Annotated in this window: 99 protein-coding genes and 1 tRNA gene (1 of these 100 running past the window's edge); 67 read left to right on the top strand and 33 right to left on the bottom strand. The window is 71.5% G+C overall.

Features of this window, described 5'->3' with window-relative positions:
• Positions 1-811 carry the 3' portion of a DsbA family protein gene (locus ACZ4A5_RS00675; protein WP_467576582.1) on the top strand. 26 nt of this gene lie to the left of the window's left edge, so 811 of the gene's 837 nt are visible here — the last part of the coding sequence; the start codon falls outside the window, past its left edge; it ends in the stop codon at positions 809-811.
• 43 nt (positions 812-854) lie between these two features.
• Here the strand turns inward: ACZ4A5_RS00675 and ybaK are convergent, their stop codons facing one another.
• From ybaK to ACZ4A5_RS00660, 3 genes are all read right to left on the bottom strand, one after another.
• On the bottom strand, positions 855-1,355 hold the full coding sequence (gene ybaK / locus ACZ4A5_RS00670; protein WP_467576579.1) for a Cys-tRNA(Pro) deacylase: 501 nt from the start codon (positions 1,353-1,355) through the stop codon (positions 855-857).
• A 19-nt stretch (positions 1,356-1,374) separates the two neighbouring features.
• Positions 1,375-2,112, bottom strand: a complete 738-nt coding sequence (locus tag ACZ4A5_RS00665) for an LON peptidase substrate-binding domain-containing protein (RefSeq protein WP_467576576.1) — start codon at positions 2,110-2,112, stop codon at positions 1,375-1,377.
• Positions 2,113-2,198: 86 nt separating this feature from the next.
• On the bottom strand, positions 2,199-3,800 hold the full coding sequence (locus tag ACZ4A5_RS00660) for an oxidoreductase (protein ID WP_467576573.1): 1,602 nt from the start codon (positions 3,798-3,800) through the stop codon (positions 2,199-2,201).
• A gap of 163 nt (positions 3,801-3,963) precedes the next feature.
• Between ACZ4A5_RS00660 and hisD the strand changes: the two genes are divergently transcribed.
• The 8 genes from hisD to hisF all read left to right on the top strand — a co-directional run bounded on the left by hisD (position 3,964) and on the right by hisF (position 9,740).
• Positions 3,964-5,274 carry a histidinol dehydrogenase gene (gene hisD, locus ACZ4A5_RS00655; protein ID WP_467576570.1) on the top strand — a complete coding sequence of 437 codons (1,311 nt, stop codon included), beginning with the start codon at positions 3,964-3,966 and terminating at the stop codon, positions 5,272-5,274.
• Positions 5,275-6,378: a histidinol-phosphate transaminase gene (locus ACZ4A5_RS00650; RefSeq protein ID WP_467576568.1), complete on the top strand. Its 1,104-nt coding sequence runs from the start codon at positions 5,275-5,277 to the stop codon at positions 6,376-6,378. It abuts the gene before it with no gap.
• 85 nt (positions 6,379-6,463) lie between these two features.
• On the top strand, positions 6,464-7,057 hold the full coding sequence (gene hisB, locus ACZ4A5_RS00645; RefSeq protein WP_361529602.1) for an imidazoleglycerol-phosphate dehydratase HisB: 594 nt from the start codon (positions 6,464-6,466) through the stop codon (positions 7,055-7,057).
• The gene (locus ACZ4A5_RS00640; protein WP_467576565.1) at positions 7,054-7,218 is read left to right on the top strand and encodes a hypothetical protein; all 165 of its coding nucleotides are present in this window, start codon (positions 7,054-7,056) and stop codon (positions 7,216-7,218) included. The genes hisB and ACZ4A5_RS00640 overlap by 4 nt, the downstream gene beginning before the upstream one ends.
• Positions 7,215-7,856, top strand: a complete 642-nt coding sequence (gene hisH / locus ACZ4A5_RS00635; protein ID WP_467576562.1) for an imidazole glycerol phosphate synthase subunit HisH — start codon at positions 7,215-7,217, stop codon at positions 7,854-7,856. Before ACZ4A5_RS00640 ends, hisH begins: the two co-directional genes overlap by 4 nt.
• A gap of 8 nt (positions 7,857-7,864) precedes the next feature.
• Complete coding sequence (priA, locus tag ACZ4A5_RS00630) at positions 7,865-8,590, top strand: bifunctional 1-(5-phosphoribosyl)-5-((5-phosphoribosylamino)methylideneamino)imidazole-4-carboxamide isomerase/phosphoribosylanthranilate isomerase PriA (protein WP_467577235.1); 726 nt, start codon at positions 7,865-7,867, stop codon at positions 8,588-8,590.
• Positions 8,587-8,988, top strand: a complete 402-nt coding sequence (locus ACZ4A5_RS00625; RefSeq protein WP_361529593.1) for a Rid family hydrolase — start codon at positions 8,587-8,589, stop codon at positions 8,986-8,988. Before priA ends, ACZ4A5_RS00625 begins: the two co-directional genes overlap by 4 nt.
• The gene (hisF, locus tag ACZ4A5_RS00620; protein ID WP_467576559.1) at positions 8,985-9,740 is read left to right on the top strand and encodes an imidazole glycerol phosphate synthase subunit HisF; all 756 of its coding nucleotides are present in this window, start codon (positions 8,985-8,987) and stop codon (positions 9,738-9,740) included. The genes ACZ4A5_RS00625 and hisF overlap by 4 nt, the downstream gene beginning before the upstream one ends.
• Positions 9,741-9,811: 71 nt before the next feature.
• On the opposite strand, the gene ACZ4A5_RS00615 is transcribed toward hisF, so the two are convergent.
• Both ACZ4A5_RS00615 and ACZ4A5_RS00610 read right to left on the bottom strand, forming a co-directional pair.
• Positions 9,812-10,444 carry a TIGR03085 family metal-binding protein gene (locus ACZ4A5_RS00615; RefSeq protein ID WP_467576556.1) on the bottom strand — a complete coding sequence of 211 codons (633 nt, stop codon included), beginning with the start codon at positions 10,442-10,444 and terminating at the stop codon, positions 9,812-9,814.
• A 55-nt stretch (positions 10,445-10,499) separates the two neighbouring features.
• On the bottom strand, positions 10,500-11,348 hold the full coding sequence (locus ACZ4A5_RS00610) for a hypothetical protein (RefSeq protein ID WP_467576553.1): 849 nt from the start codon (positions 11,346-11,348) through the stop codon (positions 10,500-10,502).
• Between the two features lie 156 nt (positions 11,349-11,504).
• Between ACZ4A5_RS00610 and hisI the strand changes: the two genes are divergently transcribed.
• The 14 genes from hisI to ACZ4A5_RS00540 all read left to right on the top strand — a co-directional run bounded on the left by hisI (position 11,505) and on the right by ACZ4A5_RS00540 (position 27,519).
• Positions 11,505-11,876, top strand: a complete 372-nt coding sequence (hisI, locus tag ACZ4A5_RS00605; RefSeq protein WP_467576551.1) for a phosphoribosyl-AMP cyclohydrolase — start codon at positions 11,505-11,507, stop codon at positions 11,874-11,876.
• A gap of 11 nt (positions 11,877-11,887) precedes the next feature.
• A complete protein-coding gene (locus ACZ4A5_RS00600) occupies positions 11,888-13,414 on the top strand; it encodes an anthranilate synthase component I (protein ID WP_467576548.1) in 1,527 nt (508 codons plus the stop codon).
• A 78-nt stretch (positions 13,415-13,492) separates the two neighbouring features.
• The gene (locus tag ACZ4A5_RS00595) at positions 13,493-14,197 is read left to right on the top strand and encodes a TIGR02234 family membrane protein (RefSeq protein ID WP_467576545.1); all 705 of its coding nucleotides are present in this window, start codon (positions 13,493-13,495) and stop codon (positions 14,195-14,197) included.
• 116 nt (positions 14,198-14,313) lie between these two features.
• Positions 14,314-14,544, top strand: coding sequence for an HGxxPAAW family protein (locus tag ACZ4A5_RS00590; RefSeq protein ID WP_398867204.1), 231 nt, complete (start codon positions 14,314-14,316; stop codon positions 14,542-14,544).
• A gap of 100 nt (positions 14,545-14,644) precedes the next feature.
• Positions 14,645-15,115: a DUF2752 domain-containing protein gene (locus ACZ4A5_RS00585; protein WP_467576543.1), complete on the top strand. Its 471-nt coding sequence runs from the start codon at positions 14,645-14,647 to the stop codon at positions 15,113-15,115.
• A gap of 169 nt (positions 15,116-15,284) precedes the next feature.
• On the top strand, positions 15,285-16,094 hold the full coding sequence (gene trpC, locus ACZ4A5_RS00580; RefSeq protein WP_467576541.1) for an indole-3-glycerol phosphate synthase TrpC: 810 nt from the start codon (positions 15,285-15,287) through the stop codon (positions 16,092-16,094).
• A 7-nt stretch (positions 16,095-16,101) separates the two neighbouring features.
• Positions 16,102-16,254, top strand: a complete 153-nt coding sequence (trpM, locus tag ACZ4A5_RS00575; protein ID WP_398867201.1) for a tryptophan biosynthesis modulator TrpM — start codon at positions 16,102-16,104, stop codon at positions 16,252-16,254.
• 39 nt (positions 16,255-16,293) lie between these two features.
• Complete coding sequence (gene trpB, locus ACZ4A5_RS00570) at positions 16,294-17,541, top strand: tryptophan synthase subunit beta (RefSeq protein ID WP_467576537.1); 1,248 nt, start codon at positions 16,294-16,296, stop codon at positions 17,539-17,541.
• Positions 17,541-18,356, top strand: a complete 816-nt coding sequence (gene trpA / locus ACZ4A5_RS00565) for a tryptophan synthase subunit alpha (RefSeq protein ID WP_467576534.1) — start codon at positions 17,541-17,543, stop codon at positions 18,354-18,356. Before trpB ends, trpA begins: the two co-directional genes overlap by 1 nt.
• A gap of 64 nt (positions 18,357-18,420) precedes the next feature.
• Positions 18,421-19,200 carry a DsbA family protein gene (locus ACZ4A5_RS00560; RefSeq protein ID WP_467576532.1) on the top strand — a complete coding sequence of 260 codons (780 nt, stop codon included), beginning with the start codon at positions 18,421-18,423 and terminating at the stop codon, positions 19,198-19,200.
• Positions 19,201-19,271: 71 nt separating this feature from the next.
• Positions 19,272-20,135, top strand: a complete 864-nt coding sequence (gene lgt / locus ACZ4A5_RS00555) for a prolipoprotein diacylglyceryl transferase (RefSeq protein WP_467576529.1) — start codon at positions 19,272-19,274, stop codon at positions 20,133-20,135.
• Between the two features lie 332 nt (positions 20,136-20,467).
• Complete coding sequence (locus ACZ4A5_RS00550; RefSeq protein WP_467576526.1) at positions 20,468-21,199, top strand: VIT1/CCC1 transporter family protein; 732 nt, start codon at positions 20,468-20,470, stop codon at positions 21,197-21,199.
• A gap of 310 nt (positions 21,200-21,509) precedes the next feature.
• On the top strand, positions 21,510-26,066 hold the full coding sequence (gene gltB, locus ACZ4A5_RS00545; RefSeq protein WP_467576524.1) for a glutamate synthase large subunit: 4,557 nt from the start codon (positions 21,510-21,512) through the stop codon (positions 26,064-26,066).
• Positions 26,059-27,519, top strand: coding sequence for a glutamate synthase subunit beta (locus tag ACZ4A5_RS00540; protein WP_467576522.1), 1,461 nt, complete (start codon positions 26,059-26,061; stop codon positions 27,517-27,519). The genes gltB and ACZ4A5_RS00540 overlap by 8 nt, the downstream gene beginning before the upstream one ends.
• A 74-nt stretch (positions 27,520-27,593) precedes the next feature.
• On the opposite strand, the gene ACZ4A5_RS00535 is transcribed toward ACZ4A5_RS00540, so the two are convergent.
• From ACZ4A5_RS00535 to ACZ4A5_RS00520, 4 genes are read right to left on the bottom strand one after another with little or no spacing between them, the layout of a single operon-like run.
• On the bottom strand, positions 27,594-28,271 hold the full coding sequence (locus ACZ4A5_RS00535; RefSeq protein WP_467576520.1) for a calcium-binding protein: 678 nt from the start codon (positions 28,269-28,271) through the stop codon (positions 27,594-27,596).
• Positions 28,268-29,461, bottom strand: a complete 1,194-nt coding sequence (gene wecB / locus ACZ4A5_RS00530) for a non-hydrolyzing UDP-N-acetylglucosamine 2-epimerase (protein WP_467576517.1) — start codon at positions 29,459-29,461, stop codon at positions 28,268-28,270. The genes ACZ4A5_RS00535 and wecB overlap by 4 nt, the downstream gene beginning before the upstream one ends.
• Positions 29,462-29,510: 49 nt before the next feature.
• Entirely contained in the window at positions 29,511-30,776 is a 1,266-nt protein-coding gene (locus ACZ4A5_RS00525; RefSeq protein WP_467576515.1) for a glycosyltransferase family protein, read from the bottom strand.
• Complete coding sequence (locus ACZ4A5_RS00520; protein WP_467576512.1) at positions 30,773-30,937, bottom strand: hypothetical protein; 165 nt, start codon at positions 30,935-30,937, stop codon at positions 30,773-30,775. Before ACZ4A5_RS00520 ends, ACZ4A5_RS00525 begins: the two co-directional genes overlap by 4 nt.
• A gap of 409 nt (positions 30,938-31,346) precedes the next feature.
• Here ACZ4A5_RS00520 and ACZ4A5_RS00515 point away from each other — a divergent pair, with 409 nt between their 5' ends.
• Both ACZ4A5_RS00515 and ACZ4A5_RS00510 read left to right on the top strand, forming a co-directional pair.
• On the top strand, positions 31,347-33,233 hold the full coding sequence (locus ACZ4A5_RS00515) for a DUF2334 domain-containing protein (RefSeq protein ID WP_467576510.1): 1,887 nt from the start codon (positions 31,347-31,349) through the stop codon (positions 33,231-33,233).
• Positions 33,234-33,238: 5 nt separating this feature from the next.
• Positions 33,239-34,294, top strand: a complete 1,056-nt coding sequence (locus ACZ4A5_RS00510) for a glycoside hydrolase family 113 (RefSeq protein WP_467577231.1) — start codon at positions 33,239-33,241, stop codon at positions 34,292-34,294.
• A 93-nt stretch (positions 34,295-34,387) separates the two neighbouring features.
• On the opposite strand, the gene ACZ4A5_RS00505 is transcribed toward ACZ4A5_RS00510, so the two are convergent.
• Positions 34,388-35,284 carry a hypothetical protein gene (locus tag ACZ4A5_RS00505; protein WP_467576509.1) on the bottom strand — a complete coding sequence of 299 codons (897 nt, stop codon included), beginning with the start codon at positions 35,282-35,284 and terminating at the stop codon, positions 34,388-34,390.
• Positions 35,285-35,514: 230 nt separating this feature from the next.
• Between ACZ4A5_RS00505 and ACZ4A5_RS00500 the strand changes: the two genes are divergently transcribed.
• From ACZ4A5_RS00500 to ACZ4A5_RS00485, 4 genes are all read left to right on the top strand, one after another.
• Complete coding sequence (locus ACZ4A5_RS00500; RefSeq protein ID WP_467576506.1) at positions 35,515-36,318, top strand: S1 family peptidase; 804 nt, start codon at positions 35,515-35,517, stop codon at positions 36,316-36,318.
• A gap of 648 nt (positions 36,319-36,966) precedes the next feature.
• Positions 36,967-37,680, top strand: a complete 714-nt coding sequence (locus ACZ4A5_RS00495) for a hypothetical protein (protein ID WP_467576503.1) — start codon at positions 36,967-36,969, stop codon at positions 37,678-37,680.
• Between the two features lie 122 nt (positions 37,681-37,802).
• A complete protein-coding gene (locus ACZ4A5_RS00490; protein ID WP_467576500.1) occupies positions 37,803-38,480 on the top strand; it encodes a response regulator in 678 nt (225 codons plus the stop codon).
• Positions 38,481-38,485: 5 nt separating this feature from the next.
• Entirely contained in the window at positions 38,486-39,631 is a 1,146-nt protein-coding gene (locus tag ACZ4A5_RS00485; protein ID WP_467577228.1) for a sensor histidine kinase, read from the top strand.
• A 1-nt stretch (position 39,632) separates the two neighbouring features.
• Here ACZ4A5_RS00485 and ACZ4A5_RS00480 read toward each other — a convergent pair whose 3' ends face one another.
• Positions 39,633-40,022: a VOC family protein gene (locus tag ACZ4A5_RS00480; protein WP_467576498.1), complete on the bottom strand. Its 390-nt coding sequence runs from the start codon at positions 40,020-40,022 to the stop codon at positions 39,633-39,635.
• Between the two features lie 125 nt (positions 40,023-40,147).
• On the opposite strand from ACZ4A5_RS00480, the gene ACZ4A5_RS00475 reads away from it, so the two are divergent.
• The 4 genes from ACZ4A5_RS00475 (at position 40,148) to pepN (ending at position 47,916) form a co-directional block, all read left to right on the top strand.
• A complete protein-coding gene (locus ACZ4A5_RS00475; RefSeq protein WP_467576495.1) occupies positions 40,148-43,228 on the top strand; it encodes an endo-alpha-N-acetylgalactosaminidase family protein in 3,081 nt (1,026 codons plus the stop codon).
• 156 nt (positions 43,229-43,384) lie between these two features.
• Positions 43,385-44,275 (top strand): helix-turn-helix domain-containing protein, encoded by an 891-nt coding sequence (locus ACZ4A5_RS00470; RefSeq protein ID WP_467576492.1) that lies wholly within the window; start codon positions 43,385-43,387, stop codon positions 44,273-44,275.
• Positions 44,276-44,286: 11 nt separating this feature from the next.
• Positions 44,287-44,589, top strand: coding sequence for a chorismate mutase (locus ACZ4A5_RS00465; protein ID WP_467576489.1), 303 nt, complete (start codon positions 44,287-44,289; stop codon positions 44,587-44,589).
• Positions 44,590-45,411: 822 nt separating this feature from the next.
• Positions 45,412-47,916 (top strand): aminopeptidase N, encoded by a 2,505-nt coding sequence (pepN, locus tag ACZ4A5_RS00460; RefSeq protein WP_467576487.1) that lies wholly within the window; start codon positions 45,412-45,414, stop codon positions 47,914-47,916.
• 147 nt (positions 47,917-48,063) lie between these two features.
• Here the strand turns inward: pepN and atpF are convergent, their stop codons facing one another.
• A complete protein-coding gene (gene atpF, locus ACZ4A5_RS00455; protein ID WP_398867182.1) occupies positions 48,064-48,618 on the bottom strand; it encodes a F0F1 ATP synthase subunit B in 555 nt (184 codons plus the stop codon).
• A gap of 285 nt (positions 48,619-48,903) precedes the next feature.
• On the opposite strand from atpF, the gene ACZ4A5_RS00450 reads away from it, so the two are divergent.
• A complete protein-coding gene (locus ACZ4A5_RS00450; RefSeq protein WP_467576483.1) occupies positions 48,904-50,448 on the top strand; it encodes a pyridoxal phosphate-dependent decarboxylase family protein in 1,545 nt (514 codons plus the stop codon).
• Positions 50,445-51,920 carry a lysine N(6)-hydroxylase/L-ornithine N(5)-oxygenase family protein gene (locus tag ACZ4A5_RS00445; protein WP_467576480.1) on the top strand — a complete coding sequence of 492 codons (1,476 nt, stop codon included), beginning with the start codon at positions 50,445-50,447 and terminating at the stop codon, positions 51,918-51,920. The genes ACZ4A5_RS00450 and ACZ4A5_RS00445 overlap by 4 nt, the downstream gene beginning before the upstream one ends.
• Here ACZ4A5_RS00445 and ACZ4A5_RS00440 read toward each other — a convergent pair.
• The gene (locus ACZ4A5_RS00440; protein ID WP_467576477.1) at positions 51,876-53,687 is read right to left on the bottom strand and encodes a bifunctional metallophosphatase/5'-nucleotidase; all 1,812 of its coding nucleotides are present in this window, start codon (positions 53,685-53,687) and stop codon (positions 51,876-51,878) included. The two genes, ACZ4A5_RS00445 and ACZ4A5_RS00440, sit on opposite strands and share 45 nt — an antisense overlap.
• Before the next feature lie 148 nt (positions 53,688-53,835).
• Here ACZ4A5_RS00440 and ACZ4A5_RS00435 point away from each other — a divergent pair, with 148 nt between their 5' ends.
• The 3 genes from ACZ4A5_RS00435 to ACZ4A5_RS00425 all read left to right on the top strand — a co-directional run bounded on the left by ACZ4A5_RS00435 (position 53,836) and on the right by ACZ4A5_RS00425 (position 57,039).
• Positions 53,836-54,534, top strand: coding sequence for an SIMPL domain-containing protein (locus ACZ4A5_RS00435; protein WP_467576475.1), 699 nt, complete (start codon positions 53,836-53,838; stop codon positions 54,532-54,534).
• Positions 54,535-54,679: 145 nt separating this feature from the next.
• A complete protein-coding gene (gene pyk, locus ACZ4A5_RS00430; RefSeq protein WP_467576472.1) occupies positions 54,680-56,101 on the top strand; it encodes a pyruvate kinase in 1,422 nt (473 codons plus the stop codon).
• Positions 56,102-56,307: 206 nt separating this feature from the next.
• Complete coding sequence (locus tag ACZ4A5_RS00425; RefSeq protein ID WP_467576470.1) at positions 56,308-57,039, top strand: class I SAM-dependent methyltransferase; 732 nt, start codon at positions 56,308-56,310, stop codon at positions 57,037-57,039.
• A gap of 3 nt (positions 57,040-57,042) precedes the next feature.
• On the opposite strand, the gene ACZ4A5_RS00420 is transcribed toward ACZ4A5_RS00425, so the two are convergent.
• Both ACZ4A5_RS00420 and ACZ4A5_RS00415 read right to left on the bottom strand, forming a co-directional pair.
• A complete protein-coding gene (locus ACZ4A5_RS00420; protein WP_467576467.1) occupies positions 57,043-57,831 on the bottom strand; it encodes a helix-turn-helix domain-containing protein in 789 nt (262 codons plus the stop codon).
• Between the two features lie 85 nt (positions 57,832-57,916).
• A tRNA-Leu gene (locus ACZ4A5_RS00415) sits at positions 57,917-57,999 on the bottom strand.
• Positions 58,000-58,090: 91 nt separating this feature from the next.
• Between ACZ4A5_RS00415 and ACZ4A5_RS00410 the strand changes: the two genes are divergently transcribed.
• Entirely contained in the window at positions 58,091-58,735 is a 645-nt protein-coding gene (locus tag ACZ4A5_RS00410; RefSeq protein WP_467576464.1) for an ANTAR domain-containing response regulator, read from the top strand.
• 58 nt (positions 58,736-58,793) lie between these two features.
• Here the strand turns inward: ACZ4A5_RS00410 and ACZ4A5_RS00405 are convergent, their stop codons facing one another.
• From ACZ4A5_RS00405 to ACZ4A5_RS00370, 8 genes are all read right to left on the bottom strand, one after another.
• A complete protein-coding gene (locus ACZ4A5_RS00405) occupies positions 58,794-59,510 on the bottom strand; it encodes an ABC transporter ATP-binding protein (protein ID WP_467576461.1) in 717 nt (238 codons plus the stop codon).
• A complete protein-coding gene (locus ACZ4A5_RS00400; protein ID WP_467576458.1) occupies positions 59,507-60,367 on the bottom strand; it encodes an ABC transporter ATP-binding protein in 861 nt (286 codons plus the stop codon). Before ACZ4A5_RS00400 ends, ACZ4A5_RS00405 begins: the two co-directional genes overlap by 4 nt.
• A gap of 5 nt (positions 60,368-60,372) precedes the next feature.
• Positions 60,373-62,184: a branched-chain amino acid ABC transporter permease gene (locus ACZ4A5_RS00395; protein ID WP_467577225.1), complete on the bottom strand. Its 1,812-nt coding sequence runs from the start codon at positions 62,182-62,184 to the stop codon at positions 60,373-60,375.
• 5 nt (positions 62,185-62,189) lie between these two features.
• Positions 62,190-63,122 (bottom strand): branched-chain amino acid ABC transporter permease, encoded by a 933-nt coding sequence (locus tag ACZ4A5_RS00390; protein WP_398867172.1) that lies wholly within the window; start codon positions 63,120-63,122, stop codon positions 62,190-62,192.
• 95 nt (positions 63,123-63,217) lie between these two features.
• Positions 63,218-64,453, bottom strand: coding sequence for a branched-chain amino acid ABC transporter substrate-binding protein (locus ACZ4A5_RS00385; RefSeq protein WP_467576455.1), 1,236 nt, complete (start codon positions 64,451-64,453; stop codon positions 63,218-63,220).
• Positions 64,454-64,851: 398 nt separating this feature from the next.
• Positions 64,852-65,250, bottom strand: a complete 399-nt coding sequence (locus ACZ4A5_RS00380) for a hypothetical protein (RefSeq protein ID WP_467576452.1) — start codon at positions 65,248-65,250, stop codon at positions 64,852-64,854.
• A 77-nt stretch (positions 65,251-65,327) separates the two neighbouring features.
• Entirely contained in the window at positions 65,328-65,792 is a 465-nt protein-coding gene (locus ACZ4A5_RS00375) for a PaaI family thioesterase (protein ID WP_467576449.1), read from the bottom strand.
• 84 nt (positions 65,793-65,876) lie between these two features.
• Positions 65,877-68,159 (bottom strand): FdhF/YdeP family oxidoreductase, encoded by a 2,283-nt coding sequence (locus ACZ4A5_RS00370; protein WP_467576446.1) that lies wholly within the window; start codon positions 68,157-68,159, stop codon positions 65,877-65,879.
• A gap of 196 nt (positions 68,160-68,355) precedes the next feature.
• On the opposite strand from ACZ4A5_RS00370, the gene polA reads away from it, so the two are divergent.
• The 4 genes from polA to ACZ4A5_RS00350 all read left to right on the top strand — a co-directional run bounded on the left by polA (position 68,356) and on the right by ACZ4A5_RS00350 (position 72,856).
• Positions 68,356-71,070: a DNA polymerase I gene (polA, locus tag ACZ4A5_RS00365; protein ID WP_467576444.1), complete on the top strand. Its 2,715-nt coding sequence runs from the start codon at positions 68,356-68,358 to the stop codon at positions 71,068-71,070.
• 389 nt (positions 71,071-71,459) lie between these two features.
• Positions 71,460-71,594, top strand: a complete 135-nt coding sequence (locus tag ACZ4A5_RS00360) for an SPW_0924 family protein (RefSeq protein ID WP_467576440.1) — start codon at positions 71,460-71,462, stop codon at positions 71,592-71,594.
• A 13-nt stretch (positions 71,595-71,607) separates the two neighbouring features.
• Entirely contained in the window at positions 71,608-72,648 is a 1,041-nt protein-coding gene (pgfA, locus tag ACZ4A5_RS00355; RefSeq protein WP_467576437.1) for a cell envelope lipid trafficking protein PgfA, read from the top strand.
• 16 nt (positions 72,649-72,664) lie between these two features.
• Positions 72,665-72,856: a hypothetical protein gene (locus ACZ4A5_RS00350; RefSeq protein ID WP_398867164.1), complete on the top strand. Its 192-nt coding sequence runs from the start codon at positions 72,665-72,667 to the stop codon at positions 72,854-72,856.
• A 114-nt stretch (positions 72,857-72,970) separates the two neighbouring features.
• On the opposite strand, the gene hrpB is transcribed toward ACZ4A5_RS00350, so the two are convergent.
• Together hrpB and ACZ4A5_RS00340 are read right to left on the bottom strand one after the other, a co-directional pair.
• A complete protein-coding gene (hrpB, locus tag ACZ4A5_RS00345; RefSeq protein ID WP_467576434.1) occupies positions 72,971-75,496 on the bottom strand; it encodes an ATP-dependent helicase HrpB in 2,526 nt (841 codons plus the stop codon).
• Between the two features lie 97 nt (positions 75,497-75,593).
• A complete protein-coding gene (locus tag ACZ4A5_RS00340; protein ID WP_467576432.1) occupies positions 75,594-76,397 on the bottom strand; it encodes a class I SAM-dependent methyltransferase in 804 nt (267 codons plus the stop codon).
• A gap of 438 nt (positions 76,398-76,835) precedes the next feature.
• On the opposite strand from ACZ4A5_RS00340, the gene rpsA reads away from it, so the two are divergent.
• The 6 genes from rpsA (at position 76,836) to ACZ4A5_RS00310 (ending at position 81,613) form a co-directional block, all read left to right on the top strand.
• Positions 76,836-78,341: a 30S ribosomal protein S1 gene (gene rpsA / locus ACZ4A5_RS00335; RefSeq protein WP_087928573.1), complete on the top strand. Its 1,506-nt coding sequence runs from the start codon at positions 76,836-76,838 to the stop codon at positions 78,339-78,341.
• A gap of 180 nt (positions 78,342-78,521) precedes the next feature.
• A complete protein-coding gene (locus tag ACZ4A5_RS00330) occupies positions 78,522-79,466 on the top strand; it encodes a PAC2 family protein (RefSeq protein WP_467576428.1) in 945 nt (314 codons plus the stop codon).
• Positions 79,467-79,491: 25 nt separating this feature from the next.
• Positions 79,492-80,100: a dephospho-CoA kinase gene (gene coaE / locus ACZ4A5_RS00325; RefSeq protein ID WP_467576425.1), complete on the top strand. Its 609-nt coding sequence runs from the start codon at positions 79,492-79,494 to the stop codon at positions 80,098-80,100.
• Between the two features lie 121 nt (positions 80,101-80,221).
• Positions 80,222-80,536 (top strand): hypothetical protein, encoded by a 315-nt coding sequence (locus ACZ4A5_RS00320; protein ID WP_467576422.1) that lies wholly within the window; start codon positions 80,222-80,224, stop codon positions 80,534-80,536.
• Positions 80,533-81,294: a hypothetical protein gene (locus tag ACZ4A5_RS00315; protein ID WP_467576419.1), complete on the top strand. Its 762-nt coding sequence runs from the start codon at positions 80,533-80,535 to the stop codon at positions 81,292-81,294. The genes ACZ4A5_RS00320 and ACZ4A5_RS00315 overlap by 4 nt, the downstream gene beginning before the upstream one ends.
• Entirely contained in the window at positions 81,287-81,613 is a 327-nt protein-coding gene (locus tag ACZ4A5_RS00310) for a hypothetical protein (protein ID WP_467576416.1), read from the top strand. Before ACZ4A5_RS00315 ends, ACZ4A5_RS00310 begins: the two co-directional genes overlap by 8 nt.
• Before the next feature lie 311 nt (positions 81,614-81,924).
• Here the strand turns inward: ACZ4A5_RS00310 and ACZ4A5_RS00305 are convergent, their stop codons facing one another.
• The 3 genes from ACZ4A5_RS00305 to ACZ4A5_RS00295 form a co-directional block, all read right to left on the bottom strand.
• A complete protein-coding gene (locus tag ACZ4A5_RS00305) occupies positions 81,925-82,209 on the bottom strand; it encodes a DUF6343 family protein (protein WP_467576413.1) in 285 nt (94 codons plus the stop codon).
• Between the two features lie 53 nt (positions 82,210-82,262).
• Positions 82,263-83,693, bottom strand: a complete 1,431-nt coding sequence (locus ACZ4A5_RS00300) for a WGR domain-containing protein (RefSeq protein WP_467576411.1) — start codon at positions 83,691-83,693, stop codon at positions 82,263-82,265.
• 120 nt (positions 83,694-83,813) lie between these two features.
• Positions 83,814-84,380 carry a methylated-DNA--[protein]-cysteine S-methyltransferase gene (locus tag ACZ4A5_RS00295; RefSeq protein WP_467577222.1) on the bottom strand — a complete coding sequence of 189 codons (567 nt, stop codon included), beginning with the start codon at positions 84,378-84,380 and terminating at the stop codon, positions 83,814-83,816.
• A 516-nt stretch (positions 84,381-84,896) separates the two neighbouring features.
• Here ACZ4A5_RS00295 and uvrB point away from each other — a divergent pair.
• The 4 genes from uvrB to ACZ4A5_RS00275 all read left to right on the top strand — a co-directional run bounded on the left by uvrB (position 84,897) and on the right by ACZ4A5_RS00275 (position 90,878).
• Positions 84,897-87,020 (top strand): excinuclease ABC subunit UvrB, encoded by a 2,124-nt coding sequence (gene uvrB / locus ACZ4A5_RS00290; protein WP_467576408.1) that lies wholly within the window; start codon positions 84,897-84,899, stop codon positions 87,018-87,020.
• Between the two features lie 147 nt (positions 87,021-87,167).
• A complete protein-coding gene (locus ACZ4A5_RS00285) occupies positions 87,168-87,746 on the top strand; it encodes a TerD family protein (protein ID WP_398867480.1) in 579 nt (192 codons plus the stop codon).
• 147 nt (positions 87,747-87,893) lie between these two features.
• Positions 87,894-89,759: a TerD family protein gene (locus tag ACZ4A5_RS00280; protein ID WP_467576405.1), complete on the top strand. Its 1,866-nt coding sequence runs from the start codon at positions 87,894-87,896 to the stop codon at positions 89,757-89,759.
• Positions 89,760-89,897: 138 nt separating this feature from the next.
• On the top strand, positions 89,898-90,878 hold the full coding sequence (locus tag ACZ4A5_RS00275; protein ID WP_467576403.1) for a TerC family protein: 981 nt from the start codon (positions 89,898-89,900) through the stop codon (positions 90,876-90,878).
• A 19-nt stretch (positions 90,879-90,897) separates the two neighbouring features.
• On the opposite strand, the gene ACZ4A5_RS00270 is transcribed toward ACZ4A5_RS00275, so the two are convergent.
• The 3 genes from ACZ4A5_RS00270 to ACZ4A5_RS00260 all read right to left on the bottom strand — a co-directional run bounded on the left by ACZ4A5_RS00270 (position 90,898) and on the right by ACZ4A5_RS00260 (position 93,757).
• Entirely contained in the window at positions 90,898-92,181 is a 1,284-nt protein-coding gene (locus ACZ4A5_RS00270) for an MFS transporter (RefSeq protein ID WP_467576400.1), read from the bottom strand.
• Between the two features lie 219 nt (positions 92,182-92,400).
• Positions 92,401-93,057 (bottom strand): MBL fold metallo-hydrolase, encoded by a 657-nt coding sequence (locus tag ACZ4A5_RS00265; RefSeq protein WP_467576397.1) that lies wholly within the window; start codon positions 93,055-93,057, stop codon positions 92,401-92,403.
• 10 nt (positions 93,058-93,067) lie between these two features.
• Entirely contained in the window at positions 93,068-93,757 is a 690-nt protein-coding gene (locus ACZ4A5_RS00260; protein ID WP_467576395.1) for a maleylpyruvate isomerase family mycothiol-dependent enzyme, read from the bottom strand.
• A 177-nt stretch (positions 93,758-93,934) separates the two neighbouring features.
• Here ACZ4A5_RS00260 and uvrA point away from each other — a divergent pair, with 177 nt between their 5' ends.
• Complete coding sequence (gene uvrA / locus ACZ4A5_RS00255; RefSeq protein ID WP_467576393.1) at positions 93,935-96,925, top strand: excinuclease ABC subunit UvrA; 2,991 nt, start codon at positions 93,935-93,937, stop codon at positions 96,923-96,925.
• A 322-nt stretch (positions 96,926-97,247) separates the two neighbouring features.
• Here uvrA and ACZ4A5_RS00250 read toward each other — a convergent pair whose 3' ends face one another.
• Positions 97,248-98,159: a carbohydrate kinase family protein gene (locus ACZ4A5_RS00250; RefSeq protein WP_467576390.1), complete on the bottom strand. Its 912-nt coding sequence runs from the start codon at positions 98,157-98,159 to the stop codon at positions 97,248-97,250.
• 137 nt (positions 98,160-98,296) lie between these two features.
• Here ACZ4A5_RS00250 and ACZ4A5_RS00245 point away from each other — a divergent pair, with 137 nt between their 5' ends.
• Complete coding sequence (locus tag ACZ4A5_RS00245; protein WP_467576387.1) at positions 98,297-98,752, top strand: Rieske (2Fe-2S) protein; 456 nt, start codon at positions 98,297-98,299, stop codon at positions 98,750-98,752.
• A gap of 291 nt (positions 98,753-99,043) precedes the next feature.
• Here ACZ4A5_RS00245 and ACZ4A5_RS00240 read toward each other — a convergent pair whose 3' ends face one another.
• Complete coding sequence (locus ACZ4A5_RS00240; protein ID WP_467576384.1) at positions 99,044-99,991, bottom strand: hypothetical protein; 948 nt, start codon at positions 99,989-99,991, stop codon at positions 99,044-99,046.
• A gap of 230 nt (positions 99,992-100,221) precedes the next feature.
• Between ACZ4A5_RS00240 and ACZ4A5_RS00235 the strand changes: the two genes are divergently transcribed.
• The 12 genes from ACZ4A5_RS00235 (at position 100,222) to ACZ4A5_RS00180 (ending at position 114,206) form a co-directional block, all read left to right on the top strand.
• Positions 100,222-100,851 carry a papain-like cysteine protease family protein gene (locus ACZ4A5_RS00235; RefSeq protein WP_467576381.1) on the top strand — a complete coding sequence of 210 codons (630 nt, stop codon included), beginning with the start codon at positions 100,222-100,224 and terminating at the stop codon, positions 100,849-100,851.
• A 4-nt stretch (positions 100,852-100,855) separates the two neighbouring features.
• Positions 100,856-101,704 carry a hypothetical protein gene (locus ACZ4A5_RS00230; protein ID WP_467576379.1) on the top strand — a complete coding sequence of 283 codons (849 nt, stop codon included), beginning with the start codon at positions 100,856-100,858 and terminating at the stop codon, positions 101,702-101,704.
• Between the two features lie 156 nt (positions 101,705-101,860).
• Positions 101,861-103,873: an excinuclease ABC subunit UvrC gene (gene uvrC / locus ACZ4A5_RS00225; RefSeq protein ID WP_467576376.1), complete on the top strand. Its 2,013-nt coding sequence runs from the start codon at positions 101,861-101,863 to the stop codon at positions 103,871-103,873.
• Positions 103,874-104,012: 139 nt separating this feature from the next.
• The gene (rapZ, locus tag ACZ4A5_RS00220; protein ID WP_366007543.1) at positions 104,013-104,945 is read left to right on the top strand and encodes an RNase adapter RapZ; all 933 of its coding nucleotides are present in this window, start codon (positions 104,013-104,015) and stop codon (positions 104,943-104,945) included.
• Positions 104,942-105,994, top strand: coding sequence for a gluconeogenesis factor YvcK family protein (locus ACZ4A5_RS00215; protein WP_467576372.1), 1,053 nt, complete (start codon positions 104,942-104,944; stop codon positions 105,992-105,994). Before rapZ ends, ACZ4A5_RS00215 begins: the two co-directional genes overlap by 4 nt.
• Entirely contained in the window at positions 105,985-106,992 is a 1,008-nt protein-coding gene (gene whiA / locus ACZ4A5_RS00210) for a DNA-binding protein WhiA (RefSeq protein ID WP_121797708.1), read from the top strand. The genes ACZ4A5_RS00215 and whiA overlap by 10 nt, the downstream gene beginning before the upstream one ends.
• 145 nt (positions 106,993-107,137) lie before the next feature.
• The gene (locus ACZ4A5_RS00205; RefSeq protein ID WP_467576368.1) at positions 107,138-110,098 is read left to right on the top strand and encodes a M14 family metallopeptidase; all 2,961 of its coding nucleotides are present in this window, start codon (positions 107,138-107,140) and stop codon (positions 110,096-110,098) included.
• Positions 110,099-110,219: 121 nt separating this feature from the next.
• A complete protein-coding gene (gap, locus tag ACZ4A5_RS00200) occupies positions 110,220-111,224 on the top strand; it encodes a type I glyceraldehyde-3-phosphate dehydrogenase (RefSeq protein WP_467576365.1) in 1,005 nt (334 codons plus the stop codon).
• Positions 111,225-111,345: 121 nt separating this feature from the next.
• Positions 111,346-112,557, top strand: a complete 1,212-nt coding sequence (locus ACZ4A5_RS00195; protein ID WP_467576362.1) for a phosphoglycerate kinase — start codon at positions 111,346-111,348, stop codon at positions 112,555-112,557.
• Positions 112,558-112,563: 6 nt separating this feature from the next.
• On the top strand, positions 112,564-113,340 hold the full coding sequence (tpiA, locus tag ACZ4A5_RS00190; RefSeq protein ID WP_361532314.1) for a triose-phosphate isomerase: 777 nt from the start codon (positions 112,564-112,566) through the stop codon (positions 113,338-113,340).
• Positions 113,341-113,454: 114 nt separating this feature from the next.
• Positions 113,455-113,685, top strand: a complete 231-nt coding sequence (gene secG / locus ACZ4A5_RS00185) for a preprotein translocase subunit SecG (RefSeq protein WP_184730779.1) — start codon at positions 113,455-113,457, stop codon at positions 113,683-113,685.
• Positions 113,686-113,870: 185 nt separating this feature from the next.
• A complete protein-coding gene (locus tag ACZ4A5_RS00180; RefSeq protein ID WP_079110552.1) occupies positions 113,871-114,206 on the top strand; it encodes an RNA polymerase-binding protein RbpA in 336 nt (111 codons plus the stop codon).
• Positions 114,207-114,309 lie beyond the last annotated feature (103 nt).

The following is a 114,309-nucleotide window of genomic DNA, read 5'->3' as shown; positions in this document are numbered from 1 at the left end:
CAAGCAGGCCGCCCGCGAGCGGCTGCGCGTCGAGCGCGAACGCCAGGTCAAGAAGGACAAGGCCCGCCGCCAGTTCTTCGTCGCCGGGTCGATCGTCGTCGTCCTCGCGATAGCGGGCGGCATCGGCTACGCCGTGTCCAACATGAACGACAAGGGCGGCTCCGGCAAGGGCGAGTGGGCGGCCATGGCGAAGAAGGACCTCGTCAAGCCCGCCAACACCACCGGTGAGAACGGCAACGAGATCGTCATCGGCGACCCCAAGGCCAAGGAGACCCTCACCCTCTTCGAGGACGTGCGCTGCCCCGTGTGCGCCATGTTCGAGCAGAACTCCGGCGAGCAGCTGCGCCAGGACGTCAAGGACGGCCGCTACAAGGTCCGCTTCGTCATGGTCAACTTCATCGACGACGGCCCGGCCGGCGGCTCCGGCTCGAAGAACGCCGTCAGCGCCCTCGGCGCCGCGCTGAACGTCAGCCCCGAGGCGTTCGTCGAGTACAAGGAAGCGCTCTACTCCAAGCAGAACCACCCCGAGGAGACCGACGACGCCTACGCCGACAACAAGAAGCTCCTCGACGTCGCCCAGCAGGTCCCGGCCCTCAAGGGCAACAAGGACTTCGAGAAGAACGTCAACGACCACACCTACGCCAAGTGGGGTCTGGAGATGGGCAAGCTCTTCGGCAAGAACGGCATCAACGGCACCCCCACGCTCCTGCACAACGACAAGAAGCTGACCACCCCGAACTCGGCCAACCCGCCGATCGCCAAGGAGGACTTCGTCTCGGTGATCGACAAGGAGTTCGGCCCGAAGAAGTAGCCGGCCGCCGGCGGGAGGACGGGACCCGAGCCCCGTCCTCCCGCTACCGGCCCCGGGCGACCGGGGCGAGGACCGCGCCCGTGAGGGCCGCCAGGCCGGCCGGGGAGAGCTCGACCTCCAAGCCGCGGCGGCCGGCGGAGACGCAGACGGTGGCGTACGACTCCGCGGACGCGTCCAGCACCGTCGGCAGCTTCCTGCGCTGCCCCAGCGGCGAGATCCCGCCCCGTACGTACCCCGTCGCGCGCTCGGCGGCCGCCGGGTCGGCCATCGCCGCGCGCTTGCCGCCCACCGCCGTCGCCAGCGCCTTGAGGTCGAGCGACCCGGACACCGGCACCACCGCCACGGTCAGCGCGCCGTCCACCTCCGCCACCAGCGTCTTGAAGACCTGCCCGGGATCGACGCCCAGCGCCTCGGCCGCCTCCTCGCCGTAGGAGGCCACGGCGGGGTCGTGCGCGTACGCGCGCACCGTGAACGGCACGCCCGCCCGCTCCAGGGCGACGATCGCCGGGGTCCCTCCGGACTGCTGCTGCTTCCGCTTCTTCACCGCGCCCTCCCGGCCGCGCTCAGTTGGGGCTGGTCGGCTGCTGGGTGAGGTCCACCGCGGGCACCGACGGCAGCTTGGCGATCACCGCGGTCTCGGCCCGCAGCACCTTCAGCTCCTCCGCGAGCCTGCTCGCGGTGTCGGGCGCCTGGAGCAGCCGCTGCTTCGCGGGCGTGTCGAGCATCGCCGCCGCCGCGACCAGATACGACAGCACGGACGGCTCCCCGGGCAGATCCACCTGCCCGGCGAGCGAGCTCTCCGCCGCGCCCGCCAGCCGCTTCTGGTACGCGCGGAAGGCCCGCACGACCCCGGTGGCGAGCGCGCCCGCCCCGTCGCCCTGCTCCTCCTCCAGATACTCCACCTCGCCCGTCAGATACGGGCCCGAGGTGTCCACGGACAGCAGCCGGAAGCGGTTCGTGCCGGAGGAGAGCACCTCGAACGTGCCGTCCGCGCGCTCGCGGATCGTGGCCGCCTCCGCCACACAGCCGACCGAGTAGAACGACCTCAGCGGATCGGCGCCGAAACCGGACGCCGGCCCGGGCTCCGGCCGGGCCCCCTCCGGCAGGCCCGGCGCGGTGGGCGCGACCTCGTGGCCGTCGCGGATGGCGACGACCCCGAAACGGCGCGGCTCGTCCTCCGGCAGCTCCGACAGATCGCGCATCAGAGCGCGGTAGCGCTGCTCGAAGACGTTCAGCGGGAGGACGAGGCCGGGGAACAGCACGGTGTTGAGGGGAAACAGGGGGAGGCGCGCGGTGGTCACAGCCCGTAGCCTAATGGCCTGGACGGTCGGCCGGTCGGGGCTTTTCCCCGGCGGCCCCCGCCCCGGCTGTGTGCCCCGGCCCGCGCTCACTGGCGGCGCAGCAGGCGGGACGCCCCCGCCGCCACCGTCGTCGCCAGGACCCAGCCCAGCAGGATCAGGACCGCCACCACCCACTGCGCCACTCCTGTCGGCCGCCACGCCTGCCCCTGGCCCAGGTCGATGACCGGCAGCAGGAGATCCAGGGCGTAGAGCCCGGGATTCCACGCGGGCCCCTCGTGCTCCTTGATGGGCTCCAGCGGGTGGCAGGTGAAATAGACCGTGGCCGCGGCCCACAGCACCACCATCCACACCGCGGCCCGGCCCGGGCGATAGCCGTACGCCACCGTCCAGTCCTGGAGATACCCCCACGCCTTGCCCGCCGGCGGCAGCGTCTCCCGCCGTCTGCGCTGCTTGGCCAGCAGCACCGCCCGCGCCTCGGCGTCCTCCCCGCTGTCCCGCAGCACACCGGCCAGCCGCTCGTACGGCTCCGGCGCGTACTCCGGGGTCGCGGCGGCCACCCACTCCAGCCGTCCGCTCAACGGGAAGTGGCCCAGCGGTATCAGGTTCTCGTAGAAGAAACCGGCCATCACCAGCCCGCCGGGCCCCGGCCAGCTCTCCGCCCGGTCGACGAGATTGACGACCCGGGCGCCCGACAGGACGACCCGGCCGCGCTGCCCCCACTCGCCGAGGAAGCGCAGCTCGGGCGTCTGGATCCGGCGCAGCGACAGCTCCTGGTCCGCATCCAGCACGAAGCGCGCCTGGCTGAAGTCCACCGCGTCACCGAACCGCCCGTCGTCCAGCCGCACCCCGCCCTGGCACTCGAAGCGCTGCGTGCGGGTGCCCCGCTCGGGGGTGGTGACGATGCCGTACGGCGGAGTGAAACCGCTCGCGAAGGCGGCGCTGCTGTACCCGGCCGTCGTCAGATAGAGGGTGCGCTCGACCGTCATCTGCGGGGCGTTCAGCGCCCGCCGCCCGTACGGATTGCTGAGGGTGCTGCCGCGCAGGCTGAGCGAGACCCCTATGGTCGCGCCGCGCATGCTCAGCTCGCCGTACGACCGCATCAGCTCCGCCTGGAGGTCCTGCCCGACGGACATCCCGTCGGCTGCGATCGACACCCCCCGCCGGTCCCGGCGCACCACCAGCTGATTGAGCAGCAGGTCGGTCCCTATGTGGGCGTCGGTCAGGCGGATGCCGTTCTGCACGACACAGCGCGTCAGATGCAGATCGCCCTCCGTCCGCAGCCTGGCGGCCTCCAGCCGGGGCATGGTGCAGCCGACCAGCCGCAGCGTGGTGAAGCGGCACTCCGGCAGCAGCACCCGCTGGTCGAAGCGGCAGCCGATCACCTCGACGTACGGGACGACGGTGCCGCCCGAGAGGTCGAGCGTGCCCGTGATGCGTACGCCGTTGAGCTTGAGCGCCGAGACCCGGCCCGGCTGGGCGGGCGGCCCGTCCAGGAGGAGCAGGGCGACGATCCGGGCGCGCACACTGCGCTCCGGGCCCCAGGGGTGCGGACCGCGGGGGTCGTTGCGCTCGGGCTCCGGGGCACGCAGATCGTGGGTGCTGCCCATCCGGAACGCCTGCCACATCCCCCATTCGGCGGTCGAGAGATCCAGCCCGGTGGGTGGTTCGCCGTCGTGCGGATCGGTCACGGACCGTGCCCCCTTCCGCCACGCATACCACTCGGTACCGTCCCCATTCCCGCCCCGTGACCGCTTGAACACCCATGGTGAGAGGTTCATGGCGCCCGGCGGCGCGTATCACTGATTGGTACAGGGAGCCGTGTGCCGGGACGTGTCTGAGACAATTGACCCTGTGATCTCCCGAATCGATCTGCGCGGCACCGCCTCCGGCGTCGACCGCGATCTGCTGCCCCGAGCCGAACTCGACGTGGAGGCCGCCCTGGAGAAGGTGCGGCCCATCTGCGAGGACGTGCATCATCGTGGCACCGCGGCCTTGATCGATTACGCGGAGCGGTTCGACGGCGTCACCATCGACCGGGTGCGGGTCGCGCCCGAGAAGATCACCGCCGCCCTCCGGGAGCTCGACCCCGGGGTGCGGGCCGCCCTGGAGGAGTCCATCCGCCGCGCCCGCATCGTCCACCGCGAGCAGCGGCGCACCGACAAGACCGTCACCGTGGTGCCCGGCGGCACCGTCACCGAGCGCTGGGTCCCCGTCGACCGCGTCGGGCTCTATGTGCCGGGCGGCCGCTCGGTCTACCCCTCGTCCGTGATCATGAACGTGGTGCCCGCCCAGGAGGCCGGCGTCGGCTCGATGGCCGTCGCCTCCCCGCCCCAGGCCGACTTCGGCGGCCTGCCGCACCCTACGATCCTGGCGGCCTGCGCGCTGCTCGGCATCGACGAGGTCTACGCCGCGGGCGGCGCCCAGGCCGTCGCCATGTTCGCCTACGGCACCGAGGACTGCCGCCCGGTCAACATGGTCACCGGCCCCGGCAACATCTGGGTCGCCGCCGCCAAGCGGCTGCTCAAGGGCCGCATCGGCATCGACGCCGAGGCCGGCCCCACCGAGATCGCCATCCTCGCGGACGCGACCGCCGACCCCGCGCACGTCGCCGCCGACCTCATCAGCCAGGCCGAGCACGACCCGCTGGCCGCCGCCGTGCTCGTCACCGACTCCGAGGAGCTGGCGAAGGACGTCGAGAGGGAACTCCAGACCCAGGTCGCGGCCACCAAGCACATCGAGGACCGGATCGTCCCCGCCCTCGCGGGCCGCCAGTCCGGCATCGTGCTCGTCGACGACATCGACCACGGCCTCGCCGTCGTGGACGCCTACGGCGCCGAGCACCTGGAGATCCAGACCGCGAACGCCGCCGAGGTCGCCGCGCGCGTCCGCAACGCCGGAGCGATCTTCGTCGGGCCGTACGCCCCGGTCTCCCTCGGCGACTACTGCGCCGGCTCCAACCACGTGCTGCCCACCGGCGGCTGCGCCTGCCACTCCTCCGGCCTGTCGGTCCAGTCCTTCCTGCGCGGCATCCACGTCGTGGACTACACCCGCGACGCCCTCGCCGAGGTCACCCACCACGTGGTCACGCTCGCCGAGGCCGAGGACCTGCCCGCACACGGAGCCGCGCTGAAGGCAAGGTTCGACTGGAAGGTCCCCGAGTAAGTGACAGGCATCGACGATCTCCCCATCAGGGACGAGCTGCGCGGCAAGTCCCCGTACGGAGCGCCCCAGCTCGACGTGCCCGTACGCCTGAACACCAACGAGAACCCCTACCCGCTGCCCGAGCCCCTCGTCGCCCGCATCGCCGAGCGCGTCACGCAGGCCGCCCGGCACCTCAACCGCTACCCCGACCGGGACGCGGTCGAGCTGCGCACCGAGCTCGCGAAGTACCTCACCCGCACCGCGGGCCACGAGGTCACCATGGCCCAGGTCTGGGCGGCCAACGGCTCCAACGAGATCATCCAGCAGCTGCTCCAGACCTTCGGCGGGCCCGGCCGCACCGCGATCGGCTTCGAACCGTCGTACTCGATGCACGCCCTGATCTCGCGCGGCACCGGCACCGGCTGGATCCCCGGCCCCCGCCGCGACGACTTCACCATCGACACCGACGCGGCCGTCACCGTCATCGCCGAGCAGCGGCCCGACGTGGTCTTCGTCTGCTCGCCCAACAACCCCACGGGCACGGCCGTCGAGGCGGACACCGTCCTGCGGCTGTACGAGGCGGCGCAGGCGGCCAAGCCGTCCCTGGTCGTCGTGGACGAGGCGTACGGCGAGTTCAGCCACCGGCCCTCGCTGCTGCCGCTCATCGAGGGCCGTCCGAACCTCGTCGTCTCCCGCACGATGTCCAAGGCGTTCGGGGCCGCCGGGCTGCGGCTCGGCTATCTGGCCGCGCACTCCGCGGTGGTCGACGCCGTCCAGCTCGTACGGCTGCCGTACCACCTGTCCTCCGTCACCCAGGCCACCGCCCTCGCGGCCCTGGAGCACACGGACACGCTCCTCACCTATGTCGAACAGCTCAAGGCAGAACGCGACCGCATCGTCGCCGAGCTGCGGGCCATGGACTTCGAGGTGACGGAGTCCGACGCGAACTTCGTCCAGTTCGGCCGCTTCCCGGACAGCCACGAGGCGTGGCAGGCGATCCTCGACCAGGGCGTCCTGGTCCGGGACAACGGCGTACCGGGATGGCTGCGGGTCACCGCGGGCACCCCCGCCGAGAACGACGCCTTCCTCGACGCCGTGCGCACCATTCGCAAGGAGAGCCGATGAACGGCGTGGGCCGCCTGCTGCATCGCCCGGGGTTCGAGCCCCGAACCGCGCGTCGCGAACGGCACATCTGCAAGGAGACCAACCGATGAACCGCGTGGGCCGCGTAGAGCGCACCACCAAGGAGACCTCCGTCCTCGTCGAGATAGACCTCGACGGCAGCGGACAGGTCGACGTCTCGACCGGGGTCGGCTTCTACGACCACATGCTCGACCAGCTCGGCCGGCACGGGCTCTTCGACCTCACCGTCAAGACCGACGGCGACCTGCACATCGACAGCCACCACACCATCGAGGACACCGCCCTCGCGCTCGGTGCCGCCTTCAAGCAGGCCCTCGGTGACAAGGTCGGCATCTACCGCTTCGGCAACTGCACGGTCCCCCTGGACGAGTCCCTCGCCCAGGTCACCGTGGACCTCTCCGGCCGCCCCTATCTCGTGCACACCGAGCCCGAGAACATGGCGCCCATGATCGGCTCCTACGACACGACGATGACCCGGCACATCCTGGAGTCCTTCGTCGCGCAGGCCCAGATCGCCCTGCACGTGCACGTCCCCTACGGCCGCAACGCCCACCACATCGTCGAGTGCCAGTTCAAGGCCCTCGCCCGCGCGCTGCGCTACGCCAGCGAGCGCGACCCGCGCGCCGCCGGAATCCTTCCCTCCACGAAGGGCGCCCTGTGACCGGCCTGTCCACCATCCTGATCGTCGTCGGGCTCTTCCTCCTCGGCGGCATGATCTCGTTCTGCAAGCAGGGCCTGCCCAAGGGCGTGATCGTGCTGCTCGGCATCGGCTGCGCGATGTGCCTCGTCGCGGGCGTGATGCGGCTGGAGGTCTGGGCATGAGCGACCGCAAGAAGGTCGTCGTCTTCGACTACGGCTTCGGCAACGTCCGCTCCGCCGAGCGCGCCCTGGCCCACGTCGGCGCGGACGTCGAGATCACCGGCGACTACGACAAGGCCATGAACGCCGACGGGCTGCTCGTCCCCGGCGTCGGCGCCTTCGAAGCCTGCATGAAGGGCCTGCGCGCCGCCCGCGGCGACTGGGTCGTCGGCCGCAGACTCGCCGGCGGCCGCCCCGTCATGGGCATCTGCGTCGGCATGCAGATCCTCTTCGAGCGCGGCATCGAGCACGGCGTCGAGACCGAGGGCCTCGACGAGTGGCCCGGCACGGTCGAGCCGCTCAAGGCGCCCGTCGTCCCGCACATGGGCTGGAACACCGTCACCCCCGCCGAGGGCTCCCGGCTCTTCGCGGGCCTCGACGCGGAGACCCGCTACTACTTCGTGCACTCCTACGCCGTGCGCGAGTGGGGCTTCGAGATCACCGCGGACCACATCCGGCCGCCCCAGGTCACCTGGGCCACCCACGGCGAGCCCTTCGTCGCCGCCGTGGAGAACGGGCCGCTGTGCGCCACGCAGTTCCACCCCGAGAAGTCCGGCGACGCCGGCGCCCAGCTGCTGACCAACTGGATCGAGACCCTGTGAGCCCCGTGATGCCGAAGCTCGAACTCCTCCCCGCCGTCGACGTCCGCTACGGCCAGGCCGTCCGCCTCGTCCACGGCGCCTCCGGCTCCGAGACCTCCTACGGCGACCCGCTCTCCGCCGCCCTCGCCTGGCAGCGCGCCGGCGCCGAGTGGCTGCACCTCGTCGACCTCGACGCCGCCTTCGGCACCGGCGACAACCGGGCGCAGATCGCCGAGGTCGTCCGCTCCATGGACATCAAGGTCGAGCTGTCCGGCGGCATCCGCGACGACGCCTCGCTCGCCGCGGCCCTCGCCACCGGCTGCACCCGTGTCAACCTCGGCACCGCCGCCCTGGAGACCCCCGAGTGGGTCGCCAAGGTCATCGCCGAGCACGGCGACCGGATCGCCGTCGGCCTCGACGTCCAGGGCACCACCCTGCGCGGCCGCGGCTGGACCCGCGACGGCGGCGACCTCTACGAGACCCTCACCCGCCTCGACGCCGAGGGCTGCGCCCGCTACGTCGTCACCGACATCGCCAAGGACGGCACGCTCCAGGGCCCCAACCTGGAGCTCCTGAGGAACGTCTGCGCCGCGACCGACCGGCCGGTGGTCGCCTCGGGCGGCGTCTCCTCCCTTGACGATCTGCGGGCGATCGCCAACCTGGTACCGGAGGGCGTCGAAGGCGCCATCGTGGGGAAGGCCCTCTACGCCAAGGCATTCACCTTGGAAGAGGCCCTGGAGGCAGTGTCCGTATGAGCGAAGCCGTGCAGCGCGTGCGAAGCGACAGTCCCTGGGAAGAGACCTTCGGCGGTGCGCGCGCTGTCGCGGCGGGGGACCGGGTCCTGGTGGCCGGAACCCTGCCGTTCAACGGCTCCGTGCTGCACGGCGAGGGCGACCCCTACGAGCAGGCCAAGGCGGCCTTCGCCAACGCCCTCGCCGCCCTGGAGCAGTTCGGACTCGGCCCCGGGTCCGTGCTCCGCACCCGGATGTATCTGACCCACGCGCGGGACGTGGACGCGGTCGGCCGCGCCCACAAGGAGTTCTTCGACGCGGTGCGGCCCGTGGCGACCCTCGTGGTCGTCTCCGGCTTCGTCGACTCGCGTGTGCTGGTCGAAGTGGAACTGGAAGCGTATCGAGGAGCAACGAGCACATGACCCTCGCGGTCCGAGTCATCCCCTGCCTGGACGTGGACAACGGCCGGGTCGTCAAGGGCGTCAACTTCCAGAACCTGCGCGACGCCGGCGACCCCGTCGAAATGGCCAAGATCTACGGTCAGGAAGGCGCCGACGAACTCACCTTCCTCGACATCACCGCCTCCTCCGGCGACCGTGAGACGACCTACGACGTGGTGCGCCGCACCGCCGAGCAGGTCTTCATCCCGCTGACCGTGGGCGGCGGCGTGCGCACCGCGGGCGACGTGGACAAGCTGCTGCGCGCCGGTGCCGACAAGGTCGGCGTCAACACCGCGGCCATCGCCCGGCCCGAGCTGATCCAGGAGATCGCCGAGCGCTTCGGCCGCCAGGTGCTGGTGCTCTCCGTCGACGCCCGGCGTACCGCCGCGGGCTCCTTCGAGGTCACCACGCACGGCGGCCGCCGCGGCACCGGCATCGACGCCGTCGAGTGGGCCCACCGCGCGGCGGAGCTGGGCGCGGGCGAGATCCTGCTGAACTCCATGGACGCCGACGGCACGAAGGACGGCTACGACACCGAGATGATCGCGGCCGTGCGCAAGCACGTGTCCGTGCCGGTGATCGCGAGCGGCGGCGCCGGACGGCTGGAGCACTTCGCCCCGGCCGTGGCGGCCGGGGCGGACGCGGTGCTGGCCGCCTCCGTCTTCCACTTCGGGGATCTGAAGATCGCGGATGTGAAGTCGGCGCTGCGGGCCGCGGGGCACCCGGCCCGCTGAGGGCCAATCGGTGGCCGGCCGCGCGGTTTCCCGCGCCCCTGAAGGGGCGCGGGACCGTCTCACTCTCCCGGTTACAGCCCCAGCGACGCCTGCTGGAGCTTGGCCACCGCGTTCTCGTCGCCGTCCAGTTCCACCCGCGCCGCCGCCTGGCGGCCGAACGCGAACAGGGTCAGTTCCCCCGGCTCGCCCGTCACCGTCACCACCGGCGTGCCCCGGTGGGCCACCGCGGTACGGCCGTCGGGGCGGCGCAGTACCAGGCCCACCGGAGACTTCCGGCCGAGCATCCGCGCCACCCGCTCCAGCCGGGCCCACAGGGCGTCCGCGAACACCGGGTCCGGCTCACGCGGCGTCCACTCCGGCTGGGCGCGCCTGACGTCCTCCGTATGCACGAAGAACTCGACCGTGTTGGCCGCCTCGTCGACCTGTTTGAGGGCGTACGGCGACAGGCGCGGCGGCCCGGTGCGGATGAGCTGGAGCAGTTCCTCGTACGGCTTGGCGGCGAACTCGGCCTGCACCCGCTCCAGGCGCGGGGCCAGCGCCTTGATCACCAGCCCCGCGGCCGCGTCGGAGCGGCGCTCCCGCACGACGACATGGGCGGCGAGGTCACGGGCCTGCCAGCCGGTGCAGAGCGTCGGGGCGCCGGGGCCCACGGTCTCCAACAGATCGGCCAGGAGCAGACGTTCGCGCTGTGCGTGGGTCGACATGCGGCCACCCTACGGCCGCCGCCCCGCCCGTGCCACGGCGCCGCGACGGGCCGCGTCAGTCCGCCAGCGGCGCCGTCAGTTTGTCGCCACCCGGCGTGATGCTGCGGGTGATCGCGCACGTGATCCGGTTCTGGCCGTGGTCGTAGGTGAGCTTCGCCGGATACAGCACATACGAGTAGTACGTACGGCCGTCGGATATCGATCCCACCCGCTTCTGCGCGACGGGCTCGCACAGGTCCTTGGCCTTGTCCTGGATCGCCTGCTCGGTGTCGAACGAGCCCGTCAGCGTCGCGTTGGATATCACCTCGCCGTCGTGCGTGCCGTCGCACGAGACGGTGACGACCGTGGAGATGCCGGAGGTGCTCAGGCTCGGGTGGTCGAAGCACTGGCCCGGGTTGAGCACCACGTACGGCACCCGCTGGTCGCCGGGCAGCGACGGTTTCGCGGACGCGGAGGGCGTGGGGTCCGCCGGGCCCCCGGGCTCGCTCGCGGCCGTGGACGGCGCGGACGACGTCACCGACGGGCTCGGCGAGCTCTTCCCCTTGGCCTTGGCGTCACCGCCGTCGCCCTTCGACGTCAGGATGATCCCGCCGACGACCAGGCCCGCCACCAGCACGACGGCGACCACGATCGCCGCCACCTTCGCGCCGCTGCCGCCCGATGGCGGCGGGGGAGGGGGCATCGGCGGCGCGAACTGCTGCCCGTACTGCTGCCCGTATTGGCCGAAACCCTGCTGCTGCCCGTAGCCCGGCCCACCCTGCGGCGGCCCGTACGGCTGACCGTAGGGCTGCGCGGGCGGCTGGGCAGGAGGCTGGGCCGGCGGCGGCCCGAAGCTCTGGGGCGGGCCGAACCCCCCGCCGTCTCGGGGCGGTTCGGGGGAGTTCGGCGGCGGCGGAGAGGTCATGGTCGAAGCATGCCGTACGCCACTGACACCCCCGCCGCCGGGCTCCGGATCACGACCACGGCCCGCGCGCCCGTCCGCTCTCCGGGAAGGCGGCTCCTCGGGGCCTCGGGAAGGCGGCTCTTCGGGAGGGCCACGGCCTGAGGGCAGAATGGATCCATGACCGGCACCGCTCGCCCCCGCACCACCGCCCTCGACCCCGCCCTCGCCGCCCGCCTCAAGCGCAGCGCCGACGGACTGGTTCCCGCCATCGCCCAGCAGTACGACACCGGCGAGGTGCTCATGCTCGGCTGGATGGACGACGAGGCCCTCCACCGCACCCTCACCACCGGCCGCTGCACCTACTGGAGCCGCAGCCGCCAGGAGTACTGGGTCAAGGGCGACACGTCCGGCCACGTCCAGCACGTGAAGTCCGTGGCCCTCGACTGCGACGGCGACACCCTGCTCGTGAAGGTCGACCAGATCGGCGCGGCCTGCCACACCGGCGACCGCACCTGCTTCGATGCCGATCTCCTGCCGCTGGGCCAGTAGGCTCCGCTGCCATGGCTGCCATGACCACGGGTGACATCACGCCCGACGCCGACACCTTCCGTACGCTCGCGAAGGACCGCCGGGTCATCCCGGTGACCAGGCGCTTCCTCGCCGACGGGGACACCCCCGTCGGCCTGTACCGCAAACTCGCCGCGGAGCGCCCCGGGACCTTCCTGCTGGAGTCCGCCGAGAACGGCCGCACCTGGTCCCGCTACTCCTTCGTCGGCGTCCGCAGCGCCGCCACCCTGACCGTGCGCGACGGGCGGACCCACTGGCTCGGCACCCCACCCGTCGGCGTCCCCACCGACGGCGACCCGCTGCGGGCCCTGCGTGCCACTGTCGACGCCCTGCACACCCCCCGCGACCTCATCGAGGGCACCGGACTCCCGCCCTTCACCGGCGGCATGGTGGGCTATCTCGGCTACGACATCGTCCGCCGCCTGGAGAAGATCGGCGAGCACGGCGAGGACACCCTCGGCCTGCCCGAACTGACCATGCTGCTCACCTCGGACCTCGCCGTGCTCGACCACTGGAACGGCACGGTCCTGCTGATCGCCAACGCGATCAACCACAACGACCTCGACACGGGCGTCGACGAGGCGTACGCGGACGCCGTCGCCCGCCTCGACGCCATGGCCGCCGACCTGTGCCGCCCGGTCCCCACCGAGCCCACCGCCCTGCCGCCCTCCGAACTCCCCGAGTACACCGCCCGCTGGGGCGGCCCGGACTACATGGCGGCCGTCGACGACATCAAGGAGCGCATCCGCGCGGGCGAGGCGTTCCAGGTCGTGCCCTCGCAGCGCTTCGAGACCCCCTGCGCCGCCTCCGCCCTCGACGTCTACCGCGTCCTGCGGGCCACGAACCCCAGCCCCTACATGTACCTGCTGCGCTTCGACGGCTTCGACATCGTCGGCTCCAGCCCGGAGGCGCTGGTCAAGGTCGAGGACGGGCAGGCCATGGTGCACCCCATCGCCGGCACCCGCCCGCGCGGCGCCACCCCGCAGACCGACGCGGCCCTCGCCGAGGAGCTGATGGCCGACCCCAAGGAGCGCGCCGAGCACCTCATGCTCGTCGACCTCGGCCGCAACGACCTCGGCCGGGTCTGCGAACCGGGCAGCGTGGAGGTCGTCGACTTCATGTCGGTGGAGCGCTACAGCCACGTCATGCACATCGTCTCCACCGTCACCGGCCGCCTCGCCGAAGGCCGCACCGCCTTCGACGTGCTCACCGCCTGCTTCCCCGCCGGCACCCTCTCCGGCGCGCCCAAGCCCCGCGCCATGCAGATCATCGAGGAGCTGGAGCCCGCGCGCCGCGGCCTCTACGGCGGCTGCGTCGGCTACCTCGACTTCGCCGGCGACTCCGACACCGCCATCGCGATCCGCACCGCGGTGCTCCGCGACGGCACCGCCTACGTCCAGGCGGGCGCCGGCGTCGTCGCCGACTCCGACCCGGCCGCCGAGGACGCCGAGTGCCGCAACAAGGCCGCCGCCGTCCTGCGCGCCGTGCACTCCGCCAACCGGCTCGCCCCCCGCGCCTGACCCGCGGCCCCGGCGCCCGGGCCCCCCTCGGGGGACCCCCGGGCGCCCGGACCGGCGACACAAGAGATAGTGGTAACCGTGAGCGCAGCCGTACCCCACCCCCGTCCCCATGCCGAGCCCGCCGCCCCCCGCGCCGGTGGCGCCCGGCGGCGCAGCGTCGCCGCCGCCCTGCTGCTGGGCGCGGCCGGAGCCACGCTCGTCCTCCTCGCCGGCGGCCGCACCTGGGCCGAGGGCACGGCGGCCGCCGACATCGCCCAGACCGCCGTCTCCAAGCAGGTCAGCGGCCAGGACGTGAACGGCCTGCCCGGCGCGCTGGCCGTCGTCGGCCTCGCCACGCTCGTCGCCGTCTTCGCCGTCCGCGGCGTCTGGCGCACCGTCGTCGCCGCGGTCCTCACCCTCTGCGGCGCCGGGATCGTCGCCGGTGCCGCCACCGGCGCCCGCGACACCAGCGCACTGGAGGAGAAGGCCGCCAAGGCCCAGGGCCTGACCAGCACCGCCGTCGACCACATCAGCCGCACCCCGTGGCCGTGGGTCGCCCTCGCGGGCGGTGTGCTGCTCTTCCTCGCCGGGCTCCTCGCCCTGCGCTACGGACAGCACTGGCCCGCGATGTCCGGCCGCTACGAGCGCGACGGCACCCCCCGCCCGCGCCGCCCCCGCACCGCCCCCGACCCCGAGCGCCCCGAGGAGCTCTGGAAGGCGCTCGACCGCGGCGAGGACCCCACCGGCGAGCCCGGCGGAGCGCACACGACTCCCCCCGGCGAGGGCCCGGGGAAGCGGCCGTGAAAGACGGCCGGGGACACGCCCCACCCCCAACTCAAGGCACCCCCGGGCGTCGGGGACAATGACCATGAGCGTTCTCCGCGCCCGCGGGCGCGCCACAGCAACGAGGAGTCATAGTCATGGCGGGTAGCAGCCACGGACACACCCCGGCCGCCTGGACCGGTGTCATCATTTCGTTCATCGGCTTCTGCGTCGGCGGTGCGTTCATGGTGATCGCCAACCCGGTCGGGTTCTGGGCGGGCATCGGCATCGTCCTGCTCGGCGGCGTCGTCGGCGGCATCATGCGCCTGATGGGCTACGGCATGGAGCCCAAGGGCCGCGCGAAGGGCCGGCCCGCGACCCAGGGCTGATCCACCCCGCTCGCTCACCGAGGCGCGGCCCGGGCCCGTACGGACGCAAGGACGTCGGCCCCGTGCTGCGCCTTCGTGCTGTCCGGCGCAGACTGCCACTGTGACGCACAGCGCCGGCAGCCCGCCGGACGACCCCGTGGCGGCCCCCGCGGCCGCGCCCCCGCGCCCCCCGGGCCCGGTGCGCCGCCTCGCCGCCCCGGCCGGCGTCGCCGCCGCGATCGCCGCGGCCTTCGCCTGGATCGGCGCCGTCGACCCCAACGAGCCCGGCCACTACCCCGCCTGCCCGCTGCTGCGCTGGACGGGCCTGTACTGCCCCGGCTGCGGCGGGCTGCGCAGCGTCCACGCGCTCGCCCACGGCGACCTTCCGGCGGCACTGGGCGCGAACGCGGCGGCCGTGGCCGCGTACGCCGCCTTCCTCGCCCTGTGGCTGGCCTGGGTGCGCGCGGCCCTGCGCGGGCGGGACGGCGTACGGCTGCCGCTGCGCGCGCCCCACTGGTGGGCGGCCGGCGCGCTGCTGCTGGCGTTCACGGTCGTACGGAACCTGCCCTGCGGGTCCTGGCTCGTGCCCTAGCGCGCCGGAACCCGCCGGACACGGGAAACACAGCAAACGCGCCATGTGACATCACCGGCGTCAACCGGATGCGAATCCTTCGGTCCATGGCAAGTACCATCACAATGCCTGGTGAGGAGTTTCCGCCCCACCAGCCCAGACCATCCGAGTCCGGAAGGGGGCCGCTCGCGTGAGTGTGCTCGACGAGATCATCGACGGAGTCCGTGCCGACCTCGCGGAGCGGCAGGCGCGCGTCACCCTCGACGAGCTCAAGGAGCGGGCTGCCAAGGCCCCGCAGGCCAAGGACGGGGTGGCCGCCCTGCGCGGCGAGAACGTCAGCGTGATCTGCGAGGTCAAGCGCTCCAGCCCCTCCAAGGGCGCCCTCGCCGCGATCGCCGACCCCGCGGGGCTCGCCGCGGACTACGAGGCGGGCGGCGCGGCCGTCATCAGCGTGCTCACCGAGCAGCGCCGCTTCGGCGGTTCGCTGGCCGACCTGGAGGCCGTCCGGGCCAAGGTCGACATCCCGGTGCTGCGCAAGGACTTCATCGTCACCGCCTACCAGCTGTGGGAGGCCCGCGCCTACGGCGCCGACCTGGTCCTGCTGATCGTCGCGGCCCTGGAGCAGGAGGCCCTGGTCTCCCTCATCGAGCGCGCCGAGTCCATCGGCCTCACCCCCCTCGTGGAGGTCCACGACGAGGAGGAGGTCCAGCGCGCGGTCGAAGCCGGAGCCCGGATCATCGGCGTCAACGCCCGCAACCTCAAGACCCTCGAGGTCGACCGCGGCAACTTCGCCCGGGTCGCGCCCGAGATCCCGGACCACATCATCAAGATCGCCGAGTCCGGTGTCCGCGGCCCGCACGACCTCATCGCGTACGCCAACGACGGCGCCGACGCGGTGCTCGTGGGGGAGTCCCTGGTGACGGGGCGCGACCCCAAGGGCGCGGTGGCCGACCTGGTCGCCGCCGGCGCCCACCCGGCCCTGCGGCACGGGCGGAGCTGACCGCACCGTGGGGACGTACGCGCGCCTGGCCCGGGGATGCCGTCCCCGGGGCTGCCGCGCGCCCGCGCGCCGCGTGCTCGGCCGGCGCGTGCGGTACCACATCGGCTGTGAGCCGGGGCAGATCAACGGGATGCGATGGTGCGGCGCGAGCGCGCCCTGACCGTTCGCACCGTCACACATCTGCCTGAGGAGTACCCGTATGTCCTCCGAATTCTTCGTCCCTGACCCGGAGGGTCACGTCCCCAGCGCCGAAGGCTACTTCGGCGCCTTCGGCGGCAAGTTCATCCCCGAGGCCCTCGTCGCCGCGGTGGACGAGGTCGCCGTCGAATACGAGAAGGCCAAGGCGGACCCCGCCTTCGCGGCCGAGCTCAACGACCTCATGGTCAACTACACCGGCCGTCCCAGCGCCCTCACCGAGGTGTCGCGCTTCGCCGAACACGCCGGTGGCGCCCGGGTGTTCCTCAAGCGCGAGGACCTCAACCACACCGGCTCGCACAAGATCAACAATGTGCTGGGCCAGGCGCTGCTCACCAAGCGCATGGGCAAGACCCGCGTCATCGCCGAGACCGGCGCCGGCCAGCACGGCGTCGCCACGGCCACCGCCTGCGCGCTCTTCGGCCTCGAATGCACCATCTACATGGGCGAGGTCGACACCGAGCGCCAGGCGCTGAACGTCGCCCGCATGCGCATGCTCGGCGCCGAGGTCATCGCCGTGAAGTCCGGCAGCCGCACCCTCAAGGACGCCATCAACGAGGCGTTCCGCGACTGGGTCGCCAACGTCGACCGCACGCACTACCTCTTCGGCACGGTCGCCGGCCCCCACCCCTTCCCCGCGCTGGTCCGCGACTTCCACCGGGTGATCGGCGTCGAGGCCCGGCGGCAGATCCTGGAGCGGGCCGGGCGGCTGCCCGACGCCGCGGTGGCCTGCGTCGGCGGCGGCTCCAACGCCATCGGCCTCTTCCACGCCTTCCTGCCCGACACCGGCGTCCGCCTGATCGGCTGCGAGCCCGGCGGCCACGGCGTCGCCGGCGGCGAGCACGCGGCCACCCTCACCGCCGGCACCCCCGGCATCCTGCACGGCTCGCGCAGCTACGTCCTCCAGGACGAGGACGGCCAGATCACCGAGCCGTACTCCATCTCCGCCGGGCTCGACTACCCCGGCATCGGCCCGGAGCACTCCTATCTGAAGGACACCGGCCGCGCCGAGTACCGCGCCGTCACCGACGACGAGGCCATGCGGGCGCTGCGGCTGCTCTCGCGCACCGAGGGCATCATCCCGGCGATCGAGAGCGCGCACGCGCTCGCGGGCGCGCTGGAGATCGGCAAGGAGCTCGGCCCCGAGGGCCTGCTCCTGGTCAACCTCTCCGGGCGGGGCGACAAGGACATGGACACGGCGGCCCGCTACTTCGGGCTGTACGACGGTGCGACGGGCGAGGGGGCCAACTGATGGCGGGCAACATCGAATCGCTGAGCTCGGTGCTGACGGCGGCCAGGGCGGAGAACCGCGCGGCGCTCGTCGGCTATCTCCCGGCCGGCTTCCCGACCGTCGACGGCGGTGTGCGGGCCGTGACCGCGATGCTCGAAGGCGGCTGCGACATCGTCGAGGTCGGCCTGCCGCACAGCGACCCGGTCCTGGACGGCCCGGTCATCCAGACCGCCGACGACATCGCCCTGCGCGGCGGCGTCAAGATCGTCGACGTGATCCGCACGGTCCGCGAGGCGCACGCCGCGACGGGCGCGCCGGTGCTGTGCATGACCTACTGGAACCCGGTGGACGCCTACGGCGTCGAGCGCTTCGCCGCCGATCTCGCCGCCGCCGGGGGAGCGGGCTGCATCCTGCCCGACCTCCCGGTCGAGGAGTCCGAGGTCTGGCGCAAGGCCGCCGCCCAGCACGGCCTGGCCACGGTCTTCGTGGTCGCGCCGAGCAGCCGCGACGAGCGGCTCGCCAAGATCACGGCGGCGGGCAGTGGCTTCGTCTACGCGGCGTCGCTGATGGGCGTCACCGGCACCCGCGAGTCCGTCGGGCAGGAGGCGCAGGAGCTGGTGCGGCGCACCCGGGCGGTCACCGAACTGCCCGTCTGCGTGGGCCTCGGCGTCTCCGACGCCCGGCAGGCGGAGGAGGTCGCGCAGTTCGCCGACGGCGTCATCGTCGGCTCCGCCTTCGTCAAGCGGCTGCTGGAGGCACCCGACCTCGAAGCGGGCCTCGCCGCCGTGCGCACCCTGGCGGGTGAACTGGCCGCGGGCGTCCGCAAGCGCGGCTAACTCTTTTGGTGGAACCGGACGACCGGGGGCGCGCAGGCCGTGCCTCCGGTTCGTTTACGGGGACGTGAGCCAGAAGAACTCTGATGGGAAGCGCAGCGCCCGTGAGCGGCTGCAGGAACAGCGCCAGAGGGAGGAGTCCCGCGCCAAACGGAAGCGGGGCGTCATCGCGGGCGTGATCGTGGTGGCCGTCCTCGGCGCGGGCGCCGGGATCGGTGCCCTGGTGGCCCATTCCGGCAAGAGCAAGAAGCAGGAGACCGCCGGCCCGCTGGTCGCCCCCCAGGGCGCCATGGGCAAGGACAATGTGATGATCCCGGTCGGCAGGTCCACGGCGAAGGCCACCCTGACCGTCTACGAGGACTTCCGCTGCCCCGGCTGCGGACAGTTCGAGAACGCCTTCCGCGACACCGTCCACGACCTGGAGGACAAGGGCCGGCTCAAGGCCGAGTACCACCTGGTCACCCTGATCGACAACAACCTCGGCGGCAAGGGCTCCCTCAACGCCGCCAACGCGGCCGCGTGCGCGCAGGACGCCGGGAAGTTCGCCGCCTACCACGACGTGCTCTACAAGAACCAGCCGGAGGAGACCGACGACGCCTACGGCAAGAAGACCCGCCTGGTCGAGCTCGCCGGGCAGGTCGAGGGGCTGAAGAGCCCCGCCTTCGAGAAGTGCGTCGACGACGGCACCCACGACAGCTGGGTCAAGAAGTCCCACGAGACCTTCAGCAAGTCCTCCTACCACGCGACGCCGACGATCCTGCTCGACGGCAAGAGCATCTACGGCGACCAGACCCATCCGCTGACCCCGGACAAGCTGCGGCAGATGGTCGCGGCGGCCCAGGGCTAGGGGCGTTACGCAGCTGTTGCGCCGGGCGGGTTGCCGTCCGCGCGGCCCGGCAGGGTAGCGTCAGTGCTGCCATGGACATCGCTTACATTCCCAGCCCGTCGACCGGAGTGATCCATCTCGGACCAATCCCGTTGCGCGGCTATGCCTTCTGCATCATCATCGGCGTCTTCGTCGCCGTCTGGCTCGGCAACCGGCGCTGGATCGCACGGGGCGGACGGGCCGGGACGGTCGCCGACATCGCCGTGTGGGCGGTGCCGTTCGGGCTCGTCGGCGGCCGGCTCTATCACGTGATCACCGACTACGAGCTGTATTTCGGTGCGGGGCGCGACTGGGTCAACGCCTTCAAGATCTGGGAGGGCGGGCTCGGCATCTGGGGCGCGGTCGCGCTCGGCGCGGTCGGCGCGTGGATCGGCTGCCGCCGTCGCGGCATCCCCCTCCCCGCCTGGGCCGACGCCCTCGCGCCCGGCCTCGCCGTGGCCCAGGCGATCGGCCGCTGGGGCAACTGGTTCAACCAGGAGCTCTACGGCAAGCCGACCGACCTCCCCTGGGCCCTCAAGATCGACGCGGACCCGGCGATCGGCCGGCTCGCGGGGACGTACCACCCGACGTTCCTCTACGAGTCGCTGTGGTGCCTGCTCATCGCGGGCCTGGTGATCTGGGCCGACCGGCGCTTCACGCTGGGGCACGGCCGGGCGTTCGCGCTCTATGTCGCGGCATACACCGTGGGACGCTTCTGGTTCGAATACCTCCGCGTCGACGACGCCCACCACCTGTGGGGCCTGCGGCTCAACGACTGGACATCCATGGTCGTCTTCGTCGCCGCGGTGGCCTACATGGTCATCTCCGCGAAGCGGTGCCCTGGCAGGGAGCAGGTCGTGGAACCGGCCGCCGTCGAGGAGTCCTCGCCGACGGAGAAGCCGGCCGCCAAGTCCTGAGCTTCGCGGGTGGGTTTGTCCTCAAACGCCGGACGGGCTGGATATCCAGCCCGTCCGGCGTTTGAGGACAACGCGCGAAGCGTGTTGCTGGGGGTCTGGGGGCTTGCCCCCGGTTTCGGGAAGGGGCGGGGCTGAGGGAAGGCCCCCCTCAGCCGCGGCCCCGCACCCCGCCCCGCGCAGCGGAATTCTCCGACGGCAATCACAAACCCGCAGGTCACAGAGGTAAGTTCGGCCTTCCTTGCTAGCGCCGCCACCCCATTCGTGCGTACCTTCGACACAAGGGGCGAGCGAACGAGCGACCCGCCCCGTGGGGAAAGGGAGCACCCGGAGCAATGTCTGTCCTCGATGCGGTTGAGGCACCACACGTGGCCCATCGCGACAACCACACGCACCGCGATGTGAACGGCGGCTGGCTGCGCCCCGCCGTCTTCGGTGCCATGGACGGACTCGTCTCCAACGTCGCCCTGATGACCGGCGTCGCGGGCGGCTCCGCCTCCTCGCAGACCATCGTCATCACCGGCCTGGCCGGACTCGCGGCGGGCGCGTTCTCGATGGCCGCCGGTGAGTACACCTCGGTCGCCTCGCAGCGCGAACTCGTCCTCGCCGAGCTGGACGTGGAGCGCCGCGAGCTGCGCAAGCACCCCGCCGACGAGCAGGCGGAGCTCGCCGCGCTGTATGTCTCGCGCGGAGTCGAGCCGGAGCTCGCGCGCGAGGTCGCCCGGCAGCTGTCGAGCGATCCCGAGCAGGCGCTGGAGATCCACGCGCGCGAGGAGCTCGGCATCGACCCCTCGGACCTGCCCTCGCCCACGGTCGCCGCCGTCTCGTCCTTCGGCTCCTTCGCCCTGGGCGCGCTGCTGCCCGTCCTGCCCTATCTCCTGGGCGCCACCGAGCTGTGGCCCGCCGTGCTGCTGGCCCTCGCCGGCCTCTTCGGCTGCGGCGCCGTCGTGGCCCGGGTCACCGCGCGCAGCTGGTGGTACAGCGGACTGCGCCAGCTGGTGCTGGGCGCCGCCGCCGCGGGTGTGACTTACCTCCTCGGTATTGCGTTCGGCACCGCATTGGGGTGATGCTTATGCGGGCTTCCGCATAACGTGCGCGTTACCTCGCGGTTTCAAGCCTTTGACGTTCGGGCACACTCCCCGGAGCGCAGCGGGCAACGCCGCCTACGCCGCGCCGCGCCCGGCACTGCCGGGCCGGGTGATCCCACGGTTCCCGGGGGCTGCCACTCGTCAGCAGCGTCCGCATGCTGGACCAGGTCTTCCGCTTTTTGAGAAGCGCCCCATCATGTAACCTGCACCAAATTTCTTCGCAGAGGGCCAGCGTCGTCCCTCGGCACATGCACACGCCATGACTGCCATGACGACGACGGGAGAGCCGATGCGTTCCTTCATTGCCGCATCCCACCCCGCCCAGCAGGGGATGTACGACCCGCGCAATGAGCACGACGCCTGTGGCGTGGGCTTCGTCGCGACCCTGACCGGCGAGGCGAGCCACGCGCTCGTGCAGCAGGCGCTCACCGTCCTGCGGAACCTCGAGCACCGGGGTGCCACCGGCTCCGAGCCCGACTCGGGCGACGGAGCGGGCATCCTGCTCCAGATCCCCGACGCCTTCCTCCGCGAGAGCGTCACCTTCGACCTCCCCGCCGCCGGGGCGTACGCGGTCGGCATCGCCTTCCTCCCCGCAGGGTCCCCCGACGCGGACGCGGCCGTCTCGCGGGTCGAGACGATCGCCGCCGAGGAGGGCCTCACCGTCCTCGGCTGGCGCGAGGTCCCCGTCACCCCCGAGCTGCTCGGCAACGGCGCCCGCGCCACGATGCCCGGCTTCCGCCAGCTGTTCGTGGCCGACGGCACCAGCACCGGCCTCGCCCTGGACCGCAAGGCGTTCGTCCTGCGCAAGCGTGCCGAGCGCGAGGCCGAGGTCTACTTCCCCTCGCTGTCCGCGCGGACCATCGTCTACAAGGGCATGCTCACCACCGGCCAGCTGGAGCCGTTCTTCCCCGACCTCTCCGACCGGCGCTTCGCCACCGCCATCGCACTGGTCCACTCCCGCTTCTCCACCAACACCTTCCCCAGCTGGCCGCTCGCCCACCCGTACCGCTTCGTCGCCCACAACGGCGAGATCAACACGGTCCAGGGCAACCGCAATTGGATGCGCGCCCGCGAATCCCAGCTGGCCAGCGACCTGTTCGGGGAGGCGAGCCCGGAGCGGGTCTTCCCCGTCTGCACCCCCGACGCCTCCGACTCCGCCTCCTTCGACGAGGTCCTGGAGCTGCTCCACCTCGGCGGGCGCTCGCTGCCGCACAGCGTGCTGATGATGATCCCCGAGGCATGGGAGAACCACGCCTCCATGGACCCCGCCCGGCGCGCCTTCTACCAGTACCACTCCACCCTGATGGAGCCCTGGGACGGCCCCGCCTGCGTCACCTTCACCGACGGCACCCTCGTCGGCGCCGTCCTCGACCGCAACGGCCTGCGCCCCGGCCGGTACTGGGTCACCGACGACGGCCTCGTCGTCCTCTCCTCCGAGGTCGGCGTCCTCGACATCGAGCCCGCCAAGGTCGTCCGCAAGGGCCGCCTCCAGCCCGGCCGGATGTTCCTCGTCGACACCGCGGAACACCGCATCATCGAGGACGACGAGATCAAGGCACAGCTCGCCGCCGAACAGCCCTACACCGACTGGCTCGAAGCCGGGCTGATCGACCTCGCCGACCTCCCCGAGCGCGAGCACATCGTGCACACCCACGCCTCGGTCACCCGCCGCCAGCAGACCTTCGGCTACACCGAGGAGGAGCTGCGCGTCATCCTCGCGCCGATGGCCAAGTCCGGCGCGGAGCCCATCGGTTCCATGGGCACCGACTCCCCGATCGCGGCGCTCTCCGCGCGGCCCCGGCTGCTCTTCGACTACTTCACCCAGCTCTTCGCGCAGGTCACCAACCCCCCGCTGGACGCCATCCGCGAGGAGCTCGTCACCTCGCTGATCTCCTCCCTCGGCCCACAGGGCAACCTCCTGGAGCCCACCGCGGCCTCCTGCCGCAGCGTCACCCTGCCGTTCCCCGTCATCGACAACGACGAGCTCGCCAAGCTCATACACATCAACGCCGACGGCGACCTGCCCGGCCTCAAGGCCGCCACCCTCTCCGGCCTCTACCGCGTCGGTGGCGGGGGAGAGGCGCTCGCCGCCCGGCTCGCGGAGATCCGCGCCGAGGTCGACGCCGCCATCGCCGGCGGCGCCCGGCTGATCGTCCTCTCCGACCGCCACTCGGACGCCGAGCACGCCCCCATCCCCTCCCTGCTGCTCACCTCCGCCGTCCACCACCACCTCATCCGCACCCGGCAGCGCACCCAGGTCGGCCTGATCGTCGAGGCCGGTGACGTCCGCGAGGTCCACCACGTCGCCCTGCTCATCGGCTACGGTGCCGCGGCCGTCAACCCCTACCTGGCCATGGAGTCCGTCGAGGACCTCGTCCGCGCCGGCACCTTCCTGCCCGGCATGGACGCCCAGGACGCGATCCGCAACCTCATCAAGGCCCTCGGCAAGGGCGTCCTCAAGGTGATGTCCAAGATGGGCATCTCCACCGTCGCCTCCTACCGGGGCGCCCAGGTCTTCGAAGCCGTCGGCCTGGACGAGGAGTTCGTCGAGACCTACTTCCAGGGCACCGCCACCAAGATCGGCGGCGCCGGACTCGACGTCATCGCCCGGGAGGTCGCGGCCCGGCACGCCAAGGCGTACCCCGCCACCGGCATCGCCGCCACCCACCGCCGCCTGGACATCGGCGGCGAATACCAGTGGCGCCGCGAGGGCGAGCCCCACCTCTTCGACCCCGACACCGTCTTCCGGCTCCAGCACTCCACCCGCGCCCGCCGCTACGACATCTTCAAGCAGTACACCCAACGGGTGAACGAGCAGTCCGAGCGGCTGATGACGCTGCGCGGCCTGTTCGCCCTCAAGAACGACCGCGCCCCCGTGCCGCTCGACGAGGTCGAGCCCGTCAGCGAGATCGTCAAGCGCTTCTCCACCGGCGCCATGTCCTACGGCTCCATCTCCCGCGAGGCCCACGAGACCCTCGCCATCGCCATGAACCGGCTCGGCGCCAAGTCCAACACCGGCGAGGGCGGCGAGGACCCCGAGCGGCTCCACGACCCGGCCCGCCGCTCCAGCATCAAGCAGGTCGCCTCCGGCCGCTTCGGCGTGACCAGCGAATACCTGGTCAACTCCGACGACATCCAGATCAAGATGGCCCAGGGCGCCAAGCCCGGCGAGGGCGGCCAGCTGCCCGGCCACAAGGTCTACCCCTGGGTCGCGAAGACCCGGCACTCCACCCCCGGCGTCGGCCTGATCTCCCCGCCGCCGCACCACGACATCTACTCCATCGAGGACCTCGCCCAGCTCATCCACGACCTGAAGAACGCCAACCCCGCGGCCCGCATCCACGTGAAGCTGGTCTCCGAGGTCGGCGTGGGCACGGTCGCGGCCGGCGTCTCCAAGGCCCACGCCGACGTCGTCCTGATCTCCGGCCACGACGGCGGCACCGGCGCCTCCCCGCTGACCAGCCTCAAGCACGCGGGCGGCCCCTGGGAGCTCGGCCTCGCCGAGACCCAGCAGACCCTGCTGCTCAACGGCCTGCGCGACCGCATCGTCGTGCAGACCGACGGCCAGCTCAAGACCGGCCGTGACGTGATCATCGCCGCGCTCCTCGGCGCCGAGGAATTCGGCTTCGCCACCGCGCCCCTGGTCGTCTCCGGCTGCGTCATGATGCGCGTCTGCCACCTCGACACCTGCCCCGTCGGCATCGCCACACAGAACCCGGTGCTGCGCGAGCGCTTCTCCGGCAAGGCCGAATTCGTCGTCAACTTCTTCGAGTTCATCGCCGAGGAGGTCCGCGAGCTCCTCGCCGAGCTGGGCTTCCGCACCCTGGAGGAGGCCGTCGGGCGCGCCGAGCTCCTCGACACCGCCCCGGCCGTCGACCACTGGAAGGCCCAGGGCCTCGACCTGGCCCCCCTCCTGCACGTCCCCGAACTGCCCTCCGGCGCCGTCCGGCACCGCGTCACCGAACAGGACCACGGCCTGGCCAAGGCACTCGACAACGAACTCGTCGAGCTCGCCGCCGACGCCCTCACCGCCGACCGCGCCGAGGACGCCCGCCCCGTACGCGCCCAGGTCGCCATCCGCAACATCAACCGCACCGTCGGCACCATGCTCGGCCACCACGTCACCAAGAGGTTCGGCGGCGCCGGGCTGCCCGACGACACGATCGACATCACCTTCACCGGCTCCGCCGGCCAGTCCTTCGGCGCCTTCCTGCCGCGCGGCATCACCCTGCGCCTGGAGGGCGACGCCAACGACTACGTCGGCAAGGGCCTCTCCGGCGGCCGGGTCGTCGTCCGCCCCGACCGCGGCGCCGACCACCTCGCCGAATACTCCGTCATCGCCGGCAACACCCTCGCCTACGGCGCCACCGGCGGCGAGATGTTCCTGCGCGGACGCGTCGGCGAGCGGTTCTGCGTCCGCAACTCCGGCGCCACCGTCGTCTCCGAGGGCGTCGGCGACCACGGCTGCGAATACATGACCGGCGGCCGGGCCGTCGTTCTCGGCGAGACCGGGCGCAACTTCGCGGCCGGCATGTCCGGCGGCGTCGCGTACGTCCTCGGCCTGGACCCCGACAACGTCAACAAGGAGCTGGTCGGCGCCCTCGACACCCTCGACGAGGACGACCGGCGGTGGCTGCACGACGTGGTGCGGCGCCACCAGGAGGAGACCGCCTCCACCGTCGCGGCCGGCCTCCTCGCCGACTGGGACACGGCGGTGACCCGCTTCACCAAGGTCGTCCCGGCCACCTACAAGGCAGTGCTCGCCGCCAAGGACGCCGCCGAGCGAGCGGGTCTCTCCGAGACCGAGACCCACGAGAAGATGATGGAGGCGGCGACTCATGGCTGACCCCAAGGGCTTCCTGACCACCGGCCGCGAGGTCGCGCGGACCCGTCCCGTCGACGAGCGCGTCAAGGACTGGAACGAGGTCTACGTCCCCGGCTCCCTGCTGCCCGTCATCAGCAAGCAGGCCGGCCGCTGCATGGACTGCGGCATCCCCTTCTGCCACAACGGCTGCCCGCTCGGCAACCTCATCCCCGAGTGGAACGACTACGCCTACCGCGAGGACTGGAAGGCCGCCAGCGAGCGGCTGCACGCGACCAACAACTTCCCCGAGTTCACGGGCCGGCTGTGCCCGGCACCCTGCGAATCCGCGTGCGTGCTCGGCATCAACCAGCCCGCCGTCACCATCAAGAACGTCGAAGTCACCATCATCGACAAGGCGTGGGACCACGGCGACGTCACCCCCCAGCCCCCGGAGCGGCTTTCCGGCAAGACCGTCGCCGTCATCGGCTCCGGCCCCGCCGGCCTGGCCGCCGCCCAGCAGCTGACCCGGGCCGGCCACACCGTCGCCGTCTACGAACGCGCCGACCGCATCGGCGGGCTCCTGCGCTACGGCATCCCCGAGTTCAAGATGGAGAAGCGGCACATCAACCGCCGCATCGAGCAGATGCGGGCCGAGGGCACCAAGTTCCGCACGGAGGTGGAGATCGGCCGCGACATCGACGCGGCCAAGCTGCGCGGGCGCTACGACGCCGTCGTCGTCGCCGCGGGCGCCACCACCTCCCGCGACCTGCCCGTCCCCGGCCGCGAACTGCGCGGCATCCACTTCGCGATGGAATACCTGCCCGTCTCCAACAAGGTGCGGGAAGGCGACTTCGTCACCCCGCCCATCACCGCCGAGGGCAAGCACGTCGTCGTCATCGGCGGCGGCGACACCGGCGCCGACTGCGTCGGCACCGCCCACCGGCAGGGCGCCGCCTCCGTCACCCAGCTGGAGATCATGCCCAGGCCGGGCACGGACCGCGCACCCCACCAGCCCTGGCCCACCTTCCCCATGCTTTACAAGGTCACCTCGGCCCACGAGGAGGGCGGCGAGCGGGTCTACTCCGTCTCCACCACCCGCTTCGAGGGCGACGAGGACGGCAACGTCCAGTGGCTGCACCTGACCGAGGTCGAGTTCACCGACGGCAAGCTCAGCCCGAAGCCCGGCACCGAGCGCCGCATCCCCGCCCAACTGGTCACCCTCGCCATGGGCTTCACCGGCACCGACGTCGAGAACGGACTCGTCGAGCAGTTCGGCCTGGAACTCGACGAGCGCGGCAACATCGCCCGCGACGCCGACTACGCCACCAACGTCCCCGGCGTCTTCGTCGCCGGCGACGCCGGGCGCGGCCAGTCCCTCATCGTCTGGGCCATCGCCGAAGGCCGCTCCGCGGCCCGCGGCGTCGACCGCTACCTCACCGGCGCCAGCACCCTCCCGGCCCCGGTCCGGCCCACCGACCGGGCCCTGACCGTCTGACCCCAACAAGCCCGCGGCACCCGCCCCACCCCGACCGGTAGCGGGTGCCGCGTCATTTCCCGGACCTGCCCGGCTCAGGAGCCCTCCAGCGGCTGCGCCGAGAGACCGCTGAACTCCACGCGCGCGTCCTCCGTGTACACCCCGACGCTGCCCTTGAGATACGGGCGCTCCCGGTCCTCGTAGGAGACCAGGCCCTTCCCGCCGACGCTCACCTCCATCCGCGCACCCTGCTGCGCGATGTGGACGTCCGACCACGCGCCGACCGGGAACTCCCCCGCGCCGGTCGCCAGGAAGCGCTGGCCGCCGCCGTAGGCCGGGTCCCGCTTGCCCAGCTCCCAGCCGTTCGGCTTCAGGGTGATGTAGTAGAAGTGCTCGGGGTCGGTGTACGCCCAGACCAGCCAGGGCACTTCCCACGGATTCGGCTTCGGGGTGCGCAGCTGGGCCATCGTCCGCATCCGGGCCTTGAAGTCCACCGACTCGTAGACCGCGGTGGAGACGACCAGCCCGGCGTGCGTCTCGTCCGGCCTCCGGGCCGCCTGCGGGGAGAGCTCCAGGCCGTCGTGGCGGCCGATGTTCTCCCCGTGGCCGTCGAACACCGAACGCCACGGGCCGTGGACCGAACCCTGCGCCCACGGCCGCTCGGGCTTGCCTTCGTCACCGGCCCCCCGGATGGCGCTCACCGCCAGGGCGGCGCCCGCCACCACGGCGGCGGCGAGCAGAGCGAGGCCGAGCAGCCGGTGAACTCTCGTCATGCCGTCGAGTATGACCCCGGACCCTCGGGACGGGAGGCGACCAGTGGGACGACGCCCCGATCGGGTCCGGCATCCGCGCCGAAGTCCTCCGCGAGCTGCGCGACGATCCGGTCCGTGGCGTGCCCGTCCCCGAAGGGATTGCCCGCCGTCGCCATCCGCTCGTACGCGGCCGGGTCGTCCAGGAGCCGCGTGGCCGCCTCCAGGATGGCCTCCGGCTCGGTGCCCACCAGCCGGGCCGCGCCCGCCTCCACCGCCTCGGGCCGCTCGGTGGTCGTCCGCAGCACCAGCGCCGGCTTGCCGAGCGTGGGTGCCTCCTCCTGGATGCCGCCGGAGTCGGTCAGCACCAGGTCGCAGGCGGCGAGCGTCGCGGAGAAGTCCACATAGCCGAGCGGCTCGACGACCCGGATGGCCGGGTGGCCCGACAGCTCGGGCAGCAGCGCCTCCCGCACGGCGGGGCTCTTGTGCAGCGGCACCACCATCTCCACGTCGCCCCGGTCGGCCAGCCGGCACATGGCCTTGCCCATCGCCCGCATGGTGGCGCCCTGGTTCTCCCGGCGGTGCAGCGTGAGCAGGACGCGCCGCCGGTCGCTCTCGAAGAGGCAGCGCCCGGCGCCCTGCTCCAGGACCCACAGGAGATTGTCGATGACGGTGTTGCCGGTGGTGAACACCTCGGCGCCGGGGACGCCTTCGGCCGTCAGATGGGCGGCCGCCCGGGGGGTGGGGGCGAAGTGCCAGCGGGCCATGCGGCCTATCAGGCGCCGGTTCAGCTCCTCGGGGAAGGGGTTGTCGAGGACCCCGGTGCGCAGGCCCGCCTCGACATGGGCGATGGGCAGGTGTTCGTAGAACGCGGCCAGCGCGCCGGTCAGCGCGGTGGTGGTGTCGCCCTGGACGACGACGAGGTCGGGCCGTTCCGCGCGGACGACCTCGCCCAGCCCGTCCACCAGCCGTGCCGTGAGGGTGGACAGCTGCTGCCGCTCGCGCATCACGTCGAGCTCGGTGTGCACGGGCACCCGGAGGAGGTCCAGCATCTGGTGGAGCATCTCGCGGTGCTGGCCGGTGGTGACGACGAGCGGGTCGAAGAGCGGCGAGGCGGCCATGGCGCGGGCCACGGGCGCCAGCTTGATGGCCTCCGGCCGGGTGCCGAGGACGAGCATGGCGCGTACGGGTGCGGTGATGATGTCAGTGGACATGGTTCTCCCTTGACAGGGCGTGCCGATGGGCGGAGGAGGGCGCCGCGCGTCAGGTGCGCGCGGTCTTCAGCCAGGTCTGTTTGCCGGTGAGCATCCGCCACAGGCCCCACCATCCGGCGGCGAACCAGATGTAGCCGTAGAGGACGAAGAGGTGGGAGAGCAGGATCGCGCGCAGCAGGCCGAGACCTTTCTCCCGCCGGGAGTAGACGAAGCCGTAGAGGAACGCCGCGGTGAAGGACAGGACGTACGGGCCGAGCACCCACCAGGGGGAGATCAGCGCGTGTCCGGCCTCGACGGAGCCGACGACCGTGCCGCCGAGGGCGACCAGGAAGGACACCGGCAGCAGCGAGGTGAGCAGGATGAGCACCGGGCTGGACAGGTGGTAGAGCAGATCGACGGCGGGCCGGGCGGGGACCTCGCGCAGGATCAGCGGCACCAGCCCGGCCGACTGGAGATGGCCCTGGAACCAGCGCGAGCGCTGGCGTACCAGGCGGCGCACGTCGAGGACGGCCTGCTGGGAGACCGCGGCGTGGGTGCAGTGCTGATTGACCCAGCCGCGGGCGATCAGCCGTACGCCCAGGTCGAGGTCCTCGGTGAGCGAGTCGCTCCAGGGTCCGGCGCCGTCGGGCCCGATGAGCGAGTCCAGGGCGGAGAGCCGCATGAACTGCCCGTTGCCGCCCATCCCGACGCTGCCGATATAGCGCCGGGCGCTCTGGAAGATGTCGCCGTAGATGACGAATTCCATGTCCTGGAGCCGGGCCAGCAGGCCCTTGTCGCGGTTGTACATCCGCACACCGATCTGGGTGCCGCCGGTGCGCGGGTCGTCGAAATATGGGTCGACGGCCTGCACCACGTGCTGGTCGAGACGGCCGTCGGCGTCCACGACGCAGACGATCACCTCGCTGGGGTCGTAGCCGTCGAGCAGCCCGGAGGTGCGCAGGTGGCGGATCCCGGCGTTGAGGGCCGCTCCCTTACCGCGCCGGGCGTTGGGCAGGTGCCGCTGGAGGAGGTGGACCTTGCCGGGCGCGGCGCGCTCGGCGGCGGCGCGGGCGATGGCGGCGGTGCCGTCGTCGGACGCGTCGTCGATGACCAGGGCCATGAAGTTGCCCGCGGGCAGGGCGGTGATCCGGGCCAGGGACTCCCCGAGCACCCGCTCCTCATTGAGGCAGGCGAGCAGGAAGACGTAGAGGCGCGGCCGGCGCGGGCCGCGGCCCCTGCGCATCCGCCGTCTGGAGAGGACGAAGAGAGTGGTGTTGTAGCAGCCGGCCATCACGATGATGGCGATGGCGGCCCAGAGGAGTATTTCGCTGATCAAGGCCGTCCACCGGCGTTCCGCAGCAGGAACCAGAACTTGACCGACAGCATGACCAGCGCGGCCGTGCAGTAGAGCAGGAAGCCGGCTCCCGCGGCTTCCTGCAATCCCTGGGCGAATGGCATACCCGGCAGCACTTTCGGAGCCGCGGTCAGCCCGGCCATGGGCAGGACTGTGCCCAGTACAGGTTTTCCGTACATGAGTTCCCCCCGAATTCGCCTCGCTTATGAGGCGTGCGCACGGAAGGTATCAGATGCAACCGGCACGACTGTCAAACTTGGTGGGAGTTGTTTGATCGGAATCTCAAATTCGATGGAACGGCCGTTTGGTAGGGCTGGTCAGAGCGTTGTGTGACGGGTGGGGCGAATAGTCCGGACTAATTCCTGTGAACGTAATTGCCGCCCGGAGACCGAACTTGTCTATTGACACCGCCTCTTATGGGCCAGAAGGATTGGCCAACCGTCGGGCCTGGTGGTCCGCATGGGGCGACGGCAAAGAAAGTAACACCCAGGGGGAAACACAATGCAAAAATCGAGAAGGAGGTCCGGAATTACCCGGACCTCCTCCGTCATCATGGTGGTCGCCGCTCTGCTGGGCGGCCTGGGGCTCTCCGCCACGGCCGAGGCGACGAAGAGCCCGATACCCAAGGCGCCCGGAAGGGACGGCACCCACCCGGTCTCGCTCTCCGCGCAGAGCGCCAAGGACCTGGCCGCCTGGACCAGATCCCGGCTGGCACTGGAGAAGCAGCGCAAGGCCCGCACCCTCGTCGTCCGCCCGGCCGTTCCGGCGCCCGTGAAGTCCGCGCCCTCCGCCCCGGTGAAGACCGCTTCCACGCGGGCCACCGAGGCGACGGCAGGCCAGGCGCGGCCCGCCGTCCTCACCTCGCCCGCGGCGCCCGCCGTCACCACCGCGGCCTTCAAGCAGGCCGCCGCGACCACCGCCACCTCCGCGCTCGTCCTCTACGACAACACCGGCCCGTACGGAGCGCTGGGCGAGCTCTATGCCATGGCCCTGTCCAACCTCGCCGGCCACTTCGGGACCGTGAACGCCAAGCCCGTCTCCTCCTACACCGCGGGCATGACCGAGCAGTACACCGCCACCTTCTACATCGGCTCGACCTACTACGGCGGCACCCTCCCCGACGCCGTGCCCGCCGCCTTCTACCAGGACGCGCTGACCACCGCGCACCCCGTCACCTGGATCGGCGACAACATCTGGAACATGGCGAACTCGGTCGGCGTCACGCAGTTCGAGCAGCACTACGGCTGGGACCCGACCAACTCCTACTTCGCGCCCAACGGCACCGTCGGCGACATCAACCAGGTCTCCTACAAGGGGCAGACGCTCACCCGCTCCATCCCGGCCGGCCAGGACGGCGGCGTCCTCCACCCCGCCCTCCTCAGCGGCCCGGGCTATCCGCAGGTCAACCAGCTCGCCGAGGCCACGGATGCCAACTCCGGCACCACCAGCCCCTGGGCGATCCGCTCCGGCAACCTCACCTACGTGGGTGAGATCCCCTTCACCTACGTCTCCGAGAGCGACCGCGTCATCGTCATGGAGGACCTCCTCTTCGACTCGCTCGCCCCGGCGACCGCCGCGCGGCACCGGGCGTTCGTGCGCCTGGAGGACATCAGCGCCAAGTCGGACCCGACGCAGCTGCGGGCGATGGCGGACTACCTCTCCTCGCAGGGCATCACCTACGGGATCAACGTCATCCCGACCTACACCGACCCCAACGGCGTCTACAACAACGGGAAACCGGAGACGGTCACCCTCGCCCAGGCCCCGGCCGTCGTCTCGGCGCTCAAATACATGCTCCAGCACGGCGCCGTGCTGATGGACCACGGTGACACGCACCAGTACAGCAACGTCAACAACCCCTACACCGGCGTCACCGGCGACGACTTCGAGTTCTTCAAGGCGCACGTCGACACGTCCAACAACGTCGTCTACGACGGACCGCCGCCCGAGGACTCCACCGTCTGGGCGCAGAGCCGCGTCACCGCGGCCCTCGCCGGCTACGCCGCCGCCGGGCTGCCCAGGCCGACGCTGTGGACCACCCCGCACTACGCCGCCTCGGCCACGGACTACCGGGTGCTCGGGAAGAACTACTCGGCCCGGCTAGAGCGTTCGCTGTACTTCGCGGGAACGCTGGGTGGCGGAACGGTGGATTCCAGCCGCTACATCGGCCAGTTCTTCCCGTACTGGGTGAAGGACGTCTACGGTACGACCGTGCTCCCCGAGAACATCGGCAACTACGAGCCCCTGCCGTACAACAACCACCCGGCCAGGCTCCCCGCCGACCTCATCGCCTCCGCCAAGGCCAACCTCGCGGTGCGCGACGGCGTGGCGAGCTTCTTCTACCACCCCTACTACGCGCTGGACCCGCTGAAGCAGACGGTCGACGGTATCCGCGCCCTCGGCTACACCTTCGTCGGTCCCACGGAACTCGGCCAGTGAACGCGATGAAGAGGGCGGCCGCCGCGCTGGCGGTCACGGCCGCCCTCTTCCTCGCGGGCTGTTCCTCCACGGGCTCCCCGCACGGCGGGGGGCCCAGCGGTGCGACCGGCTCCCCACCCGACGACAGGAAGGTGAGCGGAATGCGGGGCATCACGCTCCCCTCGTGGAACGCCGACGACTACGAACGCCCCGAGGCGGGGCAGTTCCTCCGGCAGATCGCCGACACCGGGGCCCGCTGGGTGACCTTCACCCCCACCTGGTACCAGGACGGTGTCAGCGGCCCCGGCATGCACACCACCGAGGAGACCGCGAGCGACGGCAGCCTCCGCCACATCATCGGCCTCGCCCACGCGAGCGGCCTCAAGGTCATGATCAAGCCGCACGTCGACCTCCCCAACGACACCGACCGCGCCGAGATCCGTCCGAAGGACCCGGACGCCTGGTTCGCCGCGTACGGGGACTTCATCACCCACTACGCGAAGCTCGCGGCGGACACCCGGTCCGAACAGCTCGCGGTCGGCACGGAGCTGGCCGGCACTTCGCAGGACGGCGCGCGCTGGAGCCGCGTCGTCGCGGCGGTGCGCAAGGTCTACAGGGGGCCGCTGACCTACGCCGCCAACTACGACGAGTACGAGAAGGTGGCCTTCTGGGGCGACCTCGACGTCATCGGCGTCGACGCCTACTGGCCGCTGGCGCAAAAGGCCACCACGGACGCGGCCGGGCTGCGCAAGGCGTGGCAGCCGATCGGTGACGAACTGGCGGCGTTCTCCGCCCGGTGGCACCGGCAGATCCTCTTCACCGAGGCGGGCTACGTCAGCCAGCGCGGCACGACCACCCAGCCGTACTCCTGGACGGTCTCCAAGACCTCCGGTGACGACGAACAGGCCGCGGCGTACGAGGCGTTGCTCGCGGCGTTCGAGGGCAAGCCGTGGTGGGCGGGCGTGTGCTGGTGGATGTGGGACGACTGGCCGGGCAGCGGGGAGACGGCGAAACGCCTCGCGTACACCCCGCACGGCAAACCGGCGGAGCGGGTGCTGCGGCAGTGGTGGGGCCGGCACTGAGCGCTGTGAGCGGCGGATCGCCGCACACCTGGGTCCGGGACACGGCGGGCCGGCGTTCCGGGTGCCCGGGAGGCCGCCGCTCGCCGGCGGGCGTCACGTATCGCAGTCCAGCACCGAGCCGCACAGCCCGCACCGGGCCCACAGCCGGCCCTGCACCGGCACTCGCAGCCGCTGATGGCACGTGGGGCAGGGGAAGCTGACCCGCAGCGGGTCGTGGCCCTCGAAGGCGTAGCCCGCGGCGGGGGAGCTGTGCGCGGAGCGCCGGTCGCGCGCGTAGCGATGGCGGCCGAGCCGGCCCGCCGCGGACAGCGGGGGGCGCTGTCCGTCGCGCCGGGCCCGCGCCATGCCCTTCACATACGCGTCGTACGCCTGCGGGCTGGTGAACCACGGCGCGGGGTCCTCCCCGAAGGCCAGCGCCCGCTTGGCCAGGACATAGCCGAACTCCTCGGGCGTGAGATAGCCGAGCTTCTGTGTGGAGACGGACGACTCGCGGTACGCGTCGAGCAGCAGCCAGCCCGAACCGAGGTACGCCGCCGCGGTGTCCGTGAGGATCTCGTTGTCCCGGGTGCCGGGGAAGCCGAGGTCGAGCCGGTGCAGATAGACGTGCATGACCTCGTGCGCGAGGGCCGCGCCGATGTCCTTGCGGTGCTTCTTGAAGCGGGAGTTGAGCTCGATGAAGTACTCCGGCCCGGCGGCGAGTTCGACGCTCCCGGCGTGCCGCATCTCGCGGAAGCTCACGATCATCCGCGCGTCGGGCAGCCGGAGGTGGCGGACCATCGCCCCGGCGACCCGCTGGACGCCCAGATAGGGGTCCTCGTCGTCGAGGAAGGCGACGTCCACGGGGAGCACGCTCGCCGCGAAGGAGTGCACGGTGTCGTAGGAGAGCCGCTTGTACAGCGCGGTGATGGCGGAGCGCACGGTGTCCAGGTGCGGAAACCCGTGCGCGATCTCCAGCTCCGAGCCCATGCGACCACCCCCTGGGTCCGTCATGCGCTTTCCACTCTACGTGGGGGTCTGCCGGGTGCGGGTGCGTACGCCGTGCGGGCCGGGTCCGGGGCGGAGCGGGGGAGTCGGGCGCCGTACGCCTGGCCGAAACGGAAGGCTTGTCGCCTGTTCGCCCGCTCCTCATAATCGCACCGCACCGCAAGGACTCATGTTCGTATATCGGATTGACATGAGCCTGTCATCAATCGGTGCAACCTCCCACGAAGGGAAGTCCGTTGCGCACCTTCCTCAAGGCACTGAAGAGAACCGCGGCCGTCGTCGCGGTCACCGCCGCCGCCCTCACCCTCCAGCCCTTCACCGCCGCCCACGCCCAGGACCCCACCCCCCGCCCCGGCCCCCACGTCGTCGGCGGCACCCCCGCCCGGCAAGGCGAATTCCCCTGGACGGTCCGCCTGTCCATGGGCTGCGGCGGCGCCCTCTACACCCGGCAGATCGTGCTCACCGCCGCCCACTGCGTCGACGGCAGCGGCCCCAACACCTCGATCACCGCGACCGCCGGGGCCGTCGACCTCCAGTCCTCCCAGGCCGTCACCGTCAACTCCACCCAGGTGCTGCAGGCCCCCGGCTACAACGGCACCGGCAAGGACTGGGCGCTCATCAAGCTCGCCCGGCCCATCGACCTGCCGACCCTGAAGATCGCCGACACCACCGCCTACAACAACGGCACCTTCACCATCGTCGGCTGGGGCGCGGCCACCGAAGGCGGTCCCCAGGAGCGCTACCTCCTCAAGGCCACCGTCCCCTTCGTCGACGACGCCACCTGCCAGAAGGCGTACGGCGACGCCCTCACCCCCGGCGACGAGATCTGCGCCGGCTACGTCCAGCAGGGCGGCGTGGACACCTGCCAGGGCGACTCCGGCGGCCCGATGTTCCGCACGGACGACACCGGCGCCTGGATACAGGTCGGCATCGTCAGCTGGGGCCAGGGCTGCGCACGCCCCGGCTACCCCGGCGTCTACAGCGAGGTGAGCACGTTCGCCGCGAACATCAAGAGCGCGGCGGCGAGCCTGGGCGGCTGACGCCGCCTGACTCCCGGGCCGGGGTGCCCCGGATCGGAGCCGGGGCCCGTATCCGCGGGCGCCGGACGGGCCCGGCCCGGGAATCCGGAGGGGCCCCGGCGGCCCCGCCGCGTGGGCCGCGCCCGCGGCGGGCGGGCTCGGGAGCCGGCCCGGCCCCGAACGCCGCCCGGCTTCCGGTGCCGGGTCCCGGGTTCCGTCCTCAGGCGCCGGACGGGCTCCCTCCCGGACCCGCGACGGGGTTCGGCGGTCGCGCCGCAGGTCCTGGCCGTCGCGGGCGGGCTCACACGCCGGGCGGGTCCGGCCCGCGTTCTCCGGGACTCGCGGCGGGAGTCCGGCGGTCCCGCCGTGGTGGCCGGCGGGTCCCGCCCCCCTGCCCCGCCCCCCGGCGGATCCGCCGAATGGATCTCTCCGCTGCGCCGTCCGGTGGGTTGCGCGCCCCCGGACGGCGCAGTCCGGCACGCTGCCCGGTACGGCTTTCCGCGGCCCGTTCACGCGACCCCGGTATGACGTGAACGGGCCACCGTCATCCTTTCGGCCGATACAGGAATGGTCGGACAGTCGACGTGTGGAGCCCATAAAGGTCCGTAACGTGAGAGCAGTGGCCGCCCGCCGGCCGCGCGCCGACCCGTCCGTACGAAAGGGACCTCCGTGTCCGCCAAGCACCGCATCGCCGCCGCCACCGTCCTCACCGCCGCCGTCGCCGCGGTGGTCTGGCCGACGGCCGGCGCCTTCGCAGCGGCTGCCGCGGACAAGGACGGGCACTCCGGCCACCCCACCACCGTCCGCCAGATCCAGCTCCCGGACGGCAGCCACGCCCGCCTCACCTCCGGCGAGGGCGGCACCAAGGCCACGGTCACCACCCACGGCAAGCAGCAGCGCACCATCGACGCCACCCGCCCGGCCGCCGACATCGACCGGCTGCACCTGCGGATCATCGGCGGCGACACCGCCCGCCCCACCCTGCGCGCCGCCGTGGACGGCACCGAGGAGCCCAGCTACTACGACTTCACTTCCGGCTCCCTGGTGAAGGACCAGGTGACGGACCAGACGAAGGACCACCAGCGCGGCACCAAGGCCGCGCCGGGCCACGCCGCCCGGCCCGGCCACGACGGCCGCACCCAGCACGGCAACCCGCACACCCGCACCGCCACGCCGACGGCCGCCGCCGAGCACCACGGCAAGGTCCGCGCCGCGTCCAGCAACCCCGTCAGGCGCGTCGTCGAGGCCGGTGAGGCCATCAAGGGCCGGCACGACATCGGCACCCCCGCCATCGCCGGAGCGGCCCTGCTCGCCGCCGGCGGCGGCGCGTACGGCGTGCGGATCGCCCTGCGCCGCTCGGGCCGCACGGGCACGGACGCGTGAGCACAGCGGTTGCGGCACCCCGTCGCCCCCGCTGACATGGAAAGACTCGAACAGCACGACACCACCGGCACGGCACGCACACGGCCGTGACGCAGTCGGCGAGGAACAGGGCGAGGAACAGCATGGCGATCACCGTGGTCATCGCGGACGACCAGGAGATGGTCCGCACCGGCTTCCGGATGATCCTGGAGAGCCAGCCGGACATCGACGTCGTCGCCGACGTCGTGGACGGCGAGGCCGCCCTGGCGGCCGTCGAGGAACACCGGCCCGACGTCCTCCTCCTCGACATCCGCATGCCCAAGCTCGACGGCCTGGAGGTCACCCGCCGCCTCTCGGCGCTCTCCGCCGCCCACCCCGAGCGCGGCCACCGCCCCCGCATCGTCATCGTCACCACCTTCGACCTCGACGAATACGTGCACACCGCGCTCCGCAACGGCGCCTCCGGCTTCCTCCTGAAGGACGCGAGCCCCGCCATGCTCGTCGAAGCCGTGCACGCCGCCGCCGTCGGCGACTCCCTCATCTCACCCGCCATCACCGTCCGCCTGCTGCGCGACATGGCCCCCGCCGGCCCGGCCGCCGCGGCCCGCACCCCCTCCGAGCCGCTCACCGACCGCGAGGCCGACGTCGTCCGCTGCCTGGCCCGCGGCGCGACCAACGCCGAGATCGCCTCCGAACTCTTCGTCTCCCTGTCCACGGTCAAGACCCACCTGGCGAACGTGCAGCTCAAGCTCGACGCCCGCAACCGCGTCGAGATCGCCGCCTGGGCCTGGGAGAGCGGGCTGGCCACGGGCGGATCGTGAACAGACTGGCCGGGTGGGCCACCCGGCACCCCCGCCGGGCCGCCGTGGCCAAGGCCGCGCTCGGCGCCGTCCTGCTGTGCCTGGTCGGCTTCGAGGGCTTCGCCCTCGCCCGCCGTCCCAGCCAGCCGCACGCCATGGTCCTCGCCTCCGGCGTCGCCGTCTGCCTGTGCGCCGTCCCCTACACCTGGATCCGGCTGACCGTACGCGCCACCGTCGCGGTCACGGTCTCCCTCACCACCTCCGCCGTCCTCATGGGCACCGACCACCCCTCCGCCGTCTGGGGCATGGGGGAGGACATCGCCCTGCTCGTCCTGCTGACCGCCGTCGTCCAGCAGGCCCCCACGCGCGTCGCCGCCACCCTCGGCCCGCTGCTCGCCGCCGCCTGCGTCGCCGCGCCCATGCGCGACCTCCACCCCGGCCGCTTCACCGCCGTCTTCGGCACCCTCACCGTGGTCGTCGCCGCCTACTCCCTGCTGCTGCGCAACCAGTCGGGCCAGCGCGTACGCGACATGGCGGCCGTCCGCACCGCCGAGCGCCTCGAACTCGCCCGCGAACTGCACGACCTCGTCGCCCACCACGTCACCGGCATCGTCGTCCAGGCCCAGGCCGCCCGCTTCACCCACCTCGACGGGCCCGCCGCCGCGGCCGCGTTCGAGCGGATCGAGACCTCGGCCAGCGAGTCGCTCCAGGCCATGCGGCGCCTCGTCGGCGTCCTGCGCGAAGGCGACGCCCAGACCGAGCCCGTCGCCGGCCTGCCCGAGGTGCGCGCCCTCACCGAAGCCTTCGCCCGCACCGGCCCGCCCGTCGTCCTCTACATCGAGAAGGGCCTGGAGGACTGGATCCCCGGCGACGTCGCCGCCGGCGTCCACCGCGTCGTCCGCGAGGCCCTCACCAACATCCGCAAACACGCCGCCGACGCCACCGCCGTACGCATCGGGGTACGCGGCGTCCCCGCGGGCGTCGAACTGCGCATCGCCGACGACGGCACCAACGCCGCCGCCCTCAACGAACAGGCCAGGGGAGGCGGGTTCGGCCTCGTCGGCCTCAGCGAGCGGGCCAAGGCCATGGGCGGCCTCCTGCGCGCGGGCCCCGCACCCGAAGGCGGCTGGGAGGTCACCGCGCTCTTCCCCGCACCCCGCCCCCCGGGCTGAGTCAGAACGTCACGACGGGCTGCCCGTAACACAGACAGAACGGATGCCCCGCGGGATCACTGAACACCCGGAACCCGCGCGTCCGGCCACCGCTGTCGTGCAGGAACACCGCGCCCAGCGCCTCCACCGCACGCTGCGCCACCTCCACGTCCTCGACCGTGTCCACCACGAAGTCCAGGTGGAACTGCTGCGGATGCTCCGGATCCGGCCACCGCGGCGGCCGGTGGTCCGCCACCCGCTGGAAGGAGAACCGCCGTCCGTCCGGCGCGTAGAGCTCCACCCACTGTGGATCCTCCGCGTCCACCCGCCCACCGAGGATCCCCGCGTAGAACGTGGCCAGGGCCGCCGGATCCGGACAGTCGATCACCGTGCTCAGAAGTTTCGCGATCATCCCCGGATGATGCCCGGCCACCGCCGTTAGTCCAACATCCGCCCGCCCTTTGTCCATGGTCACCCGCCCGCGCACCCCCCAAGGTGGCGCCGTACGCACCGCGCCGTACGGAGGGAGAGCGCAGCATGGACCCGGAACCCCCCGACAGCGGCCCCACCCGGCGGGCCGTCGTCCTCACCACCGCACTCACCGGCCTCACCACCGCCCTCCCCGCCGCGACCGCGAGCGCCGCACCCCGGGAAGCCGTCCTGCGCTCCACCGCGCTCGACGTCCGCGTCGACACCGCCTTCCCCCGCGTCGTCTCCTACACCGACCGCGCCACCGGAGCCACCCTGCACGCCCAGGAGGACCCCGTCACCACCCTCCTCGTCGACGGCGTCACCCACACCCCCCACGTCACCGCCACCACCCACCACGACCGCGCCCGCTACACCCTCACCCTCCCCGGCGGCACCCGCCTCGACATCGAGATCCACACCGACGCCTGGCTCGTCCACTGGCGCGTCACCCGCATCACCGACACCCCCGCCCTGCGCATCGGCACCCTGGAGATCCCCGGACTCGCCCTGCTCAGCGTTCGCAGCACCCAGAGCGACCCCACCCTCCTCGCCGCCCGCATCCAGCTCGACAAGAACAGCAGCGGCGACACCCTCGTACACCCCACCCCCACCACACCCGCCGACCCCCGCCCGGCCGGCTGCGCCTACGCCGTCGTCAGCGCCGGCCCGCTCGCCGCCGCCGTCGAGACCAACACCAGCTATGACCGGCCCGACGCGCACAGCGCCTGGGAGAACGGGCGGCTGTGGTGGCAGACCCTCCACCGCGACGGATACACCAAGACCCAGCTCACCTGCGGCCAGTGGACCCACCGCGCCGCCGGAGCCGCCGTCCCCGACACCGAGCCACTGCCCCGCGCCACCGTCGTCCTCACCCGCGACCGCAACGGCGACGGGAAGACGGACTGGCAGGACGCCGCCATCGCCTTCCGCGACATCATGACCGACCCGCCCGGCGCCGACGACCAGCACCTGCGCGTCGTCCCGCACATCCCCTTCAACTTCGCCAGCCAGGCCACCAACCCCTTCCTGGCCACCCTCGACCACATCAAGCGCATCGCCCTGGCCACCGACGGACTGCGGCAGTTCACCCTCCTCAAGGGCTACCAGTCCGAAGGCCACGACTCCGCGCACCCCGACTACGGCGGCAACTACAACGCACGCGCCGGGGGACTCGCCGACCTCAACACCCTCCTGCGCGCGGGCAAGGAGTGGCACAGCGACTTCGCCGTGCACGTCAACACCACCGAGGCATACCCCGTCGCCCACGCCTTCTCCGAGCAGCTCGTCGACAGACACGACCGGCAGTGGGACTGGCTCGACCAGTCCTACCGCATCGACGCCCGCCGCGACCTCCTCTCCGGCGGCATCGCCCGCCGCTTGTCGCGACTGCGCGCCGAGAGCCACCCCGCCCTCGACACCCTCTACATCGACGTCTACCGCGAATCCGGCTGGACCTCCGACCGCCTTCAGCGCGTCCTGCGCGCCCAGGGCTGGCACATCACCACCGAATGGGGCCACGGCCTGGAACGCTCCAGCCTCTGGTCGCACTGGGCGGGCGAGACCGACTACGGCCCCGACACCTCACGCGGCGTCAACTCCCGGCTGATCCGCTTCATCCGCCACCACCAGAAGGACGTCTTCGCCGACAAATGGCCCCTCCTGGGCACCGCGAAACTCGGCTCCTTCGAAGGCTGGCAGGGCAAGACCGACTGGGCACCCTTCTACCGGCAGCTGTGGACCGAGAACCTCCCCGCCAAATACCTCCAGGCGTACCCCGTCCACACCTGGGAGGACCACCGCGTCACCTTCGCCGGCCCCACCCGCACCACCGTCTCCGACGAGGACGGCACCCGCCGCATCACCACCGACGGCCGCACCGTCTACGAAGGCGGCACCTACCTCCTGCCCTGGGAACCCCGCACCGCCACCGACCCCGCCAAGCTCTACCACTACAACCCCCGCGGCGGGACCACCACCTGGACGCTCCCGCGCGGCTGGTCCGAGCGGCGCACCGTCGTCCTCCACCGCCTCACCGACCAAGGCCGCGCCGACGCCCGCGAACTCCCCGTGCGCGACGGCACGGTCACCCTCCACGCCACCGCCGGACAGCCCTACGTCCTCACCCGCACCCACCGCGCCGCCGCTCTCCCCGCGGACCCGTCCTGGGGCGAGGGCACACCCCTGCGCGACCCCGGCTTCCACTCCGGCACCCTCGACGCCTGGCAGGTCACCGGACCCGCCACCGTCGCCCCCGGCACCGCAGGCGACCACGAACTGGTCATCGGTGCCGGGGTGGCGGCCGCCGTCACCCAACGCCTCACCCGCCTCGCACCAGGCACCTGGACCGCGTCCGTCCAGGTCGAGATCGGCGACACCGCGGGGGAGCGGCGCCGGGCCGGCCTGGAGGTCCGCACGGCCGACGGAATCACCGCCGCCAACTGGACCGACACCTCCACCGCCGTCAACCACGTCGCCGCCGACCGCAAACACGGCACCCGCTTCCAGCGCATGTTCACCCCCTTCACCGTGCCCCCCGCGGGCGGACCCGTCACCCTCGCCCTCACCGCCGCCGCGGGAGACGCCCGCGTACGCTTCGACGCCGTACGCGTCGTCCGCACCGCACACCCCCCGGCCCCACCCGAAGGCACCCTGGTCCACGAGGACTTCGAGCACGTCCCCCAGGGCTGGGGACCCTTCGTCAAGGGCGACGCGGGCGGCGCCACCGACCCCCGCACCCACATCGCCCAGCGGCACGCCCCCTACACCCGGCGCGGCTGGAACGGCAAAGCCGTCGACGACGTCATCGACGGCACCCAGTCCCTCAAATCCCGGGGCGAGAACGAAGGAGTCGTCTACCGCACCGTCCCCCACACCGTCCGCTTCACCCCCGGACACCGCTACCGCGTCACCTTCCGCTACGAGAACGAGACGGCCGGACAGTACGCGTGGATCACCGCCGTCGACGAACCCGCACCCCGCGAGATCCACCGCACCCCGCTGCCCGCCGCCACCGAACCCACCACCCACGCCTACGAGTTCACCGCACCGCACGACGGCGAGGCATGGACCGGCCTGCGCAAGACCGGCGACGACGGCACGGCGGAATTCGTCCTGGACGCCTTCACCGTCCACGACCTCGGCACCTGATCCCCCCCCACGGGCCCGCCCCGCTGGTCACCGCCACCGGCCGGTGACCAGCGGGAACCGGGGCGGCCCCACCACAAGCCCACCCGCCCCCTGGCAGGAAGGGCCCGCATCCACGAAGATCGGCCCCGGAGAACCCCGACCCGGAGGCCCAGCCGCATGTATCACACATGGATGAGGTACTTCACCCCAGGCCCGGTCCACCACCGGCTCGGACTCGCCTGCCTCGGCGTCGGCCTCCAGCACGGCGAACTCCCCACCGTCGGCCCCCGCACCCTCGACCACCACGTCGCCGTCATCATCACCGCCGGCACCGGCTGGCTCCGCACCCCCGACGGCCGCACCCGCACCGTCACCGCCCCCGCCCTCATCTGGCTCACCCCCGGCACCCCCCACCACTACGGCGCCGACCCCGGCACCGGCTGGGACGAGAGCTTCGTCGACTTCACCGGCCCCGCCGTCGCCGCCTACACCGAACTCGGCTACATCGAACCCCACCGCCCCCTCGTCCCCCTCACCGACACCGCCGGCGCCCGCGCTGCCGTCAGCCGCATCGTCCGCGCCGCCCGCCGCGGCAACCCCCACCTGGAGGTCGAGACCTCCGCCGCCGTCCACGAACTCCTCATCGCCCTGCGCCGCGCCCGCGCCGACACCCCGCCCGGCACCGACCCCGTCCTCGCGGCCCTCGCCCGCGACGCCTTCCTCCCGCTCTCCGTCGCCCAGCACGCCGCACGCCACGGCATGACCCCCACCGAACTGCGCACCGCCGTCCGCCGCGGCGCCGGATGCAGCCCGAAGGACTACCTCCTGCACATCCGCCTCGGCCGCGCGAAGGAACTTCTCGCCGCCACCGAGCTGCCCATAGCGGCCGTCGCCCGCCGCGTCGGCTACGACGACCCCGCCTACTTCAGCCGCCTCTTCACCCGCCGCGTCGGCACCGCACCCGTACGCTTCCGCCGCCGCCAGGGCCGCACCGTGCCCGGCGGCTGGAGCGACCGCGTCCCCGATCCGGAACACCCACCGGTCATCGGACCCCGCACTTCCACATAGGCTCGGTGACCATGACCGACAGTGCCCCCGAGTCCGCCAGCGCCGAGCTGAGCCGACTGCGCGACAGCATCGACAACATCGACGCCGCGGTGATCCACATGCTCGCCGAGCGGTTCAAATGCACCCAGCAGGTCGGCCACCTCAAGGCCGCCCACAAACTGCCCCCCGCCGACCCCGCCCGCGAGGCCCGCCAGATCGCACGCCTGCGCGAGCTCGCGGAGAACGCGAAGCTGGATCCCGCGTTCGCGGAGAAGTTCCTGAACTTCATCATCGCGGAGGTCATCCGCCACCACGAGACGATCGCCCGCTCCTGACCGGGCCGCGGCCGGGGGCCGCGCCCCCGGGCCCCAGGGTTCGCCGCCCCCACCGGGCCCCGGGCCCCCAGGGGCTCGCCGCCCCGGGCCCCGCGAGTCTTGTGCGGGGCGCGTAGTTCCACGGGCTTCTGACTGGGCTCGTCCCCGCGGGAATGGGGCCGGTCGCTCACGCGCAAGGCGGTCCCCGGGCTGCGCCCGGGGCCGCCGCTCGTGTTCGTCCGCCGGTCCGGTGGGGGCTCGGCGCGCAGTTCCCCGCGCCCCTGGTGGGGCTGTCCCCGGTCGGTAGGCCGCATGGAGGTCGCGTTCAGGGCTGTGCCCGGAGGCTGCCACCCGCGTTCGTCCGCTGGTCCGGGCTGGTCGCGCAGTTCCCCGCGGCCCCTGGCGGGGCGTGCCTGGCCTTCGGCCGCGGGCCGGGCGCCGCCCGGGGCGGGAGCGTCCTCGATCGCCGGGCACGGACCGAAATCGCGCTCCTGGCCGCAGAATCAAGGCCACGGCCGTGAAAACCAGCCCGTCCGGCGTTTGAGGACAACGCGGCGAAGCCGTGTTGCGGGGTCCGGGGCGCAGCCCCGAGGAGGCCCGGGGGCCAAGCCCCCGGAAGAACACCCCCACAGCAACCCGAATCAGCCCGTCCGGCGCCCGAGGACATCGCGGCGAAGCCGTGTTGCGGGGTCCGGGGCGCAGCCCCGAGGGGACCCCGGGGGCGGAGCCCCGGAAGAACACCCCCGAAGCAGCCCGTCCGGCGCCCGAGGACAACGCGGCGAAGCCGCGTCACGGGGTCCGGGGCGCAGCCCCGGAAGAGGCCAAGAACGAGATCATGGCCCCATGCCCGCACTGACACGTGAAGAAGCGCAGAACCGAGCCCGCCTCCTCGACGTCCACCGCTACGAGATCGACCTCGACCTCACCCGCGGCGACGACCTCTTCCGCTCCACCACCGTCATCCACTTCTCCACCCGCACCGCAGGAGACACCTTCGTCGAGGTCAGGCCCGCCACCCTGCACCACGCCACCCTCGACGGACACCCCCTCGACCCCGCCGCGCTCGACGACAACCGGCTCCCGCTCACCGGCCTCGCCCCCGGCCCCCACGAGCTGCGCGTCGAAGCCGACATGCGCTACTCCCGCACCGGCGAGGGCATGCACCGCTTCACCGACCCCGCCGACGGCGAGACCTACCTCTACACCCAGACCTTCCTCGACGACGTCCAGCGCGTCTTCGCCGCCTTCGACCAGCCCGACCTCAAGGCCGTCTTCGACGCCACCGTCACCGCGCCACCCGCCTGGACCGTCCTCGGCAACGCCGTCGCCACCCGCACCGGCGACCCCGCCGAAGGCCGCTGGACACTCGCCACCACCCAGCCCCTGAGCACCTACTTCGTCGCCTTCGCCGCAGGCCCCTGGCACTCCGTGCGCACCGAACACGCCGGACTCCCCTTCGCCCTGCACTGCCGCCGCTCCCTGGCACCCCACCTCGACGCCGACGCCGAGGAGATCCTCGACATCACCCGCCGCTGCTTCGACCGCTTCCACGAGATCTTCGACGAGCCCTACCCCTTCGACTCCTACGACCAGGCGTTCGTCCCCGAATTCAACGCCGGCGCCATGGAGAACCCCGGCCTCGTCACCTTCCGCGACGAATACGTCTTCCGCTCCGCCGTCACCGACACCGAACGCCAGACCCGCGGCGTGACCATCGCCCACGAGATGGCCCACATGTGGTTCGGCGACCTCGTCACCCTCCGGTGGTGGGACGACATCTGGCTCAACGAGTCCTTCGCCGAATACCTGGGCTACGAAGTACTCGCCCGGGCCACCCGCTTCGACGGCGCCTGGACCGAATTCGCCTGCGGCCGCAAGAGCTGGGGCTACGACGCCGACCAGCGCCCCTCCACCCACCCCGTCGCCCCCGACGCCGACGCCGTCCACGACACCGCCTCCGCCCTCCTCAACTTCGACGGCATCTCCTACGCCAAGGGCGCCTCCGCCCTCCGCCAGCTCGTCGCCTGGCTCGGCGAGAAGGACTTCCTCGCCGGCATCAACGACCACTTCGCCCGCCACCGCTTCGGCAACGCCACCCTCGCCGACTTCATCGACTCCCTCACCCGCGCCTCCTGGCGCGACGTCCAGGCATGGGCCGACACCTGGCTCCGCACCACCGGCGTCGACACCCTCACCCCCACGATCACCGAAACCGACGGCCACTGGCACCTCACCGTCCACCAGCACGGCACCCGCCCGCACCGCATCGCCTTCGGCGCCTACGACCACGACCCCGCACACCCCACCCGCCTCACCCTCCGCGGCCGCTACGAGACCGACGTACCCCAGCCCACCCCCGCCACCCTCCCCGGCCCCCGCCCCGCCCTCCTCCTGCCCAACGACGGCGACCTCACCTACGCCAAGATCCGCCTCGACCCCGCCTCCTGGGACACCGCCGTACGCTCCCTCGCCGGCCTCCCCGACCCGCTCGCCCGCGCCGTCGTCTGGAACGCCGCCCGCGACATGGTCCGCGACGCCGAACTCACCCCCGCCGCCTACCTCGAAGCCGCCCGCGCCCACCTGCCCCACGAGACCGACACCGCCATCACCCGCGGCGTCCTCGCCTTCGCCCGCCGGCAGATCACCGACCGCTACCTCCACCCCACCGCCCGCCCCGAAGCCCTCGCCACCCTCACCGGCCTCTGCCACGGCCTCCTCGACCGCACCCCCGGCCCCGACACCCAGGGCCTGCGCCTCACCGCCGTACGCACCCTCATCGACAGCACCACCACCCCCGGCACCCTCCACGACTGGCTCACCACCGGCACCGCACCCGGCGGCCCCGCCCTCGACCCCGAACTCCGCTGGCGCGCCCTCGCCCGCCTCGCCGCCCTCGGCGCCACCACCCCCGCCGCCATCGACGCCGAACTCGCCCGCGACCCCAGCGCCACCGGCCAGGAAGGCGCCGCCCGCTGCCACGCCGCCCTCCCCGACCCCACGGCCAAACAAGCCGCCTGGGACGCCATGTACACCCGCGACGACCTCTCCAACTACCTCTTCATCGCCACCGCCCAGGGCTTCTGGCAGCCCGAACAGCTCGACCTCCTGCGCCCCTACCGCGACCGCTGGTTCCCCGCCGCCACCGCACTCGCCACCCGCCGCGGCCCCGCACTCGCCGACGCCGCCGGCCGGCACGGCTTCCCGCTCCCTTTCGTCGACACCGACACCCTCCGCCTCGGCGAGGAATGCCTGGCCGGCACCGCCCCCACCCCCGCACTGCGCCGCAAGCTCACCGACCAGGCCGACGACCTCCGCCGCGCCCTGACCATCCGCACCACCCGCCCGTAACACCGCCCGCCGTAACACCCCACGCCGTAACACCCCACGCCGTAACACCCCACGCCGTAACACCCCACGAAAAAGCCGAGGCTCCCGTGACCCAGATCAGGGTCACGGGAGCCTCGGCACACTCCGCGGCGCTCGGCGCCGCCCGCGTCAGTCGCGCTTCTCGCCCACCGCGTCCGACGGCTCGGCCGTACGCAGCTCCTCCAGGAAACGGTCGACGACGCCGCTCTCACGAGCGAAGTCCGCCAGCGGCTCACCGGAGATCCGGCCCGCCAGCTCCGTCGCCAGCACACCGACCTGCTCACGCAGCTCGGCCTCCGCGACCGCGCGCTCCGCGTCGATCACCGCGTGCCCGGCAGAGATGATCTCCTCGCGCTGCCGCTGACCCTCGGCCCGCAGCTCCGCGATGATCGCCGTGCCCTGCTCCACCGACTCCTGACGCAGGCGAGCGGCCTCGTGCCGCGCCTCGGCCAGCAGCTCCTGGTACTCGGCGTGCACCCGCGCGGCCTCCGCGCGCGTCGCCTCCGCCTCGTCGAAACGCCCGTCCGTGGCCTTCTCGCGCTCGACGAGGACCTTGCTGATCCGGGGGAGCAGCACCTTCGCCATCACGGCGAAAACGATGAAGAAGAGGACGAACCCAAGGACGAGCGGCGCGGGCTCGGGCTTGAGCGGCCCTACGTCGATAGCGAGAAAGTTCATGGCCATGAGTGCAGATTAGTCGACGCCGCGCCCGAAGTCCGCCCCGCACCCCTTTAGCAGACCCAACTCTCCGCCGTCGCACGGCATACCACCATCGGGCGAAACCCTTCCGGACCCCGGTCACCGAACGTACGCCCACAGTAACTTGATGCAGTTACTGCCCGTCCCGCGCCCGCTCGCGCCCGTCCCGCCCCTGTTCCGTGCCCGTCCCGCGCCTGTTCCGTGCTTGTCCGGGCAGGCCCCGACCCCACCCGTCCACCCCCACGACACAACCCAAAAGGGGGCACCAGCATGTCCGGAACCACCCTCCCGCCCCTCGCCGGAGGCACCGAGGGACCTTCGGCGCTCCGCCCCCTCCTCGACACCGTCCTCGACGCCCTCGCCCACGGCGCCACCACCCGCGCCGGCCCCCTCCCGCACGGCGGCCCCCACGCCGTCACCGCACGCGTACGCGCCACCGGCCCCGCCCTCCCCACCATCGGCACCGGCCCCCACGAAGCCCTCCGCACCCTCGTGACGACCCTCGCCGAAGGCGCCGCCGACCCCGCCGACCCGCACTGCGCCGCCCACCTCCACAGCCCACCGCTCGCCCTCGCCACCGCCGCCGACCTCGCCGCGAGCGCCCTCAACCCCTCACTCGACTCCTGGGACCAGGCACCCGCCGCCTCCGCCCTGGAAACCGAGGTCCTCCACGCCCTGGCCGCCCTCGCCTACCCCCACCACCCCGCACCCGACGCCGTCACCACCACCGGCGGCACGGAGTCCAACCACCTCGCTCTCCTCCTCGCACGCGAGGAAGCACGCAGAGGACGGCACAGGGGAGGACCCGGGGGAGAGCCCGGGGGAGCACGCACCACCACAGCTCCCGACGGCGCACACGACCCGGCGGCCGGAATCACACCCGGAACCACACACCGCACCACCACGTACGACTCCTCGTACGGCACCTCACCCCGGCCCGACCGCACCCTCCGCGTCATCTGCGGCGCCAACGCCCACCACAGCATCCACCGCGCCACCTGGCTCCTCGGCCTCCCCGCACCCCACGTCCTGCCCACCCCCACCGGCACCATCGACCCCGCACATCTCCACACCGCACTCCACACCCACCACGACACCCCCACCCTCGTCGTCGCCACCGCCGGCACCACCGACACCGGCCGCATCGACCCCCTGCCCCACCTCGCCGACCTCTGCGACACCCACCACGCCCGCCTCCACATCGACGCCTCCTACGGCGGACCCCTCCTCTTCAGCGACACCCTCCGCCCCGCGCTCCACGGCCTCGACCGCGCCCACACCATCGCCCTCGACCTGCACAAACTCGGCTGGCAACCCATCGCCGCCGGCCTCCTCGCCGTCCCCGACACCACCGCGCTCCACCCCCTCGCCCACCAGGCCGACTACCTCAACGCCCCCGACGACACCGAAGCCGGCCACCCCGACCTCCTCGGCCGCTCCCTGCGCACCACCCGCCGGCCCGACATCCTCAAGATCGCCGTCACCCTCCGCGCCCTCGGCCGCACCGGCATGGGCCGCCTCGTCGAACGCGTCTGTGCCACCGCACACCACCTCGCCGACCTCATCGACGCCCACCCCCGCTTCGAACTGCACGCCCGCCCCACCCTCAGCACCGTCCTCTTCCGCCCCACCGGCACCGACGACCACACCATCGCCACCACCCGCCGCCGCCTCATCCACCACGGCCACGCCGTCCTCGGCCGCGCCACCACCCCCGACGGCCTCTGGCTCAAGACCACCCTCCTCAACCCCCACACCACCACCCACCACCTCCGCACCCTCCTCAACCTCGTGGAAGGCCACATCACCCCATGAACCACCCCAACCCCCCAAAAAAGACCCCCCACCACACCCCCGACACCACCCCCCAACCAGGCCCCCGCACCACCCCCGACCAACCCCTCGACATCGCCGGCATCGGCATCGGCCCCTTCAACCTCTCCCTCGCCGCCCTCGCCCACGGCCTCCCCGGCCTCCGCATCGCCTGCTACGACCAGACCCCCACCTTCCGCTGGCACCCCGGCCTCCTCATCGACGGCACCGCCCTCCAAGTCCCCTTCCTCGCCGACCTCGTCACCCTCGCCGACCCCACCAGCCCCTGGAGCTTCCTCAACTACCTCAAAAACCGCGAACGCCTCTACCCCTTCTACTTCGCCGAGCGATTCCACATCCAACGCGCCGAATACGACGCCTACTGCCGCTGGGTCAGCCAATCCCTCCCCGGCCTCCACTTCGGCCACCAGATCGACGCCCTCCGCTGGAACCCCGAACGCAACCTCTTCGAAATCGACTACACCCAACTCGACACCGAAGGAGAAGCCGAAGCACTCGGCCGCGCCTACGCCCGCAACCTCGTCCTCGGCGTCGGCACCACACCCCACATCCCCGAACCCCTGCGCCCCCTCACCGAAGCCCCCAACGTCCCCGTCATCCACTCAGCCGACTACCTCGACCACCGCGAAAAGATCCTCGCCGCCGACCACATCACCGTCATCGGCTCCGGCCAGTCCGGCGCCGAAGTCTTCCTCGACCTCCTCCGTAACCGCCCTACCGGCCGCGAAAAACTCCACTGGCTCGCCCGCACCCCCGCCTTCGCCCCCATGGAATACAGCAAACTCGGGCTCGAACAATTCACCCCCGACTACACCCGCTACTTCCACGCCCTCCCCGAAGGCGTACGCAACCAACTCCTGCCCCAGCAATGGCAACTCCACAAAGGCATCGCCGCCGAAACCCTCGCCGACATCCACGAAGAGCTCTACCGCCGCAGCCTCCACGGCGGCTGGCCCGACACCGTCCTCACCCCCGGAGTCTTCGTCCGCACCGCCGGCCGCGTCGGCACCACCCGCGTCGAACTCCACCTCGAACACGCCCAGCAAGGCACCCGCTCCCGCATCACCACCGACGCCGTCGTCCTCGCCACCGGCTACCGCGAACGCCGCACCGACACCCTCCTCGCCGCCCTCGACCCCTACATCCGCCGCGACCACAGCGACCGCCCTCGCATCGACGAGAACCACCGCCTCGTCCTCGACCCCCTCGTCAAGGGCGCCGTCCACGTTCAGAACGCCGAAACCCACACCCACGGCATCGGCACCCCCGACCTCGGCCTCGCCGCCTGGCGCAGCGCCGTCATCCTCAACGCCATCACCGGCAAGACCGCCTATCCCCTCCCCGAACGCACCGCCTTCACCACCTTCGGCCTGGAGCCGCGGCCACAGCCGCGACCCCGGACCACCACCTCAGAAGACCGGCGCACCATCCCGCGTCAACTTCCAGTCCACTGACGCGAAACGCCCCACATCGATCGCCCCCTGGGCCTTCACCCACGAGATGATCGTGTTACGGATCTCCTCCGAATTCGCCCACACCTGCTGCGCCCGGGCGACATGCGGAAAATTCCCCCCGCCACTCGCCCGGTAATTGTTCACCGCCAGCACAAACCGCGCCGCGTCGTCCAGCGGCTTCCCGTCGAAGACGAGCTTCGAGATCCGCGCCCCCGGCGCCTTCGCGATGTCGATCTCGTACGAGAGGCCGCTGACCACGTCATAATTGAAATCCGGAATGTTCTCCGCGTTCGTCAGCTTCGCCGGATCCACCGGAGCGCCCGGAGCCGTCCGCACGTAATACCGCGCCGAGAACTCCAGATACTCCCGCACCTGAGCGCCCGTCAACACCCGGGCCTCCAGCGTGTTCTCGAACGGATACAGACCCGCCACCTGACGGATCGACACCTTCCCCGCCGGCACCCCCGCCGTCCGTGAGAAACACGACGCCTGCGACAACACCGGCAACCCCGCGAACGCCGAACCCTTCAGCGCCGCACGCACCGTCTCCGCCTGCACATGATTGATGAAATCAATCACCGGTGTGTCCTTGTACGCCGCCTCCGCCGCACTCATCGCCGCCGACGACGTACCGATCACCTGATTCACATACGCCACCACCTTCCGGTGCTCACCCCGCAACAACCGAGTGATCTTCGGGTCCTCGGCGACCACATTGGAATTCAGCACCTTCGACCCCACCGAGGCCACCCGCCAACAACCCCGCTCCCACACCAGATCGAAGTCGAACACCGTCAACCGCTGCCCCCACTTCAACGGCTCCGACAACACCACCTCCCGGCCCGACTCCTTGTTCACCACCCGACGCTCGGGAATCTCCACATGCGCATGCCCCACCAAAATCGCATCGATCCCCGGCACCCGCTCCGCCACCAACGCCGCCGCATTCTCCACATACGGCAACTGATCCCCGTACGACGACGTACCACTCGCCCCCGAATGCGCCGCCACGATCACCACATCCGCACCCATCGACCGAAGCTTCGGCACCCACTTCGCCGCCTGCTCCTCCAGCCCCGGGAACACCATCTTCCCCTGCACATTCGCCTTGTCCCAGATCGCGATCCCCGGATTCGTGAGCCCCAGCACCGCCACCCGCACATCCCGCCCGAACGGCGCCCGCACCCGCTTGATCACATACGGCGGAAAAGCCGGACGCAACGTCTTCGCATCCAAGGCATTCGCACCCAGCAACGGGAAATCGCACTGCTCCTCGAACTTCCGCAGCACCGGAATACCGTAATTGAACTCGTGATTCCCCAGTGCCGCCGCGTCATACCCGATCGCATTCATCGCCCGCGCCATCGGATGCACCGGACCATGCGCCTTCGTGATCGGATCCACCCGCGCGTAGTAATACGACAGCTGAGTGCCCTGAATCGTGTCACCCGCGTCGATCAGCAGCGTATTCCGCCGCCCCTTCTCCCGCCGCACCTCGTTCACCAGCGTCGAGATCTTCGCCAGCCCCACATCGTTGTGCGCCTGGTCATCGAACTCCGCATCCGTGAAATAGTCCCAGTTGAAGACATTCCCGTGCAGATCCGTCGTCCCCAGCACCGTCAACGCGTAGTGCCGGCCCCGGCCCCCACCCGAGCCCGCCACCGCCTCCCGCGCCTCGGCCGACCCGGCACCCACCGACCCCACCAGCGCGACACCCGCACCCGTGGCAGCCGTACGCCCCAGGAAATTCCTCCGGTCCAACACCACGTCAACTCCCAGAATCTCGCAGCTCAACTCAACGACAACGCGCGTAGATTCTGGCGTCCGCCACCCCCGCCACAACACCCCCGCGAGGTTGCGAAACGGTGACTCCCACGTGGCGCCCCCCACGCCCCCGGCCTGAGACGCTGACCCCATGACCACACCCGCACCGCTGCCCTACGGCACCCCCGACAGCCCCCGGCTCGCCGTCCGCGGCGAAGCCCGCCTCGAAGTCGACCCCGAAATCGCCCACATCAGCATCACCATCAGCGCCCGTGGCACCGACCGCACCACAGCACTCAACGACCTCACCCGCCGCAACAACCACACCCTCGACCTGCTCAAGAGCTACGGCGACACCGTCGAAAAACTCGAGACCGGCACCTTCACCATCACCCCCCAACTCACCGAAAAAGGCCGCCACGAACGCATCCACGCCTACCACGGCAGCGTCCGCCTCACCGCCACCCTCAGCGACTTCACCACCCTCGGCGAACTCACCACCCGCCTCGCCGCCCTCGACCTCACCAGCGTCGACGGCCCCTGGTGGGCCCTGCGCCCCGACTCACCCGCCCACCGCGAAGCCCGCCAACAGGCCGTCCGAGAAGCCGTGCAACGCGCCCGCGAATACGCGGGCGCCCTCGGCGCCCGGCTCGTCGCCCTCGTGGAACTCGCCGACCTCGGCGCCGAGAACACCGCCCCCGCCGGCCTGCCCCCCGCCCCCGGCGGCCTCATGCGCTCGGCCGGCTACGGCGGCGCCGCCCCCGCCCCCGCACTCGACCTCGAACCCCAGCGCCAGAACGTCTACGCACAGGTCAACGCACGATTCACCATGACGCCCCCCGCACTCTGACGACGCTCGCGCGGGGCGTGCGCGAACGCTCATCGGAGCACCCCCGCGCACGTTTCACTAATTGTCAACAAGCTTTTACCCAACGGACGTTGGGGACTTGGACTCGACCAATTGTCTACCCACCGGTAGGTCATAAGGTCGTGCCATGCGCCGAGCAAAAATCGTCTGCACCCTGGGACCGGCCACCGACTCGTACGAGCAGATCAAGTCACTCGTCGAAGCCGGAATGGACGTCGCCCGGTTCAACCTCAGCCATGGCACCTACGTCGACCACGAGGCGCGCTACCACCGAGTACGCAAAGCCGCCGAAGAAACCGGCCGCAGCATCGGCATCCTCGCCGACCTTCAAGGCCCGAAGATCCGCCTCGGCCGATTCCACGAAGGCCCCGTACTTCTTGAACGCGGCGACGAGTTCACCATCACCGTCGAAGACACCGAAGGCGACCGCCACCACTGCGGCACCACCTACGACGGACTCGCCGCCGACGTCACCAAAGGCGAACGCATCCTCGTCGACGACGGCCGCGTCACCCTCGAAGTCACCCACGTCGACGGCCCCCGCGTACGCACCATCGTCATCGAAGGCGGCATGGTCTCCGACCACAAGGGCCTCAACCTCCCCGGCGTCGCCGTCTCCGTCCCCGCCCTCTCCGAAAAGGACGTCGAAGACCTCCGCTGGGCCATCAGGACCGGCGCCGACATCATCGCCCTCTCCTTCGTCCGCAGCGCCGATGACATCGTCAACGTCCACCGCGTCATGGACGACGAAGGCCGCCGCCTCCCCGTCATCGCGAAAATCGAAAAGCCCCAAGCCGTCGAGAACCTCCCCGGCATCGTCGACGCCTTCGACGGCATCATGGTCGCCCGCGGCGACCTCGGCGTCGAAATGCCCCTCGAAGCAGTCCCGATCGTGCAGAAGCGCGCCATCAAACTCGCCCGGCGCAACGCCAAACCGGTCATCGTCGCCACCCAAATGCTCGACTCCATGATCGACGCCTCCCGCCCCACCCGCGCCGAAGCCTCCGACGTCGCCAACGCCGTCATCGACGGCACCGACGCCGTCATGCTTTCGGGTGAGACCAGCGTCGGCAAATACCCCATCGAAACCGTCAAGACCATGGGCCGCATCGTCGCCGCCGCCGAGGAGGACATCCTCGCCAAGGGCCTCCCACCCCTCAGCGAACGCGGCAAACCCCGCACCCAAGGCGGCTCCGTCGCCCGCGCCGCCGCCGAAATGGGCGACTTCCTCGGCGCCACCCACCTCGTCGCCTTCACCCAATCCGGCGACACCGCACGCCGCCTCTCCCGCTACCGCTCACCCATCCCCCTCCTCGCCTTCACCCCCGAACCCGCCACCCGCTCCCAACTCAACCTCACCTGGGGCGTCGAGACCTTCCTCGGGCCCATGGTCCAGACAACCGACGAAATGGTCGACCAGGTCGACGAACACCTCCTCAAGATCGGCCGCTGCCGCAAGGGAGACATGGTCATCATCACTGCCGGCTCCCCACCGGGCGTCGCCGGAACCACCAACCTCGTACGGGTCCACCACATCGGAGAGGAGTGAGAAACCGGCCTCAACACCGCCCGGAACGGCCCCTGCACGGGCTCCGCAGGCGGAACGCGCAACCGTACGACCCGGGCCGAGGGTGACGGGCCCACCCCGCTCGCACTCCGGCCCCAGCGGCCCGCCGACGCCCGCACACCATACGCCCCGACCTGGGCTTTCACGTGCCCCGGCCCTACGGTTTCCCCAGACGGAAGGGGGACCGGATGGACCGGAACATCCGCACGGTCGACGACGTACTGGGGCTCCTCGACGGCCTGTTCGCACCGGAAGCCGACCGCTGGACAGCCGACGGCACCACCTGGTGGGACGGCTTCTACGACGACCGGACAAAACCCGTGCCGTTCTTCGTCGCCAAACCGGACGAGAACCTGGCCTCGTACATCGACCGAGGGCTGATCACCCCCGGCCGAGCCCTCGACCTGGGCTGCGGCCCGGGCCGCAACGCGCTGCACCTGGCCGCGCTGGGCTTCCAGGTGGACGCCGTCGATCTCTCCCCGACGGTCATCACGTGGGGCGAGGAACGCGCCCGCGAGGCCGGGGCCGACATCCGCTTCCACTGCGGCGACGCGTTCGCTCTGGCCGGGACCGAACTGACGGGCCCCTACGACCTGATCTACGACTCGGGCTGCTTCCACCATCTGCCGCCCCACCGTCGCATCAGCTACCGCGCTCTTCTCGATCGTGTGCTTGCCCCGGGCGGCCACTTGGGCCTGACCTGCTTCGCGGCTGGAGCGATGGGCTCCGAACTCTCCGACGCGGCGCTCTACCGGGAGTCGGGCCTTGGGGGTGGGCTCGCTTATACGCCGGAGGCGTTGCGCTGGATCTTCTCCGACCTGGAGGAGGTCGAACTCCGGCGGATGCGCGATGAATTGCCGGAGTCGCCGTACTTCGGGGAGGCGTTTTTGTGGACAGCGCTGTTCCGTCGAGGGGGGTAGTGGTCAGTATTTGGGGCCTATGTGGGCGTCCATGAGGGCGACGGATGCTTTGCGGGCGACTGAGACGTTGAAGGGGTCGCTGCCGCGAGCCAGCGTGCTCCATGCGACGCCGACCTTCGTGAGTGTGTTGCAGTAGAGCTTGCGGATGTCGTCGGACTTGTTAGCGAAGAAGTATCGCGGGTACTCGTAGTGCTTGCGCTCCCCGCCCACGAGCTTGGTGGTCCAGTTGGTGATCCGGCAGCCGTCGGAGTGATAGAGCCCGCGTATGAGCTCCCAGGGTCTCGCGTCGACGATGGCCTGCTGCCATGGCTCAAGAGCGATGGGACGGTCATGCTTCTTGCCTGGCCCGTGCTGGGGGAAGAGGCACCAGAGGTGCTTGGAGTAGACCTTCACGTTGTGGCAGCCCTTGCTGCGGACGCGGCAGACCGAGTCGTCGGGCAGGACGGCACGCATGGCCTTCTCGCACTCGTCCATCAAGCCGGGCCATGAGTCGGCGCAGGTGATCATGAGACTGGGCACTCGGTGCTGAGCGCACTGGATGATGTGACCGTCGCCAAGATAGAGGCCCAGGAGATAGGCGTACGCCGCTCCGTCGAGCTCGCGACCGTCGCATCTCGGGCACTTGGGGTTGTGAGCCCCTGGGCATTCCCCGCGCTTGGCCCGGTCCATATGGCGCCAGTAGCTGATGGTGCCGAGGGGGATGTTGAGGGCGCGTGCGACGTCCGCGTTCTTGGAGCCGTTACGCAGGAGAGTGAGGGCCTTCTGGCGCACCTCTGTGCCGTGCATCTGCATGAACAAACCCTGCGCCACAAAGCACGTGCGCAGGGTGAAAATGGAACATCTTCACGAGAAGGTGAAGGTCCGCTTTGGCTAAGAGTGCCGGGTGCGGGATTCGAACCCGCAAGCCCTTTCGGGCAAATGTGTTTGAGACATTCGTGTATACCCTTCCACCAACCCGGCCAGGCTTGGCCTCGCTAGCGTACCCTATGCGGCTGCGCGAAGGCGCGCGGGTACGCTCAGGGGGCACCACCTGCCCCCATCGAGGAGACCCGTGACCGCCGCCGAGCCCACGCCGCCCGTCGACGACGAGCAGCCGCACACCCCTCCCCACACCACCCGCGTCGTGATCGCCGAGGACGAGGCCCTCATCCGGCTCGATCTCAAAGAGATGCTCGAAGAAGAGGGGTACTCCGTAGTCGGCGAGGCGGGCGACGGGGAGACCGCGGTCGCGCTCGCCCGGGAGCACAAGCCGGACCTGGTCATCCTGGACGTGAAGATGCCCGTCCTCGACGGGATCTCCGCCGCCGAGCAGATCGCCGCGGACTCGATCGCGCCGGTGCTGATGCTCACCGCCTTCTCGCAGCGCGAGCTCGTGGAGCGGGCGCGGGACGCCGGGGCGATGGCGTATCTCGTGAAGCCGTTCAGCAAGAGCGACGTGGTGCCCGCCATCGAGATGGCGGTGTCGCGCTTCACCGAGCTGAAGGCGCTGGAGCAGGAGGTCGCCGACCTTTCCCAGCGGCTGGAGACGCGGAAGCTCGTGGACCGGGCGAAGAGCGTTCTGCAGACGCAGTACGGGCTGACGGAGCCGGCCGCGTTCCGGTGGATCCAGAAGACGTCGATGGACCGGCGGCTGTCCATGCAGCAGGTGGCCGAGGCGGTCATCGAGGACGCCGAGGAGAAGAAGGCCAAGGGGTAGTAGACAGCGGAAGGAAAGGGCTCGCGCCATGGAATGGTGCGGGCCCTTTCCCTATGTCTCAGTCCTCCCCGAGATACGCCTTTCGCACCGATTCGTCGTGCAGAAGATCCGCACCCGACCCCGAAAGGGAAATCTTTCCTATTTCCATGACGTGGCCTTGGTCGGCGAGTGACAGCGCCGCCTGTGCGTTCTGTTCGACGAGCAGGATCGTGGTGCCGGTGCCCTTGAGTTCGGCGATGGTCTCCATGATCTTCTGCATCATGATCGGGGAGAGTCCCATGGAGGGTTCGTCGAGCATGAGGAGCTTGGGGCGGGACATCAGGGCCCTGCCCATGGCGAGCATCTGCTGTTCGCCGCCGGAGAGGGTGCCGGCGGCCTGCTTCGATCGTTCGCCAAGGATCGGGAAGAGCTCGTAGGCGCGCTGGATGTCCTGCTGGATGCCGTGGGTGTCCTTGCGGAGGAACGCTCCGAGCTGGAGGTTCTCGGCGATGGTGAGGCGGGGGAAGATGTGGCGGCCTTCGGGGGAGTGGGCGAGGCCGAGGGCGACGATCTCGTGGGCGGGGGTGCCGACGATGTCGCGGCCGTCGAAGCGGACAGTGCCGCCGAGTGGCTTGATGAGGCCGGAGAGGGTGCGGAGCGTGGTGGTCTTCCCGGCGCCGTTGGTGCCGATGAGGGTGACGATCCGGCCGGTCTCGACGGTGAAGGTGATTCCTTTGACGGCTTCGATCTTGCCGTAGGCGACGCGGAGGTCCTCGACCTCCAGGAGGGCGGTCATCGGTCCTCCTCCGCGTGGGCGGCTTCCGCTTCCGCTTCCGCGGCTTCGACTTCGGCGACTTCCTCCTGGCCGGGGGCGCCTTCGAAGGGTGTGCCGAGATAGGCGGCGATGACGCGTTCGTCGGCCTGGACGGTGTCCGAGGTGCCTTCGACGAGTTTTTCGCCCTGGACGAGGACGGCGACGCGGTCGCAGAGATTGAAGATGAAGCGCATGTCGTGCTCGATGACGAGGACGGCGGTGCCCTGTGCGCGGATGGCGCGGACGAGTGTTTCGGTGGCGCGGGTTTCCTGGGGGTTCATTCCGGCGGTGGGTTCGTCGAGCAGGAGGAGTCCGGGGTCGCTGGCGAGCGCGCGGGCGATTTCGAGCTTGCGCTGTTCGCCGTAGGGGAGATTGCGGGCGAGGTGGTCGGCTTTGTGCGTGAGGCCGGTGAAGTCGAGTAATTCCATGGCCCGTTGGGTGGATGCGGCTTCCGCGCGGTGGAAGCGCGGGCCGCGGAGGAGGGCGGCGAAGAGTCCTTCTTTGGTGCGGGTATGGCGGCCGACGAGGACGTTTTCCAGGACGGTCATATTGGCGAAGAGCCGGATGTTCTGGAAGGTGCGGGCGACGCCGGCTCGGGTGACGAGGTGGGGTTTGGGCGGGAGGGCGGTGTCGCGGTAGGTGACGGTGCCTTCGGTGGGGCGGTAAAGGCCGGTGAGGCAGTTGAAGAAGGTGGTTTTTCCGGCGCCGTTGGGGCCGATGAGGCCGACGATCTCGTGCTCGTGGACGGTGAGGTCGACGGTGCGTACGGCGGTGAGCCCGCCGAAGCGCATGGTGACGCCGGTGGCGGTGAGGACGGGGGCGTCGTGGGTGGTGTTCATGGTGGTTACGCCTCCGCCTTGGTGATGCCGAGGGTTCCGGTGGCGTCCTCGTGGTATTCGAGTTGTTGCCTGCGGTTGGGGATGAGTCCTTCGGGCCGGAAGCGCATGAGGAGGATGAGGGCGAGGCCGAAGGCGAGGAGTTGGTAGTCGTGGAGGAATTGGAGTTTGGCGGGGATGAGATAGAGGAGGGCCGCGCCGAGGAGGGGGCCGCGGATGGTGCCCATGCCGCCGAGGATGACGGCGGCGAGGAGGAATGCGGAGTTGGGGGGCACGGGGCCGGCGAAGACGTATTGCTCGGGCACGACGGTGTAGGCGACGTGGGCCTGTACGGTGCCGGCGAGTCCGGCGAGGGTGGCGCCGAGGGCGAAGGCGAGGAGTTTTAGCCGGAAGCTGTTGATGCCCATGGCTTTGGCCGCGGTCTCGTCCTCGCGGATGGCGATCCAGGCGCGGCCGATGCGGGAGTTGCCGGCTCGGCTGAAGACGAGGACGACAAGGATCGTGATGAGGAGCATGAGGAGGTAGTAGTTGGCGAAGGGGTTGAGGGTGATGTTGCCGAGGGTGTGGGTGGAGCCGAAGTTGTAGCCGAAGAACTTGAGGTCGGGGATGTTGGGGATGCCGTTGGGGCCGTTGGTGAGGGAGGGGCCGGATTCGCCGTTGAGGTTGCCGACGGTGATGCGGAAGATCTCGCCGAAGCCGAGGGTGACGATGGCGAGGTAGTCGCCGCGGAGGCGGAGGGTGGGGGCGCCGATGACGATGCCGAAGGCGAGTGAGGCGGCGGCGCCGGTGAGGACGGCGGCCCAGAAGGGGAAGTGGACGCCGAGGGTGGAGGCGGTGGAGCCGGAGACGAGGGCCGCGGTGTAGGCGCCGACGCCGAGGAAGGCGACGTAGCCGAGGTCGAGGAGGCCGGCGAGGCCGACGACGACGTTGAGGCCGAGGGCGACGGTCGAGAAGATCAGGATGTTGACGGCGATCAGGGTGTATTGGTCGGTGGACTGGGTGAGGGGGAAGAGGGCGGCGGCGACGAAGGCGGCCGTGATGGTGATGTTGCGGTGTTTGTCGGTGAGTTCGGTGAGCCTGGTGACGAGTCCGGCTTTGCGGAGGGCGAGGGTGGCGAAGGCGGTGAGGATGAGGAAGCCGGTGAAGAGTTCGCCGTAGCCGGTGCCGATGCCGTAGGTCACGAGGTAGAGGGCGATGCCGAAGGCGGCGGCGATGATGAGGATTTCGGCCCAGGCGGGGAGTGGTCGGGCGGTGGGGAGGGGCCGGCTGGTGCGGCCGGGGCGGATGGTGCGCAGGGTGCCGCGGAGTGCGGTGGCCAGGGGGCGGGGCAGCGTGGCGAGGGGGCTGTCGGGCGGGTAGGAGGCGGTGGTGCGGCGGTCGATGGGGAGGCCGAGGGCGCCGGTGAGGGTGAGCAGGGTGGCGAGTGCGGCGACGTAGCCGCCGGGTTCGAGGTTGGCGAGTCCGCCGAGTTGTACGGCGATGGCGGCGAGGGTGTACCAGGTGGTGGCGAGGGTGCCGGCGGCGAGGTAGGTGGTGGCGTCGTGGCGTCGGGTGGGGTTGAGCCAGCGGAGTCCGGGGGTGGGCCAGGTGGCGAGGGTGAGGGCGAGGGTGAGGAGGGCGCCGGTGAGGGTGAGGAGTTGGAGCCCGCCGGGGTAGCCGGTGACGGTGAGGTTGCCGGGGAAGGCGGTGGTCCAGGTCCAGGAGAGGAAGGTGGAGGCGGTGGTGAGGAGGGCGCCGGTGGTGGTGAGGGTGCGGGCGGCGGTGAGGGGGAGGGGGATGACGGGGGTGGTTTCGATGGTGGTGGGGTTGGCTGGGGTCATGGTGGTCACGCCCGATCCGCGACGCGTTCGCCGAGCAGTCCTTGGGGCCTGATCAGCAGGACGAGGATGAGGAGGACGAAGGCCCAGACGTCCTTCCAGCCGCCGCCTCCGAGTTGGTGCATGCCGGGGATGTTCTGGATGTAGGTGGTGGAGGCGGCTTCGGCGATGCCGAGGACGACGCCGCCGAGCATGGCGCCGTAGATGTTGCCGATGCCGCCGAGTACGGCGGCGGTGAAGGCTTTGAGGCCGAGGATGAAGCCCATTTCGAAGTTGATCTGGCCGGCGCGGAGTCCTTGGGCGACTGCGGCGACGGCGGCGAAGGCGCCGCCGATGGCGAAGGCGAGGACGATGATGCGGTCGGTGTTGATGCCCATGAGTTTTGCGGTGTCGGGGTCCTGGGCGGTGGCTTGCATGGCGCGGCCGGTGCGGCTTTTGGCGACGAAGAGGCCGAGGGCGAGCATGCACAGGGGTGCGGCGATGAGGACGAAGAGGTCGTCGCGCTGGATGTGGATGTTGCTCGCGAGTTCGAAGGCGTCGCCTTGGAATTGGGGGAAGGGGCGGGATTTCTTGGCGTCGGGGTAGAAGGCCCAGACGGTTTGCTGGAGGGCTATGGAGAGGCCGATGGCGGTGATGAGGGGGGCGAGGCGGGGGGCGTTGCGGAGGGGGCGGTAGGCGAAGCGTTCGGCGGCGGTGGCGATGGCGACGGAGGCTGTGGCGCCGCCGATGAGCATGAGGGGGAGGGCGGTGGCGAGGGTGGTGCCGGCGGGTAGCCAGAGGTGGATGGTGAGGGCGCCGAATGCGCCGATCATGACGATCTCGCCGTGGGCGAAGTTGATGAGCTGGACGATGCCGTAGACCATGGTGTACCCGATGGCGATGAGGCCGTAGAGGGCACCGAGGGCGAGTCCGCTGACCAGCGTTTGCGGCAGTTGGTGCACCGCGGGCCTCCGATGTGGGTGTCGGATGTGGGTCCGCGCGAGGGCGTGGTGGTGGCGTCCTCGCGCGGTGGGGTGGGTGGCCTTGGGTGTGGGGGTCAGTCTTTGAAGGTGGCGCTCTTGATGGAGTGCCAGGTGTTGCCCTGGACCTGGTAGACGGTGAGTTGTTTGTTGGTGGTGTCGCCGAATTCGTCGAAGGAGACCTTGCCGGTGACTCCGTCGAAGGAGATCTTGCTCATGGCTTCGGTGACTTTGTCGCGGGCGTTGCCGGGGAGTTTGCCGTTGTTGTCTTCGACGGTTTTTTTGACGGCTTGGACGATGGCCCAGGCGGCGTCGTAGGAGTAGCCGCCGTATGCGGCGTAGGGGTCTTTGTAGCCGGCGTTGGCGTAGTTTTTGACGAAGGTTTTGGCGGAGTCGAGCTGGTCGACGGGGTAGCCGACGGAGGTGCCGAGGTCGCCGTCGTTGCTTTCGCTGGAGGCGGTGATGAAGGCGGGGTCGTAGATGCCGTCGCCGCCCATGAGGGGGATGTGGGCGCCGGCTTTTTTGACCTGGTCGGAGAGGAGGCCGCCTTCGGGGTACTGGCCGCCGAAGTAGACGATGTCGGCGCCGGAGTCCTTGATTTTGTTGGCGACGCTGGAGAAGTCGGTTTCCTTGACGGTGATGTGGTCGGTGCCGACGACCTGGCCGCCGAGGTGTTTGAATTCTTGGGCGAAGATGGAGGAGAGGCCGACGCCGTAGGTCTGTTTGTCGTCGACGACGAAGGCTTTGGTTTTCTTGGCGTCGTTGTGGGCGTATTGGGCGGCGAAGCGGCCTTGGATGATGTCGGTGGTGGCGGTGCGGAAGTAGGTTTTGAAGGGGCGGGTTTTCTGGCCTTTGAGCCAGTTGGGGCCTTGGCTGAGCTCGGGGCTGGTGTTGGCGGGTGAGACCTGGGTGAGGCCGGCGCGGGCGAAGACGCCTTGCATGGACTGGCTGACGCCGGAGTTGAGGGGGCCGACGACGCCGAGGACGTTCTTGTCGGCGACGAGTGTGGTGGCGTTCTGCTGGCCGGAGGCGGGGACGGCCTGGTCGTCGAGGGGTTCGGTCTTGAAGGTGATGCCTTTGACTTCTTTGTTGTCGTTGGCGGTGCGGGCGGCGAGGTCGACGGAGTTCTTGATGCCTTGACCGAGGGCGGAGAGTGATCCGGTGAGTGGGGCGTCGATGCCTATGACGACGGTGGTGTTGGTGCCGTTGTCGTGGTCGGTGCCGCTTTTGTCGTCGCGGGATCCGCATGCGCTGAGGGTGAGGGCGCCGGTGGCGATGGCGGTGGTGAGGACGAGGAGGGAGCGGTGTCGCAAGGTGGGGTCCTTTCCCTGGCGCGGCTGCCTCTGCTGAGGTGCCGTGTCTCCCGCCGGGCGGGGTGGGAAGGTGTGGGTTCGGGTCGTGCGGCGCCCGGGGGTGGTGACTGGCCGTGACTCTAGGGGTGTGCGGCGGCGGGTGGCAGAGGTGCTGGCCATGATGTGACTGTCTTGTTATGACGCAGGTCACTTGGGGGCGTTGCTGTAGCAGTATTGAGCGGACAGTCTTCGCCTTTGGGGTGAATGGCGTCATCCAGATAGTGCGAAGGTGCAGTTCTGCTAATGCGTCGGTGACGTGGCGGGGCCTGGCGTGTGTGCTGTCGGCGGAGGGCGTCGCGGGCGGTGCGGCGGGGGGAGTGGATCTCCGTGGTGCCGTGCGGGGTGAGCGTCACGCAGCGTTATGTGGGCGGGGGTCGCCAGTTCTCGGAGCTGTGGGTGGCGCCGTCGGCCGCGGCGCAGCGCTGCTGTGCCTGACGCGCTATCAGTTTCCGGGCGGCGTCGGTGCCGTGCCGCTGTTGTTCGGTGCGGGCGGCCCGGACGATGTCGTCGTAGATGACGTACTGGTCGTTGGACAGGCCCTTTTGTTCCCAGTCGAGTCCGGCCCAGTGGCCGCCGGTGAGGTCCTGGCCGGCCCAGTAGGTGATGAGCTTGACGCACACCTGGACGGGTGGGTCGGTGTGGTCGGCGGCGCCCTCGCCGTGGGTGTCGGAGCAGCCGGTGGCGAGGGCGGTGGTGAGCAGCAGGGCGCCGAGTGCGGTGGGCAGCCGTCGGGGTGTGCGGTGGGTGGGGTCCCTCATGGCCGAAAGGTAGGGCGGGTCGGCGGGGTGAGGAAGGGGTGTGCGGGTGGTGGCGGGTGCGGAGGTGTGGGGTCCGGTCAGGCGGTGGTGTCCGCCGGGCGGAGGAGGCAGGTGAGGCGGGCGGTGCAGACGCGCTTGTCGTGGTCGTCGGTGATGACGATTTCGTAGGTGGCGGTGGTGCGGCCGCGGTGGACGGGGGTGGCGACGGCGGTGATCAGGCCGGAGCGTACGCCGCGGTGGTGGGTGCAGTTGAGGTCGACGCCGACGGCGATCTTGCCGGGGCCGCCGTGGAGCATGGCGCCGACGGAGCCGAGGGTTTCGGCGAGTACGGCGGAGGCGCCGCCGTGGAGGAGGCCGTAGGGCTGGGTGTTGCCCTCGACGGGGAGGGTGCCGACGACGCGGTCGGGGGAGGCTTCGCGGACCTGGAGGCCCATGCGGTTGCCGAGGTGGCCGGCGGAGAAGAGGGCGTGCAGGTCGTGTCCGCTGCCGGCCCATTCGTCGAGGACCTGCTGCGGGAACGTGGTCTGGCTCTGCTCGCCCATGGGTCCGGCTCCGTTCGTCCTTGGTCGTTGCGTGGTGAACGTCTTATCAGGTGGGTGGGGTGGGTGCGGGGGCCGGGTGGGTGATCAGGCCGGAAGGGCGGGTTCCACCCTGATGACCAGGGACTTGCTGGCGGGGGTGTTGCTGGTGTCGGCGGTGTGGTCGAGGGGGACGAGGACGTTGGTCTCGGGGTAGTAGGCGGCGGCGCAGCCGCGGGCGGTGGGGTAGTGGACGACGCGGAAGCCGGGTGCGCGGCGTTCGCTGCCGTCGGTCCATTCGCTGACGAGGTCGGCGTAGGTGCCGTCGGCGAGGTCGAGTTCGGCCGCGTCGTCGGGGTTGACGAGGATGACGCGGCGGCCGTTCTTGATGCCGCGGTAGCGGTCGTCGAGGCCGTAGATGGTGGTGTTGTACTGGTCGTGGGAGCGCAGGGTCTGCAGGAGCAGGCGGCCTTGGGGCGCGCGGGGGTATTCGATGTCGGCGGCGGTGAAGTTGGCCTTGCCGGTGGTGGTGGGGAAGCGGCGTTCGTCGCGGGGTGCGTGGGGGAGGGTGAAGCCGCCGGGGCGGGCGACGCGGGCGTTGAAGTCCTCGAAGCCGGGGATGACGCGGGCGATGCGGTCGCGGATGGTGCCGTAGTCCTTCTCGAAGTCCTCCCAGGGGGTGGTGCTCCGGGGGCCGAGGGTGCGGCGGGCGAGGCGGCAGACGATGGCTGTCTCGGAGAGCAGCTGGGGGCCGGCGGGGCGGAGGCGGCCGCGGGAGGCGTGGACCATGCCCATGGAGTCCTCGACGGTGACGAACTGGTCGCCGCCGGCCTGGTGGTCGCGCTCGGTGCGGCCGAGGGTGGGGAGGATCAGGGCGCGGGCGCCGGTGACCACGTGGGAGCGGTTGAGCTTGGTGGAGACGTGGACGGTGAGGCGGGCGCGGCGTACGGCGGCTTCGGTGACGTCGGTGTCGGGGGTGGCGGAGACGAAGTTGCCGCCCATGGCGAGGAAGACCTTGGCCTGCCCGTCGCGGAGGGCGCGGATGGCGCGGACGACGTCGAGGCCGTGTTCGCGGGGCGGGGTGAAGCCGAATTCCTTCTCGAGGGCGTCGAGGAAGGCGGGTGCGGGGCGTTCGAAGATGCCCATGGTGCGGTCGCCCTGGACGTTGCTGTGGCCGCGGACGGGGCAGACGCCGGCGCCGGGGCGGCCGATGTTGCCGCGGAGGAGGAGGAAGTTGACGACTTCGCGGATGGTGGGGACGGCGTGCTTGTGCTGGGTGAGGCCCATGGCCCAGCAGACGATGGTGCGGCGGGAGGCGAGGATCATTTCGAGGGCGCGCTCGATCTCCTCGCGGCGCAGGCCGGTGGCGCGCAGCGTCTCGTCCCAGTCGGCGGCGCGCGCGGTGCGCGCGAATTCCTCGAAGCCGTGGGTGTGTTCGGCGATGAAGTCGGTGTCGAGGGCGCCTTCGGTTTCGAGGATCAGGCGGTTGAGGGTGCGGAAGAGCGCCTGGTCGCCGCCGAGGCGGATCTGGAGGAAGAGGTCGGTGAGGGGGGTGCCGACGCCGCTGATCCCGCGGGCGTTCTGGGGGTTCTTGAAGCGTTCCATGCCCGCTTCGGGGAGCGGGTTGACCGTGATGATCTTCGCGCCGCCGGCCTTGGCCTTTTCGAGGGCGCTGAGCATGCGGGGGTGGTTGGTGCCGGGGTTCTGTCCGGCGACGATGATCAGGTCGGCCTGGTGGAGGTCTTCGAGGAGGACGCTGCCCTTGCCGACGCCGATGGTCTCCGAGAGTGCGGAGCCGGAGGACTCGTGGCACATGTTGGAGCAGTCGGGGAGGTTGTTGGTGCCGAATTCGCGGGCGAAGAGCTGGTAGAGGAAGGCTGCTTCGTTGCTGGTGCGGCCGGAGGTGTAGAAGACGGCTTCGTCGGGGGAGGCGAGGGCGTCGAGTTCTTCGGCGATGATGTCGAAGGCGCGGTCCCAGCTGACCGGTTCGTAGTGGTCGGCGCCTTCGGCGAGGTGCATGGGCTGGGTGAGGCGGCCCTGCTGGCCGAGCCAGTAGCCGCTGCGGCCGGCGAGGTCGCTGACGGGGTGGGCGGCGAAGAATTCGGGGGTGACGCGGCGGAGGGTGGCTTCCTCGGCGACGGCCTTGGCGCCGTTCTCGCAGAATTCGGCGGCGTGCCGCTTCTCGCCCTCGGGCCAGGCGCAGCCGGGGCAGTCGAAGCCGTCCTTCTGGTTGACCTTGAGCAGGGTGAGGGCGGTGCGCTTGAGGCCCATCTGCTGCTGGGCCATGCGCAGGGAGTGGGCGACGGCGGGGAGGCCGGCGGCGGCGTGCTGCGGGGCGGCGACTTCGGGTGCGTCCTGGACCGGATCGCTGGTCGGCGGCTTGCCTGCCATCTCGCTCTCCCTTGAGCGGTCGGTGGTCGCGGATCCGTGCGTGGGTGTGGTCCGCGGATGTCCGTACGTGCTGATCCTGTCACGGGGCACTGACAGGGGTGTCGTCGAGGCGGGCGGGAGGTGCGTGTGGCCGGGATTGTCAGTGGTCCGTGGCAGGATCGGGGGCGTGGCAGCAAAGGCGACGAAGGCAGCGAAGATGAGCGCAGTGACCGGGTCCGAGGCGGCGGGGGGAGACCGGCCCCGTCTGCTCCTGATGGACGGGCACTCCATGGCGTACAGGGCGTTCTTCGCGCTGCCCGCGGAGAACTTCACCACGGCGGGTGGCCAGCCGACGAACGCGGTGTACGGCTTCGCGTCGATGCTGGCGAACACCCTGCGTGATGAGCGACCCACGCACTTCGCGGTGGCGTTCGACGTGTCCCGCAAGACGTGGCGCTCGGCGGAGTTCCCGGAGTACAAGGCGACGCGTTCGAAGACGCCGGACGAGTTCAAGGGGCAGGTCGAGCTGATCGGCGAGCTGCTGGACGCGATGCGGGTGCCGCGGTTCGCGGTGGACGGCTTCGAGGCCGACGATGTGATCGCGACGCTGGCGACGCAGGCGGAGGCGGAGGGTTTCCACGTCTCGATCGTCACGGGTGACCGTGACTCCTTCCAGCTGGTGTCCGACGATGTCACGGTGCTGTATCCGACGAAGGGCGTGTCGGAGCTGACGCGCTTCACGCCGGAGAAGGTGCAGGAGAAGTACGGCCTGAGCCCGTCGCAGTATCCGGACTTCGCGGCGCTGCGCGGTGACCCGTCGGACAATCTGCCGGGCATCCCGGGTGTGGGTGAGAAGACGGCCACGAAGTGGATCACCCAGTTCGGTTCGTTCGCGGAGCTGGTGGAGCGGGTCGAGGAGGTCAAGGGCAAGGCCGGGCAGAATCTCCGTGATCACCTGGAGTCGGTCAAGCTCAACCGCCGTCTCACCGAGATGGTGCGCGATGTGGCCCTGCCGGTGGGTCCGGAGGGGCTGGTGCGCGCGGCGTACGACCGCACGGCGCTGATCGCGTTCCTGGAGGGTCTGGAGATCCGTAACCAGGGTCTGCGGGACCGGCTGCTGGCGGCCGACCCGGGGGCGGAGGCCGAGGAGGAGGCGCCGCCGGCCGCCGGTGCCGAGGTCGACGGTGTGGTGCTGGCGACGGGCGGGCTCGCTCCGTGGCTGGCCGAGCACGGCTTCGGTCCGCTGGGTCTGGAGATGGTCGACTCCTGGTCGCAGGGCAGCGGCCGGGTGGCCGAGATCGCTCTGGCGTCGGGTGAGGGGCCCGCGGTCTGGTTCGATCCGGCGGAGCTGGACGAGGCGGACGAGCGGGCGTTCGCCGCGTGGAGCGCGGACGCGGCGCGGCCGAAGGTGATGCACGACGCGAAGGCCGCGATGCGGGTCTTCGCCGAGCACGGCTGGTCGGTCGCCGGAGTGGAGATGGACACGGCGCTGGCCGCTTATCTGGTCAAGCCCGGCCGCCGTTCGTTCGCCCTGGACGCGCTGTCGGTGGAGTATCTGGGCCGTGAGCTGGCCACGGCCGCCGCGGGCGACGGGCAGCTGGCGTTCGGCGCGGACGAGCAGGCCGAGGCGGACGCCCTGATGGGCCGGGCGCGTACGGTCCTGGATCTGGGTGCCGCCTTCACGGGCCGGCTGAAGGACGTGGGCGCGGCGGAGCTCCTCACCAATGTGGAGCTGCCGACGAGCGCGCTGCTGGCGCGCCTGGAGCGGGCGGGCATCGCGGCGGACCGCGGCTGGCTGGAGCGGATGGAGCAGCAGTTCGCGGCGGCGGTGCAGCAGGCGGTCACGGAGGCGCACGCGGCGGCGGGCCACGAGTTCAACCTGGGCTCGCCCAAGCAGCTCCAGGAGGTCCTCTTCGGTGAGCTGGGCCTGCCGCGGACGAAGAAGACCAAGACGGGGTACACCACGGACGCCGACGCCCTGGCCTGGCTCGCGGCGCAGACGGAGAACGAACTGCCGGTGATCATGCTCCGGCACCGTGAGCAGTCCAAGCTGCGTTCCACGGTGGAGGGGCTGATCAAGGCCATCGCTCCCGACGGGCGGATCCACACCACGTTCAACCAGACGGTGGCCGCCACCGGCCGGCTGTCGTCCACGGACCCGAATCTGCAGAACATCCCGGTGCGTACGGACGAGGGCCGTGCCATCCGGCGGGGCTTCGTCGTCGGCGAGGGCTTCGAGACCCTGATGACCGCGGACTACAGCCAGATCGAGCTGCGCGTGATGGCCCATCTCTCCGAGGACGAGGGCCTGATCGAGGCGTTCGCGTCGGGCGAGGATCTGCACACCACGGTCGCCTCCCAGGTCTTCGGCGTGGCCAAGGCCGACGTCGATCCGGAGATGCGCCGGAAGATCAAGGCGATGTCGTACGGCCTGGCCTACGGCCTGTCGGCGTTCGGTCTCTCGCAGCAGCTCAACATCGCCCCGGACGAGGCGCGCCGGCTGATGGACACCTTCTTCGAGCGGTTCGGAGGGGTGCGCGACTATCTGCAGCGGGTGGTCGAGGAGGCGCGGGCGACGGGCTACACCGAGACGATGCTCGGCCGCCGCCGCTATCTGCCGGACCTCAACAGCGACAACCGCCAGCGCCGTGAGATGGCGGAGCGGATGGCGCTGAACGCGCCGATCCAGGGCACGGCCGCCGACATCGTGAAGATCGCGATGCTGCGGGTGGGGCAGGCGCTGGAGGCCGAGGAGCTCACGTCCCGGATGCTGCTCCAGGTGCACGACGAAATCGTGCTGGAGATCGCCCCGGGCGAGCGCGACGCGGTGGAGGCGCTGGTGCGCCGCGAGATGGCCGGGGCGGTGGAACTGCGCGCTCCGCTGGATGTGTCGGTCGGCGTGGGCGGGGACTGGGAGTCGGCGGCGCACTAGCCGTTTCCCCGCGGGCGTCGCGGGCCGGGTGCGGGCGGTTTCGGCTGCCCGCACCCGGCCGCTGCCGCTGTGCGCACCAGCCGCTGCCGCTGCGCGCACCACCGCTGCGCGGCGGTGTCCTCAAGCGCCGGACGGGCTGATGTGGCTGATGTGGGTGCGTATCCAGCCCGCGTCGGCAACGACGGGCCTGCCCGGCAACGATGCCCCTTGTCCGGCAGCCACAAGTCCGTCCGGCAGCCGCAAGCCCGTCCTGCGAGGGCGCGCCCGGAGGGCGCTGCGGCAGGGCGCTCCCGGTTTCTCCAGCCGCCCAATCCCCTTGGTTTATGCGGCCCCTGTTGCTAGCGTGCCCCACTCCTGACGGTCCATCAGCTGTCCTGGGAGGCGGACGTATGCGCGCACTGGCCGCCGTGGTCATCGGAGTGGCCGCCGCCCTCGCCCTCGTCCTCGCGGTGACCGCGATCGGGCCGCCGGGCGGGCGGACGTCGCCGAAGCCGCTCCTGACCACCGTCCCCGCACACCCCTGAGCGGGGGCCCGCCGTGCGCCGCCGAGCCGGTCTCGTCCTCCTCGCCCTCGCGGTCTTCTTCGCCACCCTGTCGCCGCTGCTGCGCTGGTACGCCTTCCCCCGGCTGGCCAAGGTCCCCGCGGGCCGCTACCAGACCGTCGTCCTGGAGGCGAAGGACGCGACCCTCATCGACTACAGCACCCTGGAGCCGAAGAAGGTCTCCCGGATCACCATGACCGAGACCCTCAAGGGCAATGTGGAGCAGGCCCGTAAGGTCAAGGACGAGACGGGCCGGGACGTCGTCGTCTGGGACACCCTCACCTATGTCGCCGGGCCCGACGGCGCGATGGTCTCGAAGATCCCCGAGCGCTACGTCTTCGACGCGCACAGCCAGGAGCCCGTCCACGCGGGCGGCGAGAACGTCGACGGCACACCGGTGCGCCGCGACGGCATCGAGTTCAAGTGGCCCTTCCTCGCGCAGAAGCGCGACTACCGGTACTTCGACATGCAGACCCGCGCCTCCGCGCCCATCCACTACGGGGGGACCCGGCGCTTCCACGGCCTGAGCGTCTACTACTTCGAGCAGACGATCCCCTGGACCCGCGTCCCCGTGCCCCGGGCGCTGCCCCTGGGCCTCACCCCCGAAGCCATCCGGCAGATCGGACTGGAGCGCTGGTACACCACCAAGCGCATGTTCTGGGTCGATCCCACGACCGGCGCGCCCGTCAACGGCGAGGAGGAGCACCGGGAGGAGATGCGCTGGATCGGGCACCCCGAGAAGAAGCCGGTCCCCGCCTTCTCCGGGGACGTGCGGATGCGGCCGGACTACGTCGACGCGACCGTCGCCCTCGTCACCTCGCAGCGCCGCCTGGTGCTGCTGCTCACCAGCTGGCTCCCCTGGGGGTTCCTCGGCCTGGGCGGGGCGCTGCTGGGACTCGCGCTGCTGCTGGAGGCCCGCTCCCGCCGGACACCGTCCGCCGCGACTACCACCGCGGGAGATCAGCGTGCGCTTGTTCCGGAAATGTCACACGATGGAGGGAAACCCCAACAGCCGCCCCCTGCGGGGAGCAGCTGAACAGAGGAGGTCCACCGTGAAGGAGAGCTCCGAGGACGCGTCCACCACGTCCCGGCCCGTGCGGCTGTACACCGGCGGTGAGCGGCCGTTCGACCCCGAGGACCTGGTCATGGCGTCGGGCCGGGATGTGACGCCCGAGCGGGTGGAGGCCGCGAAGCGGCTGATAGAGGAGAAGGGACAGGCCGCGGTCGAGCGGTACCTCCCCTGAAGAGATCACGACAGACCGGCGCCGCTCCCGAGGTACGGCGGGAGCGGCGCTTTCTGATGCCTGCGGGAGGCTCCTTCGTCTTCGTCGGAGTCTTTGTCCGACAGCCCCGGAGGGTCAGCGGCGGGCGTTCGTCCTGCGCGTCGGCACCGCCGTCGTCGGGTCCTCCGGCCAGGGGTGGCGGGGGTAGCGGCCGCGCAGTTCCGCCCGTACGGACCGGTAGCCGTCCTTCCAGAACGAGGCCAGGTCGGCGGTGACCGCCGCGGGCCGGCCCGCGGGGGACAGCAGGTGTACGAGTACGGGCACCCGGCCGCCCGCCACCCGTGGCGTCTCCTGCCGGCCGAAGAGCTCCTGGAGCTTGACCGCGAGCACCGGCTGCTCGCCGCCGTAGTCCACCCGGATCCGGGAACCGCTCGGCACCTCGATGCGCTCCGGGGCCAGCTCGTCCAGGCGCGCGGCGTCGCCGGACGCCCACGGCAGCAGCCGCTCCAGCGCCTTGCCCGCGTCCAGCCGCTCCAGGTCGGCGCGTCTGCGGGCGCGGTCGAGGTCCCAGCCGAGCCAGTCGTCCGGGTGCTCCAGCAGCGCCTCGTCGGACACGTCCGGCCAGGGCGCGCCCAGCTCGCGGTGGAGGAACGCCAGCCGCTGCCGGAGGCCGTCGGCCTCGGGCGTCCAGCGCAGCAGCCCCAGGCCCTCGCGCCGCAGCCCTTCGCGCAGCGCCCGGCCCACGAGCGCGGGGTCCGGGGCGGGCAGAGCGCGGCTGGTCAGCTCCACGGCGCCCAGGCGCTCGACGGAGCGGGCCACCACGTCCCGCCGCTCGTCGGACCAGCCGACCTCCTCGCCCTCGGTGAAGAGCGCTCCCGCGGCCTCCCGGGCCGTGTCCTCGTCGATCAGCGCGCCCAGGGTCACCCGCGCGGACGCGGCCGTCACGGGCCGGTCGGCCACGGCGATCGCCAGCCACTGCCCGCTGCGCAGCCGCGACCCGGCGCCCAGCTCGGCGCCCGTGCCGGACACCATGAGATAGGCGCCCTCGCCCCGGGCCCGCGCCACCCGCTCGGGGAACGCGAGCGCGGCGACGAGCCCGGCGACGGCGTCGTCGCCCATCGGCTCGTGGCCGGGCCCGCTCGGCGTGCCGCCCTGTGCGGCCTGTTCCAGGCGGCGGGCCTCCGCGCGCCAGCGGGCCGCGTACGCGTCGCCGCCGCGGCGGGCGGTGCGCCAGGCGGCCGCGAGGTCGTCGCCGTACTCGCGCGGGGGCTCCTCGCTGAGCAGGGCCACCACCTCGGCCGCCCGGCGCGTGCCCACCTCGCGCGCGCCGTCCAGCAGAGCGCGCGCCAGCCGGGGGTGGAGGCCCAGGCGGGCCATGCGGCGGCCGCGGTCCGTGGGCCTGCCGTCGGCCGTGACCGCTCCGACGGCGGTCAGTACGTCGCGCGCGGCGGCCATCGCCCCGCCCGGCGGCGGGTCGAGGAGCGCGAGGCCGGACGCGTCGGGGTCGCCCCAGCACGCCACCTGGAGGGCGAACGCCGTGAGGTCCGCGACCGTGATCTCCGCCGCCGGGAACCGCGGCAGGCGCGCGTCGTCGGCCTCCGTCCAGCAGCGGTACACCGCGCCCGGCGCCTCGCGCCCGGCCCGGCCCGCGCGCTGCCGGGCGGCGGCCCGGGAGGCCCGTACGGTCGTGAGCGCGCTCAGGCCCCGGGCGTGGTCCACGCGCGGCTCGCGCGCGAGGCCCGCGTCCACCACGACGCGTACGCCCGGCACGGTCAGGCTCGACTCGGCCACGGAGGTCGCCAGGACCACCCGGCGGGTCCCCGAGCCGCCCGCGAGCACCGCGTCCTGCACGGCGGCGGGGGCCCGCCCGTGCACCTGGAGGACCTCGGCGCCCAGCGCCTTGGCACCGCCGAGCCGTCCCGCCACCCGCGCGATCTCGCCGACACCGGGCAGGAAGCACAGCACGTCGCCCTGCCGCTCCCGCAGCGCCCGCCGCACCACGGCCGCGACGTGCTCCAGCAGCGCGGGATCCACCCGCATCCCGTGCGGCGGCCGTACGGGGCGCTCCGGCGGGGCCCACACCACCTCCACCGGGTGCGCGATCCCCTCGGCCTCGACCACGGGGGCGCCGCCCAACAGCCGGGCCCAGCCCTCGGCGTCGGTGGTCGCGGAGGCCGCGACCAGCCGCAGTTCGGGCCGGAGGGCATCCCGTACGTCCAGGAGGAACGCGGCGGCCGTGTCGGCGTCCAGGTGCCGCTCGTGGCACTCGTCGAGGATCACGGTGTCGACGCCCGCGAGTTCGGGGTCGCGCTGGAGGCGTTGCAGCAGGACGCCGGTGGTGACGACCTCGACGACGGTGCGCGGCCCGGCCCGCCGCTCGCCGCGCACGGTGAAGCCGATCCGGTCGCCGACGGCCTCGCCCAGCAGCCAGGCCATGCGGCGGGCGGCGGCCCGCGCCGCGATCCGCCGGGGCTCGGCGACGATCACGCGCCGCGGCCGCCCCTCACCCAGGAGTCCGGCGAGGGCCAGCGGGACGAGGGTCGTCTTGCCGGTGCCGGGGGGTGCGCAGAGGACGGCGACTCCGCGGTCGCCGAGGGCGCGGGTGAGGGCGGGGAGGGCGGCTTGGACGGGGAGTCGGGCGAGGGCTTCGGCGCGGATCACAGGGCCCAGTCTCGCTCAGGCCGGTGGGCGGGAATCGCCCCCGCCCCTGCTCGCGCGCCGGGGCACGGGACCCGCGCCGCCAGGACCCCCGACAGCATCAGTCCCGTTCGCAGACGAAGATCGCCGTGCCCGGGATCAGGTGGCCGCGCAGCGGGGACCAGCCGCCCCATTCCTGGGTGTTCCACGCGGGCCACTCCGGTTCCACGAGGTCGACCAGGCGGAAGCCGCCGGCGACCACGTCGCGTACGCGGTCGCCGATCGTGCGGTGGTGTTCGACGTAGACGGCCCGGCCGGATTCGTCCTGTTCCACATAGGGGGTGCGGTCGAAGTAGGAGGCGGAGACGGAGAGGCCCTCGGGGCCGGGCTCGTCCGGGAAGGCCCAGCGGAGGGGGTGGGTGACGGAGAAGACCCAGCGCCCGCCGGGCCGCAGCACCCTGCGTACCTCGCGCATCACCCGCACCGGGTCGGCGACGAAGGGCACCGCGCCGTACGCCGAGCACGCCAGGTCGAAGGAGCCGTCCGCGAAGGGCAGGGCGCCCGCGTCGGCCTCGACCAGCGGCACGCCGCCGCCGATCCGCAGGGCGTGCTGGAGCTGCCGGTGCGAGAGGTCGAGCGCCACGGGCCGCGCGCCCTGGGCCGCCAGCCAGCGCGAGCACTGCGCCGCGCCGGCGCCGATCTCCAGGATGTCGCGTCCCTTGAGCCCGTCGGCCGGCCCCAGCAGCGCGGCGTCGGCCTCGTCGAGCCCTTCCGGCCCCCAGACGAAACGGTCGTCGCCGAGGAAGGCGCCGTGCTCGCTCTGGTATTCGTCGGCGTTGCGGTCCCACCAGCCACGGCTGGCCCGGCTGCTCTCCGCCTCGCCGGTGGCCCGCCGGGTCGCTTCCGGCTCGTACTCATGGATCATTTCGACCGTCGTGCCCTCGGCAGTAGTGGTTCGGCAAGGTTTGTCGTATCTTCTATGCGCCTGCTCGGCGCCTGAGCGTAAAGCTACGGGGTGCGTCAGGTCCCTCGTGGCCTCGCGAAACAGAAGTTGTGCCCGTTATGCGGGTTTCATCCCGGGTGTGCGTCTTCGCGCATTGACCGTGCCCCGCTGCCCCCGTATGCTACAAGTTGCGCTGCGGGCCTGCGCTCCTCAGACATAGCAGGTCGCGCTCGCACTTGTTGTATGTCCCCTCGGTTGTCGAGGCGCTTTCGGTTTTCTTCGAGAGCTTCGGGAGATCCTCGGATCTTCGGAGGCCCTCGGACGGTGCGCCTCCAAGGCTGTCCGGCTTCGGCGGTGCGATACGGGTTCTCGGCGTAGCAGTACCTACGACTCACTGTCCGTACCGGAGCCTTTACCCACATGACGAGCAGCACCGAGACCACCGCCACCACCCCGCAGGTTGCGGTCAACGACATCGGTAACGAGGAAGCCTTCCTCGCCGCGATCGACGAGACGATCAAGTACTTCAACGACGGCGACATCGTCGACGGCGTCATCGTGAAGGTCGACCGGGACGAGGTCCTGCTCGACATCGGTTACAAGACCGAGGGTGTCATCCCCTCCCGCGAGCTCTCGATCAAGCACGACGTCGACCCGAACGAGGTCGTCAAGGTCGGCGACGAGATCGAGGCCCTGGTTCTCCAGAAGGAGGACAAGGAAGGTCGCCTCATCCTGTCCAAGAAGCGCGCTCAGTACGAGCGTGCCTGGGGCACGATCGAGAAGATCAAGGAAGAGGACGGCATCGTCACCGGTACCGTCATCGAGGTCGTCAAGGGTGGTCTCATCCTCGACATCGGCCTCCGTGGCTTCCTGCCGGCCTCCCTCGTCGAGATGCGCCGCGTCCGCGACCTCCAGCCCTACGTGGGCAAGGAGCTCGAGGCCAAGATCATCGAGCTGGACAAGAACCGCAACAACGTGGTCCTGTCCCGCCGTGCCTGGCTGGAGCAGACCCAGAGCGAGGTCCGCCAGACCTTCCTCACCACCCTCCAGAAGGGTCAGGTGCGCTCCGGCGTCGTCTCCTCCATCGTCAACTTCGGTGCCTTCGTGGACCTGGGCGGCGTCGACGGTCTCGTCCACGTCTCCGAGCTGTCCTGGAAGCACATCGACCACCCGTCCGAGGTTGTCGAGGTCGGCCAGGAAGTCACCGTCGAGGTCCTCGACGTCGACATGGACCGCGAGCGCGTCTCCCTGTCGCTCAAGGCGACGCAGGAAGACCCGTGGCAGCAGTTCGCCCGGACCCACCAGATCGGTCAGGTCGTCCCGGGTAAGGTCACCAAGCTCGTTCCGTTCGGTGCGTTCGTCCGCGTCGACGAGGGCATCGAGGGCCTGGTGCACATCTCCGAGCTGGCCGAGCGCCACGTGGAGATCCCGGAGCAGGTCGTCCAGGTCAACGACGAGATCTTCGTCAAGGTCATCGACATCGACCTCGAGCGCCGTCGCATCAGCCTCTCGCTGAAGCAGGCCAACGAGTCCTTCGGTGCCGACCCGTCCGTGGTCGAGTTCGACCCGACCCTGTACGGCATGGCCGCGTCCTACGACGACCAGGGCAACTACATCTACCCCGAGGGCTTCGACCCCGAGGCCAACGACTGGCTCGAGGGCTACGAGAAGCAGCGCGAGGAGTGGGAGCGCCAGTACGCCGAGGCGCAGCAGCGCTTCGAGCAGCACCAGGCGCAGGTCATCAAGTCCCGCGAGGCCGACGAGCAGGCCGCCGCTGAGGGTGCCGCCGCTCCGGCCGCCGCCTCCACCGGTGGCAACGTCTCCGGCGGTTCGTACTCCTCGGAGTCGGCCGACAACTCCGGCGCCCTGGCGTCGGACGAGGCGCTCGCCGCGCTCCGCGAGAAGCTGGCCGGCGGCCAGAGCTGAGGCTCCGACCGACAGCTGACAGCTGACTGAGCAAGGCCCGTTCCCCTCGGGGAGCGGGCCTTCCTCATGCCCTCGTGGCACCGCGGAATGTGTCCGCGCCGTGTCGGGATCCGGCCACCGGGAATGGGCCGGGCCTCCACGCGCGTTCCCCCGTACGGAACATGAGGAGGAGCGGTCACTGTGTTGGATCCGCAGGGTTTGTACGAATGGGAGCCCAAGGGGCTCGCCGTAGCCGACCTGGCCTTGGCTCAGGACACGGCCGGCCTGGTCATGCTCTACCACTTCGACGGTTACATCGACGCGGGGGAGACCGGCGAACTGATCGTCGACCGGCTGCTGGACGGCCTGCCGCACCAGGTCGTCGCGCGCTTCGACCACGACCGGCTCGTCGACTACCGCGCCCGCCGCCCCCTGCTCACCTTCCAGCGCGACCGCTGGAGTGCCTACGAGGCTCCGAAGATCGAGCTGCACCTGGTGCAGGACGCCACGGGGGCGCCCTTCCTGCTGCTCGCGGGCCCCGAGCCGGATGTGGAGTGGGAGTGCTTCGCCGCCGCGGTGCGGCAGTTGGTGGAGCGGCTCGGCGTGCGACTGTCCGTCAACTTCCACGGCATCCCCATGGGCGTGCCGCACACCCGGCCGGTCGGCATCACCCCGCACGGCAACCGCACGGACCTGATGCGCGGCCACCGCAGCTATTTCGACCAGGCGCAGGTGCCCGGCAGTGCCGAGTCGCTCGTCGAGTTCCGGCTCGCGGAGGCCGGCCACGACGTTCTCGGTGTCGCCGCGCATGTCCCGCACTACGTCGCCCGCTCGCCCTACCCCGACGCCGCCCTGACCGCCCTCGAAGCGGTCACCGCCGCCACGGGCCTGGTGCTGCCGAACGCCGCGCACGCGCTGCGCACCGAGGCGCTGCGGACCCAGGAGGAGATCGAGCGGCAGATCGGCGAGGGCGACGAGGAACTGGTCGCCCTCGTCCGGGGCCTTGAGCACCAGTACGACGCGGTGGCGGGCTCCGAGACGCGCGGCAATCTCGTCGCCGAGCCCGTCGAGCTGCCGTCGGCGGACGAACTGGGCGCCGAGTTCGAGCGTTTCCTCGCCGACCGGGAGGGCGACGGCGGTCACTGAACCGCCGCCCGCTACGGTGGGGCCCATGCTGAAGGTCGGTCTTACGGGTGGAATCGGCGCGGGCAAGAGCGAGGTGTCACGGCTGCTCGCCTCGTACGGGGCGGTGGTCGTGGACTCCGACCGGATCGCGCGTGAGGTAGTCGAGCCGGGCACGCCGGGGCTCGCGGCCGTCGTCGCCGAGTTCGGTCCGGAGGTCCTCACGGCCGAGGGCGCGCTCGACCGCCCCAGGCTGGGCGCGGTCGTCTTCGCCGACCCCGGCCGGCTGGCCGCGCTGAACGCCATCGTCCACCCCCTCGTCCGGGCGCGCTCCGCCGCACTGGAAGCGGCGGCCGCGCCGGACGCGGTGGTCGTCCACGACGTACCCCTCCTCGCCGAGAACGGCCTGGCGCCGCTGTACGACCTGGTCGTCGTCATCGACGCCGGTACCCAGACCCGCCTCGACCGTCTCGTGCGGCTGCGCGGCATGACCCCCGACGAGGCGCGTGCCCGCATGGCGGCCCAGGCGACGCGCGAACAGCGCCTGGCCGTGGCCGACTTCGTCATCGACAACGACGGCCCGCTGGAGGCGCTGGCTCCGCAGGTGGAGCGGGTCTGGGCGCGGCTGCGGGAGCGGTCCGCGGGCGCGCCGGATTAGGCAGACGCCGGGGAGATGGTCAACTCCCCGATCGGGTGAGGGAGTTCCGGCGGCCGGGGGCGTGGTGCGTTAGCATGCGGCCGCGTCGAACCGGTCCCGGCTACGGAGGCGAACTCCCCGTATGGTCCTGTCTGTTCCAGCAACACGGTTACACGGCTTCTCCGGTCTGCTGCGCCGCGCCGCGGACGATGCCGCCGAGGCGCAGGGCTATGTGCGGCGGCACGGTGCCATCGCTTCGGCCGAGCAGGGCCTGCTGACCAGGGTCATCGATCTGCACGGCGATCTGGCGGAGACGATGATGGCTGCCATGGGGCGGCTGGAGCGCGTGCTGCGGGCCTCGGCGGACGAGGTCGACCGGGCGGCCGGTGAGTTCCGGGCCTCGGATCTGCGGGAGGCGGCGAGGATGGACGCGGCCCGCCGGAAGGTGCCGCAGTGACGGGCGGCACGGAGCTCCGCGATGTGGTCCGGCCCACCGATCGCCTCACACCTCCTCGCGCGCCGGAGGAATTCATCTCCCCGATCGACACGCTCAATGCCGCCGGGGATCTGGTCAGCCCGTCGTTCTGGATGTCCAGGGTGCTGGATTTCGCCCTCGCCTTCGACCCTTTGGAAGAGGGCAGGAAATACTTCGCCGGCGACTGGGAGGCATACGCGCGGAGCGCCGAGGCGTGGGCGAATCTCGCGGGATTCTGTGAAGGGCTCGCCACCAACATCGAATCCGGGAACAGGTCGCTGGGCGAGGTGTGGCAGGGGGAGGCGGCGGCCGCCGCCGACGCCTATTTCGCCTCCCTCTGCGGAAAGCTGCGTGACATCAAGGGCTCGCTGGAGACCATGCGGGGGGAATACCTCGTGGCGGCCCACGGGGTCTCGATGACCGGTGAGGCCGTTGGGCAGCTGATGGGCCTGATCGGGGACGCCGCGGCGACGGCCGCGATCGCCTGGGCGGCGGGTGGTCTGACGGCCTGGACGGGCTGGGGCGCGGGCGTCGGCTACGGCGTGGCGGCCACGGAGGTCCTGCGGATCTGTGACCTGTGGGGCGAGGTGACCAAGACGGTCAATATGCTCCAGATGAGAATCGACGCGGTGTACGGGCAACTCGCGGATATCGGCGGAGAAGTGGCGGTCGTGCTCGACGACTTCCCGCAGGTGCCGTCCCTTCCGTACTCCCGGGGCGGGGAGAGCGGTCATGGGTGAACGAGAGGTCGGGTACGAGGAATTCCTCGCACCGGGCCGCGACCGGGCCCAGGCGCGCGCGGTCCGGCGCGGACTTCAGGAAATGGCGGAGGGCGGCGCCGGGGAAGTCCTGCGGGAAATGGCCCGCGACATTCTTTCCGGGCGCATCGGACTGCGGGAGGCCCTGCGCGTCGGCCCGTACGCCACCGCGCTCACCGAACGGGTGCGGGCCGCCCACGCGGAGTGGGAGGAGATGCCCGCCGCCGACCGTGAGCGGCACCTGGCCGAAGCCCGCCGCTTCCTCGCGGCGGAGGGCGAGGCCGGGCCCCGCCCCGGCTGACCCGGCGCCCGGCCGGGCCCCGGCATCCGCGCGCCCGTGCCTCTCACATCAGCCCGTCCGGCCTCCGGGGGCATAGTGGCCGGACGGAGCAGGTCGGCGGAGCCGTCGGCACCGGGCGCAGCGCCTGGTTGAGAACGGTGACGGCCAGTGCCCCGAGTCCGGTCGCCCACGAGCGGTCCTGGGCGGACGCGCCCGCGCTGCGCACGGCGCCGGCGGAGCTGCGGGGCCCGCTGCCGAGCGTCGCCGCCGATCCGGCCGAGGTCTCCGGCGCGGACTTCGGCCTCCCGGCGGCGAGCTGGCCTCCGGCCGGTCTATGGGCGGGGGCCGCCGGTGCGCCGGTCTCCTCGCACAGGTTCGTACGGCGGTATGTCGCGCCCCGGCTGGAAGTGCGGGCCCTGCCGGATATGCCGGATGACCAGGCCCAGATCGACCGCGGTCACCACGATCAGCACCGCGCAGGCCACCGCCCACCCGGGGTGCCCGGCCAGCGCGAAGAGCACGGTCCCGGCGACGGCCCAGGCGAGCCCCCACGCGGCGAGCCCGCACCGCAGGCGCAGGGGGCTGCGGGCGTTCATGGGTTCATTGCCGGTACGCATCGCACACCATCTCCCACTACCAGCATCCACCCGGCCGGGGCGGAGCGGCTCCGTCAGACCAGGCGCCTGATCTCGCCACGCACGCGGTAGAAGCCGCCGGAGGCGGGGGAGAGGGCGTCCACGACGTAGCGGGCGCCCGGCTGACGTATGTGGCGGGGGAACTGGACGTTCCAGGCAGGGTCGTGATCGGGGGAGACCGCGTGCACGCGGACCCTGCCGGACTCCTGGACACACTCGACGACGATGCCCGTGCCGACGACGGTGGTGGTCGCGGTGACCGTGGCCGCGGGGGTGTAGGTGGGCACGGCGGCGGCCGACTTGATGTCGAGGGGGACCGGGACGGTGCCGGAGCGGGCGGCGGCGATGGCGGCCTCACCGGCGTCCACGCAGACCAGCGAGCCGTCGGTGGTGACCATGTAGAGCCGCTCGTCGAGGTACTGCATGGACAGGGCCGAGCCGCCGCCCGTGCCGAGCTTCCACAGGCGGGTGCCGTCGGCGGCGAAGCAGTAGACGGACGAGGCGGAGTCACCGGCGAAGACGTAGCGGCCGCCGGGCGCGGTGGCGCAGGAGTAGACAGCGGAGTCGCAGGCGTAGGTGGCCTCGACGGCGCCGGTGGCCTTCGCCAGGCGCTGGACGACCCGGCGGCCGGTGCCGGCGTAGACGGAGTGGTCCTCCTGCCAGCCGAACAGCACGGCGCCGGTGGTGCGGGTGTGCCACAGCTCGCCGCTGCCGTCGGGGGCGTAGGCGGTCACGCCGTCGGTGTGGCCGTGATAGACGGCGTGTTCGTCGCGGCGCACCATCCAGGCGTTGGAGCCGGTGCTCCTGCGTGACCACTGGTGTTCGTCCTCGTGGTCGATGACGGTCAGCCCGCCGTCGCGGTCGCTCACGTCGAGAATGCCTTCGCGGATGTCCAGCCAGAAGATGTCGACGTCCGAGGCGATTTCGTAGGCGGCGAAGGGCAGCTTGGAGGAGAGGTCGTAGACGGCGCCGTCGTCGCAGCCGGCGTAGATCCAGAAGTCGTCCGCCACCAGGCACTTGACGCCGTCGGGCAGCCGGTAGTGGGCGAGCACCTCGCCGTCGTGGCCGAGGGTGTGGACGTCGCCGGACTGATTGCCGACCCAGCAGCGGTCCTCGGCGATGTGGATGCCGAAGGCGGAGGAGCCCGTGCGGAACCGCCAGAGCACCGGGGCGACCGCGCGGGCCGTGGAGGGCGCGGAAGCGACCTGACGACGTGTCACCGAGCGGGCGGTGCGCTGGCCTTGGACCGCGGGCGCGTAACCCTTGCGGATCTTCTCCCCTATCTTCCTCGCCGCGGCGGCCCGTGCCTTCGCCTCGGTCGGGAAGGTGGAGCTCTGCGCCTGCCCCGCGCTGCCGATCCGCCCGTAGCGCACCGCGACGGCCGTGCCGTCCAGGGTCACCTCATAGAACTTGTGCGCCCCGCCGCCCTCTTGCGACAGCTCCAGATACGTCGTGGTCCCGGCCATGGCACGCCCCCTCTCCGGCCGGCCGTGGTGGCCGGTCCGACTGAGAGGAACGCTAGGGGCCGCCACTGACAATCGATCTTCGAGCGCCGATGGCGGAAACGGGCGGAAGCCGCGTAACCCCTAGAAAAGGGGCTCGGGGAGCACTCCTTCGAGTGACAGCAGGGCCCTCTTGATCTCCAGGCCGCCGCCGAACCCGCCCAGCCCGCCGCCGCTCTCGACCACGCGGTGGCAGGGCACCACGACCGGCAGCGGATTGCTCCCCATCGCCACGCCCACGGCCCGCGCGGCCCCGGCCTCGCCGACGCGGTCGGCGAGATCCTGGTAGCTGACGACTGTGCCGTACGGGACTCCTGCGGCCAGTTCGCGCAGGACCCGCCGGTTGAAGCCCGAGGTCAGCGACCAGTCCAGGGGGAGGGAGAACGTCTCGCGGCGGCCGGTGAAGTACGCCTCGAGCTCGGCCGCCGCCTCGGCGAGGAGGCTGTGCGCGGTGGAGGGCGGGGCCGCGGGTCCGGTGCCGAGGCGGCGCGCGAGCCGGTCCACGGCCTCGGCCGCCCGCCGCGCGTCGGCGTGGAAGACGACCTCCAGCAGCCCTTCCGGCGTCGCGGCGAGCCCCAGGGGCCCGATGGGGACCTCCACCGTCGTCCAGGCCCATGCGCGTGCTCCGGCCTGCGGGCCCGTTCGTTCCACGTCCGTCACACGGGTTAGCGTAGGGCGTTCCTGTCACACGGGCCACAGGCGTTGTGCCGGTATCGGTCCGCGACCTCCGAGCCCGGGCCCGGTCCCTCGTAGGCGGGAAATGCCGCCCGCCTGGAGGATATTGGGCCGGAAGAGGCCGAAGGCCGGCTCCGGGAAGGGGTCGGCGAGCCCGGCGTCGCCCGGTCGCCCCCTCGGCCGGCGCCGCCTCCACGACCGGTGGGGCGTCGCTGATCACCGGGTCCGCTGACGCCCGGGACGGCGGCCGTGCCGATCGGGGCGAGGGCGCTCCCGGGGCCCGCGCTGGGACGCCCCGGTGACCGACGGTGACGGTGATCCGCACGGCGCCCCGCGCCGGGGGCGGCCCGGACAGAAGCGCCGCCCGGCCACGGCAGAACACCGGCCGCGGCGGGGGAGGAGCGGTGGCGCGTACGGGCTGCCCGCTCCGGGCCGGGGAGGCCCGGACTCCGGCGCCCGGCCGTTGTCAGTGGGGGGTCGTACCGTGGACCCATGCGGCCCGTATCGAAGATCGAACGCAAGGTGGCGCCTTTCGAGGTCGTCAGCCCCTTCCAGCCCAGCGGCGACCAGCCCACGGCCATCGCCGACCTGGAGCGGCGCATCCGCGCAGGCGAGAAGGACGTCGTGCTGCTCGGCGCGACCGGCACCGGAAAATCGGCGACCACCGCGTGGATGATCGAGAAGCTCCAGCGGCCGACCCTGGTGATGGCACCCAACAAGACCCTCGCGGCCCAGCTCGCGAATGAGTTCCGGGAGCTTCTGCCGAACAACGCGGTCGAATACTTCGTCTCCTACTACGACTACTACCAGCCCGAGGCGTACGTACCGCAGTCGGACACCTACATCGAGAAGGACTCCTCCATCAACGAGGAGGTCGAGCGCTTGCGCCACTCGGCGACGAATTCGCTGCTCACCCGGCGTGACGTCGTCGTGGTCGCCTCGGTGTCGTGCATCTACGGCCTCGGTACGCCGCAGGAGTACGTCGACCGCATGGTCCCGCTCCGGATCGGCCAGGAGATCGACCGCGACGAGCTGCTGCGCCGCTTCGTGGAGATCCAGTACACCCGCAACGACCTGGCCTTCACCCGGGGCACCTTCCGGGTGCGCGGCGACACCATCGAGATCTTCCCGGTCTACGAGGAGCTCGCCGTCCGCATCGAGATGTTCGGCGACGAGATCGAGGCCCTCTCCACGCTCCACCCGCTCACCGGCGAGGTCATCTCCGACGACCAGGAGCTGTACGTCTTCCCCGCCAGCCACTACATCGCCGGTGCCGAGCGCATGGAGAAGGCTGTCGCGGGCATCGAGAGGGAGCTGGAGGAGACCCTCGCCCGCATGGAGAAGCAGGGCAAGCTCCTGGAGGCGCAGCGCCTGCGCATGCGCACCACGTACGACATCGAGATGATGCGGCAGATCGGCTCCTGCTCGGGCATCGAGAACTACTCGCTGCACATGGACGGCCGCGAGCCCGGCTCCCCGCCCAACACCCTGCTCGACTACTTCCCCGAGGACTTCCTCCTCGTCATCGACGAGTCGCACGTCACCGTCCCGCAGATCGGCGCGATGTACGAGGGCGACGCCTCCCGCAAGCGCACCCTGGTCGAGCACGGCTTCCGGCTGCCGTCGGCGATGGACAACAGGCCGCTGAAGTGGGAGGAGTTCGTCGAGCGCATCGGGCAGACGGTCTATCTCTCGGCGACGCCCGGGAAGTACGAGCTGTCGCGCTCCGACGGCTTCGTGGAGCAGATCATCCGTCCCACCGGCCTCGTCGACCCGGAGGTGGTCGTCAAGCCGACCGAGGGCCAGATCGACGACCTGGTGCACGAGATCCGCCAGCGCGTGGAGCGGGACGAGCGCGTCCTGGTCACCACCCTCACCAAGAAGATGGCCGAGGACCTCACGGACTACTTCCTGGAGCTGGGCATCCAGGTGCGCTATCTGCACAGCGACGTCGACACGCTGCGCCGGGTGGAGCTGCTGCGCGAGCTGCGCGCCGGGGAGTACGACGTGCTGGTCGGCATCAACCTGCTGCGTGAGGGCCTCGACCTTCCCGAGGTGTCGCTCGTGGCCATCCTCGACGCCGACAAGGAGGGCTTCCTGCGGTCGGGGACGTCCCTGATCCAGACCATCGGCCGTGCCGCGCGCAACGTCTCCGGACAGGTCCATATGTACGCGGACAAGGTGACTCCCGCGATGGAGAAGGCCATCGAGGAGACCAACCGCCGTCGCGAGAAGCAGATCGCGTACAACACGGAGCGGGGCATCGACCCGCAGCCGCTGCGGAAGAAGATCGGCGACATCGTGGCCTCCCTCGCCCGGGAGGAGATCGACACCCAGGAGCTGCTGGGCACGGGCTACCGCAAGGACGAGAAGGGCAAGGCCCCGGTCCCGACGGCGCCCGCGGGCAAGGCCGGCGCCAAGGCGAAGGGCAAGGCCAAGGCGGCGGTGGCGACGGACCGTCCGGCCGCCGAACTCGCCCAGCTCATCGAGGACATGACCGACCGTATGCGGGCCGCCGCCGCGGAGCTCCAGTTCGAGGTGGCCGCGCGGCTGCGCGACGAGGTGAGCGAGCTGAAGAAGGAGCTGCGGCAGATGAAGGAGGCGGGCCTCGCCTGACGGCGGCCCGGGGGCGGGCGGTCGCGGCATGTTGCAAGACCGCCACAAAAGGGCGCCCGAGCGGTGGGGGCGCCGGTGGCTCTGCGTAGGGTCGGTCGCGTGGCCGTGCGAACGCGCGGCCGGGGAAAGCACGAGAAGGGACTGCGCGTGACGGTCAACTTGTCCAAGGGTCAGGGCATCAGCCTGCAGAAGGCCGACGGGGGCACCCTGACCGCGGTACGGATGGGGCTGGGCTGGCAGTCCGCACCCCGCCGCGGACTGTTCGGGTCGCGCACCAAGGAGATCGACCTCGACGCGTCGGCGGTGCTGTTCGCCGGTGACCAGCCGGTGGACGTGGTCTTCTTCCGCCACCTGGTCAGTGACGACGGCTCGGTCAAGCACACCGGTGACAACCTGGTCGGCGGCGCGGGCAAGGGCGGTGACGACGAGGCGATCCTCGTCGACCTCCAGCGCGTCCCCGTGCACATCGACCAGATCGTCTTCACGGTGAACTCCTTCACGGGCCAGACCTTCGCCGAGGTGCAGAACGCGTTCTGCCGCCTGGTCGACGAGACCACCGGGCAGGAGCTGGCCCGCTACACCCTCGACGGCGGCGGCCCGTACACCGCGCAGATCATGGCCAAGGTGCACCGCTCGGGTGCCGGCTGGCAGATGACCGCGATCGGTACGCCGTCCAACGGCCGGACCTTCCAGGACCTCATGCCGGCGATCCTGCCGAGCCTGTAGGGCGTATACCGGGGAAACGGGACGACCGGGCCCGGCGGAGGGAGTCTCCGCCGGGCCCGCGGGCGCGCGGGGCGCTCGGCACGGCGAGTACGACACACGCGGCGGGGGACGACGCCGCGCGGGCACAGATCACAAGGGGGCGCGGGCATGACGGCCGAGTTGGTGCGGGGACAGAACCACCCGCTTGCGGAGACCCGACTGGAGATCCGCGTCTCGGCGGCCGAGGCGGTCGTGGCGGGCGCCACGCTCGGTGACGCCGACGGCAGGGTGGCCGGTGCGCGGAGCGTCGCGCACCCGGGCGCGCACCGGCTGCCCGGCCTGGAGGTGTCCCGGCAGGCCGCGGCCGGGCACCGGCTGGCCGTCGACCTGGACGCGCTCCCGGAGTCCGTCCACCACGTCAACGTCCTGCTGGCCCTCCCGGCCGGCCAGGGCGGCGCGGCCCGCTTCGGCGCGATGGCCGCGCCTTTCGTCGCCGTCACCGCACTCGGCGGGACCGAGGTCGTCGGCTACACGGTCACCGGCCTGGACTCCGAATCGGCCGTCGTCGCCCTGGAGCTGTACCGCAGGCAGGGCGGCTGGAAGGTGCGCGCCGTCGGCCAGGGGTACGCGGGCGGGCTCGTCGCGCTGCTGCGCGACCAGGGCCTCGACGACGCCACCGGCACGGCGGCCGCCATCGAGGCGGCGGTGGCCCAGGGCCTGGCCCGGTCGGTCGCGCCCGCACCGGCCACGGCCGCCGCTCCCGCGGACGGCCCGTCCGCGCCGCCTGGCGGCCGCGTGAGCTACGCGCACCCCCGGCGGCACGCCTCGGCACCGGCCGCCGCTCCGGAGCCCGCAGCGGCCGCGCCCGGCCCCGCGGAGCCCGCCTCCGCGCAGGACCCCGCGCCGCCCGTCGCGGGGGACGCCAACGGCTGGACGCTGGACGAGCGCCTCTACAACCAGGTGTGGGGCATGTTCGAGGACCTCGCCCGGTCGGCCGCCGCGTACCGCAGCGCCGTCGACTTCGCGGAGTCGCGCCTGGAGCGTGAGCTGGACCAGGTGCTCTCCGACCCGCTGACCCGCGTCGGTCCGGCCGCGGACGCCGCCCGCGCCGAGGCGCGGGCCCGGCAGGAGGACCTGGTCGCCCGGGCGCGTGCCATGCTCGACCGCGACCTCGATCAGCTGGTGGCCGAGTCCGAGGTCATCGAGCACGCGCTGCCGCCCGCCTTCGCCCGCTGGGACAGCCCCGTCTGGCAGGGCTACCAGCTGCCGCTGGAGACGCCCATGGCGCTGCGGCTGGGCGATCTGCATCTGCCCGAGCGCACGGATCTGCGCATCCCCATGCTGGTGCGGCTGCCGCTGGAGCGCGGCCTGTGGATCGACAGCGGGCGGCCCTCCGGCCCGGAAGCGGCCCTGCTGGACCCGGCCGAGCTGCGCGGGCGGGCGATGGACACCGCGGTCGCCCACGCCGCCCGGCTGCTGGCCGTCCACCCGGTCGGCGATTTCACGGTGCGGGTCATCGACCCGGCCGGGGCCGCGGGGGCGTCGCTCGCGCCGCTGCTGAGCTCCGGCGCGCTGCGCGAGCCGCCCGCGGCCGGTGCGCAGGGCGTGTCCGCGGTGCTGGACCGGCTGACGCGGCGGGTCGACCTGGTGCAGATGGCGATCCGCAGCGGTGCGGCGGACGCGCTGCCGCCGGATCTCGACACGGCCGCGCAACTGCTCGTCGTCAACGACTTCCCGCACGGTTTCGACGACCGGGGCGTGACGCAGCTGCGCTATCTCGCGGACGAGGGGCCGTCCGTGGGGGTGCACCTGATGATGGTCGCCGACCGCGCCGACGCGCGGGCGTACGGGCCGGTGCTGGACCCGCTCTGGCGCTCCCTGCTGAGGATCACCCCGGTCGCCGACGACCACCTCGCCGACCCCTGGGTCGGGCACGCCTGGACCTACGAGCCGTCCGTGGTCCCGCCGGGGAGCGACGTGCTGGGGCAGGTGCTCTGGCAGGTGGGGCAAGCGCGTCAGGCATATGGCATCTGACCAGGGCTTTTGGTTTTTCTTTTACCTTTACTTGGGTCTTCCTGTACTGTTTTTGTACGGAGGCGCCCGTGGTGTACCCCGGTGCTCCTCCGGCAGCGACGACGCTGACCAGTTGCCGTATGACGTGCCGGAGGAACAGTGGACGTCTCCCTGACCCTGTGGGTGCTGACCATTCTCGGTCTGTGCGCCCTCGTCGCCGCCGATTTCTTCATCGGCGGCCGCAAACCGCATGACGTGTCCCTCAAGGAAGCGGGCATCTGGACGGTCGTCTGGGTGGCCCTGGCCGGGCTCTTCGGGCTGGGGCTGCTGCTCTTCGGCGGCGGCGAGCCCGCGGGCGAGTTCTTCGCGGGCTTCATCACCGAGAAGTCCCTGAGCGTCGACAACCTCTTCGTCTTCGTGCTGATCATGGCGAAGTTCGCGGTGCCGTCGATCTACCAGCAGCGCGTCCTCATGGTCGGCGTGCTGATCGCCCTCGTCCTGCGCGCCGTCTTCATCGGCGCCGGCGCGGCGATCATCGCCAACTTCTCCTGGGTCTTCTACATCTTCGGCGCCTTCCTCATCTGGACCGCGTGGAAGCTCATCCAGGAGGCGCGGGCCGACGAGGAGGAGGAAGAGTTCGAGGAGAACCGCTTCCTCAAGCTGGTCGAGAAGCGCTTCCCCTCGACCGACCGCTATCACGGCACCAAGCTGTTCGTCGTCGAGAACGGCAAGCGCCTGATGACGCCGATGCTGATCGTCATGCTGGCGATCGGCACCACCGACGTCCTCTTCGCGCTGGACTCCATCCCGGCGATCTTCGGCCTGACCCAGGACCCGTACATCGTCTTCACGGCCAACGCCTTCGCCCTCATGGGCCTCCGGCAGCTGTACTTCCTGATCGGCGGGCTGCTGAAGAAGCTGGTCCACCTCTCGTACGGCCTCTCGGTGATCCTCGGCTTCATCGGCGTCAAGCTCGTCCTGCACGCGCTGCACGAGAACGGCGTGGGGGTGCCCGAGATCAGCATCCCGGTCTCGCTCGGCGTCATCTGCGCGGTGCTGGTCGTCACCACGATCACCAGTCTGCGCGCCTCGAAGAAGCAGGCGGCCGCCGAAGCGGTGGCCGACAGCGCCAAGGTCTGAGCCCGGGCCGCCCGTCGGCTCAGGCGGGCGCGCCCTCGCCGACCGGGCTCCCGGCGGTCACCGGGCGGGTCTCGGGGAGCAGCGCGAAGCAGCCCAGGCTGAGCAGCGCGAGCGCGGTCAGATAGGCCGCGACGCCCCACGGCGGGCCGTCGCCCCGCGCCGTCGCGGTCGCGACCAGCGGGGTGACGGCGCCGCCCAGCACCCCGCCGAGGTTGTAGCCCACGGCGGCGCCCGTGCAGCGCACCCGGGGCTCGTACAACTCGGGGAGATAGGCCGCGACGACGGCGAACATCGTCGTGAAGGCCAGCGTCGCGACCAGGAAGCCGAGCACCATCCACACCGGCCGGCCGGTGTACAGCAGGGCGATCAGCGGGACCATCCAGAGCGCCACGGCGACGCAGCCCGCCAGGCACAGCGGGCGGCGCCCGTAGCGGTCGCCCAGGTACGCGAACACCGGGGTGACCAGGGCCGACACCGAGACCGCCGCCATGATGCAGCCGAGCATGACCGTACGGTCGATACCGAGCCGCTCGGTCGCGTAGGCGAGGGACCACGTGGTGATCGTGTAGTAGAGGGCGTACGCGACGGTCAGGCCCCCGGCGGTGAGCAGGACCAGCCGCCAGTGGCCGCGTACGACCTCGGCGAAGGGGGCCTCCGCCCGGTCGCCCCGGTCGGCCAGTTCGCGGAACTGCGGGGTCTCGGACAGCCGGGCGCGCAGCAGCAGTCCGCCGACCGCGAGGACGCCGGCGAACCAGAACGGCACCCGCCAGCCCCAGGAGCGGAACTGCGCGTCGGTGAGCGTGGCCGAGAGGGTGAGCGTGATCCCGTTGGCGATCAGGAAGCCCACGGGCGGGCCGATCTGGGGCACGCTCGACCACAGCGCGCGGCGGCCCGCCGGGGCGTGCTCGGCGGTCAGCAGCGCGGCGCCGCCCCACTCCCCGCCGACCCCGAAGCCCTGCGCGAACCGCAGGACGACCAGCAGGGCCGGGGCCGTGACCCCGATGCTGCCGTAGGTGGGCACCAGGCCGACCGCGACGGTCGCGACGCCCGTCAGCAGCAGGGACATGATCAGGACCGGGCGGCGGCCGCGCCGGTCGCCGATATGACCGAAGAACACCGACCCGAGCGGTCGCGCGACGAACCCGGCCCCGAACGTGCCGAAGGCCGCGAGCGTGCCGACCAGCGGGGAGACCGTCGGGAAGTACAGCGGGCCGAGCACGAGGGCCGCAGCGGTGCCGTAGACGAAGAAGTCGTAGAACTCGATGGCGGTGCCCACCAGGGACGCGGCTGCCAGGCGGAGCATGGCCGGTGGGCGTTCGTCCGGAGATCGGTCGGATCGCATGTAGTGCCCAACTTCCCTCAGGAGGTGAGGCAACGGGGCGTGCGGGGGTGCGGCCGGGGGCGCGCGGAGATGCCGGCGTCGCGGGTGTGTGGTGCCGCCGTGCGACCCGGTCCGGGGCAAAGGTAAGGACCGTCGGCCAGGGCCGACGGTCCTTACCTTTTTCGCTTCACGGGCCCGAGGTCACCAGCCGCGGGCGCGCCACTCCGCGAGGTGGGGGCGCTCGGCGCCGAGGGTGGTGTCGGCGCCGTGGCCGGGGTAGACCCAGGTCTCGTCCGGGAGCTGTCCGAAGAGCTTGGTCTCGACGTCGTCCAGCAGGCTCGCGAACGCCTCCGGGTCGCCGTGGGTGTTGCCGACGCCGCCCGGGAAGAGGCAGTCGCCGGTGAACAGGTGCGGGTGGCCGTGCGGGTCGTCGTAGACCAGGGCGATGCTGCCCGGTGTGTGGCCGGTCAGGTGGCGCGCGGTGAGCTCGACGCGGCCGACGCGGATCGTGTCACCGTCCTCGACCGGTACGTCCGTCGGCACGGGGATGCCCTCGGCGTCGTAGCGGCCCGCGTGCGTGCGGGCCCCGGTGGCGTCCACGACCTCGCGCAGCGCGCCCCAGTGGTCGCCGTGCCGGTGGGTGGTGACGACCGAGGCGATGCCGCTGTCCCCGATCAGGCTGAGCAGGGTGTGCGGCTCGGCCGCGGCGTCGATCAGCAACTGCTCGTCCGTCGCGCGGCAGCGCAGCAGATACGCGTTGTTGTCCATCGGCCCGACCGCGACCTTCGAGATCATCAGGTCGGTCAGCTCGTGCACATCCGCCGGGCCGCCGACCTTCACCGCTCCGCTGTACGTCATGGCTTCAAGCCTATAGCGGGGGCAGCGCCGGGAGCGGGGCGCCGTCGGTCTCCAGCCCGGCGCCGCGTTCGCCGCGCCCGGCGAGCCAGCCGAGCAGGGCGGGGGCGGTGCCGGTGACGGTGACCGCGCGGGCGTCCGCGCGGCCCGTGTGCCACTGCCGTCCGTCGGTCGCGGTGACGGTGACGGAGGGAAGGTCCGGGTGGCCGGAGAAGCGCTGTGCGAGGTAGTCGATCTCCCGGCCGAGGAGGTCGTCCGGGAGGTCCGCCAGTTCGTAGCCGATGCCCAGGTCGACGTGGTGCAGCTCGAGCTCGGTGAGGCGCCGGAAGGGGACCCGCGCGGCCACGTCGGTCACTCCGTTGCGCAGGGTGACCGTGCGCGTCCAGTCGTCGACGGCGCCGGCGGTCTCCATGAGGCGGCCCGCGCTCTCACGGAGGTCGGCGAGCTGGGCGTCCAGGGGCCGGCCCGCGCCGTTGTCGATGTCCGCGTCCCGCGCCTCGCCGCTCACGTACATGGGCAGTCCGCGCAGGACGTTGCCCAGGGCATCCGCGTTCCGGGCGATGTGGGAGAGCAGGTGACCGCGGGTCCAGCCGGGCAGCCGTGACGCTTCGGCGACGGCGCCGTTGTCCAGTTTCGCGACCGCGCCGAGGAGTCGGTCGGTCGCTTCACGTACAGATGCCAGGTCGCGCACATGATCGATCATGCGGCGACGATAGCGCCGCCACTCGTCCGGGTGAAGTCATTCGACTTCCGCCGTAATTCGAATGTGCGTGCTATAGGCTCGTGTGTGGCATCGGATCCGACATCCGCGCCGCGGCCCCCCTACCCTGGGTCGGGGATGCGGCACATCCCACCGTTCTCAAGAAAGGTGCCGACCCGCGTGGCTGACCGTCTCATCGTCCGTGGCGCTCGCGAGCACAACCTCAAGAACGTCTCGCTCGACCTCCCCCGTGACTCCCTCATCGTCTTCACGGGGCTCTCCGGGTCGGGCAAGTCGTCCCTCGCGTTCGACACGATCTTCGCCGAGGGGCAGCGTCGCTACGTCGAGTCCCTCTCCTCCTACGCGCGGCAGTTCCTCGGGCAGATGGACAAGCCCGATGTGGACTTCATCGAGGGCCTGTCCCCGGCCGTGTCCATCGACCAGAAGTCGACCTCGCGCAACCCGCGTTCCACGGTCGGCACCATCACCGAGGTCTACGACTACCTCCGCCTGCTCTTCGCGCGCATCGGCAAGCCGCACTGCCCCGAGTGCGCGCGGCCGATCTCCCGCCAGTCGCCGCAGGCGATCGTCGACAAGGTCCTGGAGCTGCCCGAGGGCAGCCGTTTCCAGGTGCTCTCCCCGCTGGTGCGCGAGCGCAAGGGCGAGTTCGTCGACCTCTTCGCCGACCTCCAGACCAAGGGCTACAGCAGGGCCCGCGTCGACGGCGAGACCATCCAGCTCTCCGAGCCGCCCAAGCTCAAGAAGCAGGAGAAGCACACGGTCGAGGTGGTCATCGACCGCCTCACCGTCAAGGACAGCGCCAAGCGCCGGCTGACCGACTCGATCGAGACCGCGCTGGGCCTGTCCGGCGGCATGGTGATCCTCGACTTCGTGGACCTCGCCGAGGACGACCCCGAGCGTGAGCGGATGTATTCCGAGCACCTCTACTGCCCGTACGACGACCTCTCCTTCGAGGAGCTGGAGCCGCGCTCCTTCTCCTTCAACTCCCCCTTCGGCGCCTGCCCGGACTGCACCGGCATCGGCACCCGCATGGAGGTCGACCCGGAGCTGATCGTCCCCGACGAGGACAAGTCCCTGGACGAGGGCGCGATCAGCCCCTGGTCGCACGGCCACACCAAGGACTACTTCAACCGCCTCGTCGGCGCCCTGGCGGGCGAGCTCGGATTCCGCACCGACATCCCCTGGGCCGGGCTGCCGCAGCGCGCCAAGAAGGCGCTGCTGAACGGCCACCGCACCCAGATCGAGGTGCGCTATCGCAACCGCTACGGCCGCGAGCGCGCGTACACCACGGCCTTCGAGGGCGCGGTGCCCTTCGTCAAGCGGCGCCACTCCGAGGCGGAGAGCGACTCCAGCCGCGAGCGCTTCGAGGGCTATATGCGCGAGGTGCCCTGCCCGACCTGTGAGGGCACCCGCCTCAAGCCGATCGTCCTCGCGGTCACCGTGCAGGGGCGGTCCATCGCCGAGGTCGCCGCGATGTCGATCAGCGAATGCGCCGACTTCCTGCGGGACATGAAGCTCACCGGCCGCGAGAAGAAGATCGCCGAGCGGGTCCTCAAGGAGGTCAACGAGCGGCTGAAGTTCCTGGTCGACGTCGGCCTGGACTATCTCTCGCTCAACCGCGCCGCGGGCACCCTCTCCGGCGGCGAGGCCCAGCGCATCCGGCTCGCCACCCAGATCGGCTCCGGCCTCGTCGGCGTGCTCTACGTCCTGGACGAGCCGTCCATCGGCCTCCACCAGCGCGACAACCACCGCCTCATCGAAACGCTCGTGCGCCTGCGGGACATGGGCAACACCCTGATCGTCGTCGAGCACGACGAGGACACGATCAAGGTCGCCGACTGGGTGGTCGACATCGGCCCCGGCGCGGGCGAGCATGGCGGCAAGGTGGTGCACAGCGGACCCCTGAAGGACCTGCTGCGCAACAAGGAGTCGATGACCGGTCAGTATCTCTCCGGCAAGAAGGCCATCGCCACGCCGTTCGAGCGCCGGCCCGTGGACCTCGACCGCCGGCTGACCGTGCGCGGCGCCCGGGAGAACAACCTCCAGGACATCGACGTGTCCTTCCCCCTCGGTGTGCTCACGGCCGTCACCGGTGTCTCCGGTTCCGGTAAGTCGACGCTGGTCAACGACATCCTCTACACCCACCTGGCCCGCGAGCTCAACGGCGCCCGCGCCGTCCCCGGGCGGCACACGCGCGTGGACGGCGACGACCTCGTCGACAAGGTCGTCCACGTCGACCAGTCGCCCATCGGCCGCACGCCGCGCTCCAACCCCGCGACGTACACCGGCGTCTTCGACAACATCCGCAAGCTCTTCGCGGAGACGATGGAGGCGAAGGTGCGCGGCTATCTGCCGGGCCGCTTCTCCTTCAACGTCAAGGGCGGCCGCTGCGAGAACTGCTCCGGCGACGGCACGATCAAGATCGAGATGAACTTCCTGCCGGACGTGTACGTGCCGTGCGAGGTCTGCCACGGCGCGCGCTACAACCGGGAGACCCTGGAGGTGCACTACAAGGGCAAGTCCATCGCCGAGGTGCTGGACATGCCGATCGAGGAAGCGCTCGACTTCTTCGAGGCCGTGCCGACGATCGCCCGGCACCTGCGCACCCTGCACGAGGTCGGGCTCGGATACGTCCGCCTCGGGCAGTCCGCGCCGACGCTCTCCGGCGGCGAGGCGCAGCGTGTGAAGCTCGCCAGCGAGCTGCAGAAGCGCTCGACCGGCCGCACGGTCTACGTCCTCGACGAGCCCACCACCGGGCTGCACTTCGAGGACATCAGCAAGCTCATCTCGGTGCTGTCGGGGCTGGTCGACAAGGGCAACAGCGTCATCGTCATCGAGCACAACCTCGACGTCATCAAGACGGCCGACTGGGTCGTCGACATGGGCCCGGAGGGCGGCAGCGGCGGCGGCCTCGTCATCGCGGAGGGCACGCCGGAAGAGGTGGCTTCCGTGCCGGACAGTCACACCGGGAAGTTCCTGCGGGAGCTTCTTGGGGACCGGGTGAGTGATTCGCCTGCGGCGCCCGCGCGGAAGAAGAAGGCTGCCGCTACGAAGAAGGCGGTTGCTTCGAAGACGGCTGCTTCGAAGAAGGCTGCTGCCGCTCCGGCGAAGAAGGCGGTTGCCGCGGCTCGGGCGAAGCGGAAGGTTTAGCCGGGGTGGGGTGGGGGTCGCTTTGCGGATGCGGGTTGCTCGCGCCTGCGGCGTGCTTTTCCCCAGCCCCGCCCCCTTCCCGAAACTGGGGCGTGTGCCCCAGGCCCCCGAGTGCGGGTTTCGTTGCCGCCTGCGGCGGGAGCGGCCTGCGGCCGCGTCCTCAAACGCCGGACGGGCTGGAATAGCTGAGCTCAGCCAAATCAGCCCGTCCGGCGTTTGAGGATAACGCGCGAAGCGTGTTGCGGGGTCTGGGGCGCAGCCCCAGTTCGGGAAGGGGCGGGTAGGGGAAAAGCCCCCGCCGCAGGCGCCGACAAGCCGCCCCCTAAAGAGCGAGCTCCGCCCCCCACGGCGGCTCCGCCCCCGCGCGCGAGCACGTGGCGGCCGCCGCGCGGGCCGCGAAGTGGAGAAGGGGAGGCCAGGCCACCGTGGCCAGGGCCTCTCGCGACAGTGCCCCACATGTCGCGAGCCCGTGCAGAAGCGCCGCGTTCACCGTGTCGCCCGCACCGATCGTGTCCACGACCTCGACCGCCGGTGCCGTGACCGTGTGCCGGAGGCCGTCGCGGGTGTGTACGGACAGGCCCGCCGCCCCGTGAGTGATCACCACCGCGGCGGGGCCCTCGGCCAGCCATTCGCCGGGGGAGCCGCCCAGCCACCGGGTGTCCTCGTCGGAGAGCTTCAGCAGGGTCACATGCGGCAGCCAGGAGCGGAAGCGGGCGCGGTGGGCGTCCGCGTCGGGAATCAGGCCCGCCCGGATGTTGGGGTCGAGGAGCGTGAACACCCCGCGCTCCGCCTCCCTGCGCAGCAACGCCTCGTACGCGCTCGCCCCGGGCTCCAGCACCAGCGAACAGGTGCCCAGGCACAGCGCCGACACCGCCTCCGGCAGCGGCCCCGGGAGCTCGAACAGGCGGTCCGCGGTGCCCTCGGCGTAGAAGGCGTAGCCCGCGGAGCCGTCCTTCCCCACGTCGGCCACCGCGAGCGTCGTCGGCTCCGGTCCGCGCCGTACCAGCGAGACGTCGACCCCCGCCGACCGGAGGCCGGCCAGCAGGGCCTCGCCGAAGCCGTCCGCCGACACCCGGGAGCAGAAGGCGGCCGGTCCGCCCAACCGTCCCAGCGCCACAGCCGTGTTGTACGGGCCGCCACCGCGCCGCGGCAGCAACGCGGGCAGCGAGCCCCCGCCCTCGGCCGGCACCAGGGGCACCAGGTCGATCAGAGCCTCTCCGGCGACGACGATCACAAGGGGCATCCTTTCCCGGCCGGGTTCCCGCCGGGCCCAGCCTGCCATGTCGCCGGCTCCGCGGAGGGGCCGCAAGGGGAATCGGGAGTGCCGGTAGGGTCGACGCGTTCGATCCGCAGCGCACCGTTGGAGCACCCATGACACCCCCCGCTGACTCCGCCGAATCCGCCGCCCCCGGCACGGACCGCCGCACCGTGCTGCGCGGCGCCGCTCTGGTGGGTGCCGCGGGGCTCGGCGTCACGGCGTGCACGGGCGGCGGTCCGGGCGGCGCCAAGGGCGCGGCCGCCCCCACCGCCCCCGTGGAGCTCGGGGCCCCGGCCGACGTGCCCGTCGGCGGCGCCCGGCTCTACCGCGAGCAGCGCCTGGTCGTCTCGCAGCCCGCCAAGGGCGAGTACAAGGCGTTCAGCGCGGTCTGCACGCACGCGGGCTGTGTCGTCGACAAGATCGAGGACGGGAAGATCAGCTGCCCGTGCCACGGCAGCAAGTTCGACCCGGCCACCGGCAAGGTCCTCCAGGGTCCGGCCGGCGCGCCCCTGCCCGCCGTGCCGGTCAAGCTGGCCGACGGCAAGCTGATCGCGGGCCCGGACGCCTGACGCCGGGCGCCGGGCCGGGCTCGGCGGTTCTCGAGGCCGGGCCGCGGGCCGTCCCGCTCCCGCACCGCCGCCGCGGACTCCCACGACAAAAACGATCCAGCCGGACGACAAAACGATCCAGCCGGGCAAGGCCGTCCCGCTCCCGCACCGCCGTCGCGCGGCCGTGTCCTCGATGGCCGGACAGGCCGGTGTGCTCGGGCGCGAGGTGAGTGATCAAGTCCGGCAGGGGATCCGGGAGCCCGGGCGACGACGGAGCCCCGGCCGGGCGGGGTTCCGCCGGGCGTGGCCCGCTCAGGACCAGTCCCAGGTGATCCCCAGGATGCCCGGCCGCACCCCCTGCTCCACCAGGTGCACTCCGCGGTGTCGCCCCGCCAGCGTCAGTTCCTGCTGCCCGGCGCGCGGCGCGCCCGCGGAGCTCTGGGCGAACCTGCGGCAGCGCACCGGCAGCGCCGCGCTGTCGAAGCACACCTGGAGCACGTACTGCCCGCCCGCGAAGCTGAAGCCCCGTACGTACTCGCTGCTCGGCCCGGCCGTGCCGTCCTCGAAGCCGTAGCCGAAGACGTAGGTCTCCCCGGCCCGCAGCCGGGTGTCGAAGAGCAGCTCGGCGACGAGGACGCCCGCCTTGGCGTGCCAGCGCACGCGCCCCACCCGGCAGTTCTCGGCGGCCCGCACCGCCACCTGCCCGGGGTCGCAGCCGGTGTCGCCGTGGTGGATGGCGACATAGCGGTCCACACCGTCCCGGTGGGCGCGGACGACGTGCTGCGAGTCGCGCTCCCGGAGCTCGCGTCCGGCGCCGATCAGGACCCGCTCCAGATGGCAGACGGTGTGCAGCCCGCCGTCGGCCGGTGACTCCAGCTCCGCCAGCAGCCGCCCCAGCGCCCGTGACTCCTCGACCAGGGAGCGGTAGGAGCGGCCCGCCGGACGTTCCGTCCCGGTGCGGGGTGACGCCGGTTCGAGCAGCCGGCTCAGGGAGTGCGGCGGCAGCTCCAGTACGTCCTCCAGCGCGCGCACCGCGCGCAGCGACTCGGCCCGCTGGGGCCTGCGCGCGCCCTGCTGCCAGTAACTGAGGCTCGTCACCCCGACCTTCACGCCGCGCTGCGCGAGCCGGTGCTGCACCCGGTGCAGGGCGAGCCCGCGCACGGACAGCGCGGTGCGCAGTGCCAGGTGGAACGGTCCGGTGCGCAGGGCCCGCGCAAGCTCGTTCTCGGCCGCGTCGGCCGCCGCGCCGCTCTGTGTCATCCGCTCGCCCCTCTGTGAATATTCACCGGTGGCGGGAGCGGTCCGGCTCGCCGGACCGCTGTGATCCTCTTGACCGGGCACCGGCCGTTCACATCCGGTTCGCGCTGTTCACACCGCCGGCTCACCCAGCATTGAAACCTGTTGACCGGTCACTGACAACACCCTGATGCTCCTGATCAGCGTCCGGACGCGCTCCTCCGTCTCAACCCCCCGCCTCGGGAGGAACGTCCATGTCCCGTGCATCGGCACAACAGAAAACGACCGGAAAGAGCCGTATACGCGGCAGACGGCTGTCCGTCGCCGCGCTCGTCGCCTCCGCCCTGCTCGCCGTCCCCACCACGGCGAGCGCGGCGACCGGCGGCGATCACCAGGGCTACGCCGCGTCCAAGAAACTCAACATCTCCATGCAGGCCCAGCAGAAGACCAATTGGTGCTGGGCGGGCTCCGGCAACACCATCGCCACCTGGTTCGGGCGCGACTACAGCCAGAACCAGTTCTGCAACGCCGCCTTCAACAGGCAGCAGGGCTCGGAGTGCCCCAACAACCAGGCCACCCTGGGCAATGTGCAGAACGCCCTCGACTGGGCGGGCATCAACTCCGGCTCGTACGTGAGCGGCTGGCTGCGCTACTCGACCGTGCAGGGGGAGATCAGCGCGAACCGGCCCGTCGAGACCCGCATCCAGTGGGCCTCCGGTGGTGGCCACATGCACGTCCTCTACGGGTACGACGACTCCGGCAGCTGGGTCTACTGGGGCGACCCGTGGCCGTCCAACAACCGCTACAACTGGGCCTCGCACAGCTGGTACGTGAACAACGACCAGTTCTCGTGGACCCACTCGCTCTACCGGATCGGGGCGTGAGGTCATGAGCACGCACACCAGCAGGAACGCGGCCCGTGCGGCGGCCGCCGGAGCGCTCACCGCCGCCCTCCTCGGCCTCGCCCCCCTCGCGCACGCCGACGGGAACCCGGTCCCCGCCCCCGTAGCCCCGCCCGCCGCGGGCGTCAGCGCCGCGCACGACGCGGCGGCCGCCCCCGCGACGCTCGACACCCTCTCCCGCTTCTTCGCCCGCGACGGAGCCGTCGCCCAGGCGAAGGCGCGGCCGAGGATCGACGGCGCGACGGTGCCGGTCTACACGCTCGCCCCGGAGTTCGTGGCGGGCAAGAAGGACGCCCCCGTCGCCGAGCTGGAGTTCCTCGCCAGCGAGGCGGTCTCCGCCGACGGGCAGAAGGCATCGGTGTGGACGGTGAAGTCCGGGGACACCTGGAAGGTCGTCAACATCGCCACCGGCGACGACGAGACGCGCTACACCGCAGAGGGCGCGCGGAAGCTCGGCGGGGGCACCGTCTTCCGCGAGCCGCAGATCGACGCCTGGTACGTCCAGCGCGGCGACCAGGTGCTGCCCCTCGACGCCGAAGCCACGCGGGCGATCGGGGCCGGCGGCACGAGCGTCGAGAACTACCGGGCGCGCGTCCACAAGGCGTATGGCGACAAGCTGCCGGGCTCCGCGTACGCCCGGCAGGGCATGGCCGGCGGCTACGCGGAGCCGGCCGGCGGGACGGCGGAGAAGACGGCAGAGGCCAGGACCGCGGCCGCGGCGCGGACCGACGCGGGCGGCCCGCTGAACACGGCGGCCACCGCGACGGCCGCGGGCGCTGCCCTGGCCCTCGGCGCCTTTGCCCTGGGGGTCCGCCGCAGGCGGCGCCGCGGCTGACCGGCCCGCGGCGGACCACCCGCACCGAGGGGGCGGCCCCACAACGCTCCCGCTCCGGCCCCGGCGCGCACCCGCCGGGGCCGGAGGCGTGCCCGCCCCCGTTCCGGGCCCGGCTGGACGACGGCGTTGTCAGTGCCCGCAAGTAGGCTGTGGGACATGGCCGACCCGAGCAGCTACCGACCCAAGCCGGGACAGATCCCCGACTCGCCGGGGGTCTACAGATTCCGTGACGAGCACGGCCGCGTGATCTACGTCGGGAAGGCGAAGAGCCTGCGTCAGCGGCTCTCCTCGTACTTCCAGGATCTCGCCGGTCTGCACCCGCGCACGCGCACCATGGTCACCACCGCGGCCTCCGTCGAGTGGACCGTGGTCGCCACCGAGGTCGAGGCGCTCCAGCTGGAGTATTCCTGGATCAAGGAGTACGACCCGCGCTTCAACGTCAAATACCGCGACGACAAGAGCTACCCCTCCCTCGCCGTCACGCTGGGCGAGGAGTTCCCCCGCGTGCAGGTCATGCGCGGCCCCAAGAAGAAGGGCGTGCGCTACTTCGGCCCGTACGCCCACGCCTGGGCGATCCGCGAGACCGTCGACCTGATGCTGCGTGTCTTTCCCGTACGCACCTGCTCCGCCGGGGTGTTCAAGCGCTCCGCCCAGATCGGCCGCCCCTGCCTCCTCGGCTACATCGGCAAGTGCTCCGCACCGTGCGTCGGCCGCGTCACCCCCGAGGAGCACCGCGAACTGGCCGAGGAGTTCTGCGACTTCATGGCCGGCCGCACCGGCGCCTATCTGCGCCGCCTGGAGGAGCGGATGCGCGAAGCCGCCGAGGAGATGGAGTACGAGAAGGCCGCCCGGCTGCGTGACGACATAGAAGCGCTGCGCCGCGCCATGGAGAAGAACGCGGTCGTCCTCGCCGACGCCACCGACGCCGACCTGATCGCCGTCGCGGAGGACGAGCTGGAGGCCGCCGTCCAGATCTTCCACGTGCGCGGCGGGCGGGTGCGCGGCCAGCGCGGCTGGGTGACCGACAAGGTCGAGGCCGTCGACACCGCGGGCCTGGTCGAGCACGCGCTCCAGCAGCTCTACGGCGAGGAGAAGGGCGACGCGGTCCCCAAGGAGGTCCTCGTCCCGGCCCTGCCCGACCCGGTGGAGCCCGTCGCCCAGTGGCTCGGTGAGCGCCGGGGCGGCCGCGTGGACCTGCGCATCCCGCAGCGCGGCGACAAGAAGGACCTGATGGCCACGGTCCAGCGCAACGCCGCGCAGGCCCTCGCGCTGCACAAGACCAAGCGCGCCTCCGACCTCACCACCCGCTCCCGCGCCCTGGAGGAGATCGCGGAGGCCCTCGGGCTCGACTCGGCGCCGCTGCGCATCGAGTGCTTCGACATCTCCCACCTCCAGGGGCAGGACGTGGTGGCGTCCATGGTCGTCTTCGAGGACGGCCTCGCCCGCAAGAGCGAGTACCGCCGCTTCCAGATCACGGGCCGCGTCGGGGACACCCAGGTCTGGCACGGCGAGGGCCAGGACGACGTCCGCTCGATGCACGAGGTCGTCGCCCGCCGCTTCCGCCGCTATCTGCGGGAGCAGCAGAAGGCGGGGGAGTGGTCCGAGGCGAACGCCGTCGAGGACACCGAGGACGGGCCCCTCGCCGTCGAGGACGACCGGCCCAAGCGCTTCGCCTATCCGCCGCAGCTCGTCGTGGTCGACGGCGGGCAGCCGCAGGTCGCCGCCGCCCGGCGGGCCCTGGACGACCTCGGCATCAGCGACGTGGCCGTCTGCGGCCTCGCCAAGCGTCTCGAAGAGGTCTGGCTGCCCGACGACGACGATCCCGTCGTCCTGCCGCGCACCAGCGAGGGCCTCTATCTCCTCCAGCGCGTCCGGGACGAGGCGCACCGCTTCGCCATCTCCTACCAGCGCGGCAAGCGCTCCAAGAGCATGAAGGCCGGACCGCTGGACGCCGTCCCCGGCCTCGGGGACACCCGCAAGCGGGCGCTGATCAAGCACTTCGGTTCGGTCAAGCGGCTGCGGGCCGCGACCGTCGAGCAGATCTGCGAGACGCCCGGCATCGGCCGCAAGACGGCCGAGACGATCGCCGCCGCACTCGCCGCGACAGCGCCGCCCGCCCCTGCCGTCAACACCGCGACAGGCGAGATCATGGACGATGCGGAGGAATGATGGACGTGTACACCCACGGCCTCGGCCGGCGGTGCGCGCCCGGACGGCGGGAGCCGTCCGGGGCACGGACACCGGAAGACCGCAGTATGGAAGACGGAGCCGCGCCCCGCGGCGCCGTCCGCAGAACGGGGGTAGCAGCATGACCGGGACCGAGCGAGACGGAGCACAGGTGAGTACGGGCACGACGGCGGACGCGGCCGGTGAGGCGGCGGGCATCCCCGAACTGGTGATCATCTCCGGCATGTCGGGGGCGGGCCGCAGCACCGCCGCCAAGTGCCTGGAGGACCTCGGCTGGTTCGTCGTGGACAACCTGCCGCCCGCCCTGATCCCCACCATGGTGGACCTCGGCGCCCGCTCGCAGGGCAACGTGGCCCGCATCGCCGTGGTCGTGGACGTCCGCGGCCGCCGCTTCTTCGACAACCTCCGGGAGTCCCTCGCGGACCTCGCGGCCAAGAAGGTCAAGCGCCGGGTGATCTTCCTGGAGGCGTCCGACGACGCCCTGGTGCGCCGCTTCGAGTCCGTGCGCCGCCCGCACCCCCTCCAGGGCTCCGGGCGCATCGTCGACGGCATCGCCGCCGAGCGCGACCTGCTGCGCGAGCTGCGCGGCGACGCCGACCTGGTGATCGACACCTCCAGCCTCAATGTCCACGAGCTGCGCGCCAAGATGGACGCCCAGTTCGCCGGCGAGGAGGAGCCCGAGCTGCGGGCCACCGTCATGTCGTTCGGCTACAAGTACGGCCTGCCCGTCGACGCCGACCTCGTGGTGGACTGCCGCTTCCTGCCCAATCCGCACTGGGTCCCCGAGCTGCGCCCCTTCACCGGCCTCAACGAGGAGGTCTCGGGCTACGTCTTCAACCAGCCCGGCGCCAAGGAGTTCCTCGACCGCTACACCGAGCTGCTCCAGCTGATCGCCGCGGGCTACCGCCGCGAGGGCAAGCGCTATGTGACCATCGCGGTCGGCTGCACCGGCGGCAAGCACCGCTCGGTGGCGATGTCCGAGAAGCTCGCCCACCGCCTGGCCTCGGAGGGTGTCGAGACCGTGGTCGTCCACAGGGACATGGGGCGCGAGTGACCGGCCGCACGTTCCGGCTGCGCCGCGGCCGCCGGCTCGTCCCCGCCCGCGCGAGCGGGCGGGGCGGCGCCCGCGCGGGCCGCGGCGCGCAGCCCAAGGTCGTCGCCCTCGGCGGCGGCCACGGCCTGTCCGCGTCGCTGGCCGCCCTGCGCCGCATCACCGGCGACCTGACCGCCGTCGTCACCGTCGCCGACGACGGCGGCTCCAGCGGCCGGCTCCGCGACGAGCTGGGCGTGCTGCCCCCGGGCGACCTGCGCAAGGCGCTCGCCGCCCTGTGCGGTGACGACGACTGGGGCCAGACCTGGGCCCGGGTGATCAAGCACCGCTTCGCCAGCGAGGGCGACCTGCACGGACACGCCGTCGGCAATCTGCTGATCGTCGCCCTCTGGGAGCAGCTCGGCGACCACGTGCAGGCCCTGGACCTGGTCGGCAAGCTCCTCGGCGCGCACGGCAGGGTGCTGCCCATGTCCGCGGTGCCGCTGGAGCTCCAGGCGCTCGTACGGGGCCACGACGTGGCCGAGCCCGACGCGATCAGCACCGTGCGCGGTCAGGCCACCGTGGCGCTCACCCGCGGTGAGGTGCAGTCCGTGCACGTCGTGCCGGAGGACCCGCCGGCCGTGCCCGAGGCCGTGGAAGCGGTGCTCGACGCCGACTGGGTGGTCCTCGGACCGGGCTCGTGGTTCTCCTCCGTGATCCCGCATCTGCTGGTGCCCGAGCTGCTCGACGCGCTCCAGCAGACCAAGGCCCGCCGGGTGCTCTCGCTGAACCTCGCGCCGCAGCCCGGCGAAACAGATGGCTTCTCCCCGCAGCGTCATTTGGAGGTTTTGGCCCGACACGCCCCTAAACTCGCCCTGGACGTGGTGCTGGCCGACGAGGCCGCCGTGCCCGACCGGCAGAGCCTCACCGACGCCGCCAAGCGTCTGGGGGCGGCGGTCGAGCTGGCGCCGGTCGCCGCGCCCGACGGCTCCCCTACACACGACCCGGAGCTGTTGGCCGCCGCGTACGACCGTATTTTTCGGATGCATGGAAGGATCGGCCCATGGCGATGACGGCAGCGGTGAAGGATGAAATCTCCCGGCTCCCCGTCACCCGGACCTGCTGCCGGAAAGCGGAGGTCTCGGCGATCCTGCGGTTCGCGGGCGGACTGCACCTGGTCAGCGGGCGCATCGTGATCGAGGCGGAGCTGGACACCGGGATCGCGGCCCGGCGGCTCCGCAAGGACATCCTGGAGATCTTCGGGCACAGCTCCGACCTGGTGGTGATGGCCCCCGGCGGGCTGCGCCGCGGCAGCCGTTACGTGGTGCGGGTGGTGGCGGGCGGTGACCAGCTGGCCCGCCAGACCGGCCTGGTCGACGGCCGCGGCCGGCCGATCCGCGGGCTGCCGCCGCAGGTCGTCTCGGGTGCCACGTGTGACGCGGAGGCCGCCTGGCGCGGCGCGTTCCTCGCCCACGGCTCGCTCACCGAGCCCGGCCGCTCGTCCTCCCTGGAGGTGACCTGCCCCGGGCCCGAGGCGGCGCTCGCGCTGGTCGGCGCGGCCCGCAGGCTCCAGATCGCGGCCAAGGCGCGCGAGGTGCGCGGCGTGGACCGGGTGGTCGTCCGGGACGGTGACGCGATCGGCGCGCTGTTGACGCGCCTGGGCGCGCACGAGTCGGTGCTCGCCTGGGAGGAGCGGCGGATGCGCCGCGAGGTGCGGGCCACGGCCAACCGCCTCGCCAATTTCGACGACGCCAACCTGCGCCGCTCGGCGCGCGCCGCGGTGGCGGCGGGCGCCCGGGTGCAGCGCGCGCTGGAGATCCTGGGCGAGGAGGTCCCCGAGCACCTCGCCGCCGCGGGCCGGCTGCGCATGGAGCACAAGCAGGCTTCCCTGGAGGAGCTGGGCGCCCTCGCCGACCCGCCGCTGACCAAGGACGCCGTCGCCGGCCGTATCCGCCGCCTGCTCGCGATGGCCGACAAGCGGGCGCAGGATCTGGGCATCCCCGGCACCGAGTCGAACCTCTCGGATCTGTCCGACCTCTCGGAGGAGCTTGCCGAGGGCATGGTCGGCTGACCGGAGGGGCCAGGCCCCTCGACCGCCGGTCCGGCCGGAGGAATCCGGCCGGACCGGCGGTTTCGCGCCTGTTGACATGACCATGGGCGTTTCATCAGCCTGGCGTGCGTGCGACCCGATGTGCCGACCACGACAAGGGGAGCTCATGAGACGCAAGGTGAGACCGATCCTGGCGGCCGCTTCGCTGCTGATCGGCGGGCTGGCCGCCGCACCCTTCGCACACGCGCGACCCGCCCCGGGCGCCACCGCCGACAGCGGCCCCCTCTCCGTATGGACCGCGAAGGTCACCTCCCCGCAGATCCCGCTGCTCCTCGCGGCGGGCATCGACGGCCACGAACTGGGCGAGCGGGTCACCGCCGGGCACATCGCGCCCGTCGAGCTCACCCTCACCCCGAAGCAGGCGGCGGACCTGCGCGGGCAGGGTGTGGACCTCACCGAGAAGCGCGTCTCCAGGAGGACCCAGGAGCGGCTCAAGGCCGCCGGTGACGGCGTCTTCCGCCCGTACGGCCCCAAGGGCGGCCTCGAAGAGGAGATCGTCGCCACCGCGCGGGCGCACCCCGGCCTGACCAAGGTCGTCAGCATCGGCAGGACCGTGCGCGGGCAGGACATCCTGGCCCTGAAGATCACCAAGGACGCGGCGCGGACGCGCGACGGCGCCAGGCCGTCCGTGCTCTACATGTCCAACCAGCACGCCCGCGAGTGGATCACGCCCGAGATGACCCGCCGGCTGATGCACCACTATCTGGACCACTACGGCAAGGACGACCGCGTCACCAAGCTGGTCGACCGCTCCGAGCTGTGGTTCCTGCTCTCCGCCAACCCCGACGGCTACGACTACACCTTCCAGAGCCCCGACACCCGCCTGTGGCGCAAGAACCTGCGGGACAACGACGGCGACGGCAAGATCACCTCCGCCGACGGCGTCGACCTCAACCGCAACTTCCCCTACAAGTGGGGCTACGACAACGAAGGTTCGTCCCCCAGGCCCACCTCCGAGACCTACCGCGGGCCGTCCCCCGCCTCCGAGCCGGAGACCCGTGCCCTGGACGCCTTCGAGAAGCGCGTCCACTTCAAGTTCGCGATCAACTACCACTCCGCCGCGGAACTGCTGCTCTACGGCGTCGGCTGGCAGGTCGCCACGCCCACCCCGGACGACGTCCTCTACAAGGCGCTCGCCGGCACCCCGGAGCATTCCGCGATCCCCGGCTACCGCCCCCAGCTCTCCTCCGAGCTCTACACCACCAACGGCGAGGCCGACGGGCACGCGGCCAACGTCAACGGCACGATGATGTTCACCCCGGAGATGTCGACCTGCGAGACCGCGGCCAGGTCCGACCCGGACCACCGCTGGGACCCGGCCGACTGCCGCTCCTCCTTCACCTTCCCGGACGACGAGAAGCTGATCCAGCGGGAGTTCACCAAGAACCTCCCCTTCGCGCTCTCCGTCGCCGAGACCGCCGCCAACCAGGCGGGTGACGACCAGCCGGTCTCCTCCGTCGGCCTGAGCGCGCCGGATTTCACCCCCGACGCCTTCACCACCTCCTACGCGCGCGGCGAGGAGCAGGACGTCGCCGTCACCGCCCGCAAGAGCGTGCGCGACAAGCGCCTCAACTACCGCATCGACGGCGGCCGTACGCACACCGCGCCGCTGGAGGCGTGGGAGGGCGGCAAGCGCTACGGCGGCCGGGACAACCTCCGCTTCGACCAGTACCGCGCCCAGGTCGAGGGCGCCGACCCCGGCTCCCGCGTCCAGGTCTGGTTCACCGGCCGTACGCGCGCGGGCAGGCCCACCGCCAGCGAGCCGTTCACCTACAGCGTGGCGCGGCGCCCCCGCGCCGACACCCTGGTGCTCGCCGACGAGGGCGGCACGGCGGCCGCCCGCGATGTCGCCGTCTACACCAAGGCCCTCGCCGACAACGGCCGCAAGGCCGCCGTCTGGGACGTCGTGCGGCAGGGCGCGCCCCACGCGCTCGGTGTGCTCGGCCACTTCAGAACCGTGGTGTGGTACTCCGGCGCGAACCGGCCGGGCGGCGAAACCCTGCTGGCCGTAAGGGACTTCATCAATGCCGGGGGCAAGGTCGTCGCCGCCGGGCAGCAGGCGGGCGGCAGCGCGCGGGTCGGCCCGGCCGACACCGACGACTTCGGTCAGTACTACCTGGGCGCGGGCAGCCGGGTCTCGTACGTCCATCCGCCGCGCTTCGACGGCGCGGGCAAGCTCAAGGGCACCTCGGCCACCCTCGCCGACGCGCCGGGCGACCCGCTGACCGCCGCCGGCGCGTACAGCCCGGTCTCCGCCGAGCTGCCGCCCGCCGACTTCCCGCAGTTCCGCAGCGCGCCCGCGGGCGACTACACCGGCATGCGTTCCCCCTTCCAGCCGTACGCGGGCAGCTGGATGGCGGCCGCCCGGCACCAGGACAGCGCCTGGATGCGGCTGGCCCGCACCGTCGACCTCACCGGCGTGACGGCGGCGGACCGGCCCGCCCTCGGATTCCGGCTCAGCCACGACACCGAGCAGGGCTACGACAACGCCGTCGTGGAGACGCACACCGTCGGCCGCGACGACTGGACGACCCTGCCCGACGCCCGCGGCGGCACCACCGATCAGGTGCCCCTGGACTGCGGCTCCACCCTGGCGCTCCACCCCTTCCTCACCCACTACCTCACCTTGCGCAGCGGTAGCTGCGTGGGCCAGGGCAGCACGGGCGGCTGGCACGCCTTCACCGGCTCGTCCGGCGGCTGGCGGCAGGTCTCCTTCGATCTGAGCGCCTTCGCGGGCCGGAAGGCCGAGGTCGCTGTCTCCTACGTCACGGACCCGGGCAGCGGCGGCCGCGGTGTCTTCGTCGACGAGGCCACTGTCACCGTCGGCGGCACCGACCAGGCCACCGAGGGCTTCGAGACCTCCTTGGGGCCCTGGACCGTGCCCGGCCCGCCCGCGGGCAGCCCCGGAAACACGGGGGACTGGGCGCGTTCGCGGGAGCTCGGCCACTACTCCGCGGCCGTCACCACCCGTGACACCGCGCTGCTGGGTTTCGGTCTCGAACACGTATCAAATGGGAAGGAGCGCGCTCGTCTGCTCGGGAATGTGTTGCACGCCATTGACAGGTGACGGATGAGGGGTCCGCCAATGTCACGTCCCTCCTTCGTTAGAGGTAGGGTCGGTGGTGGTCGGGGACATCCCATACAGCTCGCCGGCGGACAGACCGGCACACCAACGAGGAGATCGGTTCGTGACGATCCGCGTAGGCATCAACGGCTTTGGCCGTATCGGTCGTAACTACTTCCGCGCGCTGCTGGAGCAGGGTGCGGACATCCAGATCGTCGGTGTCAACGACCTGACCGACAACGCCACCCTGGTCCACCTGCTGAAGTACGACACCATCCTGGGTCGTCTGAAGCACGAGGTCAGCCACACCGACGACTCCATCACCGTCGGCGACATGACCTTCAAGACGATGGCCGAGCGCGACCCGGCGAACCTGCCGTGGGCCGAGCTGGGCGCCGACATCGTCATCGAGTCGACCGGCATCTTCACCAAGAAGGCCGACGCCGCCAAGCACATCGCGGCCGGCGCCAAGAAGGTCCTGATCTCCGCGCCCGCCAAGGACGAGGACATCACCATCGTCATGGGCGTCAACCAGGACAAGTACGACGCGGCCAAGCACCACGTCATCTCCAACGCCTCCTGCACCACCAACTGCGTGGCGCCGATGGCCAAGGTTCTCGACGAGAACTTCGGCATCGTCAAGGGCATGATGACCACGGTCCACGCGTACACCAACGACCAGCGCATCCTGGACTTCCCGCACTCCGACCTGCGTCGCGCCCGCGCCGCCGCGGAGAACATCATCCCGACCTCGACGGGTGCCGCCAAGGCCACCGCCCTGGTCCTCCCGCAGCTGAAGGGCAAGCTGGACGGCATCGCCATGCGCGTCCCGGTCCCGACCGGCTCGGTCACCGACCTGGTCCTCGAGCTCGACCGCGAGACCAGCAAGGAAGAGATCAACGCCGCCTTCCAGAAGGCCGCCTCGGGTCAGCTCAAGGGCGTCCTCGAGTACACCGAGGACGCGATCGTCTCCTCCGACATCGTGAACTGGCCGGCCTCCTGCACCTTCGACTCCTCCCTGACCATGGTCCAGGGCAACCAGGTCAAGGTCGTCGGCTGGTACGACAACGAGTGGGGCTACTCCAACCGTCTGGTCGACCTGACCGTCTTCGTCGGCGGCCAGCTCTGATCTGAGCGCGGGGACGGGGCTCGTAGGGCGCGATGGGGCGCCGTACGAGCCCCGTCCCATGACTGACCACAATGGAAACCCCCAGCTGCCGCTGGGCAGGTGCCCCCAACCGGAGTCATTCATGAAGACGATCGACGATCTCCTGCAGGACGGTGTCGAGGGCAAGCGGGTCTTCGTCCGCGCCGACCTCAATGTGCCGCTCGACGGCACCACCATCACCGACGACGGCCGCATCCGCGCCGTCGCCCCGACGATCGCCAAGCTCGCCGCCGCGGGCGCCAAGGTGATCGTCGCCTCGCACCTGGGCCGTCCCAAGGGCGCCCCGGACCCCGCGTTCTCGCTCGCGCCCGCTGCCACGCGGCTCGGCGAGATCCTGGGGAAGACTGTCTCGTTCGCCACCGACACGGTCGGTGACAGCGCGAAGGCCACCGTCGCCGCACTGGCGAACGGCGAGGTCACGCTGCTGGAGAACCTCCGTTTCAACGCGGGCGAGACCAGCAAGGACGACACGGAGCGCGGCGCCTTCGCCGACGAGCTCGCGTCGCTGGCCGACCTCTATGTGGGTGACGGCTTCGGCGCCGTGCACCGCAAGCACGCCTCGGTCTTCGACCTCCCGGCGCGCCTCCCGCACGCCGCGGGCGACCTGATCGCCACCGAGGTCGGCGTCCTGAAGAAGCTGACCGAGGACGTCGCGCGCCCGTACGTCGTGGTCCTCGGCGGTGCCAAGGTCTCCGACAAGCTGGGTGTCATCGACAACCTGCTGGAGAAGGCCGACCGCATCCTCATCGGCGGCGGCATGTCCTACACCTTCCTCAAGGCCAAGGGCCACGAGGTCGGCATCTCCCTGCTCCAGGAGGACCAGATCCCGGTCTGCCTGGAATACCTGGCCCGGGCCGAGAAGCGCGGCGTGGAGTTCGTCCTCCCCGTCGACGTCCTGGTCTCGGCCGACTTCCCGGACCTGAAGACCAAGGCTCCGGCCAACCCGGAGCTCGTCGCCTCGGACGCCATCCCGGCGGACAAGGAGGGCCTGGACATCGGCCCGAAGACGCGTGAGCTCTACGCCTCGAAGCTCGCCGACGCGGGCACGGTCTTCTGGAACGGACCCATGGGCGTCTTCGAGCACCCCGACTACGCCAACGGCACCAAGGCCGTCGCCCAGGGCCTCCTCGACAGCGAGGCGTTCACCGTCGTGGGCGGTGGCGACTCGGCCGCCGCCGTGCGCATCCTGGGCTTCGACGAGACCGCCTTCGGCCACATCTCGACCGGCGGCGGCGCCAGCCTCGAATACCTCGAGGGCAAGACGCTCCCCGGCCTCGCCGCACTGGAGGACTGAACCACCGTGAGTGAACGCACCCCGCTGATGGCGGGCAACTGGAAGATGAACCTCAACCACCTCGAGGCCATCGCGCACGTCCAGAAGCTCGCCTTCGCGCTCGCCGACAAGGACTACGACCAGACCGAGGTCGCCGTCCTGCCGCCCTTCGTGGACCTGCGCTCGGTGCAGACCCTGGTCGACGGCGACAAGCTCAAGATCAAGTACGGCGCCCAGGACATCTCGGCGTACGACTCCGGCGCCTACACCGGCGAGATCTCCGGCGCGATGCTGGCCAAGCTCAAGTGCTCCTACGTGGCCGTCGGCCACTCCGAGCGCCGCCAGTACCACGGCGAGACCGACGAGGTCTGCAACGCCAAGGTGAAGGCCGCCTTCCGGCACGGGATCACCCCGATCCTCTGCGTCGGCGAGGGCCTGGAGGTCCGCAAGGCCGGCGCCCAGGTCGCGCACACCCTCGCGCAGGTCGACGGCGCCCTCAAGGACATCCCGGCCGAGCAGGCCGAGAGCATCGTCATCGCCTACGAGCCCGTCTGGGCCATCGGCACCGGCGAGGTCGCCACGCCCGAGGACGCGCAGGAGGTCTGCGGTGCCATCCGCGGCCGGCTCGCCGAGCTCTACGGCCGCGAGCTGGCCGACAAGGTGCGCATCCAGTACGGCGGCTCCGTCAAGTCCGGCAACATCGCCGCGATCATGGCGCAGCCGGACGTCGACGGTGCCCTGATCGGCGGCGCCGCCCTGGACGTGGACGACTTCGTCAAGATCGTCCGGTTCCGCGACCAGTAAGCGAGCTATGACGACGGGTGCTCCCCGTCGTACCCTGTCGGGGCCGGGACCGGTGCTTATCAGCCGCCCGGCCCCTCACCGTTCCAGTCCGAGAGAGTTGGTCCAGCCGTGGTCATGGGGTTCTCGATCGCCCTCATCGTCTTCAGCCTGCTGATGATGATGCTGGTGCTCATGCACAAGGGGAAGGGCGGCGGTCTGTCCGACATGTTCGGCGGCGGCATGCAGTCCTCCGTCGGCGGCTCCTCGGTCGCCGAGCGGAATCTCGACCGGATCACCGTCGTGGTCGGTCTGCTGTGGTTCGCGTGCATTGTCGCACTCGGCCTGCTGATGAAGCTCGATAGCTGACGTACCGTCGCGGACGCGGCCTATCATTGAGGTCGCGTCTTCGCGGCCGGGCTGTAACTCCTGGCACTGGACGCGCGTTGGGCCTTACGTAGACTGGGGCGCCCGCAGCGGAGTCCGTTCGGCCGACCCCGCGGCGCAGCCGCTATTTGGCACCGTGCAGCACCATCACGCAGGGAGTTACGACCGTGGCAAGTGGCAACGCGATCCGAGGAAGTCGGGTCGGAGCGGGGCCGATGGGAGAGGCCGAGCGCGGCGAGTCCGCACCTCGCCTCCGCATCTCCTTCTGGTGCTCGAACGGGCACGAGACGCAGCCGAGCTTCGCCAGCGACGCACAGGTGCCGGACACCTGGGACTGCCCGCGCTGCGGCTTCCCGGCCGGTCAGGACCGGGACAGCCCGCCGGACCCGCCCCGCACCGAGCCCTACAAGACCCACCTGGCGTACGTCCGGGAGCGGCGCAGCGACGCGGACGGCGAGGCGATCCTCGCCGAGGCGCTCGCCAAGCTCCGCGGGGAGATCTGAGCGGCACCACCGAACGGGCGGGGCGGGGGGGGGGGGGGGGGGGGGGGGGGGGGGGGGGGGTGGGGGGGTGGGGGGGGGGGGGGTGTGGGGTGGGCTACCCCGC

It is taken from the genome of Streptomyces sp. NPDC025618 (assembly GCF_055558795.1).
The sequence above is the reverse complement of the archived record's forward strand: the minus strand, read 5'-3'. Positions and strand labels throughout refer to the sequence as shown.

What these genes read in the sequence shown, in the direction of transcription:
- hisB (WP_361529602.1), top strand. Translation starts at nt 6,464, where the DNA reads ATGAACCGCGTGGGCCGCGTAGAGCGCACCACCAAGGAGACCTCCGTC.
- hisH (WP_467576562.1), top strand. Translation starts at nt 7,215, where the DNA reads ATGAGCGACCGCAAGAAGGTCGTCGTCTTCGACTACGGCTTCGGCAAC.
- priA (WP_467577235.1), top strand. Translation starts at nt 7,865, where the DNA reads ATGCCGAAGCTCGAACTCCTCCCCGCCGTCGACGTCCGCTACGGCCAG.
- ACZ4A5_RS00625 (WP_361529593.1), top strand. Translation starts at nt 8,587, where the DNA reads ATGAGCGAAGCCGTGCAGCGCGTGCGAAGCGACAGTCCCTGGGAAGAG.
- hisF (WP_467576559.1), top strand. Translation starts at nt 8,985, where the DNA reads ATGACCCTCGCGGTCCGAGTCATCCCCTGCCTGGACGTGGACAACGGC.
- ACZ4A5_RS00615 (WP_467576556.1), bottom strand. Translation starts at nt 10,444, where the DNA reads ATGTCGACCCACGCACAGCGCGAACGTCTGCTCCTGGCCGATCTGTTG.
- ACZ4A5_RS00610 (WP_467576553.1), bottom strand. Translation starts at nt 11,348, where the DNA reads ATGACCTCTCCGCCGCCGCCGAACTCCCCCGAACCGCCCCGAGACGGC.
- hisI (WP_467576551.1), top strand. Translation starts at nt 11,505, where the DNA reads ATGACCGGCACCGCTCGCCCCCGCACCACCGCCCTCGACCCCGCCCTC.
- ACZ4A5_RS00600 (WP_467576548.1), top strand. Translation starts at nt 11,888, where the DNA reads ATGGCTGCCATGACCACGGGTGACATCACGCCCGACGCCGACACCTTC.
- ACZ4A5_RS00590 (WP_398867204.1), top strand. Translation starts at nt 14,314, where the DNA reads ATGGCGGGTAGCAGCCACGGACACACCCCGGCCGCCTGGACCGGTGTC.
- trpB (WP_467576537.1), top strand. Translation starts at nt 16,294, where the DNA reads ATGTCCTCCGAATTCTTCGTCCCTGACCCGGAGGGTCACGTCCCCAGC.
- trpA (WP_467576534.1), top strand. Translation starts at nt 17,541, where the DNA reads ATGGCGGGCAACATCGAATCGCTGAGCTCGGTGCTGACGGCGGCCAGG.
- lgt (WP_467576529.1), top strand. Translation starts at nt 19,272, where the DNA reads ATGGACATCGCTTACATTCCCAGCCCGTCGACCGGAGTGATCCATCTC.
- ACZ4A5_RS00550 (WP_467576526.1), top strand. Translation starts at nt 20,468, where the DNA reads ATGTCTGTCCTCGATGCGGTTGAGGCACCACACGTGGCCCATCGCGAC.
- gltB (WP_467576524.1), top strand. Translation starts at nt 21,510, where the DNA reads ATGCGTTCCTTCATTGCCGCATCCCACCCCGCCCAGCAGGGGATGTAC.
- ACZ4A5_RS00540 (WP_467576522.1), top strand. Translation starts at nt 26,059, where the DNA reads ATGGCTGACCCCAAGGGCTTCCTGACCACCGGCCGCGAGGTCGCGCGG.
- ACZ4A5_RS00535 (WP_467576520.1), bottom strand. Translation starts at nt 28,271, where the DNA reads ATGACGAGAGTTCACCGGCTGCTCGGCCTCGCTCTGCTCGCCGCCGCC.
- wecB (WP_467576517.1), bottom strand. Translation starts at nt 29,461, where the DNA reads ATGTCCACTGACATCATCACCGCACCCGTACGCGCCATGCTCGTCCTC.
- ACZ4A5_RS00520 (WP_467576512.1), bottom strand. Translation starts at nt 30,937, where the DNA reads ATGGCCGGGCTGACCGCGGCTCCGAAAGTGCTGCCGGGTATGCCATTC.
- ACZ4A5_RS00515 (WP_467576510.1), top strand. Translation starts at nt 31,347, where the DNA reads ATGGTGGTCGCCGCTCTGCTGGGCGGCCTGGGGCTCTCCGCCACGGCC.
- ACZ4A5_RS00510 (WP_467577231.1), top strand. Translation starts at nt 33,239, where the DNA reads ATGAAGAGGGCGGCCGCCGCGCTGGCGGTCACGGCCGCCCTCTTCCTC.
- ACZ4A5_RS00505 (WP_467576509.1), bottom strand. Translation starts at nt 35,284, where the DNA reads ATGACGGACCCAGGGGGTGGTCGCATGGGCTCGGAGCTGGAGATCGCG.
- ACZ4A5_RS00490 (WP_467576500.1), top strand. Translation starts at nt 37,803, where the DNA reads ATGGCGATCACCGTGGTCATCGCGGACGACCAGGAGATGGTCCGCACC.
- ACZ4A5_RS00480 (WP_467576498.1), bottom strand. Translation starts at nt 40,022, where the DNA reads ATGATCGCGAAACTTCTGAGCACGGTGATCGACTGTCCGGATCCGGCG.
- ACZ4A5_RS00475 (WP_467576495.1), top strand. Translation starts at nt 40,148, where the DNA reads ATGGACCCGGAACCCCCCGACAGCGGCCCCACCCGGCGGGCCGTCGTC.
- ACZ4A5_RS00470 (WP_467576492.1), top strand. Translation starts at nt 43,385, where the DNA reads ATGTATCACACATGGATGAGGTACTTCACCCCAGGCCCGGTCCACCAC.
- ACZ4A5_RS00465 (WP_467576489.1), top strand. Translation starts at nt 44,287, where the DNA reads ATGACCGACAGTGCCCCCGAGTCCGCCAGCGCCGAGCTGAGCCGACTG.
- pepN (WP_467576487.1), top strand. Translation starts at nt 45,412, where the DNA reads ATGCCCGCACTGACACGTGAAGAAGCGCAGAACCGAGCCCGCCTCCTC.
- atpF (WP_398867182.1), bottom strand. Translation starts at nt 48,618, where the DNA reads ATGGCCATGAACTTTCTCGCTATCGACGTAGGGCCGCTCAAGCCCGAG.
- ACZ4A5_RS00450 (WP_467576483.1), top strand. Translation starts at nt 48,904, where the DNA reads ATGTCCGGAACCACCCTCCCGCCCCTCGCCGGAGGCACCGAGGGACCT.
- ACZ4A5_RS00445 (WP_467576480.1), top strand. Translation starts at nt 50,445, where the DNA reads ATGAACCACCCCAACCCCCCAAAAAAGACCCCCCACCACACCCCCGAC.
- ACZ4A5_RS00435 (WP_467576475.1), top strand. Translation starts at nt 53,836, where the DNA reads ATGACCACACCCGCACCGCTGCCCTACGGCACCCCCGACAGCCCCCGG.
- pyk (WP_467576472.1), top strand. Translation starts at nt 54,680, where the DNA reads ATGCGCCGAGCAAAAATCGTCTGCACCCTGGGACCGGCCACCGACTCG.
- ACZ4A5_RS00425 (WP_467576470.1), top strand. Translation starts at nt 56,308, where the DNA reads ATGGACCGGAACATCCGCACGGTCGACGACGTACTGGGGCTCCTCGAC.
- ACZ4A5_RS00420 (WP_467576467.1), bottom strand. Translation starts at nt 57,831, where the DNA reads ATGCAGATGCACGGCACAGAGGTGCGCCAGAAGGCCCTCACTCTCCTG.
- ACZ4A5_RS00405 (WP_467576461.1), bottom strand. Translation starts at nt 59,510, where the DNA reads ATGACCGCCCTCCTGGAGGTCGAGGACCTCCGCGTCGCCTACGGCAAG.
- ACZ4A5_RS00400 (WP_467576458.1), bottom strand. Translation starts at nt 60,367, where the DNA reads ATGAACACCACCCACGACGCCCCCGTCCTCACCGCCACCGGCGTCACC.
- ACZ4A5_RS00395 (WP_467577225.1), bottom strand. Translation starts at nt 62,184, where the DNA reads ATGACCCCAGCCAACCCCACCACCATCGAAACCACCCCCGTCATCCCC.
- ACZ4A5_RS00380 (WP_467576452.1), bottom strand. Translation starts at nt 65,250, where the DNA reads ATGAGGGACCCCACCCACCGCACACCCCGACGGCTGCCCACCGCACTC.
- ACZ4A5_RS00375 (WP_467576449.1), bottom strand. Translation starts at nt 65,792, where the DNA reads ATGGGCGAGCAGAGCCAGACCACGTTCCCGCAGCAGGTCCTCGACGAA.
- ACZ4A5_RS00370 (WP_467576446.1), bottom strand. Translation starts at nt 68,159, where the DNA reads ATGGCAGGCAAGCCGCCGACCAGCGATCCGGTCCAGGACGCACCCGAA.
- polA (WP_467576444.1), top strand. Translation starts at nt 68,356, where the DNA reads ATGAGCGCAGTGACCGGGTCCGAGGCGGCGGGGGGAGACCGGCCCCGT.
- ACZ4A5_RS00360 (WP_467576440.1), top strand. Translation starts at nt 71,460, where the DNA reads ATGCGCGCACTGGCCGCCGTGGTCATCGGAGTGGCCGCCGCCCTCGCC.
- ACZ4A5_RS00340 (WP_467576432.1), bottom strand. Translation starts at nt 76,397, where the DNA reads ATGATCCATGAGTACGAGCCGGAAGCGACCCGGCGGGCCACCGGCGAG.
- rpsA (WP_087928573.1), top strand. Translation starts at nt 76,836, where the DNA reads ATGACGAGCAGCACCGAGACCACCGCCACCACCCCGCAGGTTGCGGTC.
- coaE (WP_467576425.1), top strand. Translation starts at nt 79,492, where the DNA reads ATGCTGAAGGTCGGTCTTACGGGTGGAATCGGCGCGGGCAAGAGCGAG.
- ACZ4A5_RS00320 (WP_467576422.1), top strand. Translation starts at nt 80,222, where the DNA reads ATGGTCCTGTCTGTTCCAGCAACACGGTTACACGGCTTCTCCGGTCTG.
- ACZ4A5_RS00310 (WP_467576416.1), top strand. Translation starts at nt 81,287, where the DNA reads ATGGGTGAACGAGAGGTCGGGTACGAGGAATTCCTCGCACCGGGCCGC.
- ACZ4A5_RS00305 (WP_467576413.1), bottom strand. Translation starts at nt 82,209, where the DNA reads ATGCGTACCGGCAATGAACCCATGAACGCCCGCAGCCCCCTGCGCCTG.
- ACZ4A5_RS00300 (WP_467576411.1), bottom strand. Translation starts at nt 83,693, where the DNA reads ATGGCCGGGACCACGACGTATCTGGAGCTGTCGCAAGAGGGCGGCGGG.
- uvrB (WP_467576408.1), top strand. Translation starts at nt 84,897, where the DNA reads ATGCGGCCCGTATCGAAGATCGAACGCAAGGTGGCGCCTTTCGAGGTC.
- ACZ4A5_RS00280 (WP_467576405.1), top strand. Translation starts at nt 87,894, where the DNA reads ATGACGGCCGAGTTGGTGCGGGGACAGAACCACCCGCTTGCGGAGACC.
- ACZ4A5_RS00270 (WP_467576400.1), bottom strand. Translation starts at nt 92,181, where the DNA reads ATGCTCCGCCTGGCAGCCGCGTCCCTGGTGGGCACCGCCATCGAGTTC.
- ACZ4A5_RS00265 (WP_467576397.1), bottom strand. Translation starts at nt 93,057, where the DNA reads ATGACGTACAGCGGAGCGGTGAAGGTCGGCGGCCCGGCGGATGTGCAC.
- ACZ4A5_RS00260 (WP_467576395.1), bottom strand. Translation starts at nt 93,757, where the DNA reads ATGATCGATCATGTGCGCGACCTGGCATCTGTACGTGAAGCGACCGAC.
- ACZ4A5_RS00245 (WP_467576387.1), top strand. Translation starts at nt 98,297, where the DNA reads ATGACACCCCCCGCTGACTCCGCCGAATCCGCCGCCCCCGGCACGGAC.
- ACZ4A5_RS00240 (WP_467576384.1), bottom strand. Translation starts at nt 99,991, where the DNA reads ATGACACAGAGCGGCGCGGCGGCCGACGCGGCCGAGAACGAGCTTGCG.
- ACZ4A5_RS00235 (WP_467576381.1), top strand. Translation starts at nt 100,222, where the DNA reads ATGTCCCGTGCATCGGCACAACAGAAAACGACCGGAAAGAGCCGTATA.
- ACZ4A5_RS00230 (WP_467576379.1), top strand. Translation starts at nt 100,856, where the DNA reads ATGAGCACGCACACCAGCAGGAACGCGGCCCGTGCGGCGGCCGCCGGA.
- uvrC (WP_467576376.1), top strand. Translation starts at nt 101,861, where the DNA reads ATGGCCGACCCGAGCAGCTACCGACCCAAGCCGGGACAGATCCCCGAC.
- rapZ (WP_366007543.1), top strand. Translation starts at nt 104,013, where the DNA reads ATGACCGGGACCGAGCGAGACGGAGCACAGGTGAGTACGGGCACGACG.
- whiA (WP_121797708.1), top strand. Translation starts at nt 105,985, where the DNA reads ATGGCGATGACGGCAGCGGTGAAGGATGAAATCTCCCGGCTCCCCGTC.
- ACZ4A5_RS00205 (WP_467576368.1), top strand. Translation starts at nt 107,138, where the DNA reads ATGAGACGCAAGGTGAGACCGATCCTGGCGGCCGCTTCGCTGCTGATC.
- ACZ4A5_RS00195 (WP_467576362.1), top strand. Translation starts at nt 111,346, where the DNA reads ATGAAGACGATCGACGATCTCCTGCAGGACGGTGTCGAGGGCAAGCGG.
- secG (WP_184730779.1), top strand. Translation starts at nt 113,455, where the DNA reads ATGGGGTTCTCGATCGCCCTCATCGTCTTCAGCCTGCTGATGATGATG.